Genomic DNA, 114,601 nt, shown 5'->3' on the forward strand with positions numbered 1-114,601 from the left:
CTCCTGGCTGGGCGACTGGTTCTCGTTAGAGGAGTCGTTGTTCCCGGTCAGTGGAGGCGCATTATAGGGAGTTCTCAGAAGGCCGCAACCCCTAAATGCAAAAAACTTTTCAAGCGTTCAAACATTAACCAATAACCGCTTTTTAGGATATTTATTAGCCTAAAAAGCGGGGTTTTAAGGCTATGGAAGATGTAAACCCCATAAGCCCAACCCAAAATAGATAACAAAAAGGGAGCGGTACTCCGCTCCCTTTTTACTTATTGCTTTAAATAGCCATTACTGCCTGGCAACGATATGCTCGTTTTCCACATCCAATGTCACCAGCTTGCCCGGGATCAGCTTGCCAGAAAGGATTTGCTGCGCCAACGGGTTCTCGATTTCCTGCTGAATAGCGCGTTTCAACGGGCGCGCACCATAAACAGGGTCATAGCCGGTTTGGCCCAATAGAGCCAATGCCGGTTCAGTCATGGTGACTTCGTAACCACGTTCTTCAAGACGCTTGTACAGACGCGCCAGCTGAATCTTGGCAATCTCTGCAATATGCTTCTGCCCAAGCGGGTGGAACACCACCACCTCATCTATACGGTTGATGAATTCCGGACGGAAGTGATGTGTAACCATTTCCATAACCGATTCTTTCATCTGCGCATAGTTCATTTGACCAAAGTGTTCCTGGATCAGATCAGACCCAAGGTTAGAAGTCATGATCACCACGGTATTGCGGAAATCAACGGTGCGGCCCTGACCATCGGTCAGACGCCCGTCATCCAATACCTGCAGCAGGATGTTGAACACATCCGGGTGCGCTTTTTCCACTTCATCCAGCAGGATCACTGAATAAGGTCGACGGCGCACGGCCTCGGTCAGATAACCGCCCTCTTCATAACCAACGTAGCCCGGAGGCGCACCCACCAGCCGCGATACCGAATGTTTCTCCATAAACTCGGACATATCGATACGTACCATCGCATCGTCACTGTCGAACAGGAACGACGCCAACGCTTTGCAAAGCTCGGTTTTACCTACCCCGGTCGGGCCGAGGAACAGGAACGAACCGATCGGCCGGTTAGGGTCAGACAATCCGGCGCGACTGCGGCGGATTGCATTGGATACCGCAGTGACCGCTTCATCCTGGCCAATCACCCGCGAATGCAGCTCCTGCTCCAGACGCAGCAGTTTGTCACGCTCGCCCTCCAGCATCCTGGCTACCGGAATACCGGTGGCACGAGCCAACACTTCAGCGATTTCCGCGTCGGTCACCCGGTTACGCAGTAGCTTCATGGTTTTGCCTTCGGCCTGCGTAGCGGCGGCGAGCTGTTTTTCCAGCTCAGGGATCTTGCCGTACTGCAGTTCCGACATACGCCCCAGATCGCCGACGCGTCGCGCCTGCTCCAGGGTGATCTTGGCCTGCTCCAGCTCCGCTTTTATATTCTGGGTGCCGGAGAGCGAGGCTTTCTCGGCTTTCCACTCTTCTTCCAACTCTGAATATTCGCGCTCTTTCTGCTCCAACTCACTGCTGAGCATTTCCAGGCGTTTCTTGCTGGCGTCATCCGACTCTTTGTTCAACGCCTGCTGTTCCAGCTTGAGCTGAATAATGCGGCGTTCCAGCCTGTCGAGCGATTCCGGTTTGGAGTCCATCTGCATGCGGATGCTTGACGCCGCCTCATCGATCAGGTCAATAGCCTTATCCGGCAACTGACGATCGGAGATATAGCGATGTGACAGCGTGGCCGCCGCAACGATCGCCGGGTCGGTGATCTGCACATGGTGGTGCAGCTCATAACGCTCCTTCAAGCCGCGCAGGATAGCAATGGTATCTTCGACGCTCGGCTCAGCCACATAGACCTTCTGGAAACGACGTTCAAGCGCCGCATCCTTCTCTATATACTGACGGTACTCGTTCAAGGTGGTCGCACCGACGCAGTGCAGCTCCCCACGCGCCAGCGCAGGCTTCAGCATGTTACCGGCATCCATTGCGCCATCGGCCTTGCCCGCACCGACCATAGTGTGCAACTCATCGATAAACAGAATGACGCTGCCTTCCTGTTTTGACAGATCGCTCAGTACGCCTTTGAGCCGCTCTTCAAATTCACCGCGGTATTTGGCCCCGGCGATCAGCGCCCCCATGTCGAGGGACAAGACGCGTTTGTGCTTCAGGCCTTCAGGCACTTCACCATTAATGATACGTTGCGCCAGACCTTCGACAATCGCGGTTTTACCCACGCCAGGCTCACCGATCAGCACCGGATTATTCTTGGTACGGCGTTGCAACACCTGAATGGTACGACGGATCTCTTCGTCACGGCCGATAACCGGGTCAAGTTTGCCCTGCTCGGCACGCTCGGTCAGATCGATAGTGTATTTCTTCAACGCCTGACGCTGATCTTCAGCACCCTGATCTTCCACGCTGTCACCACCCCGCATTTGCTCAATGGCCTTACTGATTTTATCGGCTGTTGCTCCGGCGGCCTTCAGCAGATCGGTCAAGGTTCCTCGATCTTCAAGCACCGCCAGGACGAACAGTTCGGAAGAAATGAATTTGTCCGCCCGCTTTTGCGCCAGCTTGTCGCACAGGTTCAGAACGCGCACCAGTTCATGAGACGGTTGAACGTCACCACCGGTGCCTTCAACCTGAGGCAGACGTGACAAAGCCTGTTCGATCTCGGTGCGCACGCGCCCGCTATCGATACCGGCTGAAGTTAAGAGTGGACGAACCGTGCCCCCTTCCTGAGTAAGCAGAGCGCTCATCAGATGTAACGGTTCAATAAACTGGTTGTCGTGCCCAAGGGCTAAAGATTGGGCATCGGCGAGGGCAAGCTGGAATTTATTGGTAAGACGATCCAGACGCATAACACCTCCAATGTAGGTCAAAATTGCTACTGGAGATTAAATGAGGTCATCCCTCAAATTTTCAAGGTTATTTCGACACTATATTATCAGTACAACGTCATGCGTCAGCGGACCGTCCTAATTCAATAGGTTATATCAGCCAGATTAAACTTGCCATACGTCCGGTTACTCCATCGCGTCGATAGGAGAAAAATTGACTGATTTCGCTAACCGTACAGCGATCGCCGCCGTAGACGAGTTTTACGCCGGCGTGCTGCAGGCGCTGGCGAGCCAGCAGGTAGATATCTGCCAGGAACTTATCGCCGTGCGGGATAAAAGCGGCCGCTGCGGCGCTATCCACTGCCATAAATGCGGCACGAACCTCTGGCCCCACTTCAAACTGCTGCGGACCGATTGCCGGACCAAGCCAAGCGCTGATATGGCCAGGTTCAGCGGCAAACGCCGCCAAAGTCTGTTCCAGTACGCCACTGCAAAGCCCGCGCCAACCGGCGTGGGCAGCAGCCACTTCATCGCCTGCACATGAGCAGAACAACACGGGTAAGCAGTCCGCCGTCATTACGGCACACACCTGCCCCGGCACGTTGCTGTAAACAGCATCCGCGCGCAGATCAGTTGGGGTTTGCCCATCCAGCCGCACTACGCGAGTACCGTGAACCTGTTCCAGCCAAGCCGGCATTTGCGGCAGACTCGCGCCCGCCACCAACCGTTCACGGTTAAGTTCCACCGCGGATGCAACATCCCCGACATGGGTGCCGAGGTTGAGCGAATCATACGGCGGTAGACTAATACCGCCACCGCGGGTGGTGCTGCAGGCTTTTACCCCTGCAGGCAACGGCCAATCAGGCAGGATAAAAGGATCCATTACCAATTCATCTGATCTTTGAATTCTTCGGTATCAACCTTCAGCGCGTTAATCAGATCGACCATATCCTGCGGAAGCGGTGCATGCCACTCCATCTGGATGCCGCTGATTGGATGATACAAACGCAGCATGGTAGCGTGCAGCGCCTGGCGATCGAAACCGCGCAGTGTAGCAATAAACGCCTCCGATGCACCTTTAGGCGGACGCGGGCGGCCACCGTACAGCTGATCGCCTACCAGTGGATGGTTGATGTGCGACATATGCACACGGATCTGGTGGGTACGACCGGTTTCCAGACGCAGACGCAAACGGGTATGCGCACGGAAGTGCTCCATAATGCGGTAATGCGTCACCGCCGGTTTGCCCATCGGGTGCACCGCCATATGCGTGCGCTTGGTGGAGTGGCGGGAAATCGGCTCTTCAACGGTACCGCCAGCGGTCATGGTACCAATAGCGACCGCTTCGTATTCACGAGTGATTTCACGCGCCTGCAACGCCTCGACCAGACGGGTTTGCGCCGGAACGGTTTTCGCCACCACCATCAGACCGGTCGTGTCTTTATCCAGACGGTGTACGATGCCGGCACGCGGCACGTCCGCGATTTCCGGATAATAATACAGCAGCGCATTGAGCACCGTACCGTCAGGATTACCGGCGCCAGGATGCACAACCAGGTCACGCGGCTTGTTGATCACTAAAATGTCACTGTCTTCGTAGACGATATTCAGTGCGATGTCCTGCGGTTCCCAACGGGCTTCTTCTTCTATCTGGGCATCAATGGCGACCGTCTCTCCCCCCAGCACTTTCTCTTTCGGTTTGTTCGTCGTTTTGCCATTAACCTGTACCCGATCGTCCAGGATCCATTCTTTTATGCGAGATCGTGAATAATCAGGGAACAATTCGGCCAAAGCCTGATCTAAACGTTGTCCGAGTTGAGATTCGGCCACCGTTGCGGTGAGTTGTACTTGTTGTGCCATATGCAGCTTCTTCGTTAACGTTGGGTTTTCACGGCGATGCCGTTTAATATAATGTGCTATTGTACCTGGTCTTTGTCGGGAGCTTAACGGACAGTCTCCCGGAATAACACCCTGAGGATAATCAAAACGTCATGACGCGTATGAAATATCTGGTGGCGGCAGCCACGTTGAGCCTGGCGCTGGCAGGTTGCTCCACATCCAAGGATGCGGTTCCCGACAACCCACCTTCGGAAATCTATGCTACTGCCCAGCAAAAACTGCAGGACGGTAACTTTAAGGGCGCGATTACGCAACTCGAAGCGTTAGATAACCGCTATCCTTTCGGGCCGTACTCCCAGCAGGTTCAGTTGGACCTGATTTATGCCTATTATAAATCTGCCGATTTACCACTGGCTCAGGCGTCTATCGATCGTTTCATGCGTTTGAACCCAACGCACCCGAACATCGACTACGTGATGTACATGCGTGGTCTGACCGATATGGCGCTGGATGACAGTGCGTTGCAAGGCTTCTTCGGGGTCGATCGTTCAGACCGCGATCCACAGCATGCTCGCGCTGCTTTTCGCGACTTCAGCCAGCTGATTCAGCAATACCCGAACAGCCAGTATGTAACCGATGCCAACAAGCGTCTGGTGTATCTGAAAGACCGCCTGGCCAAATATGAGCTTTCGGTGGTGGAATACTACACTAAACGCGGTGCTTACGTCGCGGTCGTTAATCGTGCCGATCAGATGTTGCGTGAATACCCGGATACTCAGGCAACGCGCGACGCCTTACCCCTGATGGAAAACGCTTACAAACAGCTGCAGTTGAACGGCCAGGCCGACAAAGTGGCCAAAGTGATTGCCGCCAATCCGTCATAAGCGGATGAGTGATAGCAGAAAAACAAAACGGCAGCTTCGGCTGCCGTTTTCATTTGCTGTACATTTGACCAAGATTTGAAAAATACACAAGCAAAAACACGGCATTAGCAAGATTACGCAACCGCTTATCTTTTCAATAATGCGCGTTCTACTCTCAAGACTCAAGCGTTAGATGGCCGATTCAGATGCTGAATCACAGATTGAACTAACTTTGCAAAAAGTGACAAAAAAACGTGATTTTCATCACGCATTTAAGCAAAAAGCGCGGTATGCTGGGGTCATCCAAGACGGAAAGACAGAGAGGTAAGTTATATGACATTGAACATTACCAGCAAACAAATGGATATCACTCCCGCAATCCGCAGTCACGTCGAAGACCGTCTCACCAAACTGGAAAAATGGCAGGCCCAGCTGATTAACCCGCATATTGTTTTATCCAAAGAACCTAAAGGGTTTGTAGCAGACGCCACCATTACCACCCCTAACGGCCCGCTGGTTGCCAGCGCAAAACATGAAGACATGTACACCGCCGTTAACGATCTGATCGCCAAGCTGGAGCGTCAGTTGAATAAGGTGCAGCACAAAGGCGAAGCGCGCCGCGCCGCCGCCAGCGTGAAAGACATTGTTCCAGAAGTTGAGCCCGAACAGGAATAACCCTTTAGTGGCTGTTTCACATCAAACGCGCCCGAGGGCGCGTTTTTTGTCTGGTTTTTTTATTGACAGAGATAAAAGCCTGCGGTTACTTTAAAACCTGTCTCACGCACATTCATTTTGGATAACACATGGTCCGCAAACCGTTTTTCTTCGCATTCTTTTTTACCTTCCCCTGATTGGGAGGCGTTTCGTCGTGTGATAAAGAATGCGAAGACGAACAGCAAAGCCTCCTGAAACAGGGGGCTTTTTTTATGGCTATTTACGACGTATAAAAATACAAGGCAGAAGCTGATTATGACAGACAACCCGTTACTCGTGCTGCGCGAACGCATCAGCGCACTGGATCTCAAACTGCTGGCACTGCTTGCAGAGCGCCGTGAGCTGGCGGTCGAGGTAGGAAAAACCAAGTTGCATTCCCATCGTCCCATCCGCGATAAAGAACGCGAGCGAGATCTGCTGGATGCGTTAATCGCCGCCGCCAAACCCTACGACCTCGACGGCTTTTACGTTACCCGCCTGTTCCAGCTGATTATCGAAGACTCGGTATTGACCCAGCAAGCGCTGTTGCAGCATCAGCTTAATCAAGTCAGCCAGCATTCTGCTCGCATCGCCTTCCTTGGACCTAAAGGTTCCTATTCGCACCTGGCCGCACGCCAATATGCCGCTCGCCATTTCGACCAACTGATAGAATGCGGTTGCCAAAAATTCCAGGACATTTTCACCCAGGTCGAAACCGGCCAGGCGGATTACGCCATCCTGCCGATTGAAAATACCAGTTCCGGATCGATCAACGACGTTTACGATCTGCTGCAGCACACCAGCCTGTCGATCGTTGGCGAACTGACCAATCCAATCGATCACTGCGTCCTGGTGGCCGATAACACCGACCTGAACCAAATCGAAACCGTGTACAGCCACCCGCAGCCGTTCCAGCAGTGCAGCCAGTTTATTAACCGCTACCCGCACTGGAAAATCGAGTATTGCGAGAGCACCGCGGCAGCAATGGAAAAAGTCGCCAAGCTGAACTCACCTAAAGCTGCAGCATTGGGCAGCGAGGCTGGCGGCGCGCTGTATAACCTGCAGGTACTGGAACACAATCTGGCGAACCAACAGCAGAACATTACCCGCTTCATCGTGTTGGCGCGCAAGGCTATTGAGGTATCAGAACAGGTCCCGGCCAAGACCACCCTGATTATGGCTACCGGCCAGCAGTCAGGCGCTTTGGTTGAAGCCCTGCTGGTGCTGCGTGACAATGGCATCATCATGACCAAGCTGGAGTCTCGTCCAATTAACGGTAATCCATGGGAAGAGATGTTTTATATCGATGTGCAAGCGAACCTGCGTTCTGAAGCGATGCAAAAAGCGTTGAAAGATCTGACGCCGATTACCCGTTCGCTGAAAGTACTCGGCTGCTATCCCAGCGACAACGTGGTACCGGTCAATCCATCCTGAGTGAGATAAAAAAGGGTTCGGCGCAGCCGAACCCTGATAACTTATTGCCGGCTGTCATTTGCCTGCCGCAGCAGCGAACGGCTTTCCACCAGGAAGCGTTGGGCGTAGTCGCCAAACCAGTCCTCGACCTTCTGGAAACTCTGGATAAACGCCTGTTTATCCCCATGCTCCAGCAACTTTATCGCTTCGCCAAAACGCTGGTAGTAGCGTTTAATCAGCGCAATATTCTCTTCCGACGACATGATGATATCCGCATACAACTGCGGGTCCTGAGCAAAGAGCCGCCCAACCATCGCCAGCTCCAGCCTGTAGATTGGCGAAGACAGCGCCAGCAACTGCTCCAGTTGAACGTTCTCTTCCGCCAAATGCAGCCCATAGGCAAAGGTCGCGAAATGACGGAGCGCCTGGATAAACGCCATATTCTGATCGTGCTCAACCGCGCTGATGCGATGCAAACGCGCGCCCCACACCTGCAACTGCTCCAGCAGCCACTGATAAGCTTCCGGCTGGCGGCCATCGCAATAAACCACAACCTGCTTGGCCACGCTGCCCACATCCGGACCGAACATCGGGTGCAACCCCACCACTGGGCCGCCATGCGCCGCAAGCATGGCATTCAACGGACGATTTTTCACCGAGGCCAGATCGACAAGAATACAATCCGCCGGCAACGGCGGCAGCCGCTCAATCACCTGTTCGGTCACGTGAATAGGCACGCTGACGATCACCATCCCGGCATCCGCCAACAATGCGTCGGCCTGCGGCCAATCTTCCTGATCCAGCACCTTGACCTGGTAGCCGGACAGCGTCAGCAGACGATTGAACAACCGCCCCATTTGACCGTTACCGCCGATAATCACGATCGGGCGCAACTGCGGACACAGGGTTTTAAAGCCTTTGTCATTCTCGCTGACGTAAGACTCGCGCATTACGCGGCGCAGTACGTCTTCGATCAGATCCGGCGGCACACCAAGGTTTTCCGCTTCTTTACGGCGCGAGGCCAACATCGCTGCCTCACGCTCGGGAACGTATACCGGTAACCCGTGGTGGCTTTTAACCTCGCCCACATCTGCCACCAGTTGCAGGCGTTTTGCCAGCAGCTGCAGCAGCGCCTTGTCCACTTCGTCGATTTGATCGCGCAACGCGGTCAGTTCAGCCACCATAACTTACTACTCTCCAGTACGTGCCGTCAGCGCAGCGCCAAGTTCCTGGTGCATATGACGCAGCAGAGTCTCTGTACTCTCCCAATTAATGCAGGCGTCAGTAACAGAAACACCGTAGCGCATATCTGCACGCGGTTGCTCGGAAGACTGGCTGCCTTCGTGCAGGTGGCTTTCCAGCATGATGCCGGTGATCGAACGGTTACCCGCTTTGATCTGCTCAACCACGGACTCGGCAACCGCCGGCTGACGGCGATAATCTTTATTCGAGTTGCCATGGCTGCAATCTATCATCAAGGACGGGTGGAGTCCCGCGTCCTGCATCTGTTTTTCGCAGGCTGCAACGTGCTCGGCACTGTAGTTTGGCGTTTTGCCACCGCGCAGGATCACGTGGCCATCCGGATTACCCTGAGTTTGCAGCAGACACACCTGGCCCGCCTGATTGATACCGACAAACCGGTGCGGCATTGCCGCTGCACGCATGGCATTAATTGCCGTCCCCAGGCTGCCATCTGTACCGTTTTTGAAACCTACCGGCATTGACAACCCTGAAGCCATCTCACGGTGAGTTTGTGATTCAGTCGTACGTGCACCAATCGCTGACCAACTGAACAAATCGCCCAGGTATTGCGGGCTGTTCGGATCCAACGCCTCGGTCGCTAACGGCAACCCCATCCCGACCAGGTCAAGCAACAGGCGACGCGCGATGTGCAAACCTGCCTCAACGTCAAACGAACCATCCATGTACGGATCGTTAATCAGGCCCTTCCAGCCGACCGTGGTCCGCGGTTTCTCAAAATAGACACGCATAACGATATACAGCTGATCGCTCAATTCAGCCGACAGGGTTTTCAAATGACGGGCGTAATCCAGTGCCGCATCCGGATCGTGGATGGAACAAGGTCCGCACACCACCAGCAGACGGTGATCGCGCCCCTGCAGAATATCGGCGATGGTTTTGCGCGCAGTGGCGATTTCATTTTCATCGTTGGCGCTAAGCGGGAACTGGTTCTTCAATTCTTCCGGAGTGATCAGAATTTGTTCTGCACTGATATGTACGTTATTGAGCGCGTCTTTTTGCATGATGCTATTCCTGTCGTTTGCCGTTATGCGTAAGCGTGAGGAGAACGTTGAGCGTTTCAGAACCTTACCCTACCATGAACTGTAAAGTTTTCAATCCGAAATCCGTAAATAAAAAATTACCACCTGAAAATTCAGTCAAAAACCCACCATAAACGCATCAATGAAATGTATTTAATTAATTGATTTTAATTTAATAATTACAAAACAGACCAACTCTGCCGCCTACCGTTTTGCGGTTCATCCTAAAGAACACATCGGCTGAAAATCGTAAATTAAATTTTACACAAAAGATTGCGGCGCAAGACAGACGAGCGCGGAGTTTCCGCAAAGCTATAGCTGCCGGTTTTGTTGCCAGCAGGCGACAACCCCACCTAAAAACCCATTAAACCCTAAGGACACTCAGCACGATATGCCAGCGGAAGGGGTTAATTAAGTAGAAGAAAAATGAATAAGTGAGGATGAAAAATTTAAAACTTAAGCTAATCACGGCTATTTTTGTCGCAATGCGGAATCGTTATAATGTGACCGTTATCACCTATAATCACTCTTAACAACTGGATCCAAAATGCTCTCTTTACGCGCTCGTCGCGCTATTCCGCTAGTCATCAGCTGCTTGACTGCCTTCACCAGCGTTTCAGCCTTTGCCGACAATACGCTTTTCACCGCGATGGACGATCCGGCCACCGCTAAAAAACCGTTTGAAGGCAATGTCCAGGCCGGGTACAACTCCCAGTCAGGCAACTCGCAAAGTTCGACCCTGTTGGCCAATACCAGCATGACCTGGTTTAACAGCGATGCTGCCTACAGCCTATGGGGAGCCGCCAACAACACCACGTCTTCCAACGTGCGCTCATCGGAAAAATATCAGGCTGGCGGCCGTACCCGTTATAACCTGTCCGATCGCAACTATCTGTTCGGCCAGGCAAGCTGGTTGAGCGATCGTTTCAACGGTTACGACTCTCGCTCTACTGCAACCGGCGGTTACGGTCGTCAATTGCTCAACGGGCCACTCAGCGATTTACGGGTAGAATTTGGTCCGGGCGTGCGTCACGATGAATATCATGGCGGTGGTCGTTCAACGAAAGCGCTGGCTTACGGCGCAGCCAACTATTCATACCAGTTGACCGACACCACCAAGTTCTCCGAAGGCGTTTCGGCGCTGGCTAACGAAGAAACCACGCTGAACTCCGAGACTGCATTGAGCGTTGCGATTAACGACAAGTTCTCGCTGCGCCTGGCTTACACAGTAACCTACAACAGTAAACCACCGGCGTCTGCGCCGAAAAACACCGACACCACTACCTCGGTCTCGCTGGTTTACGGTCTGTAATCCTTCCAAGCCCAATTCTACCAAGCCCATCATTGATGGGCTTTTTTTATGCCCAAAGCCTCCCGTTAAACATTTTGCTAAAAACAGCATTCATACTATTGACGACTTTAGCAAATAGCTTAATACTGTATGCATACACAGTAGTTATTAAACAGGAACGGAGCATGGGCAATCTTAATGCTCACAGCGATACATTGCCCATAACGCCGCTATTGCCGTCAGGATGGCTCATATAGGTGCCTCAGGCAAACAACAGTGGGATTGAAGCAATGGAGAAAGTCACCTCATTTATTACTTACGCTATAGCACTATTTCTTGCCTGGTTGGGCAAGCTTTCACCCCAGGACCTTGCATTTTTGGTCGGTGCCGCAGTCGGAATTGGCACCTTTCTGGTGAACTGGTACTACCGGCGAAAAAGCCTGCAGGTTCTCAAGGCGATAGAACAAAACGCCGTATCTCGAAGGAGAATTTACGATGAGCTCAATCGTTAAACGTTGTGTCGCTGCAACTATCCTGACGATAGCGATGCTGATACCTCAGTTCGATCAGGTTAAAACCTCTGAAAACGGGCTAAAACTGATTACTGACTTTGAGGGATGCCAACTGTCGCCCTACCAGTGCGATGCAGGCGTGTGGACTCAAGGCGTAGGGCACACAACTGGAGTGCTGCCTGGTGCCACTATCACCGAGGAAAAGGCCGCAGCAGATTTTCTGACCGATGTTCGACGTATAGAACAAGGTGTGGCGAGTTGTATACCACAAGCCCTACCGCAAGAGATCTATGATGCAGTTATCGCTTTTGCCTTCAACGTCGGCGTAAGCGCCGCCTGCGGATCCACGCTGGCCTATTTTCTCAATCAGCATCAGTGGCAACAGGCATGCGATCAGTTACCACGCTGGATCTACATCAATGGCAAAAAGAGTAAAGGGCTGGAACGTCGGCGTGCGGAGGAACGCAAATTGTGTCTCAAAGGTGCTGAACGCGCCTCTTGACCAGCATCCTTCGATGCTATTTCGTTGCTTAATCTATTGATTATAATTTAATTTATTGCAAGGGGGTTTCTATGATGCACTGTCCACTATGCGGTAACGTGGCCCACACTCGCTCCAGCCGCTACCTGAGCGAGTCGACCAAGGAGCGCTATCATCAATGCCAGAACATTAACTGCAGCTGCACCTTCGCCACTCATGAATCGGTTGCGAGGGTGATCGTAAAACCCGGTGATATCATTCCGGCCCAGCCGCACCCGGAGAAAGGCAAACAACGCGCTGCCGCACTCTAATGCATAGCCTGCAACAGCAGGCTTTTTTATGCCCGCAAAAATCGACCTTCATAGCGCATTTACGAAAAATAATCTTGCATAGGCAACCTGCAAATAACAGGCATAAAAAAAGGGGTTGGCATATTGCCAACCCCTTCATAGCTATTAACTTTCGGATGCAGCATTAGCCTACGCGGTTCAGACGCTCTTTGATACGAGCAGACTTACCAGTACGCTCACGCAGATAGTACAGTTTGGCTTTACGAACGGCACCACGACGTTTAACAGTAATGCTGTCGATTACTGGGGAGTGAGTCTGGAATACACGCTCAACACCTTCGCCGTTGGAAATCTTACGAACAGTGAATGCAGAGTGCAGACCGCGGTTACGGATAGCGATAACCACGCCCTCGAATGCCTGCAGACGTTTTTTGCTACCTTCAACGACCCATACCTTAACTTCCACGGAATCACCCGGACGGAATGCAGGTACGTCTTGCTTCATCTGCTCTTGTTCAATTTGCTTAATAATGTTGCTCATAATATGTCTCTTACCCTAGGTAAACTGATATATCGGTCCCGTCGAGCCAGATGCTCAGACGTTCCCTTCATAGTCCTGCTGCTTGGCCTGATGTTCCCGTTGGAACTCAGCCAGCAACACCGCTTGCTCGTCAGTCAGAGCTAGGCTTTCTAGAAGTTCAGGTCTTCTAAGCCAGGTACGGCCCAGCGACTGCTTTAAGCGCCAGCGACGTATCTCGGCATGGTTGCCCGACAGTAAAACCGGCGGAACCTCCATCCCTTCCAACACCTCAGGACGGGTATAGTGCGGACAGTCCAGCAATCCATCGGCAAAAGAATCCTCTTCTGCTGAAGCCTGATGGCCCAGTACACCCGGTATAAAACGGGCGACAGAGTCGATCAGGGTCATTGCCGGCAGTTCCCCGCCGCTGAGAACGTAATCGCCGATTGACCATTCTTCATCAATTTCGGTTTGGATTACGCGCTCGTCTATCCCTTCATAACGGCCACAAACCAGAATCATCTTCGGGTTGGCCGCCAGTTCGCACACGCCGGTTTGATCCAGCTTGCGCCCCTGAGGTGACAGATAAATCACCTTTGCTCCCTCGCCTGCCGCTGCTTTTGCTGCATGAATGGCTTCCCGCAAGGGCTGCACCATCATCAACATTCCCGGGCCGCCGCCATAAGGGCGATCGTCCACGGTACGATGCCGGTCGTAGGTGAAGTCACGCGGACTCCAACACTGCACGCTCAGCAGGCCATTTTTTACTGCCCGGCCAGTCACCCCATAATCGGTGATCGCGCGGAACATCTCAGGAAACAGGCTTACAATACCAATAAACACAAGCCAATCCCCATTTCGTTATTCCACTTGTTTCGACCGTTTAATTCGGAGGTCAAAAACCAGGATCCCAATCTGCTTCAATCACGCGAGCAGTGAGATCGACTTTCTTGATAACCTGCCCATGAAGAAACGGGACCAACCGCTCCTTCATGCCGAACGCATCCTTCAGATTAGCCTTCACAACCATCACATCGTTCGAACCGGTTTCCATCATATCGACGACTTTACCCAGTTCGTAGCCGGTGGTAGTGACTACCTGGCAACCCATAAGGTCTTTCCAGTAGTAATCATCACCGTCCAGCGCGGGGAGTTGTTCCGAATCCACGATAATCTCGCGATTGGTCAGTAGATTCGCAGCATCCCGATCGTCAATGCCTTTGACTTTGATGATCAGGTCCTGACTGTGGCGCTTCCAGTCTTCCAACTCGACAAGCTGCCATTGACCCGCCTGCTGGATAAACCACGGCTGATAGTCAAAAATGCTTTCGGCGTTCTCGGTGGATGAAAATACTCTGAGCCAACCACGGATGCCGTAAGTAGACCCCATTTTACCGAGTACAATCGGCTGCTTAGGTGCTACCGGTTTGAGTTGCTTGCTCATTGCCACCACCGCGACAGATTAAGCTGCTTTCTTAGCGTCTTTGATCAGCGCGTGAACGCGATCAGAAACGGTTGCACCCAGGCCGACCCAATGTTCGATGCGGTCCAGGTCCAGACGCAGTGCTTCAGCCTGACCAGATGCGATCGGGTTGAAGAAGCCTACGCGCTCGATGAAGCGACCATCACGAGCATTGCGGCTGTCGGTCACTACTACTTGATAGAACGGACGCTTTTTAGCGCCGCCACGTGCCAAACGAATTGTTACCATAACATCCTCTTTAGTTAATAAAACAGCCGGGCCCCATTGAGGGAACGGGGCCCGGTTGCAATATAAAAAGCCCGAAAATTTTACTCATTTTGGCGCAAAAAGCAATCTAAAGCGTAGATCACCGTCAACAACTTTTTGCGGCCAGCACTATTTCGGGCGGTTTTTGCCGCGAACGGCAAATGCTTAAACACGCTCACCCCAGAGGGTAAGCGCCTGTCAGCGGCCTGGGAAGCCCGGCGGCATCATACCTTTCATGCCGCGCATCATCTTCGCCATTCCGCCTTTCTTCATCTTTTTCATCATGCGTTGCATCTCGTCGAACTGCTTCAGCAAGCGGTTGACGTCCTGCACCTGCATACCGGACCCCATCGCGATGCGGCGTTTACGCGAGCCTTTGATGATTTCCGGCTTGGCGCGCTCTTTCAACGTCATCGAGTTGATGATCGCCTCCATGCGCACCAGCACTTTATCGTCCATCTGCGATTTCACATTGTCCGGCAGTTGGCCGGCACCGGGCAGTTTGCTCAACATGTTGGCCATGCCGCCCATGTTACGCATTTGCTTCAACTGTTCCAGGAAGTCGGTCAGATCGAAACCGTCGCCCTTCTTCAGCTTGTTAGCCAGTTTTTCCGCTTGTTCGCGATCAACTTTGCTTTCGATATCTTCGATCAGCGACAGGACGTCGCCCATGCCGAGAATACGTGACGCCACGCGGTCCGGATGGAATGGTTCCAGCGCATCGGTCTTCTCGCCCACACCGAGGAACTTGATGGGTTTGCCGGTAATGTGGCGGATCGACAGCGCAGCACCGCCACGCGCATCGCCGTCGACCTTGGTCAGCACCACGCCGGTCAGAGGCAGCGCTTCGTTAAAGGCCTTGGCCGTATTGGCGGCGTCCTGACCGGTCATGGCATCGACCACAAACAAGGTTTCCACCGGCTTGATCGCCGCATGCACCTGTTTGATCTCGTCCATCATCGCTTCGTCTACGTGCAAGCGGCCAGCGGTATCGACGATCAGCACGTCGTAGAATTTCAGCTTGGCTTGCTGCAATGCGCGGTTAACGATGTCGATCGGCTTCTCTTTGACATCCGACGGGAAGAAATCGATGCCGACACCTTCAGCCAACGTTTCCAACTGCCTGATCGCAGCCGGACGATAAACGTCCGCGGAAACCACCAACACTTTTTTCTTCTGTTTTTCTTTCAGGAATTTGCCGAGCTTGGCGACGCTGGTGGTTTTACCTGCACCCTGCAGGCCCGCCATCAGTACCACGGCAGGCGGTTGCGCAGCCAGGTTCAGCTCGGTATTCACTTCGCCCATCGCGGCAATCAGCTCGCTCTTGACGATCTTGACGAATTCTTGCCCCGGCGTCAGGCTTTTATTGACTTCATGCCCCACCGCGCTCTCTTTGACGCGGTTGATAAAGTCGCGCACCACCGGCAGCGCAACGTCCGCTTCCAGCAACGCCATGCGCACTTCACGCAGGGTATCCTTGATATTCTCTTCGGTCAGCCGCCCACGGCCGCTGATATTGCGCAGTGTGCGCGACAATCGATCGGTTAAATTTTCAAACATCGTCTCATGCTCAACGTGTAATGACAGGCCGCTTTGGCGACACAATTGCGGCGATGATAACACGAAGCGCACAGGATCTCTGCCTCAGCGTTGGAGATCGGTTGGAGTGGGACGCGCTCAACGCTATACTGGCAATCCAATTAACCATGCCGAAGCAAAATTAAACGCTATGCCAGTTTTCTCCATTGTGGCTTTGATCGCCTACCTGCTCAGCCTTGGACTGATTATTCCCAGCTTGTTGCGGAAGAACAGCGCATACCGTCGGCTTGCTATCGTCTCCGCGGTGGTGGCGCTAATTTGCCATGCCATCGCACTGCAGCAACGCATCTTTGACGTCAATACCGGACAAAATCTCAGCCTGCTGAACATCGGTTCTATCGTCAGCCTGATCATTTGTTCGATCATGACCTTTGTCGCTTCGCGCAATCGCGGTTGGTTCTTGCTGCCCATCGTTTACAGCTTTGCGATGATCAATCTGGCCTTCGCCAGCTTTATGCCGGGCGAGTTCATCACTCACCTGGAGGCCAGCCCGGAGCTGATGGTGCATATCGGTCTGGCTCTGTTCTCCTACGCTACGCTGATTATTGCCGCATTATATGCGTTGCAACTGGCCTGGCTAGATTACCTGCTCAAAAACAAAAAGCTGTCCTTCAGTGCTGACATGCCACCGTTGATGAGCATCGAACGCAAAATGTTCCACATCACCCAGATCGGCGTAGTGTTGCTCACGCTCACCCTGTGCACCGGCCTGCTTTATATGGATAACCTGTTCAGCAAAGAGAACGTGCACAAAGCCGTGTTGTCCATCATGGCCTGGTTTGTGTACATCGTTTTGCTGTGGGGCCATTATCATGAAGGTTGGCGCGGCCGCCGCGTCGTTTGGTTCAGCTTTGCCGGCGCCTTTTTGCTGACGCTGGCCTATTTCGGTAGCCGTCTGATTCAACAAGTCATGGTGCGCTAGCCGCCTCAGGCCATCTTTTTCCCTATATAAGGAATACCGCGTTGGAGCACGTTTCGACAGGGACCCTGATCATTATCCTGGTGATCATGATTGTGGTCTCCGCTTACTTCTCAGCATCCGAAACCGGCATGATGACGCTCAACCGCTATCGTCTGCGTCATCTCTCCAAGCAGGGTAACCGCTCTGCGCGCCGGGTCGAGAAACTGCTGCAAAAACCGGATCGCCTGATTGGTCTGGTGTTGATCGGCAATAACCTGGTGAACATTCTCGCTTCGGCGTTGGGAACCATCGTCGGCATGCGACTGTATGGCGACCTCGGCGTAGCCATCGCCACCGGTATATTGACGTTCGCCGTGTTGTTGTTCGCCGAAGTGCTGCCAAAAACCTTCGCAGCGCTGTATCCGGAGCGCATCGCATTCCCCAGCAGCTTTTTACTGGCGCCGCTGCAGAAAGTAATGTTCCCGCTAGTGTGGCTGCTCAATGGTATCACCACGCTGATATTGCGCCTGTTCGGCATCCGTACCAACGTGCGCGTCAGCGATGCGGTGAGCAAGGACGAGCTGCGTACCATCGTCAATGAATCCCACTCGCAGATTTCCCGCCGTAATCAGGACATGCTGATCTCGGTGCTGGATCTGGAAAAGGTGACGGTCGATGACATCATGGTGCCGCGCAACGAAATCGTCGGCATCGACGTCAACGACGACTGGAAGTCAATCATGCGTCAGCTTACACACTCGCCGCACGGCCGCATCGTGCTGTATCGCAGTTCGTTGGATGACGCCATCGGCATGCTGCGGGTGCGTGAAGCTTACCGCCTGATGACCGAGAAAAAAGAGTTTAACAAAGAGAACCTGCTGCGCGCCGCCGACGAAATTTACTATGTGCCTGAAGGCACGCCGCTCAATGTTCAACTGGTGAAATTCCAGCGGAATAAAGAGAAAGTCGGCATCGTGGTGGACGAATACGGTGATATTCAGGGGCTGGTAACGGTGGAGGATATTCTGGAGGAGATCGTGGGTGATTTCACGACCTCGATGTCACCCACGCTGGCGGAGGAAGTTAATCCGCAGAGCGACGGCTCCGTACTGATAGACGGTACTGCCAACGTACGCGAGTTAAACAAGGCGTTCAACTGGACGCTGCCGGCCACCGAAGCGCGCACCATTAACGGCATGCTGCTGGAAGAGCTGGAAGAGATCCCCGAGATCGGTACCCGGGTACGGGTAAGTCACTACGACGTGGATATCCTCGACGTACAGGACAACATGATCAAACAGGTGCGGGTCACGCCGATAAAGTCGCTGCAATCCAGCGTTCAACAACGCTGATTGCCCGCCAGAAAGAGAAAAGACGCGAACATCGCGTCTTTTTTTATTGCTGCAGCCAGGCGGTAAACTAGATGTGCAGTTCTTGCAGCTTTTCTTTCGGCAGCGCCAGCTCTTCGTTGTGGTTTACTACCACATCGTGATCGAGGATGTGCTTAGCGATTTCCTGCGCTTCTTCCAAAGAGTGCATGTGATAGGTCCCACACTGGAACTCATTCAGCTCAGGAATTTTGCGCTGGTCAGTCACTTTCAGCACGTCGGCCATCGCCGCTTTCCACGCATCGGCAACGCGCTGCTCTTCCGGCACACCAATCAGGCTCATATAGAAACCCGTGCGGCATCCCATTGGGGAGATATCGATAATCTCAACGCCCTGACCATTCAGATGATCACGCATAAAGCCGGCAAACAGATGTTCCAGCGTATGAATGCCGCGCTCTGGCATCACTTCCAGGTTCGGCCGACAAAAGCGCAGATCGAACACGGTGATGGTATCGCCATGAGGAGTTTTCATGGTTTTCGCAACGCGGACAGCCGGGGCTGCCATGCGGGTATGGTCTACGGTGAAGCTATCCAGCAGTGGCATTTCGTTACCTCCTCGTAAAAGAGTATTTATTTCGAAACTTTTTTAACTAACCAGGAAACCTTTTCCAACCCAGCGAGTCTGAGTATGTGAAAGACGCGCATTTGTTATCATCATCCCTGTCATCAGAGATGCATATTTGGCCACATTGATGTGGCCTTTTTCTTTTTCAGCCCCCGCCGTGTTGCTTCAGGAACTCTTCAAAGCTTAGCGTATCGCTGGATTCTATGTTGCGTTGACGCTGCCATGAGGCTTCCTGTTCCTTCGCCAGCTCGGCTTCAGTCAGAATTTCCAACGGCTCCTCCATCAACATCTGACGGTACTGCTCAGCCAATTGCAGACCCACTCGGCCGGTTCCTTCTTCCTTCATCGCTTTCAGGATACGAGCAGAGAACGTCAGCTCCGGATCGTCAAACGCCGCAACCAGCTCATCGCAAACTTGCTGGTACTGCCGATCGCCGGCTTCGCTATCCAGTACCTCCGCTACGCGTCGCAGATCGTCAAACAGCGCCTTACCGACTTTCTCCAGCGGCTCACGGCTGTCATCACAGCCCATACCGATGGTCTGGCCAGGCTTGCGTCCTTCGAGGATCACACGGTTCCAGTTCTTGCGCGTGCAAAGCAGTTCATCACTGTTCATTTCTGGCGCATCGGCCAGCACACACCACACCAGGAAAAGGTCCAGGAAACGCGCCTGCACCGCATCCACGCCGATTGGCGAGAACGGGTTGATGTCCAGCGAACGTACCTCGATGTATTCGATACCGCCGCGCAGCAGCGCATCTGACGGCGTCTCACCGCTTTTGGTCACGCGCTTCGGCCGGATCGGCGCATACAGTTCATTTTCAATCTGCAGCACATTACTGTTCAATTGCAGGTAGCGATCACCGTCCTTTACACCCAATTCGGCGAACTCTTCAGAAGGCGTGACAATCGCCCGCTTCAGACCGGCGACATAACTCTGCAGATCGTTGAAGGTAATACCCAGATTGCTCTGAGATTTATTGGTGTAGCCCAGATCACTCAACCGCAGCGAAGTGGCATACGGCAGATAGCACATACCCTGCTCGGTGCGTTCGAACGGCAATGCGGTTTCACGCCCTTTCAGGAACGAGGAACAGATTGCCGGTGACGCGCCGAACAAATACGGGATCACCCAGCCAAAACGGTAGTAATTACGGATCAAGCGGAAGTAGCCTGCAGAAATCTGCTCTTTGCCGCTTTCTGCGTCTTTCACGCCGGCCCATGCCTGCCAGAACTCCAACGGCAGTGAGAAATTGTAATGCACGCCGGAAATGGTCTGCATCAGTGCACCGTAGCGATTCTTCAATCCTTCACGGTACAGCGTTTTCATGCGGCCAATATTCGACGAGCCGAACTGCGCCAGCTCAATGTCCTGCTCGGCTTCAATAAAGCACGGCATGCTGAGCGGCCACATGCGCTCATCCCCCAGATTACGCGCCACGTGACGATGGATATCACGCAGGAACGTCAGCAGGTGATCGAGGTTATCGTCAACCGGCGTAATGAACTCTAACAGCGCCTCGGCAAAGTCTGTGGTAATCCAGTGGTGCGTTAATGCCGCCCCCAATTTCTCCGGATGTCCGGTTGTCGCCAGTTTTCCGTCCGCGGTGACACGCAGCGTTTCACGCTCGATGCCGCGACGAATACCTTTTAATGCATGGGGATGGGCTTCCAACCAAGAAAGCGCCTGTGATACGTCCGGGATCAAATTGACCTCCCGCTTCTAAAAACAATAACTCGTAAGCATACTGAATCTGCGCCCGAGTGAATATTGAGTTATATTCACTTCGTTAATGCCACCAGGCCATTCCCTGTAACGTTATCATAGTCAAAATGATGTAACGCAGCGTCTTTCCGATACACAGAAACAGCGCTACAGGGCCCCAGGGCATGCGCAGCCAACCTGCCAACACGCACAACAAATCGCCCACTACCGGCACCCAGCTGAGCAACAGCGCAGCCGGGCCAAAGCGTTGCATCCACCCGAGCGCTGTCTTCAGCCCCCGCTGCGGTTTCAACGCCGGTAACAAGCGCCCGATAATGACATTGGTCACCCCGCCAAGCGTATTCCCCAACGCCGCGGCCAACACCAGGAACTCCGGTGAGACGCGGCTGTGAGTCAGCAAGGCGACCAAAACAATCTCTGAATTTCCCGGCAACAGCGTCGCACTGAGGAAGCTGCTGCCGAATAGCGACATGACCGCCAGCGTACTACTCAAAGCGTGCGGACGTCTACGACAGCCATGTTGGCGCTTTTCGCCGCCTGAATACCGAAATCTGCGTCTTCAAATACCACACATTTTTCCGGCGGCACGCCAATCAGCTCGGCGCAACGCAGGAAAGTATCGGGTTCAGGCTTGTGCCGCAGTACGTCATCGGCACCCACGATCGCATCAAAACAGTGGAACAGACCCAAATGGCGCAGCAAAGACTCCGCCATGTGATGTTCACTGCCAGTACCTACCGCCATCGGGCGGCGGCCTTGATAGGCTTTGACCACCTCAATCAGCGGCAGGGGGCGCACGGTATCCAACAGCATCGTTTCCACCGCGCGAGTTTTCTCTGCAGCCAGTTGATGGGGATCGAGATCGGCCTGATGGCGGGTAATGATCGACTGGGCAATTCGCCAACTCGGAGAACCGTTCAACGCCACCATGGCCGCTTCATCAAACGTCATACCGTAACGGGCCAGCACCTCGTGCCACGCCTTGCGGTGCGTCGGCTCGGTATCAAGAATAGTGCCGTCCATGTCGAAGATCAGACCCTGATAGCGGTCGTACATCGTTACTCCATGATCGTTGAGGAAAGAAAACTACTTTAGCGTAAAGCCGGAAGGTTGTCGCTGATCGCGTAATGGCGGAATGTGCTCTGAGAAAAGCCCGGCAAGAAAAGCAGTGCAGAAAGCATTTTGCCAAGGCCAGAAAGCGAAAAACCCGCCGAAGCGGGTTTTTCTTAGATAGTGCATCCAGGAGGATGATTCGGCTGCGCCTCTCCCTGCGGGCCGTTGCTGAAGCAACGTTGTCTCGCTGCGCTCGGCTCGAACCTCCAACTGCTCTCCTCGCGGTCGGAAAAGCGAAAAACCCGCCGAAGCGGGTTTTTCTTATATGGTGCATCCAGGAGGATTCGAACCTCCGACCGCTCGGTTCGTAGCCGAGTACTCTATCCAGCTGAGCTATGGATGCATTACTATTTTTTGGTTGTCTGCTTGAAGAACAAGTTTGACAGAAAGAATGGTGCATCCAGGAGGATTCGAACCTCCGACCGCTCGGTTCGTAGCCGAGTACTCTATCCAGCTGAGCTATGGATGCACAGGAATTCTTTTTTGATACCGTATGGTACGTTGTTACTACCCCACCATACTGCAAAATATGGTGCATCCAGGAGGATTCGAACCTCCGACCGCTCGGTTCGTAGCCGAGTACTCTATCCAGCTGAGCTATGGATGCAAATGGCGGTGAGGCGGGGATTCGAACCCCGGATGCAGCTTTTGACCGCATACTCCCTTAGCAGGGGAGCGCCTTCAGCCTCTCGGCCACCTCACCATACGCTTCTTTCGAATTGTGCCTAACTTGCTTTGGAGAAGCTCATCGGCACTGCGTGGCGCACATATTACTTTCTCCGACTTTTAAGTCAAACAATTTTTCCCAACTCACGCGCATTTGCACAATTCACGCTCAACATGAGTGATTTCACGGCAAAAAGAGTGTTTTATCAACAGGCAACTACAGTAAAACCGCAAACAAAGTGAATGGCTTAAAACAAGAAATGAGTAAGAAGGATAGCGGGAAAGGATAATGATGGGCACAAAAAAGCTCAGTAGCGTCTCGCCAAGCAACGAGACGCTGCTTCGAAATCAGAAGGTCGTCTGTTGAGACTTCTCTGCCTGAATGCGCTGATAGATTTCTTCGCGGTGCACTGACACCTCTTTAGGGGCATTCACACCAATACGAACCTGGTTGCCCTTGACCCCTAATACTGTGACCGTGACCTCATCGCCAATCATGAGGGTTTCACCAACTCGACGAGTCAGAATTAACATTCTTTGCTCCTTGAAAGATTAAAAGAGTCGGGTCTCTCAGTTTCCCCGTCATTATCCATCATATGCTGCGAAAACGTAAGCCATGTAACCCACAATAAGTGTAAGCAGGCTTGGTCTCACCTCAGATAATGATAAGTTTAGCCGACCTGAAAAACTTTGTTCCCGGAATTGTAACTAAATTGTGTTAGCACAGGCTAAAAACGCCATAATCAGCAATGACTTATGGCGTTTATGAGTGCTATTTATTTATATTCACAGTTTCGAAGCCACCCAGGCCTCTACACTGTTTAATGCCGCCGGCAGAGCACTGACGTCGGTGCCCCCAGCCTGCGCCATATCGGGGCGCCCACCCCCTTTGCCGCCAACTTGCTGCGCTACCTGACCGATCAACTCGCCGGCTTTCACCCGGTCGGTCAAATCTTTGGTCACGCCGGCAATCAAGCTAACCTTATCGTCGGCCGTAGTGGCAAGCACGATAATTGCAGAACCCAGCTGATTTTTCAGATCGTCAACCATGGTCCGCAGCATTTTCGCCTCAACGTTATCAAGCTGGCTGACTAACAGCTGCACGCCATTAACCATTTTTGCCTGGCTGGACAACGAAGCGCTTTCCTGTGCAGCCTGCTGATCTTTCAGCTGTTGCAGCTCTTTCTCCAGTGCACGAGTACGATCCAGTACCGCACGCACCTTGTCCGTCAGGTTGTTACTGTCGCCTTTCACCAGGTGCGCAACGTCCTGTAGCAGATCGTTTTGCTGATGAAGGGTAGCAATAGCGCCCTCGCCGGTTACGGCCTCAATACGGCGAATACCCGCTGCGGTCCCTGACTCGGTCAGAATCCGGAACAGGCCGATATCACCGGTACGGCTGGCGTGAGTACCGCCACACAGTTCGGTAGAGAAGTCGCCCATGGTCAGTACACGTACGCTGTCGTCGTACTTCTCACCAAACAGCGCCATCGCGCCCTTCTCTTTGGCATCATCCAGCGCCATCACTTCGGTTTGCACCGGCAGGTTGCGACGCACCTGCTGGTTGACCAAATCTTCCACGATGCGGATTTGTTCCGGCTTCATCGCTTCAAAATGCGAGAAGTCGAAACGCAGATATTTATCGTTAACCAGCGAGCCTTTCTGCGCCACATGGTCGCCCAGCGTCTGACGCAATGCGGCATGCAGCAGGTGGGTAGCGGAGTGGTTCAGACGAATGCGATTACGGCGGGCGGTATCGATCTGCGCATCAACGCGATCCTTCACCTTCAGCGAACCCTGGGACAATTTACCCAAATGGCCGATGGCCTGACCATATTTCTGAGTATCGCTGACCACAAAATCAGCGCCAGCGGCTTTCAGCACGCCTTTATCGCCAACCTGGCCACCGGATTCACCGTAGAAAGGCGTTTCATCCAGTACCACTACAGCCTCTTCGCCTGCGTGGATTTCATTCACCGGCTGGCCGTCGCGGAACAACGCAGTCACTGTAGCCTGCTGTTCTTCTCGGTCATATCCGCTGAACTGACTGGCGTCGTCAACGCGGATCATGCTGTTGTAGTCGGCACCGAAGCCGCTGGACTCGCGCGCACGGCGACGCTGCGCTTCCATCGCCAGCTCGAAGCCAGCTTCATCCACTTTCAAACCGCGTTCGCGGCACACATCTGCGGTCAAATCGACCGGGAAGCCGTAAGTGTCATACAGGCGAAAAGCTGCTTCGCCATCCAGGGTATCGCCCTGCAGCTTGGCCAGCTCTTCGTCCAACAACGCCAGGCCACGTTCCAACGTGCGGGCAAATTGGTCTTCTTCGGTTTTCAACACTTGCTCAACCAGCGATTGCTGACGCTTCAGTTCTTCGGCTGCCGGACCCATTACTTCTATCAACGGCGCAACCAGTTTATAGAAGAAGCTCTCTTTCGCGCCCAGCATATTGCCGTGGCGGATAGCGCGACGAATGATGCGACGCAGCACGTAGCCACGGCCTTCACTTGACGGCATTACGCCATCTGACACCAGGAAGGCGCAGGAACGAATATGGTCGGCGATAACACGCAGGGATTTGTTATCCAAATCAACCGCGCCGGTCACTTTCGCCACAGCGGTAATCAGCTTGCTGAACAGGTCGATTTCATAGTTGGAATTGACATGCTGCAACACCGCGGCAATGCGCTCAAGGCCCATACCGGTATCTACCGAAGGTTTTGGCAGTGGCAACATAGTGCCGTCGGATTGACGGTTGAACTGCATGAAAACGATGTTCCAGATCTCGATGTAACGATCGCCGTCCTCTTCAGCACTACCTGGCGGGCCACCCCAGATGTGATCGCCGTGATCATAGAAGATCTCGGTGCACGGGCCACATGGGCCGGTATCGCCCATTTGCCAGAAGTTGTCAGACGCGAAGGCCGCCCCCTTATTGTCGCCAATACGGATAATGCGTTCTGCCGGTACGCCAATCTGTTTCTGCCAGATGTCGAAGGCTTCGTCATCGGTTTCATAGACGGTCACCCACAGCCTTTCTTTCGGCAGGTTAAACCAGTTTTCACCGGTCAACAGTTCCCATGCGTAGCTGATGGCATCGTGTTTGAAATAGTCGCCGAAGCTGAAGTTGCCCAGCATTTCAAAGAACGTATGGTGACGCGCGGTATAACCGACGTTCTCCAGATCGTTATGCTTACCGCCTGCGCGCACGCAACGCTGTGATGTAGTGGCGCGGGAATAGGCACGCTTGTCCAGCCCCAGGAAAACATCTTTAAATTGGTTCATGCCGGCATTGGTAAACAACAATGTCGGATCATTGTTAGGTACCAGGGAGCTGCTTGCTACAACCTGGTGGCCTTTACTATGAAAGAAATCGAGAAACGCTTGACGGATCTCAGCGGTGCTCTTGCTCATAATTTTCCCGGAAAGGCTAGAATAACGACACGTGAGCAAGAGCGCAGCATCCTGACGATGGCATCCAGCTCACGAACAAAAAGTGGGGATAAGATAAATTTTCTTCAGAGGGAAGTAAAACCCCGTGTGCGTTCATTGCGCAAAATCACGGTAAATTGACTGAATTTCTTCCTGAAAGAAGCCCCGATAGAGCAGATAACGCTGCACTTTGGCCTTCTCTTTCCAGTCCGTTGGCAGCTCGTCGCCAAATTTACGCTGCGCCACCAGTTTGGCTTGTTCACACCAGTCGATATCACAGTCCGCCAGCGCCGTCTGAGTCAGCTCTTTCTCCACGCCCTTTTGCATCAGTTCCGAGCGAATGCGCTGCGCGCCATAGCCTTTACGGCTGCGACTGCCGATATAACTGCGGGCAAAGCGTTGATCGTCCAGCCAGTTGTGCTGGTAGCAATAGGCAATAACCTGCTCGATAACGGCAGGATCTACGGGTTCTTCAGGGGGAGGCGCAGAGGGGGTGGGGATCTTGGAACCAAATCTGGCTTTCGCCATAAATGGCTGCGCCGCAAGTTTGCGGCGCAGTTCAGCTTCACTATGATCGCGTTGCGACAGCAGGCGCATTGCGCGGCTTAGCAAATCATTCATTATTCAAGCCTGATTTAATCGACGTTGGTGCGACCTAAACGGCACACACCAACCTCAACAGCGATTAAAACTCTTCGCTGGTTTCAGCTTCGCCATCATCGAAGCTTTCATTGGTAGCAGTAACCAGTTCACCGTTGCTGTGCAGCAGCAGGTCACGCAGCTTTTTGTCCAGTTCAGCGGCAACCGCCGGGTTTTCTTTCAGGAAGTTGCAGGCATTTGCCTTACCCTGACCGATTTTATCGCCGTTGTAGCTATACCAGGCGCCAGCTTTCTCGATCATCTTGTGCTTAACGCCCAGATCGACCAGTTCACCGCGGCTGTTGATGCCTTCACCGTACAGAATTTGGAACTCAGCCTGCTTGAATGGCGCAGCGATTTTGTTTTTCACCACTTTAACGCGGGTTTCACTGCCCACCACTTCATCGCCTTCTTTAACCGCACCGATACGGCGGATATCCAGACGAACAGAAGCATAGAATTTCAGTGCGTTACCGCCGGTGGTGGTTTCCGGGTTACCGAACATAACACCAATTTTCATACGGATCTGGTTGATGAAGATCAGCAGCGTGTTGGCGTTTTTCAGGTTACCGGCCAGCTTACGCATCGCCTGGCTCATCATACGTGCCGCAAGGCCCATGTGTGAGTCACCGATTTCACCTTCAATTTCCGCTTTTGGCGTCAGCGCCGCTACGGAGTCAACGATGATCACGTCAACCGCGCCAGAACGGGTCAAGGCATCACAGATTTCCAGAGCCTGTTCACCGGTGTCCGGCTGGGAACACAGCAGGTTGTCGATATCGACGCCCAGTTTTTTGGCGTAAATCGGGTCCAGCGCGTGCTCGGCATCGATGAATGCACAGGTTTTGCCTTCGCGCTGCGCAGCAGCGATAACCTGCAGCGTCAGCGTGGTTTTACCGGAGGATTCCGGGCCATAAATTTCAACGATACGGCCCATTGGCAGGCCGCCCGCACCCAGTGCGATATCGAGTGACAGTGAGCCGGTAGAGATCGTTTCTACATCCATAGAACGGTCTTCACCCAGACGCATGATGGAGCCTTTGCCGAACTGTTTCTCAATCTGGCCCAGTGCCGCAGCTAACGCCTTTTGCTTGTTCTCATCAATAGCCATTTTTGCTCCTTCGTTTCGCAATGCCGGTGTTACCCCACACTGCCACGGAATGTATGTTGTGCAGGAAATGTCGCTAATTATACTGTATGGTCATACAGTATCAAGCCTAATTTTACAAAAATTCGTCAAGTGCGGTTTGCAGTGCGAAAATCGTCGCCTGAAGCCGCACTGCATCACGATCGCCGGCAAATTGCATCTTGTGCGCCAACACCTGCCCAGAACGTTCGGCGAAACCAAACCATACGGTACCCACCGGTTTTTCCGCACTGCCGCCGTCCGGCCCGGCAATGCCGCTGACCGACAGCGCCAGGCTGGCCTGCGCCGCGTGTAATGCCCCCTGCGCCATCTCGCGCACCACTTCCTCGCTCACGGCACCGTGGGCAGCAAGAGTCGCTTCCGCCACGCCCAGCAACTCGTGTTTCGCCGCGTTGCTGTAGGTGACGAACCCACGATCGAAATAGGCGGAGCTGCCGGCAACGTCAGTAATGGCTTTGGCGATGCCGCCGCCGGTGCAGGATTCCGCACAGGTGATCCACTGGCCCTTGGCCTTCAGTTTTTCCCCTACGGCAATGCTGAGTTCCCGCAGCTGATTTTCACTCATAACCCCTCCATAGCGAATCAGGTATATGCGCCCGATAGTAGCACTTATCAATGCCTGGCCGACGGTGCGATGACATAAATGCGCAGTTTCTCGCAGGAGAGACGGTGTTAAGCCGCGGGTCAAACTGCTAGTATCAAATGTAACGCCCGGGTTAACGAACGGCGTTTCAGGATGAGGGATCTCACAGGGCCGTCTGTGCTGCCGGCATGGCTGGCTCAGGCAAACCAGGACAAAAGATTAGGATGATAGAGTGAAAAAAACGTTAGGCGTCTTCTTTCCGTTGTATACCACCACCCTGCTGATGCTGCTGGGTTCAGGGTTGCTCACCACTTACATCTCCCTGCGTTTAACCTCAATCCATGTAACAGGTGCGCTGATCGGCGCAATTATTGCCGCCAACTACATCGGCCTGGTGATCGGCGGTAAAGTCGGTCATTTCCTGATTGCCCGCGTCGGCCATATCCGCGCTTACGTCTCCTGCGCCGGCATAATTACCGCTGCGGTGTTGGGGCACGGCCTGACGGAGTACATTCCTGTCTGGGTGGTGCTGCGCCTGATTATCGGCCTGTGCATGATGTGCCAGTTTATGGTGCTGGAGAGTTGGCTGAACGACCAGTCGGAATCCAATCAGCGCGGTATAGTTTTCGGTTTCTATATGGCGGCCACCTACCTGGGCATGTCGCTGGGCCAGGTGGTGCTTATGCTGCAGACCAATCTCGGCATCACCACATTGCTGTTGATCGCGCTGTGTTTTGCACTCTGCCTGGTACCTATCGCCCTCACCACTCGGACCAATGCGCGTCATATGTCACCGGCGCCAATGGAACTGCGCTATTTTGTCGGCGCTATTCCCAAGGTACTGGCGACCACGCTGGTGATCGGCATGGTAGTAGGCTCTTTCTATGGGCTGGCACCGGTCTACGCCAGCATGCAGGCGCTAACGACCCAACAAACCGGCCTGTTTATGGCGATCTCCATCTTTGCCGGACTGGTGGCGCAGTTCCCGCTCAGTTGGCTGTCAGACCGCTATAACCGTACGCTGTTGATGCGCATCAATGCCATTTTACTGATCGTGGCGGCATTGCCGCTGGCTCTGGTACCGCACATTGATTTTCCTGCGCTGCTGGTGGTGGGATTCATCGTCAGCATGCTGCAATTCACCCTGTACCCACTGGTCGTCGCATTGGCGAACGATATGATCGAGCCTGAGCGGCGCGTATCGCTGGCAGCCTGCTTGCTGATGGCGTTCGGCGTCGGTGCCAGTATCGGTCCACTGGCGGTGGGTGCGCTGATTCAGCCGCTTGGCGGCAACATTCTGTATGCGTTCTTCTCGCTTTGCGGCGTGCTGCTGGTGGCCTTCAGCCGTACGGTAAAAGAAGACGAATCGCAGTTTGTGCAGGATGCACCATTACCGCATATTCCCCTGCCGGACAGCTTGACCAGTTCGCCGCTTTCCCCGGCACTGAACCCAACCTTCGATGAGCAGATCATCCACGATACCATGCCGCCTCCGGAGGCCGCGCCGGATCCGGTAGATGATCACCCCAACGAAGCGCCGGCAGCGGAGGAACCCATCCCGCAGGGTGCCGATCCCGATGATGATACAGGATTGAAAAAGGCTCACTCAATGCTTTAATCGTCGGCCCCCCCCACCCCTTGAGCGGTATATCGAGGCATCACAGATCCAGGAAAGATCCCAGGCGGTAACCGCGCTCCGCAATCGCATTTTTAATGCCTGGTGCGGTTAAAACATCCACTTCCGCAAGCCGCGGGTAGCAGTATTTGCTCTCCAGGAGAGTTTTATCCAGGAATGCCGGATGGCACATCATCTCTACTGAACCGGCACCACGTTCGTCGGCCCGCTCAAGCACCTGCAAAAACAGGGCTTCGGATATGGCCTCGCCATAAAAACCCGAATCAAACCACTCGGTGCTGCGATCATAACGCAGCGGAATGTCTTGCTGCTCCACTGCCTGACGATCAATACGCAGCGGTATGGATTTGGACTGAGCGAAGGCTTCTACCAACGAATAGATCTGCGGCAGCATATGTGCGTGATGGTGGCTGTCGATATGAGTGGGCGCTTTGCCGAAAACAGCCACAAATTTGTCGTACTGCCCCACTAACTCATTGTAGATTTCGTCCAAATCCAACATCGCAGACTCGGCCCTTTCCCATAGCCACTTACCGAGTTCCCCCCGTTCGTTGACCAATGACGGCATCACAGTCAATGGGCGCCCATGAGTCAACACAAAATGCAGGCCCACCCGCAACCCGGGAAAAACCTTGCTCAATTTCGCCGCATGGTGCACATCCTCGCCATTCACCATCGCGGTAGTTGAAGAGACAACTCCGTAGTGAAACGCCTCGATAACCCCGTAGTTCTGGCCCTTGCTCAGGCCAAAGTCATCGGCATTCACTATCAGTAACTTTTCCATTTTGGTATCCATTTAACAAATTTTTGGCAAGGGAAAGCCGTCCGTCAGGTACGGCAGGTCCCCTTCGCGTATGCAAAGAAACTTATTTCATCAGGCTATGGATGCCCTGAAAGGTATTCGGAATATCGGCGTTAATGCTTATCGGGAGCGGCCCTAAATAGGGCCGCAGAACTTTTTTCGGTAATTACCCGGCGTGACTTCGGTGAGTCTTTTAAAATTTTTAATAAACAGGCTCACGTCACCGTAGCCTGAATCGAAGGCAATATCCGACACGGAATAGTTCGTCACCTCAAGCTGCGTTTTGGCGAAATTGATGCGGATTTCATTAATCACCTGCATCGGTGTTTTATGGTAGTAGCGCCGCATCGCCCGGGTCAGGTATTCCTGAGTTTTTCCCGACAGCTCAACCATATTCAGCAAAGCCTTTTCGCCAAACATCGCTTTATCATGCATGCCCGCCAGCGTGTTCTTCAGCCATTGGGGAATGTCATCGCCTTCGCCGCACTCTTCCTTGTAGTGACGGATGCGGCTGACGATATAAAAAGTCAGCGTTTCCAGGAACTCGGCAAAGTCATCTTCGCGAAACTGCGGGGAACCGACTACCGACTCGATATAGGCCAAAAATTCATTTTTCAGACTGTAAGCCTGCGAGGCGACAAAACAGCGCGGCAAAAGCTGCAGGTAGTGCTCTTCAAAGAAGACCTTGCCGACAGCCACGTTGAAAATTTTTGCGGCGCCAAACTCGTAAAAGCTTTGGTGCCGTGAGCCGATAGGGATAAAAACAAAGTCTCCCCGCTCCAGCAGCACCCGCTTGCCGTTGATCTCCTGATAGCATTTACCGCTCAGGACAATGGTGAACTCATAGTAGTCATGCTGATGCAGCCCGGTCGCGCTCTCCACCTTGTTATAGATAAACAGATGAAAGTCTTTGCAGTTAAAAAAATCCTGCTCCCGAATCAGCTTAACGTCGTTCGCATTCAGCGAAACCTGATTATCAGTCACCCAGTGCGCTCCCCTTAGTCAAAACCGTTTTGCTTGGCCGTTTCGGCAAACCAGTAGCCACTCTTTTTAATCGTGCGCCGTTGGCTTTCCCGATCCAGTCTGACTAGCCCATAGCGATTTTTATAGGCATTGAGCCAGGACCAGCAGTCGATAAAGGTCCACAAATGATAACCTTTACAGTTGGCACCCTCCGACAGCGCCTGATGCAGCCATTTCAGATGATCGCGGATAAAGTCGATTCGATAATCATCCTCCACCCGCCCAGTGGCGCCGATAAAGGCCTCTTCACCCTCTACGCCCATGCCGTTTTCTGAAATATAGCAAGGAATGTTGCCGTAGTTTTCCTTCAGATCCATCAGGATGTCATACAGCCCTTTTTCATAGATTTCCCACCCCCGATGCGGATTGATCTTGCGGCCAGGCATGTCGTAATAGCTGAACAGATCTTCCGGCATCGCCACCTCATCGGTTGCCCGGAAACCGTCTTTCGCTTTAACCCTGCGAGGCTGGTAATAATTGACGCCCAGGATATCCACAACCCCATTAGCGATCAGCTGTGCGTCCTCTGGATCAGTCTGTGGCAGCAGCCCATGGGTTTTCAGCAAATCCACCAATTCTTGCGGATAACGCCCTTTTGTTACTGGATCCAGGAAGCTCTTGTTCAGCAGCAAATCCGCATAGTTGGCCGCCACGAGGTCTTCCTGACTGGTCGACCGGGGATAGGTTGGGCTCAGGTTCAAAATAATGCCTATCGTGCCCTCGTTACCCACCGCTCTGAAGTGGCTCACCGCTTTTGCGTGCGCCAGAACGCTGTGGTAAGCCACCACGACTGCCCTTTTGAAATCGACCACGCACGGATAGTGCAGGTCGTTCAGATACCCCGCTTCAACCGGCACAATGGGCTCATTGAAAGTAAACCAGTGGGTGACTCTGTCGCCGAACAGGCTGAAGCAGATCCTGGCATAGCGCGCATAGGCTTCAACCACCGCCCTGCTTTCCCAGCCGCCTTTCTGTTGCATGCACAGCGGCATATCAAAATGGTAGATATTGATAAATGGCGTGATGCCTTGCGCTGACAGGCTATCAATCAGCGCATTATAGAAAGCAACCGCTTTGGGGTTCACTTCGCCATCGCCATCAGGTATCAGCCGGGACCAGGAGATGGACGTTCTGAAGGTGTTATGCCCGAGCGTTTTTAACAGCAGGATATCGTCCTGGAAATTGTCATAAAACGTGGACGCCTCGGAGGGACCAACCTGATGATGAAAACGTTCGGGAGCGGTTTCATGCCAGTAATCGAAGATGTTGCGGCTTTTGCCATCCCGCGCAGATGCCCCTTCAGACTGCGGCGCAGACGTGGCGCTTCCCCACCAGAAATCGTCAGCAAATTGATATTTCATCCAAACGCCCCTACAACCGGGGCAGCGGACGCTGCCCCATTCCGACAGTTAGAATTTCAGTGCCTTGGCGATATCTTCTTCGCTCTCGGTCGCCTGATCGATCTGGCTTTGCGCCTTATTGGAAATCATCACGAACGGCAGGTAAATCAAGGTCGCCACGCCCAGGTTGAAGAAGCTCAGCAACATGGCGACGATGCTGCCGTTGGTGTTGAAGAACGCCCCCAGCCCGACCGGCATGGTCCATGGCGCAATGTTGGTGATGGGCGGGATCATCCCGGTGTAATAGGCCACCGTAGTGATGATCGTCAATACCGGTTGAACCAGGATGAACGGAATAAACATCACCGGGTTCATAATCACCGGTAGGCCAAACAGGATAGGTTCATTGATCTGGAAGATACCCGACGGGGTCGCCAGCTTGGCAACCTGACGGTAGTCTTCACGGCGTGAGGCGATAAAGATGGCAATAATCAGCCCCAGCGTCGAGCCGGTCCCCCCCAGGTAGATATAGGAATCCACAAAGGGTTTCGCCCACATATGGAACTCTTTTCCCGCAGCAACCGCCGCCTCGACGGAACCGTACTTGTTGTAAAGCTCCACGTTCTCCAGCGCGAATGGCGTCATGATGCCGCTGTCCAGCGCAGCCAGCGCCATTGAGCCATGCACCCCAAAAAACCACAGCAGCGAAGAGAACATCACATACACCCACCCCACCACGCTGCCCATTTTCGCCAGCGGAGCCGAGATGCTGTCCATAATGATTTGGTGAAAATTGGTGCCCCAAAGCGTCAGGCAATAGGCCAGCACGCCCATAATCGACAGGATAATAAAGCCGGGGATTAACGCGGAGAAAGAGCGTGATACCGAAGATGGCACGCTGTCCGGCAGGCTGATCACCCAATTGCGGCGCACCACAAAGGCAAACATCTCCGCCACCACCAGGCCGATCACCATTCCGGAAATGATGTTGGCGCCCCCCAGCCAGTTCGCCCCCACGGCGTAGGCTTCACCCACACTGAACGGCGTCACGGTCATAAAGGCGGCAACAGCCAGCAACGCGGCTGCCAGCGGATCAACCTTTCTTTCCTCAGCTAAAGCCATACTGATAAAAAAAGGCGTCATCAGGGACATGATCCCGAGAGTGCCGTTATAAACGCTGCCGCCGATGCTTTTCAGACCATTCAGCGTTTCAATGGTGGATGCATCCAGCCGCACTCCCAGGGAGAAGAAGAACGATCCCTCACCGAAGCTGAGAAACACGTTGTTGATCAAAACGAACATGGCCCCGGTCAGCGTCAGCGGCATTAACCGGATAAACCCGTTTTTGATGGCATTAACATGGGGTTGCTTACCAATTTTCACGGCAAAAGGCAGAATGACCTTTTCCAATGAGGCAATTAACGTATTCACGGCAACTCCCCTTATTGGTTAGCTTTTTTTATTGTGGCAACCGCTGCCTTCAACACCCCAAGGCCATCGAGTTTGCCGTACAAAACGGAGTCGATCACTTCGACCGGCTTATGCGGCAACTGTTTTTGCACTTCGGCAAGCGTGTAGGCAATCTGTGGCCCCAGCAGGATCAAATCTGCCTCAGCGCCTTTCTCCGCGGCCAGAGCTTCGGGATAAGCGGCAATGATCACCGGCACCTCGTACTTCTCCGCTTGCGCTTTCATTTTTGAAACCAGCAGAGAGGTGGACATACCGGCAGAACAAAACAGATAGATTTTTTTCTTTTCCATACCAAGCACCTTGAGATAATCAAAAAAGCCACATGTCATTTGTATGCCAGATGCAATGACGATTGCCCTACGCACTTTCCTTGTGAAGATTCCATGAATGTTGCCCTGGTTGCGAACAGTATACGGAGCCACAGGCGGGGATAAGTAATTCACCTTGCTAAAGAACCGTCTCTCCTTGACCTGGCAGATTGACCCTCTTCACATTTCGGGCAAAAAAATTATGTGACCGGCTTAACAAATAAATGCACATGACGAAATAAAAACGCAGACTTCCATTAAATATTATCTATAAACAATAAGTTGTAAATACACATGCTATATATACGTCTTATCAGTGACCTTGTCTTATCGCATGCAAGGTAAAAGCATCAAATAGTTCACAGTTGATTATGGCGCTGTACAGGAAGCACCCGAAAATCTGTAGCCGAACGGGCATGCCCTGGCATTACGCGTCTGGCGTGCGCCAACGGAAAGGGAACGTAAAAAATCGAAGGGAAAGATAATGGTACTTTGGTGCCGACGGGCAGATTGATCTGCAACTTCATCCTTTCATTGCAAGCCAACTTTGCGCAAAGCTTCCAATTTTTACCTGTGACAGCGGATTGTCCACTGGGCTAGTATAGCGTTGGAAAAAGGTCCTCTATTCGTAGCGCTTCAAGTAACACGCAAGCCTCATCATCTTGATGACTCAGGCGACAAAAGTTTGCCAGCCTGTTTGCCTGTCCTATAAGCTCCGTTTTAGACCAACTGATTGATTTACATGAGCTATCGTCTATTTTGCTCGCAACCCACAGATTTAGTGATTTTTTGTGAAACGGCCTGATACCTAATGATGACAATGAAAATCACAATTAACTTTAAATTCAATGGATTGGAAACGGTAACGTTATGACCAGCACCGATAAACTCGATTCACACACGCCGATGATGCAGCAGTACCTGCGCCTCAAGGCCCAGCATCCCGAGATCCTGCTGTTCTACCGCATGGGCGATTTCTATGAGTTGTTCTACGACGACGCCAAACGCGCCTCCCAACTGTTGGATATTTCGCTGACCAAACGCGGCGCTTCGGCGGGTGAGCCAATCCCAATGGCCGGCGTGCCGCACCACGCGATCGAAAACTACCTTGCCAAGCTGGTTCAGCTCGGTGAGTCCGTCGCCATTTGCGAACAAATCGGCGATCCGGCGACCAGCAAAGGTCCGGTCGAGCGCAAGGTCGTGCGTATCGTCACGCCCGGCACCATTACCGACGAAGCACTGCTGCAGGAACGCCAGGATAACCTGTTGGCGGCTATCTGGCAGGACGCAAGGGGCTTTGGCTACGCTACGCTGGACATCAGCTCCGGCCGTTTTCGCGTCGCCGAACCGGAAGACGTCGAAACCATGGCGGCCGAGTTGCAGCGTACCAATCCCGCCGAGCTGCTTTATCCGGAAACCTTTGAACACATGGCGCTTATCGAGAAGCGCCACGGCCTGCGCCGTCGTCCATTGTGGGAGTTTGAACCCGAAACCGCACGCCAGCAGCTTAACCTGCAGTTCGGCACCCGCGATCTCACCGGTTTTGGCGTGGAACAGGCCCATCAGGCATTGCGCGCCGCCGGCTGCCTGTTGCAGTACGTCAAAGATACTCAGCGCACGGCATTGCCGCATATCCGTGGCATCACCATGGAGCGTCAGCAGGACGGCATCATCATGGATGCCGCAACGCGGCGTAACCTTGAACTGACCCAGAGCCTGTCTGGTGGCAGCGAAAATACGCTGGCGGCCATTCTCGATTGCACCGCAACGGCGATGGGCAGCCGTATGCTCAAGCGTTGGCTGCATATGCCGACCCGCGACATCAAGGTACTGAACAACCGCCAACAGGCGATTGGTGCCCTACAGGATCTGTATGCCGATCTGCAGCCTTCGCTGCGGCAGGTGGGCGATCTGGAACGCATACTGGCGCGTCTGGCATTGCGTACTGCACGCCCGCGCGATTTGGCGCGCATGCGCCATGCATTCCAGCAGTTGCCAGATATTCACGCGCTGCTCCAGGGTGTGGAAACCCCGCACGTGCAGCATCTGTTGTCGCAAGTCGGCCAGTTTAATGAACTGCAGGATCTTCTGGAACGAGCGGTAGTTGAAGCTCCGCCTGTGCTGGTTCGTGACGGCGGCGTCATCGCCCCCGGTTACAACAGCGAGCTGGATGAGTGGCGCGCATTGGCCGACGGCGCCAGCGACTATCTGGACCGTCTGGAGATCCGCGAACGCGAAAAGTTGGGGCTGGATACGCTGAAGGTGGGGTTTAACGGCGTACACGGCTATTACATCCAGGTCAGCCGCGGACAAAGCCACCTGGTACCGATCCACTACGTGCGCCGCCAGACGCTGAAAAACGCCGAACGCTATATCATTCCCGAACTGAAAGAGTATGAAGACAAGGTCCTGACCTCCAAAGGCAAAGCGCTGGCGATCGAGAAAGGCCTGTATGAAGAACTGTTCGATTTGCTGCTGCCGCATCTCGGGGAATTGCAGCAAAGCGCCGGTGCGCTGGCTGAGCTGGACGTACTGGCTAACCTGACGGAGCGTGCGGAAACGCTGAACTATGCCTGCCCGACCATGAGCGAACAGCCGGGTGTGCGCATCACCGAAGGCCGCCATCCGGTGGTCGAGCAGGTGCTGAGCGAGCCATTTATTTCCAACCCGCTATCGCTGTCACCTCAGCGTCGCATGCTGATCATTACCGGCCCCAATATGGGCGGTAAAAGCACCTATATGCGTCAAACGGCGCTGATCGTTCTAATGGCACACATCGGCAGCTATGTGCCGGCAGCCAAGGCCGTGATCGGCCCAGTGGACCGTATCTTTACCCGCGTTGGCGCAGCGGACGACCTGGCCTCTGGCCGCTCCACCTTCATGGTGGAAATGACCGAGACCGCCAATATTCTGCATAACGCCACCGAGCACAGCCTGGTGTTGATGGATGAAATCGGCCGTGGCACATCGACCTACGACGGCCTTTCCCTAGCCTGGGCCTGTGCGGAGAATCTGGCCAGCCGTATTAAGGCCATGACACTGTTCGCCACCCATTACTTCGAGCTGACTACTCTGCCGGAGAAAATGGAGGGCGTGGTTAACGTGCACCTGGATGCGCTGGAACATGGTGACACCATCGCCTTCATGCACAGCGTGCAGGATGGTGCGGCAAGTAAAAGCTATGGTCTGGCAGTTGCGGCGCTGGCCGGCGTGCCGCGAGAGGTGATCAAACGCGCGCGCCAGAAGCTGCGTGAGCTGGAAGCCATCTCAAGCCATACCGCCTCCGGTACCGTTGACGCCACCCAGATGACGCTACTGAATGAGGAAACTTCACCGGCGGTAGAAGCGCTCGAAGCGCTGGATCCGGACTCACTGTCACCACGACAGGCGCTGGAGTGGCTTTACCGCCTGAAGAAAATGGTGTAAATCCGCCAGCGCTACGGGCATAAAAAAACGGTGAGCATTATGCTCACCGTTTTTATTTTGATGCGATTCAACTGCCGACGTTATTCGCGGAACAGCGCCTCAATGCTCAGGCCCTGCAACTGCAGAATTTCACGCAGGCGACGCAAACCTTCAACCTGGATCTGACGTACACGTTCGCGAGTCAGGCCAATTTCACGGCCCACATCTTCGAGCGTCGCCGCTTCGTAGCCCAACAGGCCGAAACGACGAGCCAGCACTTCACGCTGCTTGGCGTTCAGTTCGAACAGCCATTTAACGATGCTCTGCTTCATGTCATCGTCTTGCGTGGTGTCTTCCGGCCCGTTGTCTTTCTCGTCAGCCAGAATGTCCAGCAGAGCTTTCTCTGAATCACCGCCCAACGGCGTATCGACAGAAGTGATACGTTCGTTCAGACGCAGCATACGGCTGACGTCATCGACCGGCTTGTCGAGTTGCTCGGCAATCTCTTCAGCGCTCGGTTCATGATCCAGTTTATGAGAAAGCTCGCGCGCGGTGCGCAAATAGACATTCAGTTCTTTAACGATGTGGATAGGCAAACGAATGGTTCGGGTTTGGTTCATTATCGCCCGTTCAATCGTCTGACGGATCCACCAGGTTGCGTAAGTTGAGAAACGGAAACCGCGTTCCGGGTCAAACTTTTCCACTGCGCGGATCAGGCCGAGGTTACCCTCTTCAATCAGATCCAGCAGCGCCAGGCCGCGATTACTATAGCGGCGGGCAATTTTCACCACCAGCCGCAGGTTGCTTTCGATCATTCGGCGGCGGGACGGCACGTCACCGCGCAGTGCACGCCGCGCAAAATAAACTTCTTCCTCTGCGGTAAGCAGCGGAGAATAACCGATTTCGCCCAGATAGAGCTGCGTCGCATCCAATACGCGTTGAGTAACGCCTTGAGACAACAACTCTTCTTCTGCTAGATCACTCTCACTGGCCTCTTCTTCGACCAGTGCTTTTTCGTCGAATGATTCCGCTTCCGTTGCGTTCTCGTCGAAATCCGCATCATCCTGTAACTCGTTAACTTTCAGCGTATTTTGGTTCATATGCTGCTCCTACCCGTGATACCGCGAGCAGAATATCAGCGTATTCTGCCCAATCTATCGCTGCGGAAGAAAACGCAGCGGGTTTACGGATTTCCCCTTGTAACGAATTTCAAAATGCAAACGTACTGAACTGGTTCCGGTGCTACCCATGGTTGCTATTTTTTGACCCGCCTTCACTTCTTGTTGTTCCCGGACCAGCATTGTGTCGTTGTGAGCGTAGGCGCTCAGGTAATCATCATTGTGTTTGATGATGATAAGATTACCGTAACCCCGTAAAGCGTTGCCTGCATACACTACGCGACCATCGGCGGTAGCGAAGATCGGCTGCCCACGAGAACCGGCGATATCGACACCTTTATTCCCACCTTCTGATGAGGAAAAGTTATCAATGATCTTACCGTCAGTTGGCCATCTCCAGGTACTCACTGGCGAGCTGTTACTGACGGTGCTGCTCACTGGTGGAGCAACGACCGGCGCGGTAACAGGCGCTGCTGCGGTGGTTGCCGCTACTGCACCTGCTGCAGGTAACATCTTACCTACATTCTGTTTACCCGAATTATCAGAATACGCGTTAGTTGATGGAGAATCAACCGTTGCAGTTTGTATCTGCGTAGTGGACGGCGGCTTCGGAACACCGCCGCTGGTTGCGTCTGTCGCCGCCAGCATGCCACCGTTTCCGTTGGCAGAACCATTACCAAGCTGAATGCTTTGCCCCACATTCAAACTGTATGGCTCAGGAATATTATTACGTTGCGCCAGGTCACGGAAATCGTTCCCGGTGATCCACGCGATGTAAAATAGCGTATCGCCTCTTTTTACCGTGTAGGTATTACCGCTGTAGCTCCCTTTGGGAATTGAATTGTAACTGCGGCTGTAAACGATGCGCCCTTCAGGACTTGCGTTTGCTCCGGCGTTGCCGGATGCAGCGGCTGCGCCACCGCCCACACTACTGATAGGGGCTGATGTCGATGCATCATTCGTACAACCTGCCAACCACAAACTTACCATCGTACACACCGCAACCCGGCGTAAAGTAATCATTGGGCTTCCCGTGCTCATGCTTCCCCCATGACAGCAATATCAGCGATATATCCAAAATACCCTTTACATCGTAGCTGAGCTTTTACCACTCTCTCAGTTTCTGCGATGAAAGGTGCCCGCGGCCGATCCCTGAATGCCAGGAAATCTCCTGCCGGAGCCTCAAAACAGCGCGCCAATGCTAACCACATTAGCGGTGCCGCACCATAAGACAACTACGCAGAAAGGCAATTGTATTGAAAATTAACTTTATTGAAACGCTAAAACCTTAACCGGAGGTGATGAAAGTGCAACAGATTTCATTTTGCGCCTAAAATTCAGACAATCCTTAGGCCAGTTCACCCTTAACCAAGGGTACAAAACGCACCGCTTCGACGGTATCGATGACAAAATCATTGCCCTGACGTTGAATGCGCTTGAGGATTTGGGTCTGTTCCCCCACCGGCAACACGAGAATGCCGCCGTCATCCAGCTGTTCCATCAGCGCCGGCGGGATTTCCGGCGGCGCCGCAGTAACGATAATGGCATCAAACGGACCGCGCGACGCCCAACCCTGCCAGCCGTCGCCATGACGTGTAGAGACATTGTGAAGATCCAGCTGTTTCAAACGGCGCTTGGCCTGCCATTGCAGCCCTTTGATGCGTTCGACGGAACAGACATGCTGTACCAGATGCGCCAGAATAGCGGTTTGATAACCGGAACCTGTGCCTATTTCCAATACTCTTGAAGTTGGCGTCAGATTTAACAACTCGGTCATTCGCGCAACCATATAAGGCTGGGAAATGGTTTGGCCAGAGCCGATGGGCAGCGCAGTATTTTCATAGGCTTTGTGTTCAAGTGCCTCGTCAACAAAGCGTTCACGCGGCACCGCTTCTATCGCTTGCAGCAACCTTTCTTCCTGGATCCCCTGTTGACGCAGCTGCGTCAGCAATGTTTGCATACGCTTGTTCACCATTCCCCGCCAACCCCTGCTTTGGTTAACCACGTTTTTACCACGTCCTGGGCTGCATAGGCGGTTAAATCCACCTGTAAGGGCGTAATCGCCACATACCCTTGCTCCACAGCAGCGAAATCCGTGTCCGGCCCGGCATCAAACTTATCACCCGGTGGCCCGATCCAATAGAGGTTTTGCCCACGCGGATCCTGCTGGCAGAACACTTTGTCTGCCGGGTGGCGGCTGCCGCAGCGGGTCACGCGAATGCCTTTGATCTGGTCGAGCGGCAAATCCGGCACGTTAATATTCAGAATTTTCCCCGTTCGCAACGGTTCACGCTGTAAAGCGCGCAGCACGCGGCAGGTGATCGCCGCAGCAGTAGCGTAATGCTGATGGCCGTTCAACGACACCGCCAACGCGGGCAAGCCCAGATGGCGCCCCTCCATGGCAGCGGCTACGGTGCCGGAATAGATAACGTCATCGCCAAGATTGGGCCCGGCGTTGATGCCGGAAACCACGATGTCCGGCGCAGGCTGCATCAAGGCATTCACTCCCAGATACACGCAGTCGGTCGGCGTTCCCTGTTGCACTGCAATGTCACCATTGGGCAACGTCAGGGTGCGCAGCGGCGATTCCAGCGTCAACGCATTGGAAGAACCGCTGCGGTTACGATCGGGCGCCACAACCTGCACCTCAGCGAATTCTCGCAGCGCCGCCGCCAGCACCTGAATACCTGGGGCGGTAACTCCGTCGTCATTACTCAGCAATATCCGCATAAGAGGTTGTCTTCTTTTATCTCTCTCAACCGGGCAGCGCTTAACGCAGCCAGGCAATTAAATACCAGGAGTGACCACCCCAAAGGCGGCGCCTAACCAGCAGATATTATGTTTACTCCCCCCGGCGTGTCCAGTAACCAAAGGGAAAGACCGTTTTGCGCTCACGGCTCCTTACCTGAGTAAACCCTAGAGGTAAATCACACATTCCTTACGAAAACCTGACACTACAGTCGCAATTTCGTATTATCACGAAACAATTATTTCAAGGTTCATCCCTTTCAATGCCGTTAGCAAGACTAAAATATTTGGACGGTTTGCGCGGCATTTTTGCGTTAACCGTGGCATTAAGCCATTTTTTTGGTAGCCAATTTGGCTGGCGTGACTACCCATTCCAAAACGCGTACATCTCCATGGATTTCTTTTTTATCCTTTCGGGGTTTGTGCTGACTCATGTTTATGGCCAAGCCCTATCTTCAGGCTCGATGAGCGATAGAAAATTTATCTTCTATCGCTTTGCACGCATGTATCCACTGCACATTGTAACGATGGCAGCCGTTGGTATCGTTTATTTGTTGACGCAACGCGCATTGCCCTTTGATGAACCGCTTCTTTCTGGTATCGCCAATATTTTTCTCCTGCAGAACATGGGCTTTGTCAACAACTGGAGTTGGAATGACCCAAGCTGGTCAATATCCGCCGAGTTTTGGGTTTCCGTCTTTCTGGTCCCCTGGTTTATCCGTCGTGCAAAAACCAATCAGCTGCTATTTATCGCCTTAATGTGCTACACCGTTTTATATACATCCTTCGGTTCGCTGATGGTCGGTCATGAAATGATATATGGTGCTGTCACCGCCGGCTTTGTCAGATGCATCGCCGGGGTCGCGCTGGGGGTTGCCGTTTGTCGTATGGCACAAGGCATTCGGCAGATAGAACTCAGTCGTGGGCGAAAATCTATTATTGGCTGCCTTGATTTCATTCTTTTCACAGCCGTTGTGTATTTGGTTTATCAAAAAAACCCGATCGGAAAATTAAGCTTCTTGCCAATCCCGCTTATCGCGTTGCTTATTTTAAGCCTGGCGACGTTAAATTCATGGTTTCATCAGGTGATTGGCAGCCGAATTCCGGTCTGGTTTGGTGATATCAGCTATTCTGTTTACCTTATACATACCCCCATTATTTTAGTTATGGGAGGGGTACTCGCTCCGCTGGATTTACCACTTGCAATAAAACTCATGGTCTTTATCGCCTTGACGTTAATCTTGTCACAGCTCACTCATCGCTTCTTCGAGAAGCCCTGCTATGAATGGTTAAAGAAACGTTTTTCCGGCAGACCGCCAGCCGAGGTGAAAGAGATAAAGTTAAAAACCGAAAAAAAGCTCGTTACTCCACGCTAAGGCACAGATAAAAAAACCTGCATATGCAGGTTTTCTGTTATTACTCGCCAATATCCACGTCATCGCTATCTTGCCGCATGATTTCGCGCACCACGCTGGTGGCAAAACTGCCGGCCGGCAGCCAAAAGCGCAATTCGACGGTGGCGTCATCCCACCAACTCCACTGTATCTTTTGCGGCAGCAACAGCATCGCACGTCGAGCCGGATCAACGCGTTCACGTTTTAACAACGCCATCAGCTCCGGCTGTTCCACTAAACACTGCCGTTCAAAATCCAGCGCTTCCCCAGCGGTACCCGGTTCGCCGTCGCCCGGCAACGGCGCGGTAATCAGCAGTTCACCGGCATCCAGCCGCTGTTGCAACTCAGTCAGCTCATCCGGTTTGGCGACAAACCAACTACCGCGACCATGGAGTTGCAGCGCATCCCCTTCCAGTACCTTACGGTGTTGTTGATTGGCCAAGCGCTGGCTGGCGATCAGATTAAACAGCGCACTACGGCTGGCGGAAAGATAAAAACTGCGCTTGCTGCGTTCTTTAACCCGGATCTCATCATTCGCCCAACGGCGCGCCATGACCAGGTTATTGCCACCGCGACCAAAACGCTGGCTGCCGAAGTAGTTCGGCACGCCACCTGCCGCAATGGCCTGCAGACGCTGTTCGACATCCTGACGATCGGAGATCTGACGCAGTACCAGAGTAAAAGCATTGCCTTTTAGCGTGCCGATGCGCATTTTTCGCAGATGCCGGGCACTGGTCAACACTTCGCAGCCCTCCAGCGAGAACTGGCTGAAATCGGGCGTTTCCTTGCCCGGCAGATGCAAACAGAACCATTGTTCGGTCACCGCATGGCGATCTTTCAGGCCGGCATAGCTTACCGAACGGGGATGAATGCCGGCAAAACGCGCCAGATAGTCGGCGACAAACTGGGTGTTACACCCGCTCTTGCGAATGTTCACCAACACATGTTCGCCTTCACCGTCCGGTTCAAAGCCCAGATCTTCCACCACCACGAAATCTTCCGGGCTGGCTTTCAACACCCCGGTGCTTTGCGGTTGGCCATACAGCCAGGTCAGATTAGCCATATCCATGCGTTATTCCTTGATCAACAAGGCAACCGCTTCGCAGGCAATGCCCTCGCCGCGCCCGGTAAAACCAAGCTGTTCGGTGGTCGTGGCTTTAACGTTGACGTCATCCATATGGCACTGCAGGTCTTCCGCCAGAAAAATACGCATCTGCGGAATATGCGGCGCCATTTTGGGCGCCTGGGCAATAATGGTGATATCCAGGTTCCCCAGGCGGTAGCCTTTGGCGCGAATGCGTTTCCAGGCTTCACGCAGCAGTTCACGGCTGTCGGCGCCTTTGAAAGCCGGATCGGTGTCCGGGAACAGTTTGCCGATATCCCCAAGCGCCGCCGCCCCCAGCAGAGCATCGGTCGCCGCATGCAAAGCCACGTCACCGTCCGAGTGGGCCAGCAAACCTTTCTCATAAGGGATGCGAACACCACCGATCACCAGCGGCCCTTCGCCGCCAAATTTATGTACGTCAAAACCGTGACCGATACGCATAATGCGCTCCTTAATCGTCCAACCGGGTTAAATAAAACGCCGCCAGCGCCAAATCCTCCGGCCGCGTGACTTTAATATTGTCCGAGCGCCCTGCGATCAGCAGCGGGTGATAACCGCAATGCTCCAGCGCAGAAGCTTCATCGGTGACTACCGCTTCATCGTCCAGCGCGCGCTGCAAACAAAGTTTGAGCAACTGCAGCGGGAAGAGTTGCGGCGTAAGCGCATGCCACAGGTCCTGGCGTTCAACGGTATGGGAGATAGCCTCCTGCCCAGGCTCCGCACGCTTCATGGTGTCGCGCACCGGCGCGGCCAGAATGCCGCCAACTTTGCTGTGTTCGGTGATCGCCAGCAGACGATCGAGATCTCCTGCGTGCAAGCAGGGGCGTGCGGCGTCATGCACCAAGACCCACTCGGCCTCACCGGCCAGTTGCAACCCAGCCATCACCGAATCGGCGCGTTGGCGGCCGCCAACGGTCACTCGTACACGGGGATCCTGGGCAATAGGTAACTGGCAGAACTGCCGATCGTCAGGACCGATCGCCACAATCACCTGCGGAATGCGCGGATGACGCAGCAACGCGTGGATCGCGTGTTCAAGGATGGTTTGCTTACCGATGGTTAGATATTGTTTCGGGCAATTCGCCTGCATGCGGCTGCCGACACCGGCAGCGGGCAAGACGGCAATCACCGATGGAAAGGTGCCTGCAGAGTGATTCATTCGTTACTTTTGTACGTTATTTTGCGAGGAGGACGCCGCATTGCGTCTTGATTGATCTGGAACCAGACGATAGAACGTTTCACCGGGCTTAATCATGCTCAGTTCATTGCGCGCACGCTCTTCGATTGCTTCCTGACCACCGTTCAAATCGTCGATTTCGGCAAACAACTGATCGTTACGCGCTTTCAATTTAGCATTGCTGCCCTGTTGGAGCGCAACGTCCTCATTGACCCGCACGTAATCGTGAACACCATTTTTACCCAGCCACAGTGAATACTGTAACCAACCGAGCAATGCCAGCAATAGCAGCGTAAGTTTTCCCATCTCCGCCCCCTGAAAAACCGACCAATCATCCCACAACTTTTCGTTGGACTCCACACTGAGAGCGGCATTCACTGCCAAATTCAGAGTAAGGATGAGAATTTCCTGAGTTTATAACCTAAATTCACTTCGAAAGCGGCAAAAAAAAACACTTTCGCCATAGAAAAACCAGCCGACGCCACAACATTCTCCCCTTCAGCGTTTTTCCGGTTATGCAGTAAGAACAACTGGCTGCCTGCCAATTTTACCAAAGCTTCCGCCAGCCATGAGCAAAAAGTGAATATTTAACACCATTAAAAATTTCACCCTCAGGTAGTGGTTGTGTTTTTATTCATTAAATATTATTTTTATGCACTCATAGTGCATAAATAAATCCAGTGAATAACTTTTAATTACCGGGGATAGCGATGTTTAAATCTTTAGTTGTGATTGGCGCCTGTCTGGCCGCCACCCTGTCGGCCTCAGTCCTGGCGGCTGAGCCTACCTACGTCGTCGGCTCTGGCGGCACCTACCGTCCGTTTGAATTCGAAAACAGCAGCAAACAGCTGGAAGGCTTCGATATCGATATCATCAAGGCCGTGGCCAAGGCCGAAAACTTTCAGGTCAAACTGGTGAATACGCCGTGGGAAGGCATCTTCGCTACGCTGAACTCAGGCGATCGCGACATCATTATTTCCGGCATCACCATTACCGACAAACGTAAACAAATGGTTGATTTCTCTGCACCTTACTTCCCGGCAGAACAGGCTATCGTGGTACCTAAAGACTCCAGCGTAGACTCTATCGCCGCACTGAAAGCGCTGAAGGTCGGCGTCGTGAACTCCAGCACCGGCGACATCGTGGTGTCCGACGTGTTGGGTAAAAACAGCACCGCCATCAAACGTTTCGACAATACCCCGTTAATGCTGCAAGAGCTGTATGAAGACGGCATCGGCGCAGCCGTGGGCGACGTCGGCGTGGCCAAGTTCTACATCAAAACCCATCCGGAAAAAGAGTTCAAACTGGTGTCTGATACCAAATTCGAACGTCAATATTTCGGTATCGCCGTAGCCAAAGGCAATGACGAACTGCGCGGCAAAATCAATGCCGGCCTGAAGAAAATCGTCGCCGATGGCACTTACGCCAAAATCTATCAGACCTGGTTTGACAGTAACGTGCCGACGCTGCCGGCTGAATAATCGACTGGCGCTCGTCAGCGCCGAAGGCTGTAAACAGGCGTAGCGAGTTACGTCATATTGGGTGCGGACAGCGAACGGCCACCGGAGTGGGTACATAGTCCATGAGGATGGCGAGTAGTGCCCCTATCCCAAGGTGACGACACGCAGCAGCCTTAACATTCTTAAATAAGGATCAGACCTTGAATTTCCGTTGGGAGATTATCCAGGAGTACGCCCCGCTGTTTATGGAAGGCGCCTGGATGACCATCAAATGCACCATTATCTGCGTGATATTGGGCACCACCTGGGGGCTGATCCTCGGGTTAGGCCGTCTGGCGCAGGCGCCACACGGCATCTGGAAACCGATACTGCATTACGGCGTTCAGTGGCCGGTGCGCATCTACATCAGCGCCTTCCGTGGTACACCGCTGTTTGTACAGATTATGGTGGTTCACTTCGCGCTGGTACCGCTGTTTATCAACCCACGTGACGGCCTGTTGGTCACCAGCGGTCTGATGAGCACCGACTTCGCCCGTGCGCTGCGCTCCGACTACGGCGCATTTCTCTCCTGCGTCGTGGCGATTACGCTCAACGCAGGTGCCTACGTCTCGGAAATTTTCCGCGCCGGCATTCAATCTATCGATCGTGGCCAGATGGAAGCTTCGCGTTCGCTGGGCATGAGCTACGGTAAAACCATGCGCAAAGTGATCCTGCCGCAGGCGTTCCGCCGCATGCTGCCGCCATTGGGCAACAATGCCATAGCCATCGTCAAGGACTCCTCGCTGGCCTCCGCCATCGGTCTTGCCGATCTGGCCTATGCCGCCCGCACGGTTTCCGGTGCCTATGCCACTTATTGGGAGCCCTACCTGACCATTTCGCTGGTTTATTGGGTCCTCACCTTCCTGCTTTCGCTGATGGTGCAACACATGGAAAAGAGGTTCGGGAAAAGTGATTCGCGTACATAACCTGCAAAAACAATTCGGCGAAAGTCACGTACTGCGCGGCATATCCTGCGAGATCGCAGCGAACGAAGTGGTCTGCGTCATCGGCCCGTCCGGCTCAGGAAAAAGCACTTTCCTGCGCTGTATCAACGCGCTCGAGACCCTGTCCGGCGGTGAGATCCTGGTCAACGGTTTTGCCATACATAGCCAGAAAACCGATCTCAATAAAATGCGTGAAAGCGTGGGCATGGTGTTTCAACGCTTTAACCTGTTCCCGCATATGACGGTGCTGGAGAACATCATCATGGCACCTATCGGTGTGAAAAAACTGTCGCGCGCCGATGCCATAGTACGGGCAGAGGCGCTGCTGCAAAAGGTGGGGCTGCTGGACAAAATTGATGCCTATCCCAACAGTCTGTCCGGCGGTCAGCAACAGCGTGTAGCCATTGCCCGCGCGCTGGCGATGGAGCCGAAAATCATGCTGTTCGACGAACCTACCTCCGCACTGGATCCCGAGTTGGTTGGTGAAGTGCTGGCGGTGATGAAGTCATTGGCGCACGAAGGCATGACGATGGTCGTGGTGACGCATGAGATGGGCTTTGCCCGCGAAGTGGCCGATCGGGTGTTATTTATCGATCAGGGCATCATTCAGGAAGAAGGCTCGCCGCAGCAGATTTTCAACCAACCGACCAATCTGCGCACTCAGGCTTTTTTGAGCAAAATTTTGTAACCTTCCGCACCGCTTTGCAATGCTCCGGGCGCAGGCTACTGCGCCCGTTCCCTCACCAGCCAGTCAGAAAACTGAATACCAGCCAGAATAGACACAGCACGATAGCGCCGGTCAGCAACAGCGTCAGGAGGAGTCTGCCACGCAGCAACATGCTGAGCGTAATGCCAATCAGCACCGATACCGGCATCAGGGCCAGGAAGAACGGCCAGGTGTAGAGAAGAAAAAACAGGGTGTTAGAACCGTAAACCAGAAACGGCACCGCGAACGCCAGCCAGTAAAAAACAAAGCCGCAGACGCCGCCCAGGAAAGAATACGAGGGTTCCTCTTTTTCAGGCGTTGAGTCGATCAAAACAGGCGAGACATTTTGCATAGTAATCCCTGGTTATTCGGCGCGCTCTGCGGCGGGCTTAGCGTAAAAAGCGTGCGACGCAAAAACGCCACACGCTTTTTTGAATTCAGGGTTTGATAATAGCCCGACCACGCAACACGTCTAACAATTGCGCAATCAAATTTGTTACCAATTGTTGGCCATCAAGGTGAATATCGGGCTGCTGCGGCGCCTCGTAAACCGAGTCGATCCCGGTGAAATTACGCAGCTCGCCGGCACGCGCTTTTTTGTATAATCCCTTCGGATCGCGCGCTTCGCAAATCGCCAACGGGGTATCGACAAACACCTCGATAAAACGATCGCTATCGAGCAGTTCACGTACCATTTGCCGTTCAGCACGATGCGGGGAAATAAACGCGGTCAGCACCACCAACCCGGCATCCACCATCAGCTTCGCCACTTCGCCAACGCGACGGATATTCTCACGCCGATCGTCATCTGAGAAGCCCAGATCGCGGCACAGGCCGTGACGCACATTATCGCCGTCCAGCAGATAGGTACTGACGCCAAGCGCGTGCAGCGCCTGCTCCAGAGCGCCGGCAACGGTGGATTTACCCGAACCGGATAGCCCGGTAAACCACAGCACCACGCCTTTATGACCGTTGCGGGCTTCGCGATCCGCACGCGCTACCGCATGCGGATGCCAGACCACATTGTCATCATCCGGCCCGGTGGGCCGTTGTTGATCCTCGGTCACGTTATTTGCCCCCAAGCAGGTCGCGCGCACCCCAATGCGGGAAGTGTTTGCGCACCAGGGCGTTCAGTTCCAGCTCGAACGCACTATGGTCCCCCGCCAACGCCTGCGCGCCATGCAAGGTTTCGCGGATCAGACCGGCGCCGACCGTAACGTTGCTCAGGCGATCGATAAAGATCAGCCCACCGGTATCATGGTTGCGCTGATAGCTGTCCAGCACCAACGGCTCGTCAAAAGTCAGCTCCACCAAACCGATGCCGTTCAACGGCAAGGTATCCGCCTGATGCTGCGCCAGCGAGTTGATTTCTACCTGGTGGCGAATACCTTCCACGCGCGCACGGGTCTTTTTACCCGCGACTTTAATGTCATAGCTCTGGCCCGGAAGAAGTGGCTTTTCAGCCATCCACACCACGTCGACCAGCGCGCTTTGCGCCGCCTGCAGGGTTTCCCCGGCATCGACCAGCAGATCGCCGCGGCTGATGTCCACTTCGTCTTTCAGCACCAGCGTAATGGCTTCACCCGGAACCGCCTCCTGCAAATCGCCATCAAAGGTGACGATGCGCGCTACGGTGGATTCCACGCCTGAAGGCAGTACCTTCACGCGTTGGCCCACGCGCACCACACCGGCCGACAGCGTGCCCGCGTAGCCGCGGAAATCCAGATTCGGTCGGTTGACGTATTGCACCGGGAAGCGCAGCGGCTGTGCTTCACGCTCGCTGATCACATCCACGGTTTCCAATACTTGCAGCAGCGTCGGGCCGCTGTACCAGGGCATATGCGCGCTTTCGGTCGCGACGTTGTCGCCGTCGAGCGCCGACAGCGGCACAAATTTGATGTCCAGATCGTTCGGCAACTGTTGCGCAAAGGTCAGGTAGTCCTGTTTAAACTGCTCGAACACCGACTCTTTATAGTCCACCAGATCCATTTTGTTGACCGCCACCACCAGGTGACGAATCCCCAGCAGCGTAGCGATAAAACTGTGTCGGCGGGTTTGATCCAACACCCCTTTGCGCGCATCGATCAGCAGGATCGCCAGATCGCAGGTGGAAGCGCCGGTCGCCATATTACGGGTGTACTGCTCATGCCCCGGTGTATCGGCGATAATAAACTTGCGTTTTTCGGTCGAGAAATAACGATAAGCCACGTCGATGGTAATGCCCTGCTCGCGCTCGGCCTGCAGGCCGTCCACCAACAGCGCCAGATCGAGCTTCTCGCCTTGGGTGCCGATACGCTTGCTGTCACTGTGCAGCGTAGACAGCTGATCTTCGTAGATCTGGCGAGTATCGTGCAGCAGGCGACCGATCAGGGTGCTTTTGCCATCGTCGACGCTGCCGCAAGTCAGGAACCGTAACAGGCTTTTATGTTGCTGTGCATGCAAGTAAGACTCTACCCCGCCCTGCTCAGCGATTTGTTTGGCAATTGCCTGGTTTTGAGAAACTATAGTCTTCATCCGGCGGCTCCTTAGAAATACCCTTGACGCTTCTTCAGCTCCATCGAGCCAGACTGATCGCGATCGATCATCCGTCCCTGGCGCTCACTGGTGGTGGATACCAACATCTCTTCGATGATCTCCGGCAGCGTTTCCGCCTCCGACTCCACCGCACCGGTCAGCGGCCAGCAGCCCAGGGTGCGGAAACGAACCATACGCTGGCTGATCTCTTCGCCTGGCTGCAGATCGATACGATCGTCGTCCACCATCAGCAACATGCCGTCACGTTCTACCACCGGACGCGGTGCGGCCAGGTACAGCGGCACGATGTCGATTTTTTCCAGGAAGATATATTGCCAGATATCCAGTTCGGTCCAGTTCGACAGCGGGAACACGCGAATGCTCTCACCCTTGTTGATCTGGCCGTTGTAGTTGTGCCACAGCTCCGGGCGCTGGTTTTTCGGGTCCCAGCGATGGAAGCGGTCGCGGAATGAATAGATGCGCTCTTTGGCGCGCGATTTCTCTTCGTCACGGCGTGCCCCGCCAAAAGCGGCGTCAAAACCGTACTTGTTCAGCGCCTGCTTCAGGCCTTCGGTTTTCATGATATCGGTGTGCTTGGCGCTGCCGTGCACGAACGGGTTGATGCCCATCGCCACGCCTTCCGGGTTTTTGTGTATCAGCAGTTCAAAACCGTATTCTTTCGCCGTGCGGTCACGGAATTCGTACATTTCGCGGAATTTCCAGCCGGTATCCACATGCAGCAACGGGAACGGCAGCGTGCCCGGATAGAACGCCTTACGCGCCAGATGCAGCATCACGGAAGAGTCTTTACCGATGGAATAGAGCATCACCGGGTTGCCGAATTCAGCGGCGACTTCACGGATGATATGGATACTCTCCGCCTCCAATTGCCGCAAATGAGTGAGTCGTTTTTCGTCCATAACAGATCCTTAAGCCAAATTCACGACGGCTGGGCGTGATACCCCTTCCGTCTGCGGTTGATGCCCAAACCAGGCGATTTGGTGATGCAGTTCCACCACTTCGCCGATCACCAGCAGCGCCGGTAACGGTGCCTGTTGAGCCAATTGTTCGAGTTGTTGCAAGGTACCGATCTGCACCTGTTGGTCCGCTCTCGTGCCACGGCTGATCACCGCGACCGGCGTACTGGCCGCACGGCCGTGGGCGATCAGGCGCTGGCTGATATCCGCCGCCTTCATGGTGCCCATGTAGATGGCCAGAGTCTGCCGCGCACGCGCCAGATCGGCCCAATCCAACCCGTCGCCGTCGGGGCGACAGTGGCCGGTAATAAAGGTAACGCTCTGCGCATGGTCACGGTGCGTCAGCGGGATGCCGGCATAGGCCGTCGCCCCGGCAGCTGCGGTTACGCCCGGCACGACCTGGAACGGAATGCCTGCGGCGGCGGCCACTTGCAGCTCTTCGCCACCGCGGCCAAAGATAAAGGGATCGCCCCCCTTCAACCGCACCACGCGTTTGCCCTGTTGCGCCAGTTCCACCAGCAGACGGTTGGTTTCTTCCTGAATCACCGAGTGTGCGCCGGCACGTTTACCCACGCAGATGCGTTCGGCGTCGCGACGCACCAAATCCAGGATTTCATCGCTAACCAAATGGTCATACAGCACCACATCGGCCTGCTGCATCACCTGAAGCCCACGCAGGGTCAGCAACCCCACGTCTCCAGGGCCGGCTCCCACCAGCGCAATTTCACCCTGGGTGCCTTCGCTGCCCAGTGCAAACTGCTGCAAATCCTGCTCCAACTGCTGCTCTGCCTGTGCCTGCTGGCCATTGGCCACCAGCGTGGAGAAGCGACCGCCGAAAGTTTTCTCCCAAAAGCGACGACGTTCGCCGATCGAACTCAGCCGTTGCTTCACCTGGCCGCGCCACCGCCCGGCCACCTCCGCCATCTGTCCCAGACTGGCAGGCAACAGCGCTTCGAGCTTTTCGCGCAGCATGCGCGCCAATACCGGTGCCTGGCCACTTGAAGAGACGGCCACCACCAGCGGTGAGCGATCGATAATCGACGGGAAGATAAACGAACAGCGTGGCTGATCGTCGACCACATTGGCCAGCACCCGGCGTTTATCCGCCTCGCTAAACACCTCGGCATTCAGCGCGCCGTCGTCGGTAGCGGCAATCACCAGGAAAACATCGTCCAGCTGTTGCGCGGCAAAAGCCTGCCCCAGCCAGCGGATATGCCCCTGCTGGCGCTGATGTTCAAGTTCCGGTGAGAGCGACTGCGCAACTATCCGTATTTCAGCCCCAGCACGCATGAGCAGTTCAACTTTGCGCGCAGCCACTTCGCCGCCGCCAACGACCAGCACCGGGCGTTGTTTCAGGTCGGCAAATATTGGTAGATAGTCCACAACAGCCTTTTCATAATATGCAGAATGATAGGGTGACTATACGGGCTGAGATTTAGCCTCTGAAATGACGAAAAGGAATTAATAGTTCCTTTATGGAATATAGGCCGCATCGCAGGGTTCAGGGGGGATTACCGGGCTGAAAGTTTGCGCGCCGGCGCCTAAATTAAGAGCCGAAGAAATTGTGTAATGCCGCGCGTCGTCTCATACTGGACACCGCAAAAAAATCATCGGTATCGCCGATATCAAAGAAGGATTTTTCGGTATGTTTTCCCGCGTTTACCTGAAGACGAGCCTGCTGATGGCGGCGCTCGGCGGCGTTTTCAGCGTTTCGGCCGCTATCCCGGCAGTGAAAGAAGCCCCTGTGGGTAAATTCGCCGCTGACCAGATTCGCCATATCGCCACCTATTTCCCCGGCCGTATGGCAGGCAGCCCGGCAGAACTGCTCACCGCAGACTATCTTAAACAGCAGTTCGGCAAGATGGGCTATCAAAGCGATATCCGCAGCTTCAACACCCGCTATCTCTACACCAGCAAGGACGGCAAAAAGAACTGGAATAACGTCACCGCCAGCTCGGTTATCGCCGCAAAAAATGGCAGCAGCCCGCAACAGATCTTGATCGTGGCGCATTTTGATACTTACACTCCGCAAAGCGATGCCGATCTGGACAACAACCTCGGCGGGCTGACGCTGCAAGGCGTCGACGACAATGCCTCAGGCGTTGGCGTGATGCTGGAGTTGGCGGAACGCCTAAAGAACATTCCCACCGCTTACGGCCTGCGTTTTGTCGCCACCAGCGCCGAGGAGATCGGCTCTCTGGGCGCACAGAACTACCTGCAGCGCATGAGTGCGGAAGAAAAACACAATACCGTGCTGGTGATTAATCTGGACAGCCTGGTGACCGGCGATCGCCTGTACTTCAATGCCGGCCGCAATACGCCGAAGAAGATAGCCAAACAGAGTCGCGATCGCGCCCTGGATATCGCCCACCGTTACGGCATCGCCGCCGCCACTAATCCTGGCGGCAAACAATGGCCGAAAGGCATCGGCTGTTGCTCGGATCAAGAGGTGTTTGATAACGCGGGCATGCCGGTGCTTTCGGTCGAAGCCACCAACTGGTCGCTGGGTGATAAAAATGGCTACCAACAGCGCGCACTCAGCCCGCATTTCCCGCAGGGTATCACCTGGCATCGCCCGCAGTACGATAACCTGCAGTATCTGGAGCGTTATCTGCCGGGCCGGATCGACAAGCGCAGCCGCGAAAGCGTGCAGATCCTGTTGCCGCTGATCAAAGAATTGGCGCAGGCGCACCCGGTTAAAGCGCAGAAAAAGTAATTGCCAACAGAAATAACAAGGCCCGACAAATTTTGCCGGGCCTTGAACGAATTAGCTGCAAACTTACCCTTCGTGCAGACCGCACTCGCGCTTGAGGCCGAAGAAACGGGTTTCTTCTTCGCTCATGCCCGGCTCCCATTTCTGCGTGGTGTGGATATCCCCGACCGACAGATAGCCTTGCTCCCATAGCGGGTGGTAACTCAGGCCGTGATCGGTCAGGTACTGATAAATCTTGCGGTTATCCCAGTCGATAATCGGCAGAATTTTGAATACGCCACGCTGCACCGCCAGCACCGGCAAGTTGGCGCGGCTGCCGGATTGTTCGCGGCGCAGGCCGGCGAACCAGGTCTGCCCACCGAGGGTCTCCAGCGCACGGTTCATGGGTTCAACCTTGTTGATCTGGTTGTATTTCTCAATACCTTCAACGCCCTGCTCCCACAACTTGCCATAGCGCGCCTCCTGCCAGGCGGGCGACGGCTCGGCACGGAACACCTGCAGGTTCAGCTTAAGCTTGTCGACCAGTTGATCGATAAACTGGTAGGTTTCCGGGAACAGATAACCGGTATCGGTGAGGATCACCGGGATATCCGGCTTGATCCGGGTGACCAGATGCAGACATACCGCCGCCTGAATGCCAAAGCTTGAAGAAAGCACAAACTCGCCGGGCAGATGTTCCAGCGCCCATTCCACGCGTTGCTCGGCGGAAAGGGCTTCCAGTTGACCGTTGACGGCCCCCAGCTTCAGCGCCTGTCCAGACTTGGGCAACGCATTCAGCGCCGCCAGATCGAATTCAGCCATGTTGCCTGCCTCCTGATTCTTGAATTCTACCGCGCCGTTTGGCCCCGCAGCAGAGGGGCCAAGCAACGTCAGTCCCAGAAATCCTGCGCCGGATCCACGACCGGTCTGACAATGCCGGTGCGGATAGTGAAATCGCCAAAACCTTCGCCCGCAGTGCGCTCTTTCGCCCAGCGACCAACCAGTTGGTCGATCTCCTTGAGAATTTCTTCTTCATTAATATTTTCACGGTACATGCGCGGAATGCGCGTACCTTCGCGGTTGCCGCCCAGGTGCAGGTTATAACGGCCAATTGCCTTGCCCACCAGGCCCAGTTCCGCCAGCAGCGCGCGGCCGCAACCGTTCGGGCAGCCGGTGATGCGCAGCACGATGTGTTCGTCACCCACGCCGTGCCGATGCATGATCCCTTCCACCTTGGTAACAAACTCCGGCAAGAAACGTTCGGCCTCCGCCATCGCCAGCGGGCAGGTAGGATACGACACACAGGCCATCGAGTTTTTACGCTGTTCGCTGATCCCATCATCGATCAGACCATGATCGCGCGCCAGGGCTTCGATCTTCGCCTTCTCGCTTTCCGGCACGCCGGCAACGATCAGGTTCTGATTGGCGGTCAGGCGGAAATCCCCCTTGTGAATCCGGGCAATCTCGGCGATACCGGTTTTCAGCGGACGGCCCGGATAGTCCAGCAGGCGGCCATTTTCAATAAACAGCGTCAGGTGCCATTGGTTATCAATGCCTTTTACCCAACCGATACGATCGCCACGGCCGGTAAATTCGTACGGGCGGATAGGTTCAAAGGTAATGCCGGCGCGTTTTTCCACTTCGGCGCGGAAGGTATCCACACCGACGCGTTCCAGCGTGTATTTGGTTTTGGCGTTCTTGCGATCGGTGCGATTACCCCAGTCGCGCTGGGTGGTCACCACCGCTTCGGCCACCGCCAGCGTGTGTTCCAGCGGGATGTAACCGAACTCGCTGGCCTGGCGCGCATAGGTTTTTTTGTTGCCGTGTTCAATCGACAGGCCACCGCCCACCAGCAGGTTAAAGCCCACCAGCTTGCCGTTCTTGGCGATCGCCACAAAGTTCATGTCGTTGGCGTGCAGATCGACGTCATTCTGCGGCGGGATCACCACCGTAGTCTTGAATTTACGCGGCAGATAGGTCGCACCGAGGATTGGCTCTTCGTCGGTGGTCGCCACTTTTTCCTGATCCAACCATACTTCCGCATAAGCGCGAGTACGCGGCAACAGATGCTCGGAGATTTTCTTCGCCCACTCGTAAGCTTCCTGATGCAGCTCGGATTCCACCGGATTCGAGGTGCAAAGCACATTGCGGTTCACGTCGTTGGCGGTAGCCAGCGCGTCCAATCCCAGGCGGCCCAGCAGTTGATGAACCGGCTTGACGTTGCCCTTCACAATGCCGTGGAACTGGAAGGTCTGACGGTTGGTGATGCGAATGCTGCCGTACAGCGTGCTTTCCTGCGCGAACTTATCGATGCCCAACCATTGCTGGGGGGAAATAATCCCTCCCGGCAGACGGCAGCGCAGCATCATCGCATGACGCGGTTCCAGCTTCTGCTCGGCGCGCTCGGCGCGGATATCACGGTCGTCCTGCTGGTACATGCCGTGGAAACGGATCAGCAAGAAGTTGTCGCCGTTGAAACCGCCGGTCAGGCCGTCCTTCAAGTCTTCGGCGATGGTACCGCGCAGGAAGTTGCTTTCTTTCTTCAAACGCTCGGCATCGGTCAGTTTGCCTTCGACCACCAGAGGCCCCGGGTGTTTATCACTCATCAGTAAACATCTCGCTGATAACGGCGCTCAAGGCGCAGCTCGCTTAAAAATTCATCCGCCAGCTCGGTATCCATGCCACCGTGCTCGGCCACCAGTTCCAGTAATGTGTTTTCCACGTCTTTCGCCATGCGGTTCGCATCGCCACAGACGTAAATGTGCGCGCCTTCCTGAATCCAGCGCCACACTTCCGCACCCTGTTCGCGCAGTTTGTCTTGTACGTAGACTTTATGTTGTTGGTCACGTGACCAGGCCAAATCAATGCGGGTCAGCAGACCCTCTTTGACATAGCGCTGCCATTCAACCTGATACAGGAAATCTTCAGTGAAGTGCGGGTTGCCGAAGAACAACCAGTTCTTGCCGCCGGCACCCTCGACGTCACGCTGTTGCATAAAGGCGCGGAACGGCGCGATACCGGTGCCAGGGCCAATCATGATCACCGGGGTTTCCGGGTTGGCCGGCAGGCGGAAGTTGTCGTTATGCTCAATGAAAACCCGTACGTCGCCATCTTCTTCCAGGCGATCGGCCAGGAAGCTGGAAGCACCGCCGGCGCGGGCGCGGCCATCGATGTCGTAACGTACGACGCCAACGGTGACGTGCACTTCGTTTTCGGTCTCAGCCTGCGAGGAGGCGATGGAATACAGACGTGGCGTCAACGGGCGCAGCAGGCCGATCAACTGCTCGGCGCTGAGATCCGCCGGTGCCTGGCGCACCATGTCGACGATCGGCGTATTGTGCGCGTAATGCTGCAACGCAGTTTTATCCGCCAACAGGCCAATCAATTTTTCGTCACGCGACAACGCGGCATATTTGTCGACAATCGGCGTGGTGTTTTGCGTCAGCTCGAAGTGGCTGCGCAACGCTTCGGCCAACGGCAGGGTTTTGCCTTCCACTGCCACCGGCTCATCGCCTTTCAGCCACAGCAACTGAACCAGTTCGTCGACCAACGCGGGATCGTTATCAAACCATACGCCCAGCGCATCACCCGGTTTGTAGCGCAGGCCGGAATCGCCCAGATCGATCTCGATGTGGCGTACGTCTTTATCGGAGCCACGGCCGGTGATTTTTTGCTTCACGGCCAGTTGCGCAGTCAGCGGCTGTTCCTTGCTGTACGGGCTGCTGTCGAGCAGGTCAACCGCTCCGCTGGCAAGCTGGCCCGGTGCGACGTTTTCTGCCGGCGCACGCGCTTTCAGCACATCTACTACCTGCTTGCGCCAGGCCGTGGCCAGTTCCTGGTACTCCACATCGGCGTCAATGCGTTCTACCAGACGTTCGGCGCCCAGTTCGGCCAGCTTGCCGTCGAAGTCTTTACCGGACTGACAGAAGTTCTCGTAAGAAGTGTCCCCCAGCCCGAAGACTGCAAACGCCGTCTCGTTGAGTTTGGGTGCTTTCTTCGAGAACAGGAATTTATGCAGCGCAACCGCCTCTTCCGCCGGCTCGCCCTCCCCCTGCGTGGAGGCAACGATCACCAGCAGACGCTCCTGGGCGATCTGCTTGAACTTGTAGTCGCCGGCGTTCACCAAAGTGACGCTCAGCTTGGCGGCCAGCAGATCGTCACGCAGCTGCTCCGCCAGGCGGCGCGCATTGCCGGTCTGGGACGCGGAAATTATCGTGATGCTGGCGGCAGCGGATGCAGCCGGCGCAATGGCTACGGCTCCAGGTTGTTGGTTAACCATTCCCCAGAAATAGCCTGACAGCCACGCCAGCTGCGTCGGTGAATATTCACCAATCGCCGCCTGCAGGCGCGCCAGTTGTTCGGGCGTCAGCGGGAGCAAAGATGTTGGAGGAGCCTGAGTCGTCATTGCTGTACTTATTTCCTTACTTATAGCCTATGAATTTCAAGCTGCAGCCAGGCGGCCAACTCGCTCATCCCCAATCGCTTACTTAGATAAGTAACCGGGGTGAGTGAGTGCAGGTAACAACGCTGCAGTTTGAAAGGCAACGGGTATGGCACCTATCCAGCCAGGTGCTCGCCAGTGTCAGTCGCTGTCTTTTCGTTCAGTCCGGGGTCGTGAAAAGATCAGGAGATTTTGTAAGGTTACCGAGCACAATAGCAACGATTAAATAAGGGATAGCAATAAATAATAACCAAAATGACTAAGCAGTTTTTCTGGTAAGGGATAACGGTTAAAACGCTAAAGAGCGTTTTTTATCTTGTTGATAATAAATCCCTTTTTTTGACGTTTTTTGAATGAATCGCATTTACCGCTGATTACCCCATCCGATAGGTGCTGCGCGGACCAAACAAAAAAAGTGTTAACGCCGGTTAAAGGGTGCACAGGTAGACTAAAGCGGTATAAATGGCAAGCAGGCGCACTTTCCGGTACTATGCGGCGGTTTTTGAGTCAATGAGGCCGTAATAATGGCAACCACGCTGTTTAAAGATTTTCAGTTTGAAGCCGCACACCGTTTGCCGCATGTGCCGGAGGGCCATAAATGCGGCCGTCTGCACGGGCATTCGTTTATGGTGCGTCTGGAAGTGACCGGTGAAGTGGATGCGCACACCGGATGGGTGATGGATTTCGCCGAGCTTAAAGCCGTGTTCTCCCCGATCTGGGAGCGCCTGGATCACCATTATCTGAACGATATTCCAGGATTGGAAAATCCCACCAGCGAAGTGCTCGCCGCCTGGATCTGGCAACAGCTTAAACCCCAGCTGCCGGAACTGAATGCGGTCATGGTGAAAGAAACCTGCAGCGCGGGATGCGTCTATAAAGGTTGAAGAAAGGGCGCTTTATAGCGCCCTGAATTTTAAGCAATATTCAAATACTTATGCGTCTGCATCGACAGGCGCCAGTTGCGCGCGATGCAGGTTTCAATGCACAGGCGGGTCGCCTCTTCTTTCTGACTGATCGGTTGCAGCGCGATAATCCGCGGTTTTTCATCGTGCAGCGTCGCCAGCAGCGCATCCAGCGCTTCAATATCACGCTCGCGTCCAACCGGATGCTTCACCTCATCCGCACGCCGCAAAGCCTGATCCAATACCTTCATGCCGCCGCGCATATTCACCTTGGGGGAAACCGTCACCCAGGTTTTCGCCGAGCACCGGACCTCATGGGTACCGCTGGTTTCAATTTGGCAGCCATAGCCGTTGTCTTCCAGCAGTTGGGTCAGCGGGGTCAAATCGTAAATACACGGCTCGCCGCCGGTGATCACCACGTGACGTGCGGTATAGCCCTGCTGACGGATAACCGCAAGCAGTTGCTCCGCACTGGCGCTGCCCCAGGCGTCGCTCTCTTCGGTTTTTACCAGGATCCGCTGCATATCCACTTCCCGATTGGCTTCCTTTTCCCAGGTATGTTTGGTATCGCACCAGCTGCATCCTACCGGGCAGCCCTGCAGGCGGATAAAAATGGCCGGAACGCCGGTAAAAAAGCCTTCGCCCTGCAAGGTTTGGAACATTTCATTAATCGGGTACTGCATCGGTTTCTCAATCAGGATAGGAAAAAAGCGATTATCTCAGATTACGGCCCGGCAACCAAACCGGCTAAATTGTATTAAATTTTATCTTCTGCACGTAGCTCAGCCTATCCCACCGCCTATCTGCTTAATTTATTACGTTTATCGGCGTCAGCCGCCGCATTGGCGATGCATCCTGCGGCGTAAAAACAACATACAGATAACAAATCAGACAAATATATTTGACATGAACCGCCGCGGCGCAGATGTATATACAGGCAAGCACAAGCCGGGCATCAGTTCCGGCAGTACATCCACCAATATCACATCTGCGTTTAGAGGGTGCCATGGCTCATTCCACCGAGTTGAATATTCAGCAGGCCATCGACGACAGCAAATTCTCGCTGTTTCATTGGACCTTGATCATTTTGGGATTCCTGATCCTTGCCATCGATGGCTTTGACACTGCGGCAATGGGTTATATCGCCCCTTCAGTCGCCAAAGATTGGGGAATTGTGAAACAGGATCTCGGTCCGGTGCTGAGCGCCGCGCTGCTGGGGTTGTCACTCGGCGCACTGGTGGCCGGGCCAATCTCCGATCGCATCGGCCGCAAGCGGGTGTTGGTGTTTTCGTGCCTGTTCTTCGGCCTGTCCAGCCTGGCCACCGCCTATGCCGGCTCGCTCAACAGCCTGACGCTGTGGCGCTTTCTGACCGGGCTGGGCCTGGGCGCAGCGATGCCGAACGCCATCACGCTCATTTCCGAATATGCGCCGCAGCGCTGCCGTTCGATGGCGATTAACACCATGTACTGCGGTTTCCCGCTGGGCGCCGCCGGCGGCGGCGCCATCTCATCATGGCTGATCCCGGCCTATGGCTGGCACAGCGTGCTGCTGCTGGGGGCAATAGCTCCGCTGATCCTGACGGTATTATTGATCCTGTTCCTGCCGGAATCGGTGAAGTACATGGTGAACCGCGGCAAGGATGCGATGAAAATCAGGCGCATCGCCCAACGGTTTGTCAGCCAGAATATTGATAACGTCACGCGTTTCTATCTGTATGAAGAGAAGCTGGCTCAGTCAAAAACCAGCGTCGGCCTGCTGTTCACCCGTCCTTATCTGATCGGCACACTGATGCTGTGGCTGACCTACTTCATGGGGCTGGTGATTTATTACGTTCTGCTGAGCTGGATGCCGATCCTGATGCAGGGGCTGGGTTACCCGCTTGAACAGTCGGCCATTCTGACCTCGCTGTTCACCTTCGGCGGCACCCTGGGCATTCTGGTGGCCGGCTGGCTGATGGACCGCTGGAACGCCCATAAAGTAGTGTCGAGCGGTTTTGTCATTACCGCCCTGCTGATTGTGGCGATGGCGACCGAGGACAGCCATATCGTGCTGCTGGGTGCCTTTATCTTCCTGATGGGTATCACCATGAACGGCGCGCAATCCGGCCTGCAAACGCTGGCCGCCACCTTTTACCCTACCCACAGCCGCGCCACCGGTATCGCCTGGATGCAGGGCATCGGCCGCTTTGGGGGCGTTGCGGGCACCATGATGGGCGCGCAATTGCTGGCCATGCACTGGGAAGTGCAAAGCATCCTGATGTTCCTGTGCGTGCCGGCGTTGATCGCCGCCATCGCTACGGTATTCAAAATGACCCGAAAAGTGGCGCTGCAACCGGCAGCATAAGGCTGACGCCCGCCATGATGGGATATATTCATGTGTCCCATCATGGTGAGCATTTTGCTTTCATCGATATGATTTTTTTATCACCGCCACAAACTTGTAATGGGCATGTAAAATTATTGTGATTTAACGCTCAAAAATGACCCATTTTTAATTCATTTTTGTTGAATAGCTCACTGTTCTCCTGCGCCAACCTAATGACCCAAGCCCCAAAAACAAAATCATCTATTTGATAATAAACATAAATAACTTTCTCTTATGCCATTTAAGCCGTTCACTGGTCAGTGTTGCATATGCTTGTACATACAAGTATATGTTAATAATCCCTACGCATTGTTATGGCGTGGTGATTAACCCCACCGCGTTATGGAATCTGCACCGATACTGTTTGAGGAAAATGCTGTGACTGCAAATAACAAAGTTCGCCATGTCGATGTACGCGCGCCACGCGGCACACAATTAAATGCAAAAAGCTGGCTGACCGAAGCGCCGCTGCGCATGCTGATGAACAACCTCGATCCTGAAGTAGCGGAAAACCCGCATGAACTGGTGGTGTACGGCGGTATTGGCCGTGCCGCGCGTGACTGGGATTGCTACGACAAAATTGTCGCCACCCTGAAAACGCTGGAAGACGACGAAACGCTGCTGGTGCAATCCGGCAAGCCGGTCGGCGTATTTAAAACCCACAGCAACGCGCCGCGCGTGCTGATCGCCAACTCCAACCTGGTGCCGCATTGGGCCACCTGGGAACACTTTAACGAACTGGATGCCAAAGGCCTGGCCATGTACGGCCAGATGACCGCCGGTAGCTGGATCTACATCGGCAGCCAGGGCATCGTGCAGGGTACTTACGAGACCTTCGTGGAAGCCGGCCGCCAGCATTACGACGGCAGCCTGAAAGGCCGCTGGGTACTGACCGCAGGTCTGGGCGGCATGGGCGGCGCTCAGCCACTGGCTGCCACGTTGGCCGGTGCCAGTTCGCTGAACATCGAATGCCAGCAGAGCCGCATCGATTTCCGTTTGAAAACCCGCTACGTCGATGAACAGGCCAAGGATCTGGACGACGCGCTGGCACGCCTCAAGAAATACACCGCCGAAGGCAAAGCCATCTCCATCGCCCTGTACGGCAACGCAGCGGATATCCTGCCGGAATTGGTGCGCCGTGGCGTGCGTCCTGACATGGTCACCGACCAGACCAGCGCTCATGACCCGTTGAACGGCTACCTGCCGAAGGGCTGGAGCTGGGAAGAATACCGCCAGCGCGCACAGACCGAGCCTGCGCAGGTAGTCATCGCCGCCAAGCAATCAATGGCCGAACACGTGGAAGCCATGCTGGCCTTCCAGAAGATGGGCGTGCCGACCTTCGACTACGGCAACAACATCCGCCAGATGGCGAAAGAAATGGGCGTCAGCAACGCCTTCGACTTCCCGGGCTTCGTGCCGGCCTATATTCGCCCGTTGTTCTGCCGCGGCGTAGGCCCGTTCCGCTGGGCTGCGCTGTCCGGCGATCCGCAGGACATCTACAAAACCGACGCTAAAGTTAAAGAGTTGATCCCGGATGACGAGCATCTGCACCACTGGCTGGATATGGCGCGCGAGCGCATCAGCTTCCAGGGGCTGCCGGCGCGTATCTGCTGGGTCGGTCTGGGCCAGCGCGCCAAGCTGGGCCTGGCGTTCAACGAGATGGTACGCAGCGGTGAACTGTCTGCGCCGATCGTGATTGGCCGCGATCACCTGGACTCCGGCTCGGTTTCCAGCCCGAACCGCGAAACCGAATCGATGAAAGACGGCTCAGACGCCGTATCCGACTGGCCGCTGCTCAACGCCCTGCTGAATACCGCCAGCGGCGCGACCTGGGTTTCTTTGCACCACGGCGGTGGCGTCGGCATGGGCTTCTCGCAGCATTCCGGCATGGTCATCGTTTGCGACGGCACCGATGAAGCCGCCGAGCGTATCGCCCGCGTATTGCATAACGATCCGGCTACCGGTGTCATGCGTCATGCCGATGCCGGTTACGACATCGCCATCGAATGCGCCCGCGAGCAGGGCCTGAACCTGCCGATGGTCGCCGCCACCCAAGGAGGCAAAGCATGAAAGCGCTGACTATTCGCCCAGGCCAACTGACGCTGGCGCAACTGCGTGAGGTTTATCAACATCCGGTTAGCCTTCAGCTTGACGACAGCGCCTACGCCGACATTCAGCAAAGCGTCGCCTGCGTAGAACGCATCGTCGAGGAAAACCGCACCACTTACGGCATCAATACCGGTTTCGGCCTGCTGGCATCCACCCGCATCGCCCGTGAAGATCTGGAAAACCTGCAGCGTTCGATCGTACTGTCCCACGCCGCCGGCGTTGGCGCACCGACCGACGACAACCTGGTGCGCCTGATCATGGTGCTGAAAATCAACAGCCTGTCGCGCGGCTTCTCCGGCATCCGTCTGGAAGTGATCCAGGCGCTGATGGCGCTGGTGAATGCAGAAGTTTATCCGCACATTCCATTGAAAGGCTCCGTTGGCGCCTCCGGTGACCTGGCGCCGCTGGCTCACATGAGCCTGGTGCTGCTGGGTGAAGGCAAGGCCCGTTATCAGGGCGAATGGCTACCTGCCACCGAGGCGCTGGCCAAAGCGGGCCTGAAGCCGCTGACGCTGGCCGCCAAAGAAGGCCTGGCGCTGCTGAACGGCACCCAGGTTTCCGCCGCCTTTGCCCTGCGCGGCCTGTTCGACGCGGAAGATCTGTACGCTGCGGCTACGGTCACCGGCAGCCTGACGGTGGAAGCCGCTCTGGGTTCACGCAGCCCATTTGACGCGCGTATCCATGCGGTGCGCGGCCAGCGTGGCCAGATCGACGCCGCCGCCGCCTACCGCCATCTGCTCGGCGAACGCAGCGAAGTGTCCGATTCGCACCGTAACTGCGAGAAAGTGCAGGATCCTTATTCCCTGCGCTGCCAGCCGCAAGTCATGGGCGCCTGCCTGACGCAGATCCGCCAGGCCAGCGAAGTGCTGGAGATCGAAGCCAACGCGGTGTCCGACAACCCGCTGGTGTTCGCCGAGCAGGGCGACGTGCTGTCCGGCGGTAACTTCCATGCCGAACCGGTAGCCATGGCCGCCGACAACCTGGCGTTGGCGTTTGCCGAAATCGGCTCGCTGTCCGAACGCCGTATCTCGCTGATGATGGATAAACACATGTCGCAGCTGCCGCCCTTCCTGGTGGACAACGGCGGCGTAAACTCCGGCTTTATGATAGCCCAAGTGACCGCCGCGGCGCTGACCAGCGAGAACAAGGCGCTGGCCCACCCGGCCAGCGTCGACAGTATCCCGACCTCCGCCAACCAGGAAGACCATGTCTCCATGGCGCCTGCCGCAGGCCGCCGCCTGTGGGAAATGGCGGATAACGTTCGCGGCATTTTAGCCGTCGAGTGGCTGGCCGCCTGTCAGGGGCTGGATCTGCGCAAGGGCCTGAAAACATCGGAAGCCCTGGAGCAGGCGCGCCGCACGCTGCGTGAACACGTCAGTTACTACGACAAGGATCGTTTCTTCGCCCCCGACATTGAAGCCGCCAGCCTGCTGTTGGCGGCCGGTCATCTGACATCGCTGATGCCAGCAGCGCTGCTGCCTAGCCAGGCATAAATAAAACCTACCACGCAGTTTGTTCTGTCCCACCGGGTGCGTTCCACCCGGTGCGGATAGCGCGTGCCTGTTCGGCAATAAAAACTCAACGGGAAGCAACATGCGTAACGAAACAACACAACTCAGACGCGGATTAAACGCGCGGCATATCCGCTTTATGGCACTCGGCTCAGCCATAGGTACCGGCCTGTTCTACGGCTCTGCCGGGGCGATCCAACTGGCCGGTCCGGCCGTGCTGCTGGCTTATCTGGTCGGCGGCGCGGCGGTGTTTATGGTCATGCGCGCGCTGGGTGAAATGGCGGTGCATCAACCGGTTTCCGGTTCGTTCGGCCACTACGCGAGCCACTATCTTGGCCCGCTGGCCGGTTTCCTCACCGGCTGGACCTATACCTTCGAAATGGTGATCGTCGCCCTGGCGGACGTCACCGCGTTCGGCATCTATATGGGGCTGTGGTTCCCGGATGTCGCCCAGTGGGTGTGGGTGCTCAGCATTATCATGTTTATCGGCGCGCTCAACCTGTGCAGCGTAAAAGTGTTCGGCGAGATGGAGTTCTGGCTGTCGCTGATCAAGGTCGCGGCTATCGTGGCGATGATCGTCGGCGGCGCGGCGGTGATGCTGTTTGGTTTCGGCCAGACCCAGCATGCTACCGGCTTTAGCAATCTGTGGCAGCACGGTGGCTTTATGCCTAACGGCATCGGCGGCGTGATCGCTTCGCTGGCGGTAGTGATGTTCGCTTTCGGCGGCATTGAGATCATCGGCATCACCGCCAGCGAGGCGAAAGACCCAGCGAAGGTATTGCCGAAAGCGATCAATGCGGTACCGGTGCGTATCCTGCTGTTCTATGTGCTGACGCTGCTGGTGCTGATGGCCATCTATCCGTGGAACAGCATCGGCCAAAACGGCAGCCCGTTTGTGGAGATCTTCAGCAATCTGGGCATCAGCTCCGCCGCCAACGTGTTGAACGTGGTGGTGATCACCGCCGCCATTTCCGCCATCAACAGCGACATCTTCGGCGCCGGCCGCATGATGTACGGCATGGCGCAGGATGGTCAGGCGCCGAGAAGTTTCTCCAAACTGACCGCCAACGGCGTGCCCTGGATGACGGTGCTGGTGATGTCTGTCGCCCTGCTGCTGGGCGTGGTGCTTAACTACCTGATGCCAAAACAGGTGTTTATGATCATCGCCTCCATCGCTACCTTCGCTACCGTCTGGGTGTGGCTGATGATCCTGCTGTCGCAGATCGCCATGCGCCGTACCCTGTCGCCGCAGGAGGTCAGCAAACTGAGTTTCCCGGTTCCCTGGTGGCCGATAGCGCCGGCGCTGGCAACAGTGTTCATGCTGTTCGTCATTGGCCTGCTCGGCTACTTCGAGGATAGCCGCATCGCCCTGTACGTCGGGCTGGTGTGGGTGGCTTTCCTTACCCTGGCATACTGGTTGTGGGTGCGTAAAAAAGGCGGGGGTTCACCCGTCACGACCTCACCGCAGTATTAACGCTTAAACCCGCCACAGGCGGGTTTTTTATCACACCTGCGCCAGCGCCTGTTCGATATCGGCGCGCAAATCTTCTATGTCCTCCAGGCCCGCCGACAAGCGAATCAGCCCGTCGCTGATATGATGGCGCTGCCGCTCTTCGGCGCTGTAGGCAGAGTGGGTCATGCTGGCCGGGTGTTGCGCCAGGCTTTCACAGTCACCCAAACTGACCGCTCGCAGTATCAACCGCAGCGCATTGAGGAAGTGGATGCCCGCCGCCATGCCGCCCTTGAGCTCGAACGCCAGCATACCGCCCGGCCGCGTCATCTGTCGCTGCGCCAATGCGTACTGCGGGAAGGTTTCGAGGCCGGGATAGTCAACCCGCTCCACCGCCGGATGTTGCGCCAGCATCTCCGCCAGCCGTTCGGCGTTGTCGCAGTGGCGTTCCATGCGAAGCGGTAGCGTCTTCAGACCACGCAGCAACAGTGCGGCATCCTGCGCCGACAATACAGCTCCGTTCATATCCTTCAGTCCCACCAGCCGGATATTCTGCGCCAGATCCTGAGTGGTCACCACCAATCCCGCCAGCAAATCCCCGTGGCCACCGATATATTTGGTGGCGGAATGCACCACGATGTCCGCCCCGAGCGCCAACGGCTGTTGCAGATAGGGCGTGCAATACGTGTTGTCCACCAGCAACAGCGCCTGCTGCCGATGGGTAATCTCCGCCACGGCGGCGATATCGATCAACCGCATATTGGGGTTGGCCGGCGTTTCGCAGTACACCAAACGGGTACGTGGACCTATGGCTGCGGCCAGTTTTTCCGGCCGCGTCAGATCGACGTGCGTAATCTTGACGCCAAAACGCGCCAGACCCTGATGAAAATAGCTGAAAGTGCAGCCATAGATGGTTTCATCGACGATCAACTCGTCTCCCGGCGCCAGCAGCGTCCAGCAACAGGCGGTTATCGCCCCCATGCCGGAAGAAAACGCCACCGCCGCCTCCCCGCCCTCCAGATTGGCTATCCGCTGTTCCAGCAGGTTTAGCGTCGGGTTGGCGATACGCGAATAAAAATAGCCCGGCTCACTGCCGGCAAAGCAGGCACCGCCGTATTCCGCCGTGGGGAAGGCAAAGGTCGAACTCATAAAGACCGGTGGGCAAAGCGCCCCCAGATATTGCTGGGGATCGTAGCCGTGGTGGATCGCACGTGTGGCAAAGGCGTGCCGGATAGTGGCAGACATAACAGCTCCTTACCTGATTGAGTAAAAACAATTCCCGTTATTCAACAATGGTGTCAGGCGGCAACGTGCCGGTACGTATGCGCCCACCGATGATTTGCAAGGTACGCAGCACCAACATCAGGCCCAACAAGGTATCCGGCTGACGCAATAAGGCATACAGCGAACGAAAATGGGCAGGCCGCGGATCCAGCTGCAGTTCCGTGTGCGCCATCCGCAACGCCATGCCACCTTCCCATCCTACGGCTACGACGCCTTCAAATAGGCCGGCCAGCTTTTCCACCAGCGCGTTATCCGCAATATCCACCCCATCTGACAACAGCGACAGCAGATCGACCACGTTATCGAGCCGCCCGCCGGCCAGCAGCGGTTCCAGCTTCTCCAGCAATGCCGTCAGGGATTCATTTTCAGGTGAGTTCATCAGTCGCCCTCGTTATATCAGCCCGCGGACCGTCGCCCAATACAGACCGCGGTTAAACCCGTTGCGCAGCATACCTCCCACCTTGGTCGGCGGCGTCGGCAGCACATCATGTCGGTAGTCATAAACCAGCGGCATACCGGCATGCAGCCCCATCTGGGCGATTGCCTGCACCTTGCCGTCGTAGTGGCTGACGGTTTGACCCAGCCTCAGTTCAGCCACAATGTTATCGGCAATCACCGGAGCCTGATTGTGGCAGGAGCCGCCGGCCTTGCTGACCGGGAGATCCACGGTATCGCCGATCACATATACTCCCTGCTGGCCGTACACCTGCAGCGTCTGGTGATCGGTCGGCAACCAGCCTTCTCCATTTTTAATATCGCTCAGCCCGGTATTGCGTACCGCTTCGACCGCACGGATCGGCGGCGTGGCCATCAGTATGTCGAACGGCTGCTCCTCGCCTTCGGCGGAGTACGCTATTTTCCGTCGCTCATCCACCCTGCTGAGGGTAAAGCCACGCTGATGGCGGATATCGCGTGCCGCAAATATGGCAGGCAGCGCTTCACCGGTAGGGCGCTGCAAGAACAGGCAATTACGCAGTAACTGGGAAATTGTCGGATAGGTGTAAACGATTTCCACCGCCTTGCGCACACCGCGCCGCCGCAGATAATCATCCAGCATCAGGGTAGTTTCTATCGGCGCAATGCCGCATTGATGCGGTACGTTGGGCGTTTCAGGGAAGGAAACGGTAATAAAGATGCGGCCTTTTTCGATCGTCGCCAGCTTTTGCGCCAACTGCCGGGCAGCCTGATATTGATAGAAATGATCCCCCGCCTGCGCTAACCCCTCGATACGCTCAGGCCAAGGTACGCAACCGGTGGCAAACACCAGGAAATCGTACGCATACTGTTTGCCGCTGCGGGTATGGATCACCCGCTGAGATAAATCGAACCGCTCCGCTTTATCAACGACAAACTTAATTTCCGGGCTCAGCAAACTGTGTTGCGGGCGTATTAACTCCTGTTTGAAAAAGGCGTTAAATGCCACGTACATAAATGCCGGTTTATAATAATGAATCGGAGAGTCCGAAATCATTAATAACTCAACTTTATTATTCACTATCTCCCGATGCAATTTAGTGGCCAGTAAATTGGCCAATATCGTCCCACCGGTTCCACCGCCGACAATCACAATCCTGTTCCGCATCAAGACCTCTCCCAGCCACCCATAGGGTAGCTATTCTGCCAAGAAACTCACGGAGGCAGGAAAACGGGTAATAGCTCTGCCTTACAGGCAGTCTAGTAACTAAAAGATATAAAGCAATTAAAAATGGAATTTATAAACAGGAATTTTATTATTATAATTAAATTATAGAGTTAAAAATCACCATTAAAATATTAATTCAACACCAATAAATAACACATTATAAATCCCGTAAATCATGAATGCTGAAAAACGGCGATAAAAAAACCCGCCGCAGCGGGTTTTTATTTAGCAACGAACCAAGCCGTTATTACTGACCTTTAACTTCTTTCAGGCCATTGAACGGTGCGCGGTCGCCCAACGCTTCTTCGATACGGATCAGTTGGTTGTATTTAGCAACGCGGTCAGAACGGCTCATGGAACCGGTTTTGATCTGGCCAGCCGCAGTACCTACCGCCAGGTCGGCGATGGTTGCGTCTTCGGTTTCACCTGAACGGTGAGAGATCACCGCGGTGTAGCCTGCGTCTTTCGCCATCTTGATAGCAGCCAGAGTTTCGGTCAGAGAACCGATCTGGTTGAATTTGATCAGAATGGAGTTAGCGATGCCTTTATCGATGCCTTCTTTCAGGATCTTGGTGTTGGTAACGAACAGGTCGTCGCCCACCAGCTGGATTTTGTCGCCCAGCACTTTGGTCTGGTATGCGAAACCAGCCCAGTCAGATTCGTCCAGACCATCTTCGATGGACACGATTGGGTACTGTTTGGTCAGGTCTTCCAGGAAGTGAGTGAACTCTTCGGAAGTGAAGGCTTTGTTGCCTTCGCCGGCCAGAACGTATTTACCGTCTTTGTAGAACTCGGAAGCTGCACAGTCCATCGCCAGGGTCACGTCTTTGCCCAGCTCGTAACCTGCCGCTTTTACCGCTTCTGCGATAACAGCCAGCGCTTCGGCGTTGGAACCCAGGTTTGGCGCGTAGCCGCCTTCGTCACCGACAGCGGTGTTCAGGCCTTTGGCCTTCAGCACTTTCGCCAGGTGATGGAACACTTCAGAACCGATGCGAACGGCTTCTTTCAGGGTCTTCGCGCCAACAGGCTGAATCATGAATTCCTGAATGTCGACGTTATTGTCAGCGTGCTCGCCGCCGTTGATGATGTTCATCATAGGCAGTGGCATAGAGAATTTGCCTGGGGTGCCGTTCAGTTCAGCGATGTGCTCATACAGCGGCATGCCTTTGGAGGCAGCAGCCGCTTTGGCAGCAGCCAGGGAAACCGCCAGAATGGCGTTTGCACCGAATTGGGATTTGTTTTCAGTGCCGTCCAGGTCGATCATGATCTTGTCGATGTTAGCCTGGTCTTTGGCATCTTTACCCAGTACTGCCTGAGCAATCGGGCCGTTTACTGCAGCAACGGCTTTCAGTACGCCTTTACCCAGGAAACGAGACTTGTCACCGTCACGCAGTTCCAGTGCTTCACGGGAACCGGTAGAAGCACCTGACGGCGCAGCAGCCAGACCTACGAAACCGCCTTCCAGATGCACTTCGGCTTCAACAGTCGGGTTACCGCGGGAGTCGATGATTTCACGACCGATGACTTTAACGATTTTGGACATTAGGTTTTCCTCAGTACAAGTTAAACTAAAACTCCAGACAAACAACGCGCGGTTCTCACCGCGCGCCGCTTACCAAATATTTTATTTCACCTGGCGCTTCTGGTGCTCGCCAGCGGCCTTCACAAAACCGGTGAACAGCGGATGACCATCACGCGGCGTTGAAGTAAATTCCGGGTGGAACTGACAAGCTACAAACCACGGGTGATTCGGCAGTTCAATAATCTCAACCAGCTTGTTGTCTGCAGAACGGCCGGCAACACGCAGCCCGGCGGCTTCGATCTGCTTCAACAGCATGTTGTTGACTTCATAACGGTGGCGATGACGTTCAACAATGGTCGGTTCGCCGTACATCTGGCGCACCAGGCTATTGTCGGTCAGGTGGCATTGCTGGCCACCGACACGCATCGTGCCGCCCAAATCGCTTTCTTCAGTGCGCACTTCAACGTTGCCGTCTTCGTCACGCCATTCGGTGATCAACGCGACTACCGGATACTTGCAGTCTGGCACAAACTCGGTTGAGTTGGCGTTCTCCATACCCGCTACGTTGCGGGCGAACTCCATCAGCGCCACCTGCATACCCAGGCAGATGCCCAGATAAGGGATGTTGTTTTCACGCGCATAACGCGCGGTCATCACCTTGCCTTCTACGCCACGGTAGCCAAAGCCGCCCGGGATCAGAATCGCGTCCAGACCTTTCAGCACTTCCACACCGCGGGTTTCGACATCCTGCGAGTCGATCAGCTTGATGTTCACGGTCAGACGATTTTTCAGGCCGCCGTGTTTCAAGGCTTCAATCACCGACTTATACGCATCCGGCAGTTCGACATATTTGCCCACCATACCGATGGTCACTTCGCCGCCCGGATTGGCTTCTTCGGAAATCACCTGTTCCCATTCGATCAGGTTAGCTTCCGGTGCATTGAGGCTGAATCGTTTACAAATATAATCGTCCAAGCCCTGAGATTTCAAGAGGCCTGGGATTTTATAAATAGAATCAACGTCTTTCAGAGAGATAACCGCTTTTTCCGGCACGTTGCAGAAAAGTGCGATTTTCGCGCGTTCGTTAGCAGGAACGGTGCGATCAGAACGGCAAATCAGCACATCAGGCTGAATACCGATAGAAAGCAGCTCTTTTACGGAATGCTGGGTAGGTTTGGTTTTCACTTCACCGGCGGCGGCCAGGTACGGCACCAGCGTCAGGTGCATGTACAGGGTGTGCTCACGGCCCACTTCGACCGCCATCTGACGGATGGCTTCCAGGAACGGCAGCGATTCGATATCGCCGACGGTACCGCCGACTTCCACCAACACCACGTCGTGGCCTTCGCCGCCTTCGAGGATGCGTTCTTTGATCGCGTTGGTGATGTGCGGGATAACCTGTACGGTGGCACCCAGGTAGTCGCCACGGCGTTCTTTACGCAGAACGTCGGAGTAAATGCGACCCGTGGTGAAGTTGTTGCGGCGCGACATTTTGGTGCGGATGAAGCGCTCGTAGTGGCCCAAATCCAGATCGGTTTCTGCCCCGTCTTCGGTGACGAAAACTTCCCCATGCTGAATCGGGCTCATGGTGCCCGGATCCACGTTGATGTACGGGTCCAGTTTCATGATGGTAACGTTGAGGCCACGGGCTTCAAGAATAGCCGCCAGAGAGGCTGCGGCAATGCCTTTACCCAGAGAGGATACGACCCCGCCGGTCACAAAAATATAATTAGTTGTCATGCTGAACCTGAGAGTTTAGGTTTAAAGACGATGGAAGTACCAAGACGGGAAAGTAGTATACCCGAACCTCTTCAGACCTACAAACGATCGTTTTACTGTCCATCATCTCTGTCACCACCGGGAGTTCATCAGGGTTTAATCCGTCGGCACCTTGCTTACTGCCTTTTTAAAACAATGAGTTAGCATGGAAAATTTTCTTTTACCGCCCTTTCATGACAATAAAACGCCTTAAATTTCAGTTTGTTGGCATTTTATTGCCGATCTCTCGTCGTTCAGCAAACCAGGGCTCAAGCTTAACCGTTTCAGCTTGAGCGAACCTTGTCGCCGATCAACATTGCGACCCGCATCGAACAACTTTAGGACAACGCCGCCCGGAATTAGTTTTCCTGACGTTTAACCTGTTGCCAGGCCTCTTCCATCTGTTCCAGCGTAGCCTCTCCCATCTGCAGCCCGCGCTGTTTGACAATCTCTTCCACCTGCCGGAAACGGCGTTCGAACTTGCGGTTGGCCGCCTGCAGCGCGTTTTCCGCCTTGTGCCCGAGATGGCGCGATAAATTCACCGTAGCAAACAGCAAATCGCCAATTTCTTCTTCCAGCTTTTGTTCGTCGACCACCGCTTGCCGGGCTTCGTGCATGACTTCGTCGATCTCTTCGTACACTTTGTCCAGTACCGGCCCCAGGGTATGCCAGTCGAAGCCGACCGAGGCGCAACGCTTCTGGATTTTGTGCGCCTTCATCAGCGCCGGTAACGCCTGCGGGATATCATCCAGCGCCGAATGCAGTTCTTTCTCTGCGCGTTCGCCGGCCTTCAACTGCTCCCAGCGCGCCGCAACGGCTTCGCTGTCTGTTGCATCGGCATCGCCGAAAATATGTGGGTGGCGTCGTTCCAGCTTATCGCTGATGGCGTTGCACACGTCATCGAAGTCGAACAACCCTTGCTCCTGGCCCATCTGGGCGTAAAACACCACCTGGAACAGCAGATCGCCCAACTCGTCGCGCAGATCGGCGTAGTCCTGACGCTCAATGGCGTCCAGCACTTCGTAGGTTTCTTCCAGCGTGTAGGGCGCGATGGTGGCAAAGGTTTGCTTACGATCCCACGGGCAGCCCGCTTGCGGATCGCGCAGTGTTTTCATGATGTTCAGTAAGCGTTGCAGCGGAAAAGAGGGGGTCATATTGGCATCTCTGACAAAAGGACGGGCACGGATTATTATGCCCTATAGTATGAATACCCCATGGATTTCGAGTCGTGTTCAGGCGGCAAGAACGTAAATCCCCAAGAGCTTGTAGGGATGTACGTTCCGCAGCCAACAACGATACGGCTCGAAAGACGCAGGGGATTTAGCTGCCGTGCAGGCGTTTGGCGTCAATCACATCCGGCAGCTGATTAAGTTTGGCCAGCACCCGGCCGAGCACCTGCTGGTTGTAGATTTCGATGTCCATATCGATGGTCGCCAGCTGCTTTTTGGTGTCGCTCCGGCTGGCCACGCCCAGCACGTTGACCTTTTCATTGGCCAAAATGGTGGTGATGTCGCGCAGCAGGCCGCTGCGATCGTTGGCCATCACCCGCACCACCAGCGAATAACCGCTGGAATAGCTTTCGCCCCACACCGCGTCAACGATGCGTTCCGGCGCGTGCGACTGCAAATCCACCAGTTGGTCACAGTCCGCACGGTGGATGGAGATGCCGCGCCCCTGGGTGATAAAGCCGACAATGTCGTCGCCCGGGATCGGCTGACAGCAGCGGGCAATGTGGTGCATCAGGTTGCCTACCCCTTCCACCACCACCCGGCCGTTGTCCTTGCTGCGGCTCGGCGGCGGCGTTTTATGCTGCACCAGTTGGCGCAACGCTTCGCGATCCTGTTCCTCAGCGCTCGGCTTGTTGAACTTGCCTTGCAGGAAGTTCACCATCTGATTCAGACGGATATCACCGCCGCCAATCGCCGCCAGCACTTCATCCAGCGAATTCATGTTGTAACGCGGGATCAGCAGTTTCTCGGCTTCTTTCAGGCTGATGCCAAGGTGCTCCAGCTCGCTGTCCAGCATCTGGCGGCCGGCGAGGATGTTCTTGTCGCGATCCTGCTTGCGGAACCAGTTATGGATCTTGGAGCGGCCACGGCTGGTGGTGACGTAGCCCAGGTTCGGGTTCAGCCAGTCGCGGCTCGGGTTCGGCTGCTTCTGGGTGATGATTTCAATCTGATCGCCCATCCGCAGCTGATAGGTAAACGGCACGATACGCCCGCCAATCTTGGCGCCGATGCAGCGGTGGCCGACGTCGCTGTGGATATGATAGGCAAAGTCGAGCGGCGTGGAGCCGGCCGGCAGATCCACCACGTCGCCTTTCGGGGTAAACACGTACACCCGATCGTCGAATACCTGGCTGCGCACCTCGTCGAGCATCTCGCCGGAGTCCGCCATCTCTTCCTGCCAGGCGATCAGTTTGCGCAGCCAGGCGATACGTTCTTCATAGCCTGAGCGTACCGTCGCTACCGCGCCCTCTTTGTATTTCCAGTGCGCGGCCACGCCCAGTTCCGCGTCTTCATGCATCTGGCGGGTACGGATCTGGATTTCGAGCGTTTTGCCGCGCGGGCCCAGCACCACGGTGTGGATCGACTGATAGCCGTTGGGTTTCGGGTTGGCGACGTAGTCGTCGAACTCATCCGGCAGATGGCGGAAGTGGGTATGCACAATCCCCAGCGCCGCATAGCAATCTTGCAAGCGTTCGACCACCACACGCACCGCGCGCACGTCAAACAGCTCGTCGAAGGCCAGCGCCTTCTTCTGCATTTTGCGCCAGATGCTGTAGATATGTTTCGGGCGGCCGTAGATATCCGCTTTGATGCCCTCGTCGCCCATCGCATTGCGCAGCGAGGCGACGAAGTCGTCGATAAACTGTTCGCGATCGATGCGGCGTTCGTGCAGCAGCTTGGCGATACGCTTGTATTCATCCGGGTGCAGGTAACGGAAGCAGAAATCCTCCAGTTCCCATTTCAGCTGCCCGATGCCGAGGCGGTTGGCCAGCGGCGCATAGATATTCGAACACTCTTTTGCCGCCAGCACGCGCTCGTCTTCCGGCGCATCCTTCACTTCACGCAGGTGGGCGATACGCTCCGCCAGCTTGATCACCACGCAGCGGAAATCCTCCACCATCGCCAACAGCATGCGGCGCACGTTGTCGACCTGTTCGGAGGCCATGGAGTCGTTCTGAGTGGCTTTCAGTTGGCGGATGGCGTCCATATCGCGCACGCCATGCACCAGGTAGGTGATGCCCTTGCCAAACTCTTCGGTCAGGGTTTCTTCCGGCACGATGCCGGCATCCACCAACGGGAACAGCAGCGCGGCGCGCATGCTGTCGTTGTCCATGCTCAGCGTGGAGAGGATTTCCACCATTTCCAACCCGCGCCACAACAGCAGCGACGCGTCGGGATGGTTCTGGGTCTGTTGCTCACAGTAGCGCCAGGTTGCGGCTAATCGCTCACATGACTGCGGGTTAGGTAGCCCCAAGCTGGCAATCCACTCGTCGAGAGCAAATTCACCAGCCGTGTTCAGATGTGCACTTCTTACCGCAACCATACCCTCTCCCTACTTTGCAGCGACCCCAGGCGTGTTATCGTTGATAAACAGCGCCATTGACTCAAGATGCCCCGTATGCGGAAACATATCCAACATCCGCACACGTGCAAGACGATAACCGGCATCCAGCAATATTTTGCTGTCGCGTGCCAGCGTGGTGGGGTTACAAGAAACGTAAACCACCCGCTCTGGCGCCAGTTTTACAATATGTGACATCACGCCGGCCGCACCCGCACGGGCAGGATCCAGCATCACTTTATCAAATCCTTGTGCTGCCCAAGGTTGCCGCTCAACGTCGTCTTCCAGATTTTCATGGAAGAAGGCGGCATTATTCAGTTTATTCTTATGTGCATTATATTGCCCATTCGCTACCAGCGTGGCAACTCCTTCTATCCCCACCACCGCAGCGGCGCGTCGCGCCAGCGGCAGGGTAAAATTGCCCATGCCGCAGAACAGATCCAATACCCGATCATTGGGCTGAACGTTGAGCCATTCAAGGGCCTGAGCCACCATTTGCTGATTTACTGTGTCATTGACCTGAATAAAGTCGCGCGGGCTGAAGTCTAAGCGTAGCCCGTCGACCTGATAATACGGCGTTTCGCCGCACAGTTTTTCGACCCTGTCGCTGTCCGGCGCCAAATAAATCGTTACGTTTTTTTGCTGCGCAAACGCCTGCAATGCCTGGCGATCGTCGTCTTTCAACGCGTCCAGATGCCGTAAAACCAACAACGGGCCATTGTCCGCCTGCACCAGCTCGGCATGCCCCAGACGCCGGGCGGCGTGCAGCCCATTCAGACAGGCGCGCAGCGGCGTCAGCAAATGTTCCAGCTCTGGATGAAGGACCGGGCACTGCGTCACCTGCACCAGATCGCTGGAAGCCGCCTGGCGAAACCCCATCACCAGTTGTTGCTGCTTGGGTTGCCACATCAGCCCCAGACGGGCGCGGCGACGGTATCCGTATTGCGGGCCGGCGATCACCGGCTCCTGCTGTGGCGTAATGCCGGTTTCGCGGGCGATCATGCGCACCAGCGCGGCAGATTTGCTCTGCTGTTGCAGGCTTTCATCTGCGTGCTGCTGCTGGCAACCGCCGCAAACGCCAAAGTGCGGACAGCGAGGCTCCACACGTTGCGGGCTGCGGTTCAACAGGCGCTTCAAGCGGCCTTTGGCAAACTTGCTTTTTTCTTCCGTCAGCTGGATTTCCGCCTGCTCGCCCGGCAACACTCCCGGCACAAACACCGCTTTGCCGTTGTGGCGCGCCACGCCCTGGCCAAAGGGATCGAGGTCGCTCACCGTTACGGTTAATATTTGTAGGCTTTGCCGGGTCGTCACGCGGCGTTTGGGAGAGTAGAATTGCGCCATATTTGTCGATTGAGTGCTGGTTCATTAAAGTAGAGAGTGTCCGGCAATTCTCCCACATTGGAATCCCATGACCAAATACAGCTTGCGTGCGCGCATGATGATCCTGATTCTGGCCCCAACGCTGTTGATTGGTCTGCTGCTCAGCACCTTCTTCGTGGTGCACCGTTACAATGAGCTGCAAGAACAGTTGGTTGATGCCGGTGCCAGCATTATCGAACCCCTGGCGGTGGCCAGCGAGTACGGCATGACATTCCGCAGCCGCGAGTCGGTCAGGCAGTTGGTCAGCCTGTTGCATCGCCGTCATTCAGATATTGTGCGTTCAATTACGGTGTTCGATGCGCAGAATAATCTGTTTGTCACCTCCAATTATCATCACAATTTTGCCCAGTTGCAGCTGCCGAAAGGTGTGCCAATGCCCACCGATCTGATGCTGACGCGGCGCGGCAACTCATTGATCCTGCGCACGCCGATCCTGTCGGAAAGCCAGTACCCGGATCAAAACGCCACCGACCCGGTGCCGCAGGACAATAATCTGGGTTATGTGGCGATCGAACTGGATCTGCAGTCGGTGCGGTTGCAGCAGTATAAAGAGGTGTTTATCTCCACCCTTCTGTTGCTGCTGTGCATGTGCATCGCCATCCTGTTCGCTTACCGTCTGATGCGCGACGTTACCGGCCCGATCCGCAATATGGTGAACACCGTTGACCGCATTCGCCGCGGCCAGCTCGACAGCCGCGTCGAAGGCTTTATGCTCGGCGAACTGCATATGTTGAAGAACGGCATCAACTCGATGGCGATGTCGTTGACCGCCTATCACGAGGAGATGCAACAGAATATCGATCAGGCCACCTCAGACCTGCGTGAAACGCTGGAGCAGATGGAGATCCAGAACGTCGAGCTGGATCTGGCGAAAAAACGCGCTCAGGAAGCGGCGCGCATCAAATCCGAGTTTCTGGCGAACATGTCGCATGAGCTGCGCACCCCGCTCAACGGCGTGATTGGCTTTACGCGGCAGATGCTGAAAACCGAGATGAGCGTTACCCAAACCGATTATCTGCAAACCATCGAACGCTCGGCCAACAACCTGTTGACCATCATCAACGACGTGCTGGACTTCTCCAAGCTGGAAGCCGGCAAGCTGGTGCTGGAACACATTCCGTTCTCGCTGCGTGAAACGCTGGACGAAGTGATTGTGTTGCTGGCGCCCAGCGCTCACGAGAAAGGGTTGGAACTGACGCTGGACGTGCATAACGATGTGCCGGAGCAAGTGATCGGCGACTCGTTGCGGTTGCAACAGATCATCACCAATCTGCTGGGTAACGCGATCAAATTTACCGAAACCGGCAACATCGATATTCGCGTCGAGCTGCGTGGCCTGCAAGATCACCAGGTCGAGCTTGAAGTGCAAATTCATGACACGGGCATCGGCATTTCCGAACGGCAGCAGTCGCAGCTGTTCCAGGCGTTCCGTCAGGCGGACGCCAGCATTTCACGCCGCCACGGTGGCACCGGCCTGGGGCTGGTGATCACCCAAAAACTGGTGAAAGAGATGGGCGGCGATATCTGCTTCCACAGCCAGTTGAACCGCGGTTCGACCTTCTGGTTCCATATCACTCTTGAGTTGCACGAAGGCATGCTGTCGCTGCCGCCAAGTCTGCCGGACCTGCGAGGCAAAACGCTGGGGTATATCGAGGCCAACCCGATGGCGGCGGAAGCCACGCTCAACATGCTGAGCGTGACCTCGCTGGTGATCACCCATTCGCCGACCCTGGCTCAGTTACCGAAAAAAGATTACGACTTCCTGCTGGTGGGGGTACCGATCCCGTTCCGCGATAACCTGGCACAGCACGAAAGCAAGCTGAAAGCGGCATTGAATATCGCCGGTCGGGTGATTTTGGCGCTGCCCTGCCAGTCGCAGATCAACGCCGAACAGCTTAAGCAACAGGGCGCTATCGGCTGCCTGATCAAACCGATCACCAGCAACCGCCTGTTCCCGCTGCTGCGCATGGAAACCCCGCAACGCCTGCTCCCCGCCCCGGAACGCAAACGCCTGCCGCTGACGGTGATGGCGGTCGACGACAACCCGGCCAACCTGAAGCTGATTGGCACCCTGTTGGCCGAGCAGGTGGAAAAGACCCTGCTGTGCGAAAGTGGGGAGGAGGCGCTGGCGCTGGCGCGCGATAACGTGCTGGATCTGATCCTGATGGATATCCAAATGCCGAATATCGACGGTATCCGCACCAGCGAACTGATCCGCCAACTGCCGCACCACAACTCTACGCCGATCGTCGCGGTTACCGCCCATGCGGTGAGCGGCGAGCGCGAGCATTTGCTGCAAGCGGGGATGGATGACTATCTGGCCAAACCTATTGACGAAGCGATGCTTACCCGCGTGCTGGCCCGTTATTACAGCGGCGAACCGGCCGCCGAGCCGTTGCTGTCGTTAGACTGGCCGCTGGCGTTGCGCCAGGCGGCGAACAAACAGGATTTGGCGCGCGACCTGTTGCAGATGCTGCTCGACTTCCTGCCGCAAGTCAGCGAACGGGTACAGGCGGTGCTGGACGGCACCCCAGACGACAGCATTCTCGATTTGATCCATAAATTGCACGGCAGTTGCAGCTACAGTGGCGTGCCGCGCCTGAAGCAGCTGTGCTTCTATCTTGAACAGCAGTTGCGCAAGGGCGTCGGCAACGAGGAGCTGGAGCCGGAATGGCTGGAACTGCTGGATGAGATCGAACTGGTGAGCCAGGCGGCCCGCAGCCATCTGGAGAGCGATCCCCCAGCGACAAGCTGAGGGTTACCCCTCAGCAGGATTAGCGGAACCTATATCTTATCTGCTGCGACAGCCTGATGGTCGCCGCAATATGGCGGGCGGTCATGCAAACCAGCTCGCCATACTGCCGCAGTTGGCCAGGGTTACCGGTCAGGCCGATGACCCCGACGATGCGCCCGTCAATACGCAGCGGCAGATTAACGCCGGGGCGCACGCCATGCAGGTGACGCGCCACCGCTTCGTCAATATCCACCACCCGCGCCTGTGACAGCACCAGCAGCGCACCTTCGTGCAACTCCCCCACCCGCTCACGATCGCCGCTGCCGATAACCTTGCCGCGCGCGTCCATCACATTGACATTGCTGTCGATGATTTGCATGGTGCGCGCAACGATCTCTTGCGCCAGCTTGCCATCGAGATGGTATTCCGACATGCCGTTTTCTCCTGCCCGAAAGGTGCCAATTCTTCAGCATACCGACGGCGATCGTCAGGCACATTGTGCAGTTGCACAAAGCTTGGCGGCCATTGCTGAAGTCGCGGCAAGGCTCACAGTTTCACGACGTAAAAAAGGCACGCCGTGGCGTGCCTTGAAAGCGGAGAGCGGAAGAAATTACTGCATCAACAGATACAACTGGGTATCGCCGCGTTGGATGTTCAACGCCAGCACCGACGGCTTGCTGTCGAGAATTTTGCGCAGTTCGCCCAGGTTCTGGATAGGCTGCTGATTAACCCCGAGGATAATATCGCCTTTTTTCAGGCCGATACGCGCAGCGGCACTGCCGGCTTTGACGTTATCCACCTTCACGCCTTTCTGACTGCCGGCCTGGGCATTGCTCAGCTCGGCCCCTTCGATGCCGGTATAGATATTGCCGGACTCAACCTGAGTCTGGGCGCTTTGCTCCAGCGTGACGTCCACGGTTACCGGTTTGCCGTCGCGAATGATGCCCAGCGACATTTTGCTGCCGACCGGCAGCGTGCCGATTTCCGCACGGAACGAGGCAAAGCTGGAGATGGCTTTACCGTTCATGGTGACGATAACGTCACCGGCCTTGATACCCGCCTTGGCGGCGGAGGATTTCGGCATCACCTGGCTGACAAAGGCACCGCGCTGGGCATCCACCTTCATCGCTTTCGCCAGTTCGGAGTTCAACTCGGTGCCCATAATGCCCAGCTCGCCGCGTTTCACCTGGCCGAACTCAACCATTTGCGCCGTCAGGTTTTTCACCATGTTGCTCGGGATGGCGAAACCAATACCGATGTTGCCGCCGTCCGGCGCCAGGATCGCGGTGTTAATGCCGATCAGTTCACCGTTCAGGTTAACCAGCGCGCCACCGGAGTTACCGCGGTTAATCGCCGCATCGGTCTGGATAAAGTTCTCGTAGTTCTCGATATTCAACCCGCTGCGGCCCAATGCGGAAACGATGCCGGAAGTCGCGGTTTCGCCTAATCCGTACGGGTTGCCGATCGCCACGGTGTAATCGCCGACGCGCAGTTGCTCGGAATCCGCCATCTTGATTGCCGTCAGGTTTTTAAAGTCTTTCAGTTGGATCAGCGCGATATCGGAACGCGGATCCTTGCCTATCACCTTGGCGTCAAACTTGCGGCCATCGCTCAGCTGCACCTGAATTTTACTGGCGTTATCCACCACGTGGTTATTGGTCACCACGTAGCCTTTGGCGGCATCAATCACCACCCCGGCGCCCAGCGCCTGGAATTTTTCCTGGGTGCCCTGGCCAGGCGCCCCCGGCCCACCGCCCTGACACATCGGCGAAGCCTGGAACGGCGAACCGTCCTGGCAGAAAGGCGAATCTTCGCCGAAGAACTGCTGGAACTGCGGCGGCATCTTTTGCGCGTTGACGGTGGTGCTGCCTTCAACGTTAATGCTCACCACGGAGGGCATCACTTTTTCCAGCATCGGTGCCAGGCTTGGCAGTTGTTGAGTGCTTGAAGAAGCGGTTTCTGCGGCGCCGGCCGTCATCGGGCCCATCGCCATACCAATACTGAAAGCCAGGGCGCTAAGAACTAATGCGGTTTTTTTCATCTGTGTGTCTCTTATAAAGTCGTTCAGAAAGTATTGCGTTCTTTGTGCATAGTCAGAGCTTATTAATAGCCCGAAGTTCCGGCGCAGGTTATTGGTAATAGTAAACAAATATTGTCCGTCTTTACAAAACTCGAAATATTCACTGCGGCCTGCAACGCAGCGTTAAAATAATATTTATTAACTGAATGAATTATTCGGCAGCCATTAATTTTCTATATTCGTCGTAGGCATAAAGATCGGTCATGCCGCTGATATAATCTTGCAGCAAACGTGCGCGGAAATAGTATTCCCGGATCGCCAGTTGCTCCGGCGACAGGTGCTGCAACCCTTCAACCGCTTCGACATACGCCAACCGATGTTTGGTGGAAAGCTTGTGGAACAGCCGCGTTTCGATCGGGTAAGCGCGATGGCTGTCTTCCTGCACCAGCCGGGTAAAATCCACCAGCGACATTGCCAGCAAGGGGCTGTAGATGTCCAGCAAGCCACTGATCACCCGGTAGCCCTGCAGCTCAAGCTGCTCCACTTCGGGGTGGTTGAACACGTGCTTGAAGGCCACATTCTTGAAGATCTTCAGCAATTGGTACGCCGGGCTGGAGTCTTCCAGCAACGCCTGATTAAAATTGCCCTGATAAACCGCATCCAGATTATCAATAAAACGCTGCGCCGCATGCGGCACCAGCCGCGCCACGGTGAACACCCGCAAATACATGAAGAACTGATCTTCGCTGCTGCGCCGCGCGCCACCGCGGTCGATCTTGCGAAAAGCGCTGGCCACGGTTTTATCAAACAAATCGCCCGGCGATACCTCGCCCCATTCCTGGGTTAAATGCTGGTAAAGTTGTTCAACGGTAAAAATGTTTTTTTCCACCGCGTCTTCCAGATCGGCGACGCAGTAAGAAATATCGTCCGCCGCCTCCATGATATAAGTCAGCGGGAAACGATCGAACTCGCCCATATTCAGCTCGCGCCGCAAGCGATCGACAAACGCCTCTTCCGCCAGATAAAAGCCCGGTTTTTTCATCAGATAGCTGTGGCTGGCGGGGATCTCGCTCGCCCAGTACGCCGGGCGGGTATATTTCAGAATGCAGCCCACCTGCGCGTAGGTCAGGTTGAGCTTCAGTAACGTATGCACCAGCCGAATCGCCTGAGCATTGCCCTCGAAATGGCTGAGATCGTGGCGGATGCGGCTGCGCAGGCGGTTGAGATCGCCTTCTCCTTCGTGCAGGCGCAGCACGCCGATCTGGCAACGATCGTTGCTGGCAGGCTCGATTCCGCAGTTGGCGGGATCGAGCCGCTGGGAAAACCAGTCGTTAATCGCCGACTCGCCAAAGTGCCCAAACGGCGGGTTGCCGATGTCATGCATCAGGCAGGACATTTCAACTATGCTTTCAAAAGGATCGAGCAGTTTGGTCAGGCCGAGCGCGTCGATCCGCCGTTCCTGTTTGAAACGGTTGAGGATCTCTTTGGCAATATGCCGCCCGACCTGCTGCACCTCCATCGAGTGCGTCAGACGGCTGCGCACCGCGGCGTTGCGCTCCAGAGGGAACACCTGGGTTTTTTGCTGCAGACGGCGAATGGCGGCTGAATTGACAATGCGCCCGCGATCGCTCTCAAACTGCCGCACGATGTCATATTCTTCCTCAGCTTCAATAGGTTTACTGAAAGGCCGCTGGAAGCTGATTTTTTGCTTAAAGTCGATCCCGGACATCTGTTTCTCCTCCGTTGCGCCCAGCCCCCGTGATAACAATTCCCGACGGCATATGCAACGGATTATCTCTCTATGTGAGCCATGATAGACTATGGCGCAATTCCCACACCCAATCAGCGAGTGTTATTTATGAAAGTAGGCATCATCGGCGCCATGGAGCAGGAAGTTACCCTGCTGCGCGAACAAATTGAAAACCGTCAGACCATTCAACGTGCGGGGTGTGAAATCTATACCGGCCAGATCGGCGGCGTTGACGTGGCGTTGCTGAAATCCGGTATCGGTAAAGTTTCTGCGGCACTGGGTACCACCCTGCTGCTGGAACACTGCAAACCGGACCTGGTGATCAATACCGGTTCCGCCGGTGGCCTGGCCGCCACGCTGAAAGTGGGCGATATCGTGGTTTCCGAAGAAGTGCGCTATCACGACGCCGACGTCACCGCCTTTGGTTACGAGCCAGGCCAGATGGCCGGCTGCCCGGCGGCGTTCGTGGCGGACGAAGCGCTGATCGCGCTGGCGGAAAGCTGCATCAAACAGCTGGACCTGAACGCGGTGCGCGGCCTGATCTGCAGCGGCGACGCCTTCATTAACGGTGCAGAACCGCTGGAGCGCATCCGCACCACCTTCCCAACCGTTGCCGCGGTTGAAATGGAAGCCGCCGCCGTCGGCCACGTTTGCCACCTGTTCGGCACGCCGTTTGTGGTGGTTCGTGCCATCTCTGACGTTGCCGACAGTGAATCGCACATGAGCTTTGACGAGTTCCTTGTCGTGGCCGCCAAGCAATCAACGCTGATGGTCAATGCGATGCTGCAAACCCTGGCCAAGCGCGGTTGATGTGAAACCCTGCTTTTCAGCACTGCTTTGGCTGCTAGCACTCTGGATGGCGCTGCCTGCCGGTGCCGCTCAACGTGTGATCAGCCTGGCGCCCAATACCACCGAGCTTGCCTATGCCGCCGGCATGGGCGATACCCTGCTGGCAGTCAGTGCCTTTTCCGATTACCCGCCGGCGGCCAAGAAACTGGAACAGGTGGCTTCCTGGCAAGGGATCAACCTGGAGCGGGTGTTGGCGCTGAAGCCGGATCTGATCCTCGCCTGGCGCGGCGGCAATCCGCAGCGGGTACTGGATCAGCTCGCCGCCTTCGGCATACCGATTTTTTATGCGGATGCCACCACGCTCGATGACATCGCCCAGTCGCTGGATGACCTGGCCAAATACAGCCCACATCCGGAGCAGGCGCACCAGGCTGCCGACACCATGCGCCGACAGCTCGCCGCGCTGAAAGCAAAATACCCGCACAACCAGCCACGACGGGTATTGCTGCAGTTTGGCACCCAGCCGCTCTTCACCAGCTCCGGCGCCACCCTGCAAAGCCAGGTGCTGTCGTTGTGCGGAGCGGAGAATATCTTTGCCGACAGCCGCATGCCATGGCCGCAAATCAGCCGTGAGCAGGTATTGGCTCGCCAACCTCAGGCCGTAGTGATTACCGGCGACGCAAAAGAGATTGCCAGCGTGAAGGCTTTTTGGGCTCCGCAGCTGCAAGTGCCGGTGATTGCACTGAACGGCGACTGGTTCAACCGCGCCGGCCCACGCATCATGCTGGCCGCACAGCAACTGTGCAGCCAACTGGCGGAGCTCCCCTGATGCTGGTGTTCTGGCTGGATATTCTGGGCACCGCAGTTTTCGCCATCTCCGGCGTCTTGCTGGCCGGCAAGCTGCGCATGGATCCGTTCGGCGTGTTGGTGCTCGGCGTCGTCACTGCGGTCGGCGGCGGCACCATCCGCGATATGGCGCTGGCCAATGGCCCGGTATTTTGGGTGAAAGATCCGACCGATCTGGTGGTGGCGATGATAACCTGCGTGCTGACGCTGCTGCTGGTACGCCAGCCGCGGCGTCTGCCGAAATGGATCCTGCCGGTGCTGGATGCCGTCGGGCTGGCGGTGTTCGTCGGCATCGGCGTCAATAAAGCCTTCGCCGCCGATACCGGCCCGCTGGTGGCGGTCTGCATGGGAGTCATTACCGGAGTTGGCGGCGGCATTATCCGTGACGTGCTGGCACGGGAAATTCCGATGATTTTGCGAACCGAGATTTATGCCACCGCCTGTATTGTCGGCGGCATCGTGCACGTTACCGCATTCGCCACCTTCGGTATGCCGCTGCAGCAGGCGATGATGCTTGGCATGGGCATCACGCTGGCGATCCGGCTGGCGGCCATCCGTTGGCACCTGAAACTGCCGGCGTTTATCCTCGAACAGTAGCGACTGCCGGCCGAAATCGAAACAAAGCAGATTTAGTGCGGGCCAGAGCGAAATGGCAGCCATAAAAAAACCCGCAAACCGGTAAGGTTGGCGGGTTTTATGCTGCTGCCGGCGGGATCAGACGCTGAACGAAGAACCGCAGCCGCAGGTGGTTTTGGCATTAGGGTTGGTTACCACAAAACGTGAACCTTCCAGCCCTTCGGTATAATCGACCGAACCGCCCACCAGATATTGCAGGCTCATCGGGTCAACCACCAGCGCAACGCCCTGCTTTTCGATGGTCATATCGCCGTCGTTGACCTTGTCGTCAAAAGTGAAGCCGTACTGGAATCCGCTGCAGCCGCCACCGGTAATGTAAACCCGCAACTTCAGATTCGGATTTTCTTCGTCAGCAATCAGGACTTTAACCTTGCTTGCTGCTGCCTCGGTAAATTGCAGGGGCAGTGCTGTTTCATCACTCATACTCTTTACTCCCAACATTGTTCTGCATCAGGCCGCTACAATGGCAGCCTGATTAATGTTTTTGATTATCCAATACCTGAGTGCCGCGTTCAAGTATTCACCGCATTTGTTGTATTTTCTTTACCTGTTTTATCCGCCGCCTCACGCGCCTGCCGCGCTTTCCGTCACTGCAACATAGGGGCCAACAGCTAAGAATACAACGGGTTGCCTCCTGGAATTGCGCTACCAGCGTAACACCAAGACAGACAATGATCATTGGCAGTATGGGCTGATAATTCTCGGTCATCTCCAACACCGGCACGATCCCGGTCAAGGGTGCAGGCGACCTAACGGCAAAAGTGTGCCATCCCCCAAATAGGTATCTGACTGTGATCGTTTCATATCGACGAACACTTCACTAGAATAGCGCGGTCAAATCATTCAAAAGAGAATCCAGGAGCCGATTTATGAGCTTACACAGCAAGTCCGAAAGTCTGTATGCCCAGGCGCAACAGGTTATCCCAGGTGGGGTTAACTCTCCGGTGCGCGCATTCAGCGGCGTTGGCGGTGTGCCGCTGTTTATCGAGCGGGCGGACGGGGCTTACCTGTTCGACGTCGACGGCAAAGCCTATATCGACTACGTCGGTTCCTGGGGCCCAATGGTGCTGGGTCACAACCACCCGGCGATCCGCAACGCGGTCATCGAAGCGGCACAGCGCGGCCTGAGTTTTGGCGCCCCCACCGAGATGGAAGTCAAAATGGCGGAGCTGGTGACCGAACTGGTGCCGACCATGGATATGGTGCGGATGGTGAATTCCGGCACCGAAGCCACCATGAGCGCGATCCGCCTGGCGCGCGGCTATACCAACCGAGATAAAATCATCAAGTTCGAAGGTTGCTACCACGGCCATGCCGACTGCCTGTTGGTGAAAGCCGGTTCCGGTGCGCTGACGCTGGGCCAGCCGAACTCGCCGGGCGTGCCGGCCGATTTCGCCAAGCACACGCTGACCTGCACCTACAACGATCTGGATTCGGTCCGCACCGCTTTCGAACAGTACCCTTCAGAGATCGCCTGCATCATCGTCGAGCCGGTTGCCGGCAACATGAACTGCGTGCCACCGCTGCCGGAATTCCTGCCGGGCCTGCGCGCACTGTGCGACAAATACGGCGCACTGCTTATTATCGATGAAGTGATGACCGGCTTCCGCGTCGCGCTGGCCGGGGCGCAAGCCTATTACGATGTGGAGCCGGACCTCACCTGTCTGGGCAAAATCATCGGCGGCGGCATGCCTGTCGGCGCGTTCGGCGGCCGTCGCGAAGTGATGGCGGCATTGGCGCCAACCGGCCCGGTTTATCAGGCAGGGACGTTGTCCGGTAACCCGATTGCGATGGCGGCCGGTTATGCCTGCCTGACCGAGGTTTCGCAGGTCGGTATCCACCAGACGCTGACCGAGTTGACCGATATGCTGGCGGCAGGCCTGCTGGATGCAGCCAAAGAAGAAAACGTCGCGCTGGTGGTCAACCATGTCGGCGGCATGTTCGGCCTGTTCTTTACCGATGCACCGGCGGTAACCTGCTACCAGGACGTGATGCAGTGCGATGTGGAACGCTTTAAGCGTTTCTTCCACCTGATGCTGGATGAGGGGGTTTATCTGGCGCCTTCCGCCTTTGAAGCCGGCTTTATGTCCGTTGCGCACAGCAAGGAAGACATTCAACGCACCATCGATGCCGCACGCCGCTGTTTCGCCAAACTGTAATATCTCGCGGCCAAACAAAAACGGGCGCCAGTGTGAACTGAGCGCCCGGTTTTATTTTCATCCTTAGAGCAAGGTGCCGTAAATCGTCAACAGCGCCACTACCACCACGATAACCATCGTCACCTTACGCGCCAGAGTGACCGCCGCGCGCGGGGTTTGCACCGGGTCCCTATGCGGCTCACGCGCCAGAGAGAACTGCGCCAGGCGAGTCAGTACCTGATATTGCGAGGTATGGCGATCGCCCAACGACGCAAACCATGCCGGCAAGGCTTTTTCGCCGTGCCCCAGTAGCGCGTAGGCCACCCCTGCCAGGCGCACCGGGATCCAATCCAGCCAGTGCAACAGATGATCGATGCCGGACTGCGAACGTTCCAGCGGAGTATTGTGGCGCGCCAGCCAGGTTTGATAAGCACGCAGGAAAGCGTAACCCGCCAGTGCGATTGGCCCGTATGGCCCACAGACCACAAACCAAAACAGCGGCGCCAGATAGTAACGGAAGTTAATCCACAGCAGCGCATTTTGCAGTTCGCGCAGGCGCAGTTCTTCGCTGCAATCCACAGGCAAACCGTGGATCAGCGCCAGCTCTTCCGCCATCTGGTCGCTGGCATGAGCATCTCCCTGCCGCGCCGCCTTAAGATAGGCACGGTAGTGTTTTCGCTTGATACCGGCGCCCACACACAGCAAATCAATAATAATCCACAGCAGCAGCGTCACCACGCCGAAAAATAACCCGTGAGCCAACCACAGAATGCCCCACACCACCACCATCCAGGCAACGGCCAGCAGCAGCGTCTGCGCCAGCGAAACTCGATGCAGCCGATGGAAGACCACTTCCAGGCGATGATCCAGCTGCCAATGCTCCCCCAGCTTGAATAAACGTTCCCACGCCAGAACCAGTAACAGCGTAAACAGCGTCATTAGCGACTCCTCTCCCTATCCATTTTTCCAAGCATAGCGCCATCGGGCTCGCCGGGTTGTTCCAGAGATGCCAGATAAAAGCCCCAGTCAAACGCCGGGCCTGGATCGGTTTTGCGGCCAGGGGCAATGTCACTGTGCCCGGTAATGCTCGCCGCCGACATCGGATAATACCTGATTAGCAGCGCGGTCACCGCTTTCAGGCTCTGATATTGCTGTGGCGTGAACGGCTGTTGATCGGTACCTTCCAGTTCAATGCCAATCGAAAAATCGTTGCAGCGCTCGCGCCCCTGATATTCGGAAACGCCGGCGTGCCAGGCGCGCTTGTCGAACGGCACATACTGAATGATTTCACCCTCGCGACGGATCAGACAATGCGCCGAAACCCGAAGCTGATGGATACCGGAAAAATAAGGGTGTTCTGCAGGATCGAGAGTGCCGGTAAACAGCCGATCGATATAGGGCCCGCCAAACTCGCCGGGCGGCAGGCTGATATTGTGGATCACCAACAGTGAAGGGGCTTCATCGTTCGGGCGAAGATCGCAATGCGGCGAAACAACCCGTTTCACCCCCACAATCCAGCCATATTCTAACTGCATCAGACACCTCTCTGCGGTGGTACTTATCACGGCAACAGAGTAGCATGTTCCCCCTACGATCTTACCGTCCATTTCGGAGTTTTCTATGCCGACACGCCGCTACGATGCCGACAGTCGCCGCACCGAGCTTCTTGAACGAATTGAAAGCGATATCCCCTATGCCGTTGCCCAGGCGCTGCGCGAAGACCTGGGAGGCGAAGTCAATGCCGAGCACGATATTACCGCGCAATTGTTACCGGCCGACAAGCAGGCAGAAGCCACCATTATCACCCGTGAACCCGGCGTATTTTGCGGCCGGCGCTGGTTGAGCGAGGTCTTCATCCAACTCGGCAACCAGGTGAAGGTGGAATGGCTGGTGGCGGATGGCGATAGCCTGGTGCCTGACCAAGCGCTGTGCAAACTGAGCGGGCCGGCACGGGTGCTGCTGACCGGCGAGCGCACTGCGCTGAACTTTGTGCAGACGCTGTCTGGCGTAGCGACCGAGGTCAGCCGTTATGTGGCGCTGCTGCAGGGGACGCAAACTCGCCTGCTGGATACTCGCAAGACGCTGCCGGGGCTGCGCACCGCACTGAAATATGCGGTGTTGTGCGGCGGCGGCAGCAACCACCGTTTGGGATTGTCCGATGCCTTCCTGATCAAGGAAAACCACATCATCGCCTCCGGTTCGATCAAAAATGCGGTCGAGAAAGCTTTTTGGTTGCATGCCGATGTGCCGGTCGAGGTGGAAGTTGAATCCCTCGATGAGTTGCAGCAGGCGCTGGACGCCGGCGCCGATATCGTCATGCTGGATAACTTCAGCGTCGAGATGATGCGGGCAGCCGTGGCGCAAACCCAAGGCCGCGCACAGCTGGAAGTCTCCGGCAACGTGACCAGCGAAACCCTGCGCACCTTCGCCGAAACCGGCGTGGACTATATCTCCGTTGGCGCGCTGACCAAACATGTCACCGCGCTCGATCTGTCAATGCGCTTCAAATAAACTCTGCCATTCACACCGTCCTGGCAAACTGGGGCGGTGCTTTTGCGTCAACATTGCGAACCCCGCCGCAACTATTTTCATGCCGCTGCAAACTGAACAACTTGCCATGAAAGCGCGCCGCAGAACACTGACTCCCCGCTAGAAGCCCGCAGCCTGAGCCGTTACCGTTACCTCCACATTCACAGGGAGGCAATAACAAATGGAAACACAGCGCGGTTTTACTCTGATCGAACTGATGGTGGTGATCGCCATTATCGCGATATTGAGCGCCATAGGCATACCCGCCTACCAGCGCTATATCCAGAAAGCGGCAATGACTGACATGCTGCAAGTCATGACGCCTTATAAGCTGGCCGTGGAGCTGTGCGTGCTTGATGGCGGCTCACCAGCGGGTTGTAATGCCGGCAGTAAAGGCATTCCTGCCGACGGCACCTCACGTTACGTCAGCGCCGTTAAAGTCAGCCAGGGCGTGATCACACTGACCGGCACGCAAACGTTGCAAGGGCTGACAGTAGCGCTGACCCCCACCCAAAACGCCAGCGGCCTGACGCGCTGGACACGCCAGTGCACCAGCGACAACGCCAATCTGCAGGAGACCTGCCAGGAAGTATTCCGCTTTGACGATACGGCGAAGGGGGCGTAGCGATGAGCATCGGTATCAGCGATGAAATTCACGCTCTGTGCCAGCGCTACCAGGCGCTGGCACTCAGCGAAGACGACGACAGCCTGACCGTGGCCCTGAACGCTGACGTACCGCAGGGGCTGCTGCCAGCCCTGCGTTTCGCCACCGGCAAACGCATCCATCTGGAGCAGTGGCCTGCGGCCCGGCTGGAGCTGGAACTGAACCGCCGGCAGATGCAGGGCGACCGGTTTGGGCAAAACACGCAGGAGGCCGAGCCGGACGCACCCTCGTTGAATGACGACAGCGACGCGCCCGTGGTGCAGTTTATCAACCAGACGCTGCGCATCGCCCTGCAACGGCGCGCCTCGGACATTCATTTCGAACCTTATCAGCAGACACTGCGTATCCGGTTACGTATCGACGGCGTGTTGCAAGTCGTAGCTTCACCGCCTTTCCCGCTTGCCGCTTCCCTTGTCGCCCGGCTGAAGATCATGGGGCAGTTGGATATCGCCGAACGCCGCCTGCCGCAGGATGGGCAGCTCAGCGTGCAACTGGACAACGCCAGTTACTCGATGCGCATAGCCACCCTGCCGACGCTGCACGGTGAGAAAGTGGTGCTGAGGATCCTGCAAACCGAACGCCAGGAGCTGCCGTTGCATCAATTGGGTATGAGCCAAACCGCGCTGGCGCAGTATGCCGAGGCGCTGTCTTGCCCACAGGGCATGATCCTGGTCACCGGCCCGACCGGCAGCGGTAAAACCGTCACGTTGTACAGCGGCCTGCGGCAATTGAATGACGCGCAAAGCAATTTATGCAGCGTCGAGGACCCGATTGAAATCCCGCTGTTCGGTGTTAATCAGACCCAGATAAATCCCAAAACCGAGTTGGATTTTTCTCGCGTATTGCGCGCCTTGCTGCGCCAGGATCCGGACGTCATCATGATCGGTGAGATCCGCGACCGGGAAACGGCGGAAATCGCAGTGAAAGCCGCTCAAACCGGCCATCTGGTCCTCTCGACGCTGCACACCAACTCCACCAGCGAAACCCTGACGCGCCTGACCCATATGGGCATTCCGGGTTATCTGATCGCCGCCTGTCTGAAGCTGGTCATCGCTCAGCGGCTGGTGCGCAAACTGTGCAGCCACTGCCGCTATCAACAGAACCTGCCCGTGCACTTTCCCGCCGCCATTTGGGCCAAGCCCCTGTTACCCTGGCAGGCTGACGGATGCGAGCACTGCTTTAGCGGTTACTATGGCCGTACAGGGGTTTATGAGCTGTTGGTGATCACGCCGGAAGTGCAAGCCGGTCTGCTGCAGGGCGCAGCTCCCGGTCAACTGGCCGATATCGCCCGACAACAAGGGCAGATAACGTTGCTGCAAGCTGGATTAACGCTGGTTTCCGAAGGCCTCACTTCGCTGGAAGAGGTATATCGCATTGTCGGCATCACCGCCGAAAGCGGAGCTGCACCGTGAAAACACAACGCCTTTTCCTTTGGCAAGCCGTCGATCCTCACGGCCAGTTGCGCCAGGGTGAACGGATGAGCGACGAAAAACAACGGGTCAGCCAGTGGCTTATTGAGCAGGGGTTGCAGCCCTGCCAGATCAATAGCGGGAAACGCGTTGCCCCTGCCCAGTGGCGCGGCGAACCCATGATCCAATTCACCCGCCAACTCGCCACCCTGCTGCAAGCCGGGTTACCGCTGGTCAACGGATTACAACTGCTGGCGGAGGAACATCCGTCTGCCGCCTGGCGCTGCCTGCTGCGCGAGATAACCGAACAGGTACGGCAGGGACAGCCCTTCTCCGACGTTATCGCCGGGCAACATGCCATCTTTCCGCTCATCTACCGCCAGTTGATCGCCATCGGGGAACTGACCGGCAATCTTGACGCTTGTTGCCTGCAACTGGCCCAACAGCAGGAAGCGCAACAAAAGCTGCAAAAAAAGGTGATTAAGGCGCTGCGTTATCCGCTGTTTATCTGCGCAGTAGCGCTGTTGGTGAGCATTCTGATGCTGGTGATGGTGCTCCCGGAGTTTGCCGGCGTTTACCAGTCGTTCGATGCGCCATTGCCCTGGTTTACCCAAGGGTTATTGAACCTGTCCGCGATCTTGATCCGCAGCGGGCCATGGTTGGTATCGATAGTGGCCGGCGCGGTGTTTTCTTATTTCCGCTGGCTGCACCCACAGCCACAGTGGCGCAAGCGTGAACAGGCGACGCTGTTGCGCTTGCCGCTGATCGCGCAGTTGATCAAAGGCGGCTGCCTGAGCCAAATATTCCGTATTCTGGCCATGACGCAGCAGGCGGGACTCACGCTGGTTGAGGGGCTGAACGCCGCAGCGCTGTCGGTAGACAGCCTGTTTTACCGCCAGGCGATTGAGACAGTTCGGCAACAGATTGCACAGGGGCATACCTTCTACAGCGCCCTGGGCCAACAGGCGCTCTTTCCTCCATTATGCCAACAGTTGGTGCGGGTGGGCGAAGAGTCCGGCTCGCTTGACACCTTGCTGGGTAAGCTGGCGCTGTGGCATGAGCAGCAAACCTTTGAACTGGCCGATACGCTGGCGCAAACGCTGGAGCCGATATTGATGCTGGTGGTGGGCGCAATAGTCGGGACGCTGGTGATCGCCATGTATCTGCCGATATTTCAGTTGGGGAATGTTTTGGGATAAGCAGGCCGATCTGGAGCACAGCAAAATATGAACTGTGCCCCCAGGAGTAATTACCCTACAGGTTACTTAGCGCCAAATACGCGGTTTTCCTGCTCCGCTACGCGGATGAAGGTGGTGCGCTTGGTCAGCTCTTTCAGCCGTTCCGCACCGACATAGGTGCAGGCGGAGCGCAAACCGCCGAGGATATCACGCACGGTAAACTCAACCTCGCCGCGCAGGGGCAGCTTAACGGTTTTTCCTTCGGCAGCTCGATACTCGGCAACGCCGCCCACGTGGCGCTTCATTGCCGACTCGGAGCTCATGCCGTAGAACAGCATGAATTTCTCGCCGTTCTCTTCCACGACTGTGCCTTCACACTCGTCATGTCCAGCCAACATACCGCCCAACATGACAAAATCAGCGCCGCCGCCAAAGGCTTTGGCCACGTCGCCCGGCACCGAACAGCCGCCATCGCTGACGATTTGTCCACCGAGACCGTGTGCAGCATCGGCGCACTCAATCACGGCAGACAGCTGCGGATAACCTACACCGGTTTTTACCCGAGTGGTGCAAACCGACCCCGGGCCAATGCCGACTTTTACGATATCGGCGCCGGACAGGATCAGCTCTTCCACCATTTCGCCAGTGACCACGTTACCGGCGCAGATCACATGATTCGGGCAAGCTTCGCGCGCTTTCTGCAAGAAGGCGACAAAATGCTCCGAGTAACCGTTGGCCACGTCGATGCAGATAAACTTCAGATCCGGTGACAGTGCCAGAATCTGCTTCATCTTCACAAAATCGGCCTCTGAGGTACCGGTTGAAACCATAACGTGGCGCAGCAACGATGCCGGTACGCGCTGCACGAATGCGGCCCATTGTTCAAGAGTGTAATGTTTGTGTACGGCGGTGAGAACATCGAAGGAAGCCAGGGCCTCTGCCATGCTGAAGGTACCGACCGTGTCCATGTTGGCGGCAATAATCGGCACACCGGACCAGTTCCAGCCAGAATGTTTGAAGGTAAACTGGCGCTCCAGTTCAACCTCAGAACGGCTTTTCAACGTGGAACGCTTTGGGCGAATCAGCACATCTTTAAAGCCTAACTTCAAATCTTCTTCAATACGCATGACTTATGATTTCCTGGTTTTTGGCGACGGATCGCAAGAACGCAATGGCTTGAAAAGCGACGGGGTATACCCTAAATAATTCGAGTTGCAGGAAGGCGACAAGAGTGAGAGTCCCGATGAGCTTACTCACGTAAGTGATTCGGGTGAACACTCGCAGTCAACACACCTGCAGCTTGAAGAATGACGGGTATAGATTAATGCCAGTTCCAGTGACGCTATGATACGCGCTAATAATCGCCGGACAAGACTGCGAATTCACCTTTATTTGCGTTACAATCCGACAAATTTACCTACGAACATGCGGCGTGACTCATCGCTCATTTTCTTGCCCCTGTCGCGTTTTTTATCACCGTACAACGCAACCTGCCAGGCTAGCGCTCCCTACCGACTTGCACTTCTGCACGATCGCTTTATGATTCGTCTATTATTTTTTTATGAATATCGGATGCGTTTTATACCATGGCCTACATTGTAGCGTTGACAGGGGGTATCGGCAGCGGCAAGTCCACCGTAGCAGACGCCTTTGCCCGCCACGGCGTGGAGATTGTCGACGCTGACGTCATTGCACGGCAGGTTGTTGAACCCGGCGCCCCTGCTTTAGACGCTATCGCCGAACGTTTTGGTAATGAAATGTTGCTGGCTGACGGCACGCTTAACCGTTCCGCACTGCGTCAGCGTATATTCAGCAACCCGGATGAAAAACGCTGGCTGAATCAATTGCTGCACCCGCTGATTCATCAGGAAACCCAACGCCAGTTGGCGCAGGTCGCCAGCCCCTATGCACTGTGGGTAGTGCCACTGCTGGTGGAAAATAACCTGCAAGCGCGCGCAGATCGCGTGCTGGTGGTCGATGTCGACAGCGAAACGCAATTGGCAAGAACCGTCACCCGCGACGGAATCAACCGCCAACAGGCGCAAAACATCATGTCTGCACAGGCCACGCGTGAGCAGCGCCTGGCCGTTGCAGACGACATAATCGATAATAGCGGTGCCGCTCAGGGGATAGAGCCATTTGTTGCCGCACTGCATCGCCGCTACCTTGAACTGGCGGTATCAGCGACCCGACAGGATTAAACTGAATGAGTGATGTTTCCCCAGGCGTTCTTTTTGAACATCCGTTGAATGAAAAAATGCGCACCTGGCTGCGTATCGAGTTTTTACTGCAACAATTACATGGCCAGCGAGCATTGAGTGAAACCGCCATTGCGCTGACCTTCTTCCGCACCGTTTCGGACCTGCTGGACGTATTGGAACGCGGCGAAGTGCGCACCGAACTGTTGAAAGAACTGGAGCGTCAGCAGCAGAAGCTGTTGGCATGGGCCGATGTGCCGGGCGTCGATATGTCCGTGATGGATCAACTGCGCGGCCAACTGAAGGAACGCGCTGCGGCGCTGATGTCCGCTCCGCGTCTCGGGCAGGCGCTGCGTGAAGATCGGCTGATTAGCCTGGTGCGCCAACGTCTGAGCATCCCCGGCGGTTGCTGCAGTTTTGACTTGCCCACGTTGCACATGTGGATGCATGCGCCGCAGCAAGAGCGCGATGCTGACGTCACTGATTGGCTGCTGACCCTGGAGCCGTTGAATCTGGCGCTGACGATGGTGCTGGCTCTGATCCGTCAGGCCGGGCCATTCCGCAACCAAATAAGTTTGAACGGCTTCTTCCAGGATAACGCGGAAGGTGCCGATCTGTTGCGTTTGCGCATTAACCTGGCGCACCAGCTTTATCCGCAGATTTCCGGCCATAAAACACGTTATGCGATCCGTTTCCTGCCTTTGGACAGCGAGCACGGCGTGGTGCCGGAACGGTTAACCTTTGAGTTGGCTTGTTGCTAACCCAATGACATAAAAACCTTTCACGCGTGGAAGGGAGTAAGGAACAGAAGATGACTACCGTAGTGAAATGCCCAACCTGTGGCAAAGGCGTGGTGTGGGGTGAAGTGAGCCCGTTCCGCCCATTCTGCTGCAAACGCTGCCAGTTGATCGATCTCGGCGAGTGGGCCGATGAAGAGAAACGCATTCCGAGCAACAACGAACTGTCGGAAAGCGATGACTGGAGTGAAGCGGACGACGACCGCTAATCGCCGAATGACGGCCTGGCGAGCGCCAGGCCAGTTGCATTATTGCGCGGCGTTGGCCTGCTGCACCAGCAGTTTGATAATGCTGATATTGGCTTCGGGGAACTCTTCCTCACGCAAGTCAACCTGCTTCACCCAGCGCATTGGCTGGCCTTCGCGGCCAAACGGCTCGCCCTGCCAACCTTCCACCAGATAAAAGTTCAGCGTGACGATACGGTCGCTAAAGCGGTGCTCCAGCACCTCCAGCAGCGTTGCGCGTTCGGTTTCAATACCGGTCTCTTCGCGTAATTCGCGGCTCAGCGCCTGCTCCGGGGTTTCCCCTTGCTCAATTTTGCCGCCGGGAAACTCCCAGAAACCGGCCATATGTGAATCGGCGGCCCGACGGGTGATAAAAATTTCCTGCTGGGCATTGCGAATGATACCGACGGCGATGTTCAGATGCTTCATCACATCCTCCTGATTAATTCATAAGGGCGCGGACTTTGGCCCTAAAAAACAGGGGCTCAGCATGCTGAACCCCTGGGTTTGAGTCGTTAAACGCTGCCGGGCTTATTTCTGCAGGCGGCCGTGGCACTGTTTGTATTTTTTACCTGAACCGCACGGGCAAAGATCGTTACGGCCTACCTTGCGTTCCGCGCTTGCAGGAGCATTGGGATCCTCGGTGACCAACGAATTTTCTTCGTAGTGGCTCAACTGTTGCTGTGCCGCCAGGCGCTCCGCTTCTTCACGACGCTGCAACTCCATCGCTTCAACCTCTTCCGGCATCCGCACCTGCACTTTACTCAACACACTGATCACTTCGTATTTCAGCGATTCCAGCATGGTCGCAAACATGTTGAAGGATTCACGCTTGTACTCTTGCTTAGGATCTTTCTGCGCGTAGCCACGCAGGTGGATACCCTGACGCAGATAGTCCATTGCCGCCAGATGTTCCTTCCACAGGGAATCCAGCGTCTGCAGCATCACACCCTTCTCGAAGTTGCGCATCATATCCGTGCCAACCACTTCTTCTTTGCGCAGATACTCTTCCTTGGCCTTTTCCAGAATACGCTCACGCAGCGTTTCTTCGTGCAGGTCCGGCTCTTTATCCAGCCACGCGGCGATAGGCATATCCAGATCGAAATCGTTTTTCAGGCGCTCTTCCAGGCCCTGAATATCCCACTCTTCTTCCAGCGACTGCGGCGTAATGTAGCTGTCGATGGTGGTCTTGAAGACGTCTTCGCGGATGCTGGCAATGGTTTCGCTCACGTCGGACACGTCCAGCAGCTCATTACGCTGGCTGTAGATAGCGCGACGCTGATCGCTTGCCACATCATCGTATTCCAGCAGTTGCTTACGAATATCGAAGTTACGGCTTTCCACTTTACGCTGTGCGTTGGCAATCGCCTTGGTGACCCATGGGTGCTCAATGGCCTCACCCTCTTTCATACCCAGTTTACGCATCATGCCGGAAACGCGATCCGAGGCGAAAATACGCATCAGAGCATCTTCCATCGACAGGTAGAAGCGAGATGAACCGGCGTCACCCTGACGACCGGAACGGCCGCGCAGCTGGTTATCGATACGGCGCGATTCGTGGCGCTCGGTACCAATGATGTGCAAACCACCCGCCTTCAATACCGCTTCATGGCGGATTTTCCAGGCCTCTTTAATCGCCGCGATTTGCTCTTCGGTTGGGTCTTCCAACTGGGCAATCTCTGCCTGCCAGCTGCCGCCCAACACGATATCGGTACCACGGCCCGCCATGTTGGTGGCGATGGTAACCGCACCTGTCTGGCCAGCCTGCGCCACGATGTCCGCTTCCATGGCATGGAATTTGGCGTTCAGCACCTTGTGGTCGATGCCGGCCTTCGCCAGCTCGCGGGAAACGACTTCGGATTTTTCGATCGAGATAGTCCCCACCAACACCGGTTGGCCGTTGGCGGTACGCTCGCGGATATCTTCAATAATGGCGCCAATCTTCTCCAGCTCGGTCATATAGACCAGATCCGGCATGTCTTTACGCAGCATTGGGCGGTTGGTCGGCACCACGATGGTATCCAGCTTGTAGATGGAGCTGAATTCGAACGCTTCGGTGTCGGCAGTACCGGTCATGCCGGCCAGTTTCTCGTACAGGCGGAAATAGTTCTGGAAGGTGATGGACGCCAGTGTCTGGTTCTCGTTCTGGATTTCCACGCCTTCTTTGGCTTCCACCGCCTGATGCAGACCATCGGACCAACGACGGCCCTGCATGGTACGGCCGGTATGTTCGTCAACGATGATCACTTCACCGTCTTTCACGATGTAATCAACGTCGCGGGTGAACAGCACGTGCGCGCGCAAAGCGGCGGTCACATGGTGCATCAGCATGATGTTGGTCGGTGAGTACAGTGACTCACCTTCTTCCATAATGCCGGCTTCCACCAGCATTTCTTCGATCAGGATCAGGCCGCGTTCGGTCAGATGCACCTGGCGCGCTTTCTCGTCTACCGAGAAGTGGCCTTCGCCCTGGAAGGAGTCTGAATCCTCTTTTTCCTGACGGATAAGTTTTGGAATCAGCTTGTTAACCTTAATGTACATTTCTGAGCTGTCTTCAGCCGGGCCGGAGATGATCAGCGGAGTACGGGCTTCATCGATCAGGATGGAGTCAACCTCATCCACCAGCGCATAGTGCAGCTTGCGCTGAACGCGCTCTTCCGGGCTGAACGCCATGTTGTCGCGCAGATAGTCGAAACCGTATTCGTTGTTGGTACCGTAGGTAATATCGGCGGCATAGGCTTCGCGCTTGGCCGGCGCAGGCATGCCCGGCAGGTTGATACCGATGCTCAGGCCAAGGAACTCGAACAGCGGGCGGTTGTTTTCGGCGTCACGCTGTGCCAAATAGTCGTTGACGGTAACTACGTGCACACCACGGCCGCTCAGGGCGTTCAGATAGGCGGGCAGGGTTGCGGTCAGAGTTTTACCTTCACCGGTACGCATCTCCGCGATGCAGCGATCGTTCAGTACCATACCGCCCAGCAGCTGCACGTCGAAATGACGCATCCCGAATACGCGCTTGCTTGCCTCGCGTACCACGGCGAAAGCTTCCGGGAGCAGATTTTCCAGTACTTCGCCCTTTTCCAGGCGCGCACGGAACTCGTTGGTCTTGGCTTTCAGCTCATCATCGGACAGCTTTTCCATGTCCGGTTCCATGCGGTTGATCAGTTCAACCGACTTACGCATGCGGCGCAGTGTACGATCGTTACGGCTACCAAAAACTTTGGTCAATAATTTCACTAACATGATGTTTAATATCTCTGTCACGACGGCCAAAACAGGCAGTCAACTTGCTGTTATTTTTAGGTTTTTGTCGCCCAAAGGGCAAAGAATCAGCTTGACGCCACTGGCCCGGCGCGAATGCCCTGCACCTGCGCGAGCCACAAGCCGGTCTGGTGCTGCGCAAAAGCGGGCAGCACGGCATGATCGGTATTACGAATGATGGTCGGCGGCTTCGGCTCATGCGTCAGCAACGCGTTAAGTGTGGAAAGCAGCGCAAGTTGCGCTACCTGCAACGGAGGTTCAGCGACTTCCGCCTCGCTTTCCTGCACCCGTGCGTAAACTGCCTGCGGCGCAAGTGCAAAAGAGAGGTGACGAATGACGGTACGAAGCGCATGCTGGTGCCAGTAGTCGACGCTGAAGGTCGGGCGGCGGTGCGCTTCCTGCAGCAACGCCAGGCTATTGAAGGCGCCGCTGGCGGAATTTTGCCGGTTCAGGCTGGACGAGGTGCTCGGCAAAGCGGCTTGATCGGAGCTGCCCGACAGATTTGAAGGTACGCCAAGCGTGGCCGCGACCATCCCTAACAGGAGATGGGGCCAGAAATAACGTCTGCCAAATTGTCGCCAACGATTTAGAATACCGATCACGAGTTTATAATCCGCCGGAGCCCATTATGCGCGATAGCCGTCCACAATTATTAGATGTCCTGTTCGACGACGCGTCTGCAGAAGACAAAGGGCCGCTGCATAACGTCCAGCAACGCGCTGTAGCGCTGCTTAAGCTTAACCGTGCAGTGAAAGGCGTATTGCCCGTTCAACTGCATCCCTGGTGCCGCGTCGCGAATTTCCGACAGGGTATTTTAGTGCTAGAAACGGCCAATGCCAGCTGGCTGATGCGCCTGCGTTACGAGCAACCGGCTCTATTATCTGCACTACGAGCGCAAATTCTACCATCATTGTCGTCGATCGACATCAGGATTAATCCGGCCTTGATGGCAAAAGGGAGCAACCTTGTGCAGGACGCCGCAAAAACCTTGGGAAATACGCAGACAAAAGTGCCCATGCGGCATCTGAGTCAGGAAAGTGCTGAGGAATTAAGGGGATTGGCGAGCCGGAGTCCGGAAAAACTGCGCAAGGTATTGGAACGACTGGCGTCGCTGGCCGGAGAGAGTGCCAACGCTACCAGTCGTAAGAAGTAATCAGCGGTATCGGCTTATGCCAATACGGTGGACGGGGCTTTGAATGCCAACGGCATTTCGGCTTCGTCCTGGAAGGTGACGTATTCCCACGCTTCCTGTTTCGCCAGAACGGCTTGCAACAGCTTGTTGTTCAGCGCATGGCCTGACTTGTACGCGGTAAACGCGCCAATGATGTTGTGGCCGCACATGAACAGGTCGCCGATGGCGTCCAGCATTTTGTGGCGTACGAATTCGTCTTCAAAGCGCAGGCCGTCTTCGTTCAGCACGCGGTAGTCGTCTACCACGATGGCGCAGTCAAAGCTGCCGCCCAGAGCCAAACCACGTGACTGCAAATACTCGATGTCACGCATAAAACCGAAGGTACGCGCACGGCTGATTTGACGCACGAACGAGTCGGCGGAAAAATCCAGGCGGTAGCGTTGCGTGCTGGCGTCGATCGCCGGGTGGTTGAAGTCGATGGTAAAGTCCAGACGGAACCCGTTATGCGGGGACAGCTCTGCCCATTTGTCGCCATCTTCAACACGCACGGTGTCTTTCAGACGCAGGAATTTCTTCGCTGAGTTCAGTTCTTCGATGCCGGCGTCCAACAACAGATAGACGAACGGACTTGCGCTACCGTCCATGATTGGAATTTCGGCGGCGTCAACTTCAATAATGATGTTGTCGATACCCAGACCAGCCAGCGCAGCATTCAGATGCTCAACGGTAGAAATACGCACGTCATGCTCATTGACCAGGCAAGTACAGAGCATGGTATCACGCACGGATTTTGCATCAGCCGGAAAATCAACCGGTGGATTCAAGTCAGTGCGACGATAGATGACCCCGGTATTAGCCGACGCTGGGCGCATTGTCAGCGTGACCTTCTTGCCGGTATGCAAACCGACACCAGTCGCCTGAACAATACGTTTTAATGTCCTTTGTTTGATCATCGTTTTATCTCGCAATGTTATCCATCCTACCGACCAAGCATACAGCATGGCCGGCGGGACAGTTTAGCACAAAGAGCGGAGATTCCAAATTCTCAGGATATTCTTAGTCAGCCTGCTTGCGCAGGAAGGCAGGAATATCAAGATAGTCGGGCTCTTTATTCGGCTGCGCAGTCGGATCGTTGACCACCTTGGCGGCTGGTTTCACTTCCTGCGGCAGCGGCGACATGCCGTGCTGCTGGTAGCGATGATCCATCACTGGCTGGCTAACCTGTTTATTGGTCACCAGAGTGATTTCAGGACGTTTGTCCATGCCGATACCGGTCGCAACCACGGTCACGCGCAGTTCGTCGTTCATTTCCGGATCCAGTGAAGTACCGATAACCACGGTAGCGTTGTCGGAAGCGAAAGCACGAATGGTGTTACCCACGGTTTCGAACTCATCCAAACGCAGGTCGAAGCCGGCGGTGATGTTGACCAGAACGCCGCGAGCGCCGGACAGGTCGATGTCTTCCAGCAGTGGGCTGGAGATCGCCATTTCCGCCGCTTCTTCAGCGCGGTCTTCACCACAGGCAACGCCGGAACCCATCATCGCGTAGCCCATTTCGGACATCACGGTGCGCACGTCGGCAAAGTCGACGTTCATCAGGCCCGGACGGGTGATCAGCTCGGCGATCCCCTGCACGGCGCCTTTCAACACGTCGTTGGCCGCGCCGAACGCGTCCAGCAGAGAAATGCCGCGACCCAGAACTTTCAACAGCTTATCGTTCGGGATAGTGATCAGTGAGTCCACATGTTTGGACAGCTCTGCAATACCCTGCTCAGCGAACGCCATGCGTTTCTTGCCTTCAAAATTGAAAGGCTTGGTAACCACGGCCACTGTCAGAATACCCAGATCTTTAGCAACTTCAGCCACAACAGGTGCTGCACCGGTACCGGTACCGCCGCCCATGCCGGCTGCAATGAAGACCATGTCTGCACCATCGAGTGCGGCGCGCAGAGCTTCACGATCTTCTTCCGCTGAATTGCGACCCACTTCAGGGTTCGCGCCAGCACCCAGACCTTTGGTAATACCGCTACCGATCTGGATGGTTTGGCCAACTGCCGTTTTACGAAGCGCCTGAGCGTCTGTATTAACGGCGAAGAATTCAACACCTTCGATGCGCTCGCGCACCATGTGTTCAACGGCGTTGCCACCGCCACCGCCGACGCCGATGACTTTAATCACCGCGTCATTGGTTAGTTCCATTGGTTCAAACATAGTTTCTCTCCGTTTTGTGCCTGTCGCTGCGAGATCATAAAAAGATTACTCAGCATGATCTCTTTGTTGAAACATTAAAACTCTTTTCTCAGCCAGCTATTGATACGTTTAAACCAATTGCCCACCGAGGCGCGTTTTTCTACTTCTGCCTCACCGCTCAGGTGAGACTCTTTTCCATAGTGCAGCAGACCTACCGCCGTAGAGTAGTAAGGCTCCTGCGCATAATCCGTCAGACCCGTGATGTTCAAGGGTTGGCCGATGCGTACCTGGGTGTGGAACACCCGTTGCGCACAAGCTGCCAGGCCATCAATTTGGGCGGCGCCACCGGTCAGCACAATACCCGCTGCCAGATGATGCTTCACCCCTTGCTGACGCAGTTGCTCCTGCAATTGCAAAATTTCATCGTTAACCAGATTCAACAGTTCGGTGTAGCGTGGCTCAATCACTTCAGCCAGTGTCTGTCTTTGCAGACTACGAGGAGGACGTCCCCCAACGCTTGGCACCTCTACACTTTCATCCTTGCTAACAATCGACCCAAGCGCACAGCCGTGTCGAACTTTGATCGCTTCCGCGTCTGTCGGCGGCGTGCCGAAGGCGTAAGCGATATCGCTGGTGACCACGTTCCCGGCGTAAGGGATTACTTTGGTGTGGCGCAGCGCACCGCCGGTGTACACCGCCATATCCATGGTGCCGCCGCCGATATCCACCACACAAACGCCAAGTTCGCGTTCATCTTCGGTCAGTACCGCATAACTGGCGGCCAGACCGGCGAAAATAAGTTGGTCAACTTTCAGACCACAGCGTTCTACCGCTTTAACAATGTTCTTTGCCATATCGTTATGGCAGGTAATCAGGTGCACCTTGGCCTGCATGCGCACGCCGGACAACCCAACCGGGTTCTTGATGCCTTCCTGATAGTCGATGGCGTATTCCTGAGGGATAACGTGCAGGATGCGGTGTTCGTCACGTACGCGTACCGATTTAGCGGTATGCACCACGTTCTCCACATCTTCCTGCGTCACTTCCTCTTCGGAAATAGGAACCATCCCTATCTCGTTCTGACAGCTGATGTGTTTGCCCGATAATGCCAGGTAAACCGAAGAAATCTGGCAATCCGCCATCAGCTCGGCCTGATCGATAGCGCGCTGTACGCATTTAACTACCGACTCCAGGTCGTTAACGCCACCCTTATCCATACCGCGAGACGGGCAACTGCCCACCCCGATAATGTTGACCATGCCATCGGGCAGAACTTCCCCTACCAATGCGGAGACTTTTGCAGTACCGATCTCCAGTCCAACTACCAGTTTTCTGTCCGTCGACTTGATCATTGTTGTTTTGCCTGTGCCTGATTCTGTTGCTGATTACTGTTCTGCTGACCGCCTACCGCCTGCGGGTCGATCAATACCGGGGTCCAACCTACCGAGGCACCGGACTCGTAGCGCAAATCGACATAGTTGACGCGCTTGCTTTCCGCCTGCCCCTGCTGCAGCAATACCGGATAGAGCTCGATAAACCGCTGCAGGCGTCCGGTACGATCGTCGCGTCCCAGCTCCAGCCGAACATCATTATCCAAAGCCAGCTGCCAGGAATGGCGGGCGCTCATGGCCGCCATTTTCAGCGTAAATTTGCTGGCCGCTAACATGTTGCTCATGGCCTGATAGCCTTCCAGAACATCCTGTTCGCTCCCTTCCGGGCCATAGAGCAACGGCAATTTTTGTTTGCCGATTCGTTCTGCCGGCACGCTGAAGGATTTGCCTTCGGCGTCCACCATATGTAAATCATTCCAGCGCGCCACCGGGACATACTCGACCAGGTGGATCTTCAGCTCGTCCGGCCACTGCTTGCGCACGCTGGCCTGCTTGATCCACGGCAGGCGTTCAATCTGCTGCTGGATGACATCGACATCCTGCGTCATGAACGTGCCCGGTGCTCCCAGCGCCAGAATCGCCTGGCGAATATCATCGTTAGTGGTGTAATGGCGCTCGCCGGTAACCACCAACCGTGAGAGCGGCAGCCGGCTGGCGTCTTTCATCCAGCCAATGACCATCCAGCCACTCCACAGGACCGTTCCCAGCACCATCAGCAGGAAAACCATTCCCGCCAATTGGGTTCCATTGCTGCGGCGCGGGTTATTATCCACCTCGCGTTCACGCGCATTCAGGGCAGCTTGCGACATATCAGTCGGCCAACTCCAAAATTCTCGCTACCAGCTGCGAGAAGCTTAAACCAGACTGGCGCGCTGCCATCGGCACCAGGCTATGACTGGTCATGCCCGGCGAGGTATTCACCTCAAGCAGATAGAAGCTGCCATCGCTATCCTGCATCACATCCACACGGCCCCACCCGCTGCAGTCCAGCCCACGGTAGGCACGTAAGGCCAATGCGGCCATTTCGGCCTCTTGTTCAGCACCCAGGCCACTTGGACAGAAATACTGGGTATCGTCCGAAATGTACTTGGCTTGGTAGTCGTAAAATACGCCGGCCGGCTGAATGCGGATCGAAGGCAACACCTGGTCGCCCAACATGGCTACAGTGTATTCAGGACCGCTCAGCCACTTCTCCACCAGCACGTCGTCGTCATGGCGAAAACCTTCCTCCAGCGCGGCCTCAAGGGCAGTGCGTTCGGTCACCTTGCTCATGCCAACGCTGGAGCCTTCGCGGCTCGGCTTGACGATCAGCGGCAGGCCCAGAGCCTCCACGCGAGTAATCAGGCTCTGTTTCTCTGCACCGGCATATTGCCGGCGGTTCAGCGCTACATAAGGTGCGACCGGCAGCCCCATCGACTGCCACACCATCTTGGTCCGCCACTTGTCCATAGTCAGCGCCGAAGCCATCACGCCACTGCCGGTATAAGGCAGCTCGAGGAATTCCAGCATCCCCTGCAGGGTGCCATCCTCGCCGCCGCGCCCGTGCAGCGCGATAAACACTTTGGTAAACCCATGCTCTTTAAGCTGGGTTACCGGGAAATCGCGGATATCGATGCCATGGGCGTCGATACCGGCTTCCCGCAGCCCTGCCAGCACGGCAGCGCCCGATTGCAATGACACTTCACGTTCAGCGGAGGTGCCACCCAGCAGTACGGCAACTTTATCAGCCATGATGTTCCTCCTCTTTTTTCTGTGGTTGCAGCTTCAGCTCAGCCAGTTTGCGGGCGATTTTGCCCACGTTGCCGGCGCCTTGCACCAGTACCAGATCGTCGGCCTGCAGCAGTTGCGCCAGAGTTTCCGGTACGATATCCGCATCGGAAACCAGGATCGGATCCAGCTTGCCGCGGCTGCGAATGGTGCGGCACAGCGAGCGGCTGTCCGCCCCCGGGATTGCCGCTTCACCCGCGGAGTACACATCGAGCATCAGCAGCACATCAACCTGTGACAGCACGTTGGCGAAGTCGTCGTAGAGATCGCGGGTACGTGTGTAACGATGCGGCTGGAAAATCATCACCAGACGTTTCTCCGGCCAGCCGGCGCGTGCAGCTTTCAGCGTCACGTCGACTTCGGTCGGATGGTGGCCATAGTCGTCGACCAGCATCGCGCTGCCGCTTTTACCGTTCACCGGCTCCAGCGGGAACTCGCCCAGGAAATCAAAGCGGCGACCTGTACCCTGGAAGCCCGCCAGTGCACGCAAGATATCCGCGTCGTCAATGCCCTCTTCTGTCGCCACCGCCACTGCCGCCGCCGCATTCAACGCGTTGTGGCGGCCCGGGGCGTTCAGGGTTACCGTCATCAACGGTTTATCCTGGCGGGTCAGAGTAAAGTGGCCCTGCGGCCCAACCTGGCGATAGTTCTCAATGCGCACATCGGCATCTTCGTTAAAGCCGTAGGTAGTGATGTGGCGGCCCACGCGTGGCAGCAGTTCGCGCACCACCGGGTCATCAACACACATCACCGCACGGCCGTAGAACGGCAGGTTGTGCAAAAAGTTGATAAACGTCTGCTTCAGGTTCTCGAAGTCGCCCTGATAGGTATCCATGTGATCGGGTTCGATATTGGTGACAATCGCCACCATCGGCTGCAGATGCAGGAACGACGCATCGCTCTCATCCGCTTCCGCGATCAGGTAACGGCTGGATCCCAGACGCGCATGGGTCCCGGCCGCTTTCACCAGCCCACCGTTGACAAAGGTCGGGTCCAGACCGGCTTCGGCGTAAATGCTCGACACCATCGCCGTAGTCGTGGTCTTGCCGTGCGTACCGGCGACGGCAATGCCGTGACGGAAACGCATCAGTTCGGCCAACATCTCCGCGCGGCGGATAACCGGGATACGCGCTTCACGGGCAGCGACAATCTCCGGGTTGTCGGCGGAGATCGCGGTGGAAACCACCACTACGCTCGCATCCAGCACGTTTTCCGGACGATGATGGAAATAGATCGTCGCCCCGAGCGCGCTCAACTGTTGGGTTACAGGGTTAGGCGCCAGGTCGGAGCCGCTGATCTGATAACCTTCGTTAGCCAACACTTCGGCGATACCACCCATGCCGGCACCACCGATGCCGACAAAGTGAATGTGCCGGACGCGTCGCATCTCGGGCACGATAGTACGTAGTTTCGCCAGTTGTTGTGTATTCATCACTCTCTCTAATCCGGGTCCGGCATGCCGGGCCACTACATGACATTTCTTTGATTCAGGCCCGGCGTACCGAACCCCTGCATTATTTATTTGGCAACCCGCACCAGCTCAGCCGCCACGCGCTCGGTGGCGTCAGGAATAGCCACTGCACGCGCTTTTTCTGCCATCGCCAGCAACTGCGGGCGATCCCAACCAGCCAATAACTCAGCTACGGTATCGGCGTTGAACTGCGGTTGCTCTATGATCTTCGCCGCGCCGGCTTCTTCCAGCGGACGGGCATTCCAGTACTGCTGCCGGTCTTTATGCTGGAACGGCACAAATATCGCCGGCAGGCCCGCGGCGGCGATCTCGCTGACGGTCAGCGCGCCGGAGCGACAAACCACTACGTCTGCCCAGGCGTAAGCTGCAGCCATGTCATCGATAAACTCGGTCACCTTATGTTGCGTCTGCCCTACCCTCTCGTAGTCGCGCAGCACGTTCTCCAGTGCACCTTTGCCTACCTGATGCCAGAGCGTAATTCTATCGCCCAATCTCGCCGCGACTTCAGGAACTGTCTGATTCAGCACTCGGGCTCCCTGACTTCCGCCAATCACCAGCACGCGGATGGGCCCTTCACGCCCGGTCAGTCGCTCGGCCGGCAGCGGCAGCGCCAGTACGTCGGTGCGTACCGGGTTGCCCACGACGTCCGCGTTCGGGAACGCGCCTGGGAACGCCTGCAATACTTTTTTGGCGATGCGCGCCAGCCAGCGGTTGGTCAACCCGGCAATGCCGTTTTGTTCATGCAGCACCACCGGGATGCCGCACAACCACGCCGCCAAACCACCGGGCCCGGAAACGTAGCCGCCCATGCCGAGCACCACGTCCGGCTGGTAACTGCGCATAATCGCTTTCGCCTGGCGTACCGCATGCCAGATACGCAACGGCGCGCTCAGTTGTGCCTTCAGCCCTTTGCCGCGCAGGCCGGAAATACGGATGAAATCAATCTCGATCCCGTGCTTTGGCACCAGATCGGCTTCCATTCGGTCTGCGGTTCCGAGCCAGCGCACCTGCCAGCCCTGCGCCATTAGATGATGCGCGACCGCCAGCCCCGGGAACACGTGTCCGCCGGTACCGCCTGCCATCACCATTAAACGCTTAGGTTTCCCGCTCATCCCTTACCTCTTCACAAACGCCTGGGCTTTGGCCAGACGCGTTTCATAATCAATACGCAGTAACAGCACGATCGCCGTCGACATAATCAACAGGCTCGAGCCGCCATAACTTATCAGCGGCAGCGTCAGCCCTTTGGTCGGCAGCATGCCGGCTGCGGCGCCGACGTTGACCAGTGCCTGAAAGCTGAACCAGACGCCGATCGAGCAGGCCAGAAAGCCGGAAAAACGCTGATCGATCTCCAGCGCGCGGCGTCCAATCGACATAGCGCGAAAAGCGACGAAGAATACCATTAACAATGCGAAAACCACACCGATATAGCCGAGTTCTTCGCCCAAAATCGAGAAGATAAAGTCGGTGTGCGCTTCAGGCAAATACTCGAGTTTCTGTACCGAGTTACCCAGCCCCTGCCCCCAAAATTCACCGCGGCCAAATGCCATCAGCGACTGGGTCAGCTGGTAGCCGCTGCCGAACGGATCGGCCCACGGGTTCCAGAACGACGTCACGCGGCGCATACGGTAAGGCTCGGCAATGATCAACAGCACCACCGCGAATGCACCGGAGCCGATAATCGCCAGGAACTGCCACATTTTGGCACCGGCCAGGAACAGCATCGCCAGCGTCGTAATGAACAACACCACCACGGTACCGAGGTCGGGCTGCGCCAGCAGCAACACCGCCAGCACTACCATTACGCCCATCGGCTTGCAGAAGCCCCAGAAGTTGGTACGCACTTCTTCCACTTTGCGCACCAGATAACTCGCCAGATAGCAAAACAGCGACAGCTTGGACAGCTCCGCCGGCTGAATACGCAGCGGGCCGAGTGAAATCCAGCGAGATGCCCCGTTCACCGAGCTGCCCACCACCAATACGATCAGCAGCATCACAATCGACAACAGCAGCATCACATTGCTGTAGCGCTGCCAGACTTCCATCGGAATGCGCAGCGTCACCATCGACAGGCCAAAGGCCAGCCCGAGATACAGCGCATCACGCTTGGCAAACAGGAAAGGATCGTCCGCCAGGCGCTGGCCAATCGGCATTGACGCCGAGGTCACCATGACAAAACCGATAATGGCCAACCCGAAGGTCAGCCACAGCAGGGTACGGTCGTACAGCACCATATTCACGGAATCGTTCTCACGCGATCCCATCACCCAGTCTTTCAGTCTTTCGGTCAACCCGAACGTCGGCACCCGTAGTTTCATCCGCCAAGCTCCTGTGCCAGGCGGGCAAACTCGTCGCCGCGCACTTCAAAGTTACGGAACTGATCCAGGCTGGCGCATGCCGGTGACAACAGCACCATATCGCCAGGCTGCACCCGGCCGGCGATCGTCTGCATCGCCTGTTCCATCGTGTCGGTCAGCGTGGCGACTTCCGGTCGCAGCTCTGCCAGTTGTTCGCCATCGCGGCCGAAGCAATACAGGCGGACGTTATCGCCCTGCAGATAGCGCCCCAACGGTGAGAAATCGGCAGATTTGCCGTCACCGCCCAACAGCAGGTGCAAGGTGCCGTCCACCTGCAAGCCATTCAACGCCGCTTCGGTGCTGCCGACGTTGGTGGCTTTAGAATCGTTAATCCAACGTACGCCGTTATGTTCCCAGGCCAGTTGGAAACGGTGCGCCAAACCGGTAAAGGTGGTGAGCGCTTTCAGGCTGGAGGCGCGCGGGATATTCACCGCATCGGCCAGAGCCAATGCCGCCAGCGCATTGGTGTAGTTATGACGGCCAGTCAGCTTCATCTCGCGGGTATTCAGGATTTTCTCACCGCGCACGCGCAGCCAGGTTTCGCCCTGCTGGCGGTTGAGGTGGTAGTCGCCCACATCGGCCCCGAAACTGATGCAGCGCTGGTCTGCGCCGCGTACCGGCATGGTCAGCGCGTCATCCGCGTTAACCACGCACAGGTTGGCATTTTCATAGACGCGCAGTTTGGCGGCGCGATACTGCTGCAGGCCAAACGGGTAACGGTCCATATGATCTTCTGTCACGTTCAGGATGGTCGCCGCCGCCGCTTTCAGGCTAAAGGTGGTTTCCAGTTGGAAGCTTGACAGTTCCAGCACGTACAGCTGGCATTCCTGCCGCAGCAGGCTCAGCGCAGGCAGGCCAATGTTACCGCCCACACCCACCGCCCAACCGGCCGCTTTCGCCATCTCGCCCACCAGAGTGGTGACGGTGCTTTTACCGTTGGAGCCGGTGATCGCGACGATCGGTGCCTGGGCTTCGCGGCAGAACAGTTCGACGTCGCCGACGATCTCCACACCCGCATCCGCCGCTGCACTCAACGCCGGGTGAGCCAGCGCCATGCCCGGGCTGGCAACGATCAAATCCGCCGCCAGCAACCAGTCCAGATTCAAATCGCCCAAATGCCGTTCAACGCTTTCAGGCAGCTTGTCCAGCCCCGGCGGCGAAATGCGGGTATCCATAACGCGCGGCGTTACGCCACGCGCCATAAAGAAATCAACACAGGACAGGCCGGTAAGACCTAACCCGATGATGACCACTTTTTTACCCTGATAATCCGCCATAATTACCGTACCTTCAGCGTCGCTAGGCCAATCAGCACCAGCATCAGCGAAATAATCCAGAAGCGCACGATCACGCGCGGTTCCGGCCAGCCCTTCAATTCATAATGGTGGTGAATCGGCGCCATGCGGAAAATACGTTGCCCGCGCAGCTTGAACGATCCCACCTGCAAGATCACCGACAGCGTTTCAACCACAAACACGCCACCCATAATCAATAACAGAAACTCTTGACGCAGCAGCACCGCAATAGTGCCCAGCGCGCCGCCCAGCGCCAGTGAACCAACATCCCCCATAAAAACCTGTGCCGGGTAGGTGTTGAACCACAAAAAGCCCAGACCGGCGCCGACGATAGCGGTACAGACGATCACCAGCTCACCCGCATGACGCAGATAAGGAATGTGCAGATAGTTGGCGAAATTCATGTTACCGGTCGCCCAGGCCACCAGCGCAAAACCCGCAGCCACGAACACCGTTGGCATGATCGCCAGGCCATCCAGCCCGTCGGTCAGGTTGACCGCATTGCTGGTGCCGACAACCACAAAGTACG

Annotated in this window: 103 protein-coding genes, 4 tRNA genes, 1 other RNA gene, 2 pseudogenes and 1 other annotated feature (1 of these 111 cut by a window edge); of the genes and pseudogenes, 35 read left to right on the top strand and 75 right to left on the bottom strand. The window is 55.6% G+C overall.

Features of this window, described 5'->3' with window-relative positions; translation table 11 throughout:
* Positions 1-276 precede the first annotated feature (276 nt).
* The 3 genes from clpB to rluD all read right to left on the bottom strand — a co-directional run bounded on the left by clpB (position 277) and on the right by rluD (position 4,689).
* A complete protein-coding gene (gene clpB / locus QZQ97_RS13710) occupies positions 277-2,850 on the bottom strand; it encodes an ATP-dependent chaperone ClpB (RefSeq protein WP_311993938.1) in 2,574 nt (857 codons plus the stop codon).
* Between the two features lie 130 nt (positions 2,851-2,980).
* The gene (gene yfiH / locus QZQ97_RS13715; protein ID WP_311993939.1) at positions 2,981-3,712 is read right to left on the bottom strand and encodes a purine nucleoside phosphorylase YfiH; all 732 of its coding nucleotides are present in this window, start codon (positions 3,710-3,712) and stop codon (positions 2,981-2,983) included.
* Positions 3,712-4,689, bottom strand: coding sequence for a 23S rRNA pseudouridine(1911/1915/1917) synthase RluD (gene rluD, locus QZQ97_RS13720; RefSeq protein WP_065505914.1), 978 nt, complete (start codon positions 4,687-4,689; stop codon positions 3,712-3,714). Before rluD ends, yfiH begins: the two co-directional genes overlap by 1 nt.
* Before the next feature lie 131 nt (positions 4,690-4,820).
* Between rluD and bamD the strand changes: the two genes are divergently transcribed.
* From bamD to pheA, 4 genes are all read left to right on the top strand, one after another.
* Positions 4,821-5,552 (top strand): outer membrane protein assembly factor BamD, encoded by a 732-nt coding sequence (gene bamD / locus QZQ97_RS13725; protein ID WP_065505913.1) that lies wholly within the window; start codon positions 4,821-4,823, stop codon positions 5,550-5,552.
* Positions 5,553-5,864: 312 nt separating this feature from the next.
* Positions 5,865-6,206, top strand: coding sequence for a ribosome-associated translation inhibitor RaiA (gene raiA / locus QZQ97_RS13730; protein WP_004950387.1), 342 nt, complete (start codon positions 5,865-5,867; stop codon positions 6,204-6,206).
* Positions 6,207-6,333: 127 nt separating this feature from the next.
* Positions 6,334-6,459 (top strand) — a sequence feature (Phe leader region).
* The gene (gene pheL, locus QZQ97_RS13735; RefSeq protein WP_187962929.1) at positions 6,335-6,382 is read left to right on the top strand and encodes a pheA operon leader peptide PheL; all 48 of its coding nucleotides are present in this window, start codon (positions 6,335-6,337) and stop codon (positions 6,380-6,382) included. It overlaps the preceding feature by 48 nt.
* A gap of 41 nt (positions 6,460-6,500) precedes the next feature.
* Entirely contained in the window at positions 6,501-7,658 is a 1,158-nt protein-coding gene (pheA, locus tag QZQ97_RS13740; RefSeq protein WP_311993940.1) for a bifunctional chorismate mutase/prephenate dehydratase, read from the top strand.
* 41 nt (positions 7,659-7,699) lie between these two features.
* Here pheA and tyrA read toward each other — a convergent pair whose 3' ends face one another.
* Both tyrA and QZQ97_RS13750 read right to left on the bottom strand, forming a co-directional pair.
* Positions 7,700-8,821 carry a bifunctional chorismate mutase/prephenate dehydrogenase gene (gene tyrA / locus QZQ97_RS13745; protein WP_311993941.1) on the bottom strand — a complete coding sequence of 374 codons (1,122 nt, stop codon included), beginning with the start codon at positions 8,819-8,821 and terminating at the stop codon, positions 7,700-7,702.
* Between the two features lie 6 nt (positions 8,822-8,827).
* Entirely contained in the window at positions 8,828-9,901 is a 1,074-nt protein-coding gene (locus QZQ97_RS13750) for a 3-deoxy-7-phosphoheptulonate synthase (RefSeq protein ID WP_065505910.1), read from the bottom strand.
* 565 nt (positions 9,902-10,466) lie between these two features.
* Between QZQ97_RS13750 and QZQ97_RS13755 the strand changes: the two genes are divergently transcribed.
* The 4 genes from QZQ97_RS13755 (at position 10,467) to QZQ97_RS13770 (ending at position 12,514) form a co-directional block, all read left to right on the top strand.
* A complete protein-coding gene (locus QZQ97_RS13755) occupies positions 10,467-11,231 on the top strand; it encodes a DUF481 domain-containing protein (RefSeq protein WP_311993942.1) in 765 nt (254 codons plus the stop codon).
* A gap of 269 nt (positions 11,232-11,500) precedes the next feature.
* A complete protein-coding gene (locus QZQ97_RS13760; protein WP_126480384.1) occupies positions 11,501-11,722 on the top strand; it encodes an HP1 family phage holin in 222 nt (73 codons plus the stop codon).
* On the top strand, positions 11,706-12,224 hold the full coding sequence (locus tag QZQ97_RS13765; protein WP_311993943.1) for a lysozyme: 519 nt from the start codon (positions 11,706-11,708) through the stop codon (positions 12,222-12,224). The genes QZQ97_RS13760 and QZQ97_RS13765 overlap by 17 nt, the downstream gene beginning before the upstream one ends.
* A gap of 71 nt (positions 12,225-12,295) precedes the next feature.
* On the top strand, positions 12,296-12,514 hold the full coding sequence (locus QZQ97_RS13770) for a DNA-binding transcriptional regulator (RefSeq protein WP_004950376.1): 219 nt from the start codon (positions 12,296-12,298) through the stop codon (positions 12,512-12,514).
* 163 nt (positions 12,515-12,677) lie between these two features.
* Here the strand turns inward: QZQ97_RS13770 and rplS are convergent, their stop codons facing one another.
* The 5 genes from rplS to ffh all read right to left on the bottom strand — a co-directional run bounded on the left by rplS (position 12,678) and on the right by ffh (position 16,302).
* Positions 12,678-13,034 carry a 50S ribosomal protein L19 gene (rplS, locus tag QZQ97_RS13775; RefSeq protein ID WP_004950372.1) on the bottom strand — a complete coding sequence of 119 codons (357 nt, stop codon included), beginning with the start codon at positions 13,032-13,034 and terminating at the stop codon, positions 12,678-12,680.
* Between the two features lie 54 nt (positions 13,035-13,088).
* Positions 13,089-13,856, bottom strand: a complete 768-nt coding sequence (gene trmD, locus QZQ97_RS13780; protein WP_212558579.1) for a tRNA (guanosine(37)-N1)-methyltransferase TrmD — start codon at positions 13,854-13,856, stop codon at positions 13,089-13,091.
* 52 nt (positions 13,857-13,908) lie between these two features.
* Entirely contained in the window at positions 13,909-14,457 is a 549-nt protein-coding gene (gene rimM / locus QZQ97_RS13785) for a ribosome maturation factor RimM (protein WP_212558578.1), read from the bottom strand.
* Between the two features lie 18 nt (positions 14,458-14,475).
* A complete protein-coding gene (rpsP, locus tag QZQ97_RS13790; RefSeq protein WP_004932501.1) occupies positions 14,476-14,724 on the bottom strand; it encodes a 30S ribosomal protein S16 in 249 nt (82 codons plus the stop codon).
* A 216-nt stretch (positions 14,725-14,940) separates the two neighbouring features.
* Complete coding sequence (gene ffh / locus QZQ97_RS13795; RefSeq protein WP_062790301.1) at positions 14,941-16,302, bottom strand: signal recognition particle protein; 1,362 nt, start codon at positions 16,300-16,302, stop codon at positions 14,941-14,943.
* Between the two features lie 169 nt (positions 16,303-16,471).
* Between ffh and QZQ97_RS13800 the strand changes: the two genes are divergently transcribed.
* Both QZQ97_RS13800 and QZQ97_RS13805 read left to right on the top strand, forming a co-directional pair.
* Complete coding sequence (locus QZQ97_RS13800) at positions 16,472-17,263, top strand: cytochrome C assembly family protein (protein WP_065505888.1); 792 nt, start codon at positions 16,472-16,474, stop codon at positions 17,261-17,263.
* 41 nt (positions 17,264-17,304) lie between these two features.
* Positions 17,305-18,594: an HlyC/CorC family transporter gene (locus QZQ97_RS13805; RefSeq protein WP_311993944.1), complete on the top strand. Its 1,290-nt coding sequence runs from the start codon at positions 17,305-17,307 to the stop codon at positions 18,592-18,594.
* Positions 18,595-18,661: 67 nt separating this feature from the next.
* On the opposite strand, the gene luxS is transcribed toward QZQ97_RS13805, so the two are convergent.
* The 14 genes from luxS to pncC form a co-directional block, all read right to left on the bottom strand.
* Positions 18,662-19,177: an S-ribosylhomocysteine lyase gene (gene luxS / locus QZQ97_RS13810; RefSeq protein WP_020825287.1), complete on the bottom strand. Its 516-nt coding sequence runs from the start codon at positions 19,175-19,177 to the stop codon at positions 18,662-18,664.
* 166 nt (positions 19,178-19,343) lie between these two features.
* Positions 19,344-20,906, bottom strand: coding sequence for a glutamate--cysteine ligase (gene gshA / locus QZQ97_RS13815; protein ID WP_311993945.1), 1,563 nt, complete (start codon positions 20,904-20,906; stop codon positions 19,344-19,346).
* An 82-nt stretch (positions 20,907-20,988) separates the two neighbouring features.
* On the bottom strand, positions 20,989-21,417 hold the full coding sequence (locus QZQ97_RS13820; protein ID WP_311993946.1) for a YqaA family protein: 429 nt from the start codon (positions 21,415-21,417) through the stop codon (positions 20,989-20,991).
* Positions 21,414-21,980, bottom strand: coding sequence for a fructose-1-phosphate/6-phosphogluconate phosphatase (gene yqaB, locus QZQ97_RS13825; RefSeq protein WP_311993947.1), 567 nt, complete (start codon positions 21,978-21,980; stop codon positions 21,414-21,416). Before yqaB ends, QZQ97_RS13820 begins: the two co-directional genes overlap by 4 nt.
* A gap of 175 nt (positions 21,981-22,155) precedes the next feature.
* Positions 22,156-22,275: non-coding RNA, RtT sRNA (locus QZQ97_RS13830), on the bottom strand.
* 28 nt (positions 22,276-22,303) lie between these two features.
* Positions 22,304-22,380 (bottom strand) — tRNA-Arg (locus QZQ97_RS13835).
* A gap of 49 nt (positions 22,381-22,429) precedes the next feature.
* A tRNA-Arg gene (locus tag QZQ97_RS13840) sits at positions 22,430-22,506 on the bottom strand.
* A gap of 61 nt (positions 22,507-22,567) precedes the next feature.
* A tRNA-Arg gene (locus QZQ97_RS13845) sits at positions 22,568-22,644 on the bottom strand.
* A gap of 3 nt (positions 22,645-22,647) precedes the next feature.
* Positions 22,648-22,740: transfer RNA gene (locus tag QZQ97_RS13850), tRNA-Ser, on the bottom strand.
* 311 nt (positions 22,741-23,051) lie between these two features.
* Positions 23,052-23,237 (bottom strand): carbon storage regulator CsrA, encoded by a 186-nt coding sequence (gene csrA / locus QZQ97_RS13855; protein ID WP_004950328.1) that lies wholly within the window; start codon positions 23,235-23,237, stop codon positions 23,052-23,054.
* Positions 23,238-23,489: 252 nt separating this feature from the next.
* Positions 23,490-26,117: an alanine--tRNA ligase gene (gene alaS, locus QZQ97_RS13860; protein ID WP_311993948.1), complete on the bottom strand. Its 2,628-nt coding sequence runs from the start codon at positions 26,115-26,117 to the stop codon at positions 23,490-23,492.
* Between the two features lie 132 nt (positions 26,118-26,249).
* The gene (gene recX, locus QZQ97_RS13865) at positions 26,250-26,756 is read right to left on the bottom strand and encodes a recombination regulator RecX (protein WP_311993949.1); all 507 of its coding nucleotides are present in this window, start codon (positions 26,754-26,756) and stop codon (positions 26,250-26,252) included.
* 64 nt (positions 26,757-26,820) lie between these two features.
* The gene (gene recA / locus QZQ97_RS13870) at positions 26,821-27,885 is read right to left on the bottom strand and encodes a recombinase RecA (RefSeq protein ID WP_004950320.1); all 1,065 of its coding nucleotides are present in this window, start codon (positions 27,883-27,885) and stop codon (positions 26,821-26,823) included.
* A 112-nt stretch (positions 27,886-27,997) separates the two neighbouring features.
* A complete protein-coding gene (pncC, locus tag QZQ97_RS13875) occupies positions 27,998-28,486 on the bottom strand; it encodes a nicotinamide-nucleotide amidase (RefSeq protein WP_311993950.1) in 489 nt (162 codons plus the stop codon).
* Between the two features lie 250 nt (positions 28,487-28,736).
* On the opposite strand from pncC, the gene QZQ97_RS13880 reads away from it, so the two are divergent.
* The gene (locus QZQ97_RS13880; RefSeq protein ID WP_311993951.1) at positions 28,737-30,122 is read left to right on the top strand and encodes an MFS transporter; all 1,386 of its coding nucleotides are present in this window, start codon (positions 28,737-28,739) and stop codon (positions 30,120-30,122) included.
* Positions 30,123-30,162: 40 nt separating this feature from the next.
* Here the strand turns inward: QZQ97_RS13880 and chbG are convergent, their stop codons facing one another.
* The 5 genes from chbG to QZQ97_RS13905 form a co-directional block, all read right to left on the bottom strand.
* Positions 30,163-30,924, bottom strand: a complete 762-nt coding sequence (gene chbG, locus QZQ97_RS13885) for a chitin disaccharide deacetylase (RefSeq protein WP_311993952.1) — start codon at positions 30,922-30,924, stop codon at positions 30,163-30,165.
* A gap of 153 nt (positions 30,925-31,077) precedes the next feature.
* Positions 31,078-31,926, bottom strand: coding sequence for a transcriptional regulator ChbR (gene chbR, locus QZQ97_RS13890; RefSeq protein ID WP_311993953.1), 849 nt, complete (start codon positions 31,924-31,926; stop codon positions 31,078-31,080).
* Positions 31,927-31,940: 14 nt separating this feature from the next.
* The gene (locus QZQ97_RS13895) at positions 31,941-33,326 is read right to left on the bottom strand and encodes a glycoside hydrolase family 1 protein (RefSeq protein WP_311993954.1); all 1,386 of its coding nucleotides are present in this window, start codon (positions 33,324-33,326) and stop codon (positions 31,941-31,943) included.
* A 48-nt stretch (positions 33,327-33,374) separates the two neighbouring features.
* Positions 33,375-34,736, bottom strand: coding sequence for a PTS N,N'-diacetylchitobiose transporter subunit IIC (gene chbC / locus QZQ97_RS13900; protein WP_013811541.1), 1,362 nt, complete (start codon positions 34,734-34,736; stop codon positions 33,375-33,377).
* Between the two features lie 11 nt (positions 34,737-34,747).
* Positions 34,748-35,065, bottom strand: a complete 318-nt coding sequence (locus QZQ97_RS13905) for a PTS sugar transporter subunit IIB (protein WP_311993955.1) — start codon at positions 35,063-35,065, stop codon at positions 34,748-34,750.
* Positions 35,066-35,953: 888 nt separating this feature from the next.
* On the opposite strand from QZQ97_RS13905, the gene mutS reads away from it, so the two are divergent.
* Complete coding sequence (gene mutS, locus QZQ97_RS13910) at positions 35,954-38,509, top strand: DNA mismatch repair protein MutS (protein ID WP_311993956.1); 2,556 nt, start codon at positions 35,954-35,956, stop codon at positions 38,507-38,509.
* An 80-nt stretch (positions 38,510-38,589) separates the two neighbouring features.
* On the opposite strand, the gene rpoS is transcribed toward mutS, so the two are convergent.
* The 4 genes from rpoS to surE all read right to left on the bottom strand — a co-directional run bounded on the left by rpoS (position 38,590) and on the right by surE (position 42,336).
* Positions 38,590-39,588 (bottom strand): RNA polymerase sigma factor RpoS, encoded by a 999-nt coding sequence (gene rpoS / locus QZQ97_RS13915; protein WP_004950287.1) that lies wholly within the window; start codon positions 39,586-39,588, stop codon positions 38,590-38,592.
* Between the two features lie 54 nt (positions 39,589-39,642).
* Positions 39,643-40,629, bottom strand: coding sequence for a murein hydrolase activator NlpD (gene nlpD / locus QZQ97_RS13920; RefSeq protein WP_311993957.1), 987 nt, complete (start codon positions 40,627-40,629; stop codon positions 39,643-39,645).
* Positions 40,630-40,954: 325 nt separating this feature from the next.
* Positions 40,955-41,581, bottom strand: coding sequence for a protein-L-isoaspartate(D-aspartate) O-methyltransferase (locus QZQ97_RS13925; protein ID WP_311993958.1), 627 nt, complete (start codon positions 41,579-41,581; stop codon positions 40,955-40,957).
* Positions 41,575-42,336: a 5'/3'-nucleotidase SurE gene (gene surE / locus QZQ97_RS13930; protein WP_006323649.1), complete on the bottom strand. Its 762-nt coding sequence runs from the start codon at positions 42,334-42,336 to the stop codon at positions 41,575-41,577. Before surE ends, QZQ97_RS13925 begins: the two co-directional genes overlap by 7 nt.
* 281 nt (positions 42,337-42,617) lie before the next feature.
* Between surE and QZQ97_RS13935 the strand changes: the two genes are divergently transcribed.
* Positions 42,618-43,730: an acyltransferase family protein gene (locus tag QZQ97_RS13935; RefSeq protein ID WP_311993959.1), complete on the top strand. Its 1,113-nt coding sequence runs from the start codon at positions 42,618-42,620 to the stop codon at positions 43,728-43,730.
* A gap of 40 nt (positions 43,731-43,770) precedes the next feature.
* Here QZQ97_RS13935 and truD read toward each other — a convergent pair whose 3' ends face one another.
* The 4 genes from truD to ftsB are packed head-to-tail and all read right to left on the bottom strand — an operon-like array spanning position 43,771 to position 46,336.
* Positions 43,771-44,817, bottom strand: a complete 1,047-nt coding sequence (gene truD, locus QZQ97_RS13940) for a tRNA pseudouridine(13) synthase TruD (RefSeq protein WP_311993960.1) — start codon at positions 44,815-44,817, stop codon at positions 43,771-43,773.
* A 3-nt stretch (positions 44,818-44,820) separates the two neighbouring features.
* Positions 44,821-45,294, bottom strand: coding sequence for a 2-C-methyl-D-erythritol 2,4-cyclodiphosphate synthase (gene ispF, locus QZQ97_RS13945; protein ID WP_004950274.1), 474 nt, complete (start codon positions 45,292-45,294; stop codon positions 44,821-44,823).
* Between the two features lie 10 nt (positions 45,295-45,304).
* Positions 45,305-46,012: a 2-C-methyl-D-erythritol 4-phosphate cytidylyltransferase gene (ispD, locus tag QZQ97_RS13950; RefSeq protein WP_311993961.1), complete on the bottom strand. Its 708-nt coding sequence runs from the start codon at positions 46,010-46,012 to the stop codon at positions 45,305-45,307.
* Positions 46,013-46,015: 3 nt separating this feature from the next.
* Complete coding sequence (gene ftsB / locus QZQ97_RS13955) at positions 46,016-46,336, bottom strand: cell division protein FtsB (RefSeq protein ID WP_004950270.1); 321 nt, start codon at positions 46,334-46,336, stop codon at positions 46,016-46,018.
* A 404-nt stretch (positions 46,337-46,740) separates the two neighbouring features.
* Between ftsB and QZQ97_RS13960 the strand changes: the two genes are divergently transcribed.
* The 3 genes from QZQ97_RS13960 to QZQ97_RS13970 all read left to right on the top strand — a co-directional run bounded on the left by QZQ97_RS13960 (position 46,741) and on the right by QZQ97_RS13970 (position 49,161).
* Positions 46,741-47,511: a basic amino acid ABC transporter substrate-binding protein gene (locus QZQ97_RS13960; RefSeq protein WP_311993962.1), complete on the top strand. Its 771-nt coding sequence runs from the start codon at positions 46,741-46,743 to the stop codon at positions 47,509-47,511.
* 224 nt (positions 47,512-47,735) lie between these two features.
* Positions 47,736-48,455, top strand: coding sequence for an amino acid ABC transporter permease (locus tag QZQ97_RS13965; RefSeq protein WP_044033777.1), 720 nt, complete (start codon positions 47,736-47,738; stop codon positions 48,453-48,455).
* The gene (locus QZQ97_RS13970; RefSeq protein WP_311993963.1) at positions 48,439-49,161 is read left to right on the top strand and encodes an amino acid ABC transporter ATP-binding protein; all 723 of its coding nucleotides are present in this window, start codon (positions 48,439-48,441) and stop codon (positions 49,159-49,161) included. The genes QZQ97_RS13965 and QZQ97_RS13970 overlap by 17 nt, the downstream gene beginning before the upstream one ends.
* Positions 49,162-49,213: 52 nt before the next feature.
* Here the strand turns inward: QZQ97_RS13970 and QZQ97_RS13975 are convergent, their stop codons facing one another.
* The 5 genes from QZQ97_RS13975 to cysG all read right to left on the bottom strand — a co-directional run bounded on the left by QZQ97_RS13975 (position 49,214) and on the right by cysG (position 54,053).
* The gene (locus QZQ97_RS13975; protein WP_311993964.1) at positions 49,214-49,531 is read right to left on the bottom strand and encodes a DUF3561 family protein; all 318 of its coding nucleotides are present in this window, start codon (positions 49,529-49,531) and stop codon (positions 49,214-49,216) included.
* Between the two features lie 85 nt (positions 49,532-49,616).
* Entirely contained in the window at positions 49,617-50,246 is a 630-nt protein-coding gene (gene cysC / locus QZQ97_RS13980) for an adenylyl-sulfate kinase (protein WP_041415890.1), read from the bottom strand.
* A gap of 1 nt (position 50,247) precedes the next feature.
* Positions 50,248-51,693: a sulfate adenylyltransferase subunit CysN gene (gene cysN, locus QZQ97_RS13985; protein ID WP_311993965.1), complete on the bottom strand. Its 1,446-nt coding sequence runs from the start codon at positions 51,691-51,693 to the stop codon at positions 50,248-50,250.
* Between the two features lie 11 nt (positions 51,694-51,704).
* Positions 51,705-52,613, bottom strand: a complete 909-nt coding sequence (cysD, locus tag QZQ97_RS13990; protein WP_004950261.1) for a sulfate adenylyltransferase subunit CysD — start codon at positions 52,611-52,613, stop codon at positions 51,705-51,707.
* A gap of 9 nt (positions 52,614-52,622) precedes the next feature.
* Positions 52,623-54,053, bottom strand: coding sequence for a siroheme synthase CysG (gene cysG, locus QZQ97_RS13995; RefSeq protein WP_311993966.1), 1,431 nt, complete (start codon positions 54,051-54,053; stop codon positions 52,623-52,625).
* Between the two features lie 262 nt (positions 54,054-54,315).
* Between cysG and QZQ97_RS14000 the strand changes: the two genes are divergently transcribed.
* Positions 54,316-55,386 (top strand): aminopeptidase, encoded by a 1,071-nt coding sequence (locus QZQ97_RS14000; RefSeq protein WP_311993967.1) that lies wholly within the window; start codon positions 54,316-54,318, stop codon positions 55,384-55,386.
* A 63-nt stretch (positions 55,387-55,449) separates the two neighbouring features.
* On the opposite strand, the gene QZQ97_RS14005 is transcribed toward QZQ97_RS14000, so the two are convergent.
* The 3 genes from QZQ97_RS14005 to cysJ form a co-directional block, all read right to left on the bottom strand.
* Positions 55,450-56,184, bottom strand: coding sequence for a phosphoadenylyl-sulfate reductase (locus QZQ97_RS14005; protein WP_311993968.1), 735 nt, complete (start codon positions 56,182-56,184; stop codon positions 55,450-55,452).
* Between the two features lie 68 nt (positions 56,185-56,252).
* On the bottom strand, positions 56,253-57,968 hold the full coding sequence (cysI, locus tag QZQ97_RS14010; protein WP_311993969.1) for an assimilatory sulfite reductase (NADPH) hemoprotein subunit: 1,716 nt from the start codon (positions 57,966-57,968) through the stop codon (positions 56,253-56,255).
* Complete coding sequence (gene cysJ, locus QZQ97_RS14015; RefSeq protein ID WP_311993970.1) at positions 57,968-59,767, bottom strand: NADPH-dependent assimilatory sulfite reductase flavoprotein subunit; 1,800 nt, start codon at positions 59,765-59,767, stop codon at positions 57,968-57,970. The genes cysI and cysJ overlap by 1 nt, the downstream gene beginning before the upstream one ends.
* Positions 59,768-60,327: 560 nt before the next feature.
* Between cysJ and queD the strand changes: the two genes are divergently transcribed.
* Positions 60,328-60,687 carry a 6-carboxytetrahydropterin synthase QueD gene (gene queD, locus QZQ97_RS14020; RefSeq protein ID WP_311993971.1) on the top strand — a complete coding sequence of 120 codons (360 nt, stop codon included), beginning with the start codon at positions 60,328-60,330 and terminating at the stop codon, positions 60,685-60,687.
* 29 nt (positions 60,688-60,716) lie between these two features.
* On the opposite strand, the gene queE is transcribed toward queD, so the two are convergent.
* Entirely contained in the window at positions 60,717-61,388 is a 672-nt protein-coding gene (gene queE / locus QZQ97_RS14025) for a 7-carboxy-7-deazaguanine synthase QueE (RefSeq protein WP_311993972.1), read from the bottom strand.
* 323 nt (positions 61,389-61,711) lie between these two features.
* Here queE and QZQ97_RS14030 point away from each other — a divergent pair, with 323 nt between their 5' ends.
* The 4 genes from QZQ97_RS14030 to QZQ97_RS14045 all read left to right on the top strand — a co-directional run bounded on the left by QZQ97_RS14030 (position 61,712) and on the right by QZQ97_RS14045 (position 68,164).
* Complete coding sequence (locus QZQ97_RS14030) at positions 61,712-63,049, top strand: MFS transporter (protein ID WP_311993973.1); 1,338 nt, start codon at positions 61,712-61,714, stop codon at positions 63,047-63,049.
* Positions 63,050-63,448: 399 nt separating this feature from the next.
* Positions 63,449-65,140, top strand: coding sequence for a urocanate hydratase (hutU, locus tag QZQ97_RS14035; RefSeq protein WP_311993974.1), 1,692 nt, complete (start codon positions 63,449-63,451; stop codon positions 65,138-65,140).
* Positions 65,137-66,672, top strand: coding sequence for a histidine ammonia-lyase (gene hutH, locus QZQ97_RS14040; protein ID WP_311993975.1), 1,536 nt, complete (start codon positions 65,137-65,139; stop codon positions 66,670-66,672). The genes hutU and hutH overlap by 4 nt, the downstream gene beginning before the upstream one ends.
* A gap of 100 nt (positions 66,673-66,772) precedes the next feature.
* Positions 66,773-68,164 (top strand): amino acid permease, encoded by a 1,392-nt coding sequence (locus QZQ97_RS14045; RefSeq protein WP_311993976.1) that lies wholly within the window; start codon positions 66,773-66,775, stop codon positions 68,162-68,164.
* A 30-nt stretch (positions 68,165-68,194) separates the two neighbouring features.
* Here the strand turns inward: QZQ97_RS14045 and QZQ97_RS14050 are convergent, their stop codons facing one another.
* From QZQ97_RS14050 to rlmD, 8 genes are all read right to left on the bottom strand, one after another.
* On the bottom strand, positions 68,195-69,385 hold the full coding sequence (locus QZQ97_RS14050; RefSeq protein ID WP_311993977.1) for a methionine gamma-lyase: 1,191 nt from the start codon (positions 69,383-69,385) through the stop codon (positions 68,195-68,197).
* Positions 69,386-69,422: 37 nt separating this feature from the next.
* Positions 69,423-69,803 carry a hypothetical protein gene (locus QZQ97_RS14055; RefSeq protein ID WP_311993978.1) on the bottom strand — a complete coding sequence of 127 codons (381 nt, stop codon included), beginning with the start codon at positions 69,801-69,803 and terminating at the stop codon, positions 69,423-69,425.
* Between the two features lie 12 nt (positions 69,804-69,815).
* Complete coding sequence (locus QZQ97_RS14060; RefSeq protein WP_311993979.1) at positions 69,816-71,006, bottom strand: NAD(P)/FAD-dependent oxidoreductase; 1,191 nt, start codon at positions 71,004-71,006, stop codon at positions 69,816-69,818.
* Between the two features lie 307 nt (positions 71,007-71,313).
* Positions 71,314-72,609 (bottom strand): phosphopyruvate hydratase, encoded by a 1,296-nt coding sequence (gene eno, locus QZQ97_RS14065; protein WP_004950218.1) that lies wholly within the window; start codon positions 72,607-72,609, stop codon positions 71,314-71,316.
* A gap of 81 nt (positions 72,610-72,690) precedes the next feature.
* Positions 72,691-74,328 (bottom strand): glutamine hydrolyzing CTP synthase, encoded by a 1,638-nt coding sequence (pyrG, locus tag QZQ97_RS14070; RefSeq protein ID WP_006317667.1) that lies wholly within the window; start codon positions 74,326-74,328, stop codon positions 72,691-72,693.
* A 377-nt stretch (positions 74,329-74,705) separates the two neighbouring features.
* Complete coding sequence (gene mazG, locus QZQ97_RS14075) at positions 74,706-75,500, bottom strand: nucleoside triphosphate pyrophosphohydrolase (protein WP_311993980.1); 795 nt, start codon at positions 75,498-75,500, stop codon at positions 74,706-74,708.
* 166 nt (positions 75,501-75,666) lie between these two features.
* Positions 75,667-77,898: a GTP diphosphokinase gene (gene relA, locus QZQ97_RS14080; RefSeq protein WP_311993981.1), complete on the bottom strand. Its 2,232-nt coding sequence runs from the start codon at positions 77,896-77,898 to the stop codon at positions 75,667-75,669.
* Positions 77,899-77,907: 9 nt separating this feature from the next.
* The gene (gene rlmD, locus QZQ97_RS14085) at positions 77,908-79,257 is read right to left on the bottom strand and encodes a 23S rRNA (uracil(1939)-C(5))-methyltransferase RlmD (protein ID WP_311993982.1); all 1,350 of its coding nucleotides are present in this window, start codon (positions 79,255-79,257) and stop codon (positions 77,908-77,910) included.
* Between the two features lie 67 nt (positions 79,258-79,324).
* Between rlmD and barA the strand changes: the two genes are divergently transcribed.
* On the top strand, positions 79,325-82,051 hold the full coding sequence (gene barA / locus QZQ97_RS14090) for a two-component sensor histidine kinase BarA (RefSeq protein WP_311993983.1): 2,727 nt from the start codon (positions 79,325-79,327) through the stop codon (positions 82,049-82,051).
* Between the two features lie 28 nt (positions 82,052-82,079).
* On the opposite strand, the pseudogene QZQ97_RS14095 reads toward barA, so the two are convergent.
* The 3 genes and pseudogenes from QZQ97_RS14095 to dgt form a co-directional block, all read right to left on the bottom strand.
* Positions 82,080-82,463 (bottom strand): annotated as a pseudogene (locus tag QZQ97_RS14095) (sugar diacid recognition domain-containing protein); the annotation flags it as partial.
* A 177-nt stretch (positions 82,464-82,640) separates the two neighbouring features.
* Complete coding sequence (gene degP / locus QZQ97_RS14100) at positions 82,641-84,071, bottom strand: serine endoprotease DegP (protein WP_311993985.1); 1,431 nt, start codon at positions 84,069-84,071, stop codon at positions 82,641-82,643.
* 190 nt (positions 84,072-84,261) lie between these two features.
* Positions 84,262-85,779, bottom strand: coding sequence for a dGTPase (gene dgt / locus QZQ97_RS14105; RefSeq protein ID WP_311993986.1), 1,518 nt, complete (start codon positions 85,777-85,779; stop codon positions 84,262-84,264).
* 129 nt (positions 85,780-85,908) lie between these two features.
* Between dgt and mtnN the strand changes: the two genes are divergently transcribed.
* From mtnN to QZQ97_RS14120, 3 genes are read left to right on the top strand one after another with little or no spacing between them, the layout of a single operon-like run.
* Positions 85,909-86,610 (top strand): 5'-methylthioadenosine/S-adenosylhomocysteine nucleosidase, encoded by a 702-nt coding sequence (gene mtnN, locus QZQ97_RS14110; protein WP_311993987.1) that lies wholly within the window; start codon positions 85,909-85,911, stop codon positions 86,608-86,610.
* 46 nt (positions 86,611-86,656) lie between these two features.
* Entirely contained in the window at positions 86,657-87,418 is a 762-nt protein-coding gene (btuF, locus tag QZQ97_RS14115; protein ID WP_442995192.1) for a vitamin B12 ABC transporter substrate-binding protein BtuF, read from the top strand.
* Positions 87,418-88,032, top strand: coding sequence for a TRIC cation channel family protein (locus QZQ97_RS14120; RefSeq protein ID WP_126480269.1), 615 nt, complete (start codon positions 87,418-87,420; stop codon positions 88,030-88,032). The genes btuF and QZQ97_RS14120 overlap by 1 nt, the downstream gene beginning before the upstream one ends.
* Before the next feature lie 117 nt (positions 88,033-88,149).
* On the opposite strand, the gene erpA is transcribed toward QZQ97_RS14120, so the two are convergent.
* Both erpA and QZQ97_RS24530 read right to left on the bottom strand, forming a co-directional pair.
* On the bottom strand, positions 88,150-88,494 hold the full coding sequence (gene erpA, locus QZQ97_RS14125) for an iron-sulfur cluster insertion protein ErpA (RefSeq protein ID WP_004950184.1): 345 nt from the start codon (positions 88,492-88,494) through the stop codon (positions 88,150-88,152).
* Between the two features lie 191 nt (positions 88,495-88,685).
* Positions 88,686-88,831 (bottom strand): annotated as a pseudogene (locus QZQ97_RS24530) (H(+)/Cl(-) exchange transporter ClcA); the annotation flags it as partial.
* Positions 88,832-88,940: 109 nt separating this feature from the next.
* Between QZQ97_RS24530 and hemL the strand changes: the two are divergent.
* Positions 88,941-90,230 carry a glutamate-1-semialdehyde 2,1-aminomutase gene (gene hemL, locus QZQ97_RS14130; RefSeq protein WP_311993989.1) on the top strand — a complete coding sequence of 430 codons (1,290 nt, stop codon included), beginning with the start codon at positions 88,941-88,943 and terminating at the stop codon, positions 90,228-90,230.
* A 63-nt stretch (positions 90,231-90,293) separates the two neighbouring features.
* Here the strand turns inward: hemL and ampE are convergent, their stop codons facing one another.
* Both ampE and ampD read right to left on the bottom strand, forming a co-directional pair.
* Positions 90,294-91,148, bottom strand: a complete 855-nt coding sequence (ampE, locus tag QZQ97_RS14135; protein WP_311993990.1) for a beta-lactamase regulator AmpE — start codon at positions 91,146-91,148, stop codon at positions 90,294-90,296.
* On the bottom strand, positions 91,148-91,744 hold the full coding sequence (ampD, locus tag QZQ97_RS14140; RefSeq protein WP_311993991.1) for a 1,6-anhydro-N-acetylmuramyl-L-alanine amidase AmpD: 597 nt from the start codon (positions 91,742-91,744) through the stop codon (positions 91,148-91,150). The genes ampE and ampD overlap by 1 nt, the downstream gene beginning before the upstream one ends.
* Positions 91,745-91,829: 85 nt before the next feature.
* Between ampD and nadC the strand changes: the two genes are divergently transcribed.
* The 4 genes from nadC (at position 91,830) to hofC (ending at position 96,010) form a co-directional block, all read left to right on the top strand.
* Positions 91,830-92,720: a carboxylating nicotinate-nucleotide diphosphorylase gene (gene nadC, locus QZQ97_RS14145; protein WP_311993992.1), complete on the top strand. Its 891-nt coding sequence runs from the start codon at positions 91,830-91,832 to the stop codon at positions 92,718-92,720.
* A gap of 199 nt (positions 92,721-92,919) precedes the next feature.
* Entirely contained in the window at positions 92,920-93,363 is a 444-nt protein-coding gene (gene ppdD, locus QZQ97_RS14150; RefSeq protein ID WP_311993993.1) for a prepilin peptidase-dependent pilin, read from the top strand.
* A gap of 2 nt (positions 93,364-93,365) precedes the next feature.
* Positions 93,366-94,814: a type II secretion system protein GspE gene (gene gspE, locus QZQ97_RS14155; protein ID WP_311993994.1), complete on the top strand. Its 1,449-nt coding sequence runs from the start codon at positions 93,366-93,368 to the stop codon at positions 94,812-94,814.
* Complete coding sequence (gene hofC, locus QZQ97_RS14160) at positions 94,811-96,010, top strand: protein transport protein HofC (protein WP_311993995.1); 1,200 nt, start codon at positions 94,811-94,813, stop codon at positions 96,008-96,010. Before gspE ends, hofC begins: the two co-directional genes overlap by 4 nt.
* A 62-nt stretch (positions 96,011-96,072) precedes the next feature.
* Here hofC and QZQ97_RS14165 read toward each other — a convergent pair whose 3' ends face one another.
* Entirely contained in the window at positions 96,073-97,116 is a 1,044-nt protein-coding gene (locus tag QZQ97_RS14165) for a GMP reductase (protein WP_311993996.1), read from the bottom strand.
* A 459-nt stretch (positions 97,117-97,575) separates the two neighbouring features.
* On the opposite strand from QZQ97_RS14165, the gene coaE reads away from it, so the two are divergent.
* The 3 genes from coaE to yacG are packed head-to-tail and all read left to right on the top strand — an operon-like array spanning position 97,576 to position 99,193.
* Positions 97,576-98,190 carry a dephospho-CoA kinase gene (coaE, locus tag QZQ97_RS14170; protein ID WP_311993997.1) on the top strand — a complete coding sequence of 205 codons (615 nt, stop codon included), beginning with the start codon at positions 97,576-97,578 and terminating at the stop codon, positions 98,188-98,190.
* 5 nt (positions 98,191-98,195) lie between these two features.
* Complete coding sequence (zapD, locus tag QZQ97_RS14175; RefSeq protein ID WP_311993998.1) at positions 98,196-98,948, top strand: cell division protein ZapD; 753 nt, start codon at positions 98,196-98,198, stop codon at positions 98,946-98,948.
* 50 nt (positions 98,949-98,998) lie between these two features.
* A complete protein-coding gene (yacG, locus tag QZQ97_RS14180; RefSeq protein ID WP_311993999.1) occupies positions 98,999-99,193 on the top strand; it encodes a DNA gyrase inhibitor YacG in 195 nt (64 codons plus the stop codon).
* Between the two features lie 39 nt (positions 99,194-99,232).
* Here the strand turns inward: yacG and mutT are convergent, their stop codons facing one another.
* From mutT to secM, 3 genes are all read right to left on the bottom strand, one after another.
* A complete protein-coding gene (gene mutT / locus QZQ97_RS14185) occupies positions 99,233-99,637 on the bottom strand; it encodes an 8-oxo-dGTP diphosphatase MutT (protein ID WP_311994000.1) in 405 nt (134 codons plus the stop codon).
* Between the two features lie 102 nt (positions 99,638-99,739).
* Positions 99,740-102,451 carry a preprotein translocase subunit SecA gene (gene secA / locus QZQ97_RS14190; protein WP_311994001.1) on the bottom strand — a complete coding sequence of 904 codons (2,712 nt, stop codon included), beginning with the start codon at positions 102,449-102,451 and terminating at the stop codon, positions 99,740-99,742.
* Between the two features lie 86 nt (positions 102,452-102,537).
* Positions 102,538-103,071, bottom strand: coding sequence for a secA translation cis-regulator SecM (gene secM / locus QZQ97_RS14195; RefSeq protein WP_311994002.1), 534 nt, complete (start codon positions 103,069-103,071; stop codon positions 102,538-102,540).
* A gap of 26 nt (positions 103,072-103,097) precedes the next feature.
* Between secM and QZQ97_RS14200 the strand changes: the two genes are divergently transcribed.
* The gene (locus tag QZQ97_RS14200; RefSeq protein ID WP_006317619.1) at positions 103,098-103,622 is read left to right on the top strand and encodes a DUF721 domain-containing protein; all 525 of its coding nucleotides are present in this window, start codon (positions 103,098-103,100) and stop codon (positions 103,620-103,622) included.
* A 14-nt stretch (positions 103,623-103,636) separates the two neighbouring features.
* On the opposite strand, the gene lpxC is transcribed toward QZQ97_RS14200, so the two are convergent.
* The 10 genes from lpxC to mraY form a co-directional block, all read right to left on the bottom strand.
* Complete coding sequence (gene lpxC / locus QZQ97_RS14205) at positions 103,637-104,554, bottom strand: UDP-3-O-acyl-N-acetylglucosamine deacetylase (protein ID WP_006317618.1); 918 nt, start codon at positions 104,552-104,554, stop codon at positions 103,637-103,639.
* A gap of 103 nt (positions 104,555-104,657) precedes the next feature.
* Positions 104,658-105,812, bottom strand: coding sequence for a cell division protein FtsZ (gene ftsZ / locus QZQ97_RS14210; RefSeq protein WP_006317617.1), 1,155 nt, complete (start codon positions 105,810-105,812; stop codon positions 104,658-104,660).
* A gap of 74 nt (positions 105,813-105,886) precedes the next feature.
* The gene (gene ftsA, locus QZQ97_RS14215; protein WP_004950148.1) at positions 105,887-107,143 is read right to left on the bottom strand and encodes a cell division protein FtsA; all 1,257 of its coding nucleotides are present in this window, start codon (positions 107,141-107,143) and stop codon (positions 105,887-105,889) included.
* Positions 107,140-107,991: a cell division protein FtsQ gene (gene ftsQ / locus QZQ97_RS14220; protein WP_311994003.1), complete on the bottom strand. Its 852-nt coding sequence runs from the start codon at positions 107,989-107,991 to the stop codon at positions 107,140-107,142. The genes ftsA and ftsQ overlap by 4 nt, the downstream gene beginning before the upstream one ends.
* A gap of 1 nt (position 107,992) precedes the next feature.
* Entirely contained in the window at positions 107,993-108,913 is a 921-nt protein-coding gene (locus tag QZQ97_RS14225) for a D-alanine--D-alanine ligase (RefSeq protein ID WP_311994004.1), read from the bottom strand.
* Complete coding sequence (murC, locus tag QZQ97_RS14230; RefSeq protein ID WP_311994005.1) at positions 108,906-110,381, bottom strand: UDP-N-acetylmuramate--L-alanine ligase; 1,476 nt, start codon at positions 110,379-110,381, stop codon at positions 108,906-108,908. The genes QZQ97_RS14225 and murC overlap by 8 nt, the downstream gene beginning before the upstream one ends.
* Before the next feature lie 86 nt (positions 110,382-110,467).
* Positions 110,468-111,532: an undecaprenyldiphospho-muramoylpentapeptide beta-N-acetylglucosaminyltransferase gene (gene murG / locus QZQ97_RS14235; protein ID WP_311994006.1), complete on the bottom strand. Its 1,065-nt coding sequence runs from the start codon at positions 111,530-111,532 to the stop codon at positions 110,468-110,470.
* 3 nt (positions 111,533-111,535) lie between these two features.
* Complete coding sequence (ftsW, locus tag QZQ97_RS14240) at positions 111,536-112,738, bottom strand: cell division protein FtsW (RefSeq protein ID WP_311994007.1); 1,203 nt, start codon at positions 112,736-112,738, stop codon at positions 111,536-111,538.
* Positions 112,735-114,054, bottom strand: a complete 1,320-nt coding sequence (gene murD / locus QZQ97_RS14245) for a UDP-N-acetylmuramoyl-L-alanine--D-glutamate ligase (protein WP_311994008.1) — start codon at positions 114,052-114,054, stop codon at positions 112,735-112,737. The genes ftsW and murD overlap by 4 nt, the downstream gene beginning before the upstream one ends.
* A gap of 2 nt (positions 114,055-114,056) precedes the next feature.
* Positions 114,057-114,601, bottom strand: the 3' portion of a protein-coding gene (gene mraY, locus QZQ97_RS14250) for a phospho-N-acetylmuramoyl-pentapeptide-transferase (protein ID WP_004950137.1). The gene runs 538 nt beyond the window's last position; 545 of the gene's 1,083 nt are visible here — the last part of the coding sequence; its start codon lies off the right edge, out of view; the stop codon is at positions 114,057-114,059.

The organism is Serratia sp. root2 (assembly GCF_031931805.1).
In the GTDB taxonomy this organism is placed as follows: Bacteria; Pseudomonadota; Gammaproteobacteria; order Enterobacterales; family Enterobacteriaceae; genus Serratia; species Serratia inhibens.

What these genes read in the sequence shown, in the direction of transcription:
- clpB (WP_311993938.1), bottom strand. Translation starts at nt 2,850, where the DNA reads ATGCGTCTGGATCGTCTTACCAATAAATTCCAGCTTGCCCTCGCCGAT.
- yfiH (WP_311993939.1), bottom strand. Translation starts at nt 3,712, where the DNA reads ATGGATCCTTTTATCCTGCCTGATTGGCCGTTGCCTGCAGGGGTAAAA.
- rluD (WP_065505914.1), bottom strand. Translation starts at nt 4,689, where the DNA reads ATGGCACAACAAGTACAACTCACCGCAACGGTGGCCGAATCTCAACTC.
- bamD (WP_065505913.1), top strand. Translation starts at nt 4,821, where the DNA reads ATGACGCGTATGAAATATCTGGTGGCGGCAGCCACGTTGAGCCTGGCG.
- raiA (WP_004950387.1), top strand. Translation starts at nt 5,865, where the DNA reads ATGACATTGAACATTACCAGCAAACAAATGGATATCACTCCCGCAATC.
- pheA (WP_311993940.1), top strand. Translation starts at nt 6,501, where the DNA reads ATGACAGACAACCCGTTACTCGTGCTGCGCGAACGCATCAGCGCACTG.
- tyrA (WP_311993941.1), bottom strand. Translation starts at nt 8,821, where the DNA reads ATGGTGGCTGAACTGACCGCGTTGCGCGATCAAATCGACGAAGTGGAC.
- QZQ97_RS13750 (WP_065505910.1), bottom strand. Translation starts at nt 9,901, where the DNA reads ATGCAAAAAGACGCGCTCAATAACGTACATATCAGTGCAGAACAAATT.
- QZQ97_RS13755 (WP_311993942.1), top strand. Translation starts at nt 10,467, where the DNA reads ATGCTCTCTTTACGCGCTCGTCGCGCTATTCCGCTAGTCATCAGCTGC.
- QZQ97_RS13760 (WP_126480384.1), top strand. Translation starts at nt 11,501, where the DNA reads ATGGAGAAAGTCACCTCATTTATTACTTACGCTATAGCACTATTTCTT.
- QZQ97_RS13765 (WP_311993943.1), top strand. Translation starts at nt 11,706, where the DNA reads ATGAGCTCAATCGTTAAACGTTGTGTCGCTGCAACTATCCTGACGATA.
- QZQ97_RS13770 (WP_004950376.1), top strand. Translation starts at nt 12,296, where the DNA reads ATGATGCACTGTCCACTATGCGGTAACGTGGCCCACACTCGCTCCAGC.
- rplS (WP_004950372.1), bottom strand. Translation starts at nt 13,034, where the DNA reads ATGAGCAACATTATTAAGCAAATTGAACAAGAGCAGATGAAGCAAGAC.
- rimM (WP_212558578.1), bottom strand. Translation starts at nt 14,457, where the DNA reads ATGAGCAAGCAACTCAAACCGGTAGCACCTAAGCAGCCGATTGTACTC.
- rpsP (WP_004932501.1), bottom strand. Translation starts at nt 14,724, where the DNA reads ATGGTAACAATTCGTTTGGCACGTGGCGGCGCTAAAAAGCGTCCGTTC.
- ffh (WP_062790301.1), bottom strand. Translation starts at nt 16,302, where the DNA reads ATGTTTGAAAATTTAACCGATCGATTGTCGCGCACACTGCGCAATATC.
- QZQ97_RS13800 (WP_065505888.1), top strand. Translation starts at nt 16,472, where the DNA reads ATGCCAGTTTTCTCCATTGTGGCTTTGATCGCCTACCTGCTCAGCCTT.
- luxS (WP_020825287.1), bottom strand. Translation starts at nt 19,177, where the DNA reads ATGCCACTGCTGGATAGCTTCACCGTAGACCATACCCGCATGGCAGCC.
- yqaB (WP_311993947.1), bottom strand. Translation starts at nt 21,980, where the DNA reads ATGTACGACCGCTATCAGGGTCTGATCTTCGACATGGACGGCACTATT.
- csrA (WP_004950328.1), bottom strand. Translation starts at nt 23,237, where the DNA reads ATGTTAATTCTGACTCGTCGAGTTGGTGAAACCCTCATGATTGGCGAT.
- alaS (WP_311993948.1), bottom strand. Translation starts at nt 26,117, where the DNA reads ATGAGCAAGAGCACCGCTGAGATCCGTCAAGCGTTTCTCGATTTCTTT.
- recX (WP_311993949.1), bottom strand. Translation starts at nt 26,756, where the DNA reads ATGAATGATTTGCTAAGCCGCGCAATGCGCCTGCTGTCGCAACGCGAT.
- recA (WP_004950320.1), bottom strand. Translation starts at nt 27,885, where the DNA reads ATGGCTATTGATGAGAACAAGCAAAAGGCGTTAGCTGCGGCACTGGGC.
- pncC (WP_311993950.1), bottom strand. Translation starts at nt 28,486, where the DNA reads ATGAGTGAAAATCAGCTGCGGGAACTCAGCATTGCCGTAGGGGAAAAA.
- chbG (WP_311993952.1), bottom strand. Translation starts at nt 30,924, where the DNA reads ATGGAAAAGTTACTGATAGTGAATGCCGATGACTTTGGCCTGAGCAAG.
- QZQ97_RS13895 (WP_311993954.1), bottom strand. Translation starts at nt 33,326, where the DNA reads ATGAAATATCAATTTGCTGACGATTTCTGGTGGGGAAGCGCCACGTCT.
- QZQ97_RS13905 (WP_311993955.1), bottom strand. Translation starts at nt 35,065, where the DNA reads ATGGAAAAGAAAAAAATCTATCTGTTTTGTTCTGCCGGTATGTCCACC.
- mutS (WP_311993956.1), top strand. Translation starts at nt 35,954, where the DNA reads ATGACCAGCACCGATAAACTCGATTCACACACGCCGATGATGCAGCAG.
- rpoS (WP_004950287.1), bottom strand. Translation starts at nt 39,588, where the DNA reads ATGAACCAAAATACGCTGAAAGTTAACGAGTTACAGGATGATGCGGAT.
- nlpD (WP_311993957.1), bottom strand. Translation starts at nt 40,629, where the DNA reads ATGATTACTTTACGCCGGGTTGCGGTGTGTACGATGGTAAGTTTGTGG.
- QZQ97_RS13925 (WP_311993958.1), bottom strand. Translation starts at nt 41,581, where the DNA reads ATGGTGAACAAGCGTATGCAAACATTGCTGACGCAGCTGCGTCAACAG.
- surE (WP_006323649.1), bottom strand. Translation starts at nt 42,336, where the DNA reads ATGCGGATATTGCTGAGTAATGACGACGGAGTTACCGCCCCAGGTATT.
- QZQ97_RS13935 (WP_311993959.1), top strand. Translation starts at nt 42,618, where the DNA reads ATGCCGTTAGCAAGACTAAAATATTTGGACGGTTTGCGCGGCATTTTT.
- truD (WP_311993960.1), bottom strand. Translation starts at nt 44,817, where the DNA reads ATGGATATGGCTAATCTGACCTGGCTGTATGGCCAACCGCAAAGCACC.
- ispF (WP_004950274.1), bottom strand. Translation starts at nt 45,294, where the DNA reads ATGCGTATCGGTCACGGTTTTGACGTACATAAATTTGGCGGCGAAGGG.
- ispD (WP_311993961.1), bottom strand. Translation starts at nt 46,012, where the DNA reads ATGAATCACTCTGCAGGCACCTTTCCATCGGTGATTGCCGTCTTGCCC.
- ftsB (WP_004950270.1), bottom strand. Translation starts at nt 46,336, where the DNA reads ATGGGAAAACTTACGCTGCTATTGCTGGCATTGCTCGGTTGGTTACAG.
- QZQ97_RS13960 (WP_311993962.1), top strand. Translation starts at nt 46,741, where the DNA reads ATGTTTAAATCTTTAGTTGTGATTGGCGCCTGTCTGGCCGCCACCCTG.
- QZQ97_RS13965 (WP_044033777.1), top strand. Translation starts at nt 47,736, where the DNA reads ATGGAAGGCGCCTGGATGACCATCAAATGCACCATTATCTGCGTGATA.
- QZQ97_RS13975 (WP_311993964.1), bottom strand. Translation starts at nt 49,531, where the DNA reads ATGCAAAATGTCTCGCCTGTTTTGATCGACTCAACGCCTGAAAAAGAG.
- cysN (WP_311993965.1), bottom strand. Translation starts at nt 51,693, where the DNA reads ATGAAGACTATAGTTTCTCAAAACCAGGCAATTGCCAAACAAATCGCT.
- cysD (WP_004950261.1), bottom strand. Translation starts at nt 52,613, where the DNA reads ATGGACGAAAAACGACTCACTCATTTGCGGCAATTGGAGGCGGAGAGT.
- QZQ97_RS14000 (WP_311993967.1), top strand. Translation starts at nt 54,316, where the DNA reads ATGTTTTCCCGCGTTTACCTGAAGACGAGCCTGCTGATGGCGGCGCTC.
- QZQ97_RS14005 (WP_311993968.1), bottom strand. Translation starts at nt 56,184, where the DNA reads ATGGCTGAATTCGATCTGGCGGCGCTGAATGCGTTGCCCAAGTCTGGA.
- cysI (WP_311993969.1), bottom strand. Translation starts at nt 57,968, where the DNA reads ATGAGTGATAAACACCCGGGGCCTCTGGTGGTCGAAGGCAAACTGACC.
- cysJ (WP_311993970.1), bottom strand. Translation starts at nt 59,767, where the DNA reads ATGACGACTCAGGCTCCTCCAACATCTTTGCTCCCGCTGACGCCCGAA.
- queD (WP_311993971.1), top strand. Translation starts at nt 60,328, where the DNA reads ATGGCAACCACGCTGTTTAAAGATTTTCAGTTTGAAGCCGCACACCGT.
- queE (WP_311993972.1), bottom strand. Translation starts at nt 61,388, where the DNA reads ATGCAGTACCCGATTAATGAAATGTTCCAAACCTTGCAGGGCGAAGGC.
- QZQ97_RS14030 (WP_311993973.1), top strand. Translation starts at nt 61,712, where the DNA reads ATGGCTCATTCCACCGAGTTGAATATTCAGCAGGCCATCGACGACAGC.
- hutH (WP_311993975.1), top strand. Translation starts at nt 65,137, where the DNA reads ATGAAAGCGCTGACTATTCGCCCAGGCCAACTGACGCTGGCGCAACTG.
- QZQ97_RS14045 (WP_311993976.1), top strand. Translation starts at nt 66,773, where the DNA reads ATGCGTAACGAAACAACACAACTCAGACGCGGATTAAACGCGCGGCAT.
- QZQ97_RS14050 (WP_311993977.1), bottom strand. Translation starts at nt 69,385, where the DNA reads ATGTCTGCCACTATCCGGCACGCCTTTGCCACACGTGCGATCCACCAC.
- QZQ97_RS14055 (WP_311993978.1), bottom strand. Translation starts at nt 69,803, where the DNA reads ATGAACTCACCTGAAAATGAATCCCTGACGGCATTGCTGGAGAAGCTG.
- QZQ97_RS14060 (WP_311993979.1), bottom strand. Translation starts at nt 71,006, where the DNA reads ATGCGGAACAGGATTGTGATTGTCGGCGGTGGAACCGGTGGGACGATA.
- eno (WP_004950218.1), bottom strand. Translation starts at nt 72,609, where the DNA reads ATGTCCAAAATCGTTAAAGTCATCGGTCGTGAAATCATCGACTCCCGC.
- pyrG (WP_006317667.1), bottom strand. Translation starts at nt 74,328, where the DNA reads ATGACAACTAATTATATTTTTGTGACCGGCGGGGTCGTATCCTCTCTG.
- mazG (WP_311993980.1), bottom strand. Translation starts at nt 75,500, where the DNA reads ATGACCCCCTCTTTTCCGCTGCAACGCTTACTGAACATCATGAAAACA.
- relA (WP_311993981.1), bottom strand. Translation starts at nt 77,898, where the DNA reads ATGGTTGCGGTAAGAAGTGCACATCTGAACACGGCTGGTGAATTTGCT.
- rlmD (WP_311993982.1), bottom strand. Translation starts at nt 79,257, where the DNA reads ATGGCGCAATTCTACTCTCCCAAACGCCGCGTGACGACCCGGCAAAGC.
- barA (WP_311993983.1), top strand. Translation starts at nt 79,325, where the DNA reads ATGACCAAATACAGCTTGCGTGCGCGCATGATGATCCTGATTCTGGCC.
- degP (WP_311993985.1), bottom strand. Translation starts at nt 84,071, where the DNA reads ATGAAAAAAACCGCATTAGTTCTTAGCGCCCTGGCTTTCAGTATTGGT.
- dgt (WP_311993986.1), bottom strand. Translation starts at nt 85,779, where the DNA reads ATGTCCGGGATCGACTTTAAGCAAAAAATCAGCTTCCAGCGGCCTTTC.
- mtnN (WP_311993987.1), top strand. Translation starts at nt 85,909, where the DNA reads ATGAAAGTAGGCATCATCGGCGCCATGGAGCAGGAAGTTACCCTGCTG.
- btuF (WP_442995192.1), top strand. Translation starts at nt 86,657, where the DNA reads ATGGCGCTGCCTGCCGGTGCCGCTCAACGTGTGATCAGCCTGGCGCCC.
- QZQ97_RS14120 (WP_126480269.1), top strand. Translation starts at nt 87,418, where the DNA reads ATGCTGGTGTTCTGGCTGGATATTCTGGGCACCGCAGTTTTCGCCATC.
- erpA (WP_004950184.1), bottom strand. Translation starts at nt 88,494, where the DNA reads ATGAGTGATGAAACAGCACTGCCCCTGCAATTTACCGAGGCAGCAGCA.
- hemL (WP_311993989.1), top strand. Translation starts at nt 88,941, where the DNA reads ATGAGCTTACACAGCAAGTCCGAAAGTCTGTATGCCCAGGCGCAACAG.
- ampE (WP_311993990.1), bottom strand. Translation starts at nt 91,148, where the DNA reads ATGACGCTGTTTACGCTGTTACTGGTTCTGGCGTGGGAACGTTTATTC.
- ampD (WP_311993991.1), bottom strand. Translation starts at nt 91,744, where the DNA reads ATGCAGTTAGAATATGGCTGGATTGTGGGGGTGAAACGGGTTGTTTCG.
- nadC (WP_311993992.1), top strand. Translation starts at nt 91,830, where the DNA reads ATGCCGACACGCCGCTACGATGCCGACAGTCGCCGCACCGAGCTTCTT.
- ppdD (WP_311993993.1), top strand. Translation starts at nt 92,920, where the DNA reads ATGGAAACACAGCGCGGTTTTACTCTGATCGAACTGATGGTGGTGATC.
- gspE (WP_311993994.1), top strand. Translation starts at nt 93,366, where the DNA reads ATGAGCATCGGTATCAGCGATGAAATTCACGCTCTGTGCCAGCGCTAC.
- QZQ97_RS14165 (WP_311993996.1), bottom strand. Translation starts at nt 97,116, where the DNA reads ATGCGTATTGAAGAAGATTTGAAGTTAGGCTTTAAAGATGTGCTGATT.
- coaE (WP_311993997.1), top strand. Translation starts at nt 97,576, where the DNA reads ATGGCCTACATTGTAGCGTTGACAGGGGGTATCGGCAGCGGCAAGTCC.
- zapD (WP_311993998.1), top strand. Translation starts at nt 98,196, where the DNA reads ATGAGTGATGTTTCCCCAGGCGTTCTTTTTGAACATCCGTTGAATGAA.
- yacG (WP_311993999.1), top strand. Translation starts at nt 98,999, where the DNA reads ATGACTACCGTAGTGAAATGCCCAACCTGTGGCAAAGGCGTGGTGTGG.
- mutT (WP_311994000.1), bottom strand. Translation starts at nt 99,637, where the DNA reads ATGAAGCATCTGAACATCGCCGTCGGTATCATTCGCAATGCCCAGCAG.
- secA (WP_311994001.1), bottom strand. Translation starts at nt 102,451, where the DNA reads ATGTTAGTGAAATTATTGACCAAAGTTTTTGGTAGCCGTAACGATCGT.
- QZQ97_RS14200 (WP_006317619.1), top strand. Translation starts at nt 103,098, where the DNA reads ATGCGCGATAGCCGTCCACAATTATTAGATGTCCTGTTCGACGACGCG.
- lpxC (WP_006317618.1), bottom strand. Translation starts at nt 104,554, where the DNA reads ATGATCAAACAAAGGACATTAAAACGTATTGTTCAGGCGACTGGTGTC.
- ftsZ (WP_006317617.1), bottom strand. Translation starts at nt 105,812, where the DNA reads ATGTTTGAACCAATGGAACTAACCAATGACGCGGTGATTAAAGTCATC.
- ftsA (WP_004950148.1), bottom strand. Translation starts at nt 107,143, where the DNA reads ATGATCAAGTCGACGGACAGAAAACTGGTAGTTGGACTGGAGATCGGT.
- ftsQ (WP_311994003.1), bottom strand. Translation starts at nt 107,991, where the DNA reads ATGTCGCAAGCTGCCCTGAATGCGCGTGAACGCGAGGTGGATAATAAC.
- QZQ97_RS14225 (WP_311994004.1), bottom strand. Translation starts at nt 108,913, where the DNA reads ATGGCTGATAAAGTTGCCGTACTGCTGGGTGGCACCTCCGCTGAACGT.
- murC (WP_311994005.1), bottom strand. Translation starts at nt 110,381, where the DNA reads ATGAATACACAACAACTGGCGAAACTACGTACTATCGTGCCCGAGATG.
- murG (WP_311994006.1), bottom strand. Translation starts at nt 111,532, where the DNA reads ATGAGCGGGAAACCTAAGCGTTTAATGGTGATGGCAGGCGGTACCGGC.
- ftsW (WP_311994007.1), bottom strand. Translation starts at nt 112,738, where the DNA reads ATGAAACTACGGGTGCCGACGTTCGGGTTGACCGAAAGACTGAAAGAC.
- murD (WP_311994008.1), bottom strand. Translation starts at nt 114,054, where the DNA reads ATGGCGGATTATCAGGGTAAAAAAGTGGTCATCATCGGGTTAGGTCTT.